Origin of the sequence: Streptomyces sp. NPDC046939, from assembly GCF_040644575.1 — a bacterium.
Classification (GTDB): domain Bacteria; phylum Actinomycetota; class Actinomycetes; order Streptomycetales; family Streptomycetaceae; genus Streptomyces.
The window spans coordinates 54,863-168,093 of sequence record NZ_JBEYWV010000013.1 but is presented as its reverse complement, the minus strand read 5'-3'; the positions used below and the strand labels follow the sequence as shown (position 1 = coordinate 168,093).

The 113,231-nt window shown below is 72.7% G+C and carries 104 protein-coding genes (2 of these 104 running past the window's edge); 73 read left to right on the top strand and 31 right to left on the bottom strand.

Going from position 1 to position 113,231, the window contains the following annotated elements; translation table 11 throughout:
- Window positions 1–269, top strand: the 3' end of a protein-coding gene (locus tag ABZ877_RS16790; RefSeq protein ID WP_361070952.1) for a SigB/SigF/SigG family RNA polymerase sigma factor. It extends 592 nt beyond the left edge of the window; only the last 269 of its 861 coding nucleotides appear in the window; its start codon lies off the left edge, out of view; its stop codon occupies window positions 267–269.
- Between the two features lie 24 nt (window positions 270–293).
- Here ABZ877_RS16790 and ABZ877_RS16785 read toward each other — a convergent pair whose 3' ends face one another.
- Window positions 294–743: an ATP-binding protein gene (locus tag ABZ877_RS16785; protein ID WP_361070949.1), complete on the bottom strand. Its 450-nt coding sequence runs from the start codon at window positions 741–743 to the stop codon at window positions 294–296.
- A gap of 548 nt (window positions 744–1,291) precedes the next feature.
- On the opposite strand from ABZ877_RS16785, the gene ABZ877_RS16780 reads away from it, so the two are divergent.
- Window positions 1,292–2,665, top strand: a complete 1,374-nt coding sequence (locus tag ABZ877_RS16780) for a deoxyribodipyrimidine photo-lyase (RefSeq protein WP_361070946.1) — start codon at window positions 1,292–1,294, stop codon at window positions 2,663–2,665.
- Here the strand turns inward: ABZ877_RS16780 and ABZ877_RS16775 are convergent.
- Window positions 2,640–3,647: a cobalamin B12-binding domain-containing protein gene (locus ABZ877_RS16775; RefSeq protein ID WP_361070944.1), complete on the bottom strand. Its 1,008-nt coding sequence runs from the start codon at window positions 3,645–3,647 to the stop codon at window positions 2,640–2,642. The genes ABZ877_RS16780 and ABZ877_RS16775 overlap by 26 nt on opposite strands.
- A gap of 266 nt (window positions 3,648–3,913) precedes the next feature.
- Between ABZ877_RS16775 and ABZ877_RS16770 the strand changes: the two genes are divergently transcribed.
- Complete coding sequence (locus tag ABZ877_RS16770; protein WP_361070941.1) at window positions 3,914–5,146, top strand: GNAT family N-acetyltransferase; 1,233 nt, start codon at window positions 3,914–3,916, stop codon at window positions 5,144–5,146.
- 19 nt (window positions 5,147–5,165) lie between these two features.
- Here ABZ877_RS16770 and ABZ877_RS16765 read toward each other — a convergent pair whose 3' ends face one another.
- Window positions 5,166–5,579: a hypothetical protein gene (locus ABZ877_RS16765; RefSeq protein ID WP_361071095.1), complete on the bottom strand. Its 414-nt coding sequence runs from the start codon at window positions 5,577–5,579 to the stop codon at window positions 5,166–5,168.
- 196 nt (window positions 5,580–5,775) lie between these two features.
- On the opposite strand from ABZ877_RS16765, the gene ABZ877_RS16760 reads away from it, so the two are divergent.
- Together ABZ877_RS16760 and ABZ877_RS16755 are read left to right on the top strand one after the other, a co-directional pair.
- Entirely contained in the window at window positions 5,776–6,276 is a 501-nt protein-coding gene (locus ABZ877_RS16760) for a DinB family protein (RefSeq protein WP_361070938.1), read from the top strand.
- Window positions 6,277–6,486: 210 nt separating this feature from the next.
- Window positions 6,487–8,199: a glycoside hydrolase family 18 protein gene (locus tag ABZ877_RS16755; protein ID WP_361070936.1), complete on the top strand. Its 1,713-nt coding sequence runs from the start codon at window positions 6,487–6,489 to the stop codon at window positions 8,197–8,199.
- 63 nt (window positions 8,200–8,262) lie between these two features.
- Here ABZ877_RS16755 and ABZ877_RS16750 read toward each other — a convergent pair whose 3' ends face one another.
- Window positions 8,263–8,715 (bottom strand): OsmC family protein, encoded by a 453-nt coding sequence (locus ABZ877_RS16750; RefSeq protein ID WP_361070933.1) that lies wholly within the window; start codon window positions 8,713–8,715, stop codon window positions 8,263–8,265.
- Between the two features lie 19 nt (window positions 8,716–8,734).
- Window positions 8,735–9,601: a GntR family transcriptional regulator gene (locus tag ABZ877_RS16745; protein WP_361070930.1), complete on the bottom strand. Its 867-nt coding sequence runs from the start codon at window positions 9,599–9,601 to the stop codon at window positions 8,735–8,737.
- A gap of 194 nt (window positions 9,602–9,795) precedes the next feature.
- On the opposite strand from ABZ877_RS16745, the gene ABZ877_RS16740 reads away from it, so the two are divergent.
- Genes ABZ877_RS16740 through ABZ877_RS16720 form a run of 5 tightly spaced genes read left to right on the top strand, consistent with a single transcriptional unit; the run spans window position 9,796 to window position 15,952 of the window.
- The gene (locus ABZ877_RS16740; RefSeq protein ID WP_361070927.1) at window positions 9,796–11,067 is read left to right on the top strand and encodes an extracellular solute-binding protein; all 1,272 of its coding nucleotides are present in this window, start codon (window positions 9,796–9,798) and stop codon (window positions 11,065–11,067) included.
- Between the two features lie 38 nt (window positions 11,068–11,105).
- Window positions 11,106–12,074, top strand: coding sequence for a sugar ABC transporter permease (locus ABZ877_RS16735; RefSeq protein WP_361070924.1), 969 nt, complete (start codon window positions 11,106–11,108; stop codon window positions 12,072–12,074).
- The gene (locus ABZ877_RS16730) at window positions 12,071–12,910 is read left to right on the top strand and encodes a carbohydrate ABC transporter permease (RefSeq protein ID WP_361070921.1); all 840 of its coding nucleotides are present in this window, start codon (window positions 12,071–12,073) and stop codon (window positions 12,908–12,910) included. The genes ABZ877_RS16735 and ABZ877_RS16730 overlap by 4 nt, the downstream gene beginning before the upstream one ends.
- A gap of 55 nt (window positions 12,911–12,965) precedes the next feature.
- Window positions 12,966–14,531, top strand: coding sequence for a beta-N-acetylhexosaminidase (locus ABZ877_RS16725; protein ID WP_361070918.1), 1,566 nt, complete (start codon window positions 12,966–12,968; stop codon window positions 14,529–14,531).
- Window positions 14,528–15,952: a cellulose binding domain-containing protein gene (locus ABZ877_RS16720; protein ID WP_361070916.1), complete on the top strand. Its 1,425-nt coding sequence runs from the start codon at window positions 14,528–14,530 to the stop codon at window positions 15,950–15,952. The genes ABZ877_RS16725 and ABZ877_RS16720 overlap by 4 nt, the downstream gene beginning before the upstream one ends.
- A gap of 277 nt (window positions 15,953–16,229) precedes the next feature.
- Here ABZ877_RS16720 and ABZ877_RS16715 read toward each other — a convergent pair whose 3' ends face one another.
- Entirely contained in the window at window positions 16,230–16,727 is a 498-nt protein-coding gene (locus ABZ877_RS16715; RefSeq protein ID WP_361070912.1) for a cupin domain-containing protein, read from the bottom strand.
- A 32-nt stretch (window positions 16,728–16,759) separates the two neighbouring features.
- Complete coding sequence (locus tag ABZ877_RS16710) at window positions 16,760–17,563, bottom strand: alpha/beta fold hydrolase (RefSeq protein ID WP_361070910.1); 804 nt, start codon at window positions 17,561–17,563, stop codon at window positions 16,760–16,762.
- A gap of 218 nt (window positions 17,564–17,781) precedes the next feature.
- Between ABZ877_RS16710 and ABZ877_RS16705 the strand changes: the two genes are divergently transcribed.
- From ABZ877_RS16705 to ABZ877_RS16680, 6 genes are all read left to right on the top strand, one after another.
- The gene (locus tag ABZ877_RS16705) at window positions 17,782–22,038 is read left to right on the top strand and encodes a discoidin domain-containing protein (protein WP_361070908.1); all 4,257 of its coding nucleotides are present in this window, start codon (window positions 17,782–17,784) and stop codon (window positions 22,036–22,038) included.
- 119 nt (window positions 22,039–22,157) lie between these two features.
- Entirely contained in the window at window positions 22,158–23,192 is a 1,035-nt protein-coding gene (locus ABZ877_RS16700) for an aldo/keto reductase (protein WP_361070905.1), read from the top strand.
- Between the two features lie 63 nt (window positions 23,193–23,255).
- Complete coding sequence (locus ABZ877_RS16695; RefSeq protein WP_361070902.1) at window positions 23,256–24,026, top strand: Clp protease N-terminal domain-containing protein; 771 nt, start codon at window positions 23,256–23,258, stop codon at window positions 24,024–24,026.
- 90 nt (window positions 24,027–24,116) lie between these two features.
- The gene (gene pgm / locus ABZ877_RS16690; protein WP_361070899.1) at window positions 24,117–25,739 is read left to right on the top strand and encodes a phosphoglucomutase (alpha-D-glucose-1,6-bisphosphate-dependent); all 1,623 of its coding nucleotides are present in this window, start codon (window positions 24,117–24,119) and stop codon (window positions 25,737–25,739) included.
- A 394-nt stretch (window positions 25,740–26,133) separates the two neighbouring features.
- The gene (asnB, locus tag ABZ877_RS16685) at window positions 26,134–27,975 is read left to right on the top strand and encodes an asparagine synthase (glutamine-hydrolyzing) (RefSeq protein WP_361070896.1); all 1,842 of its coding nucleotides are present in this window, start codon (window positions 26,134–26,136) and stop codon (window positions 27,973–27,975) included.
- Window positions 27,976–28,103: 128 nt separating this feature from the next.
- Window positions 28,104–28,493: a VOC family protein gene (locus ABZ877_RS16680; protein WP_361070893.1), complete on the top strand. Its 390-nt coding sequence runs from the start codon at window positions 28,104–28,106 to the stop codon at window positions 28,491–28,493.
- Window positions 28,494–28,555: 62 nt separating this feature from the next.
- Here ABZ877_RS16680 and ABZ877_RS16675 read toward each other — a convergent pair whose 3' ends face one another.
- Together ABZ877_RS16675 and ABZ877_RS16670 are read right to left on the bottom strand one after the other, a co-directional pair.
- Window positions 28,556–28,792, bottom strand: a complete 237-nt coding sequence (locus tag ABZ877_RS16675; RefSeq protein ID WP_361070890.1) for a hypothetical protein — start codon at window positions 28,790–28,792, stop codon at window positions 28,556–28,558.
- A 73-nt stretch (window positions 28,793–28,865) separates the two neighbouring features.
- The gene (locus tag ABZ877_RS16670) at window positions 28,866–32,018 is read right to left on the bottom strand and encodes a cytochrome P450 (protein WP_361070887.1); all 3,153 of its coding nucleotides are present in this window, start codon (window positions 32,016–32,018) and stop codon (window positions 28,866–28,868) included.
- Window positions 32,019–32,191: 173 nt separating this feature from the next.
- Here ABZ877_RS16670 and ABZ877_RS16665 point away from each other — a divergent pair, with 173 nt between their 5' ends.
- The 3 genes from ABZ877_RS16665 to ABZ877_RS16655 all read left to right on the top strand — a co-directional run bounded on the left by ABZ877_RS16665 (window position 32,192) and on the right by ABZ877_RS16655 (window position 35,069).
- Entirely contained in the window at window positions 32,192–32,830 is a 639-nt protein-coding gene (locus ABZ877_RS16665) for a PAS domain-containing protein (RefSeq protein WP_361070884.1), read from the top strand.
- An 81-nt stretch (window positions 32,831–32,911) separates the two neighbouring features.
- Window positions 32,912–33,883 (top strand): glutathione S-transferase C-terminal domain-containing protein, encoded by a 972-nt coding sequence (locus tag ABZ877_RS16660; RefSeq protein ID WP_361070881.1) that lies wholly within the window; start codon window positions 32,912–32,914, stop codon window positions 33,881–33,883.
- Between the two features lie 37 nt (window positions 33,884–33,920).
- Window positions 33,921–35,069: a dihydrofolate reductase family protein gene (locus ABZ877_RS16655; RefSeq protein WP_361070878.1), complete on the top strand. Its 1,149-nt coding sequence runs from the start codon at window positions 33,921–33,923 to the stop codon at window positions 35,067–35,069.
- Here the strand turns inward: ABZ877_RS16655 and ABZ877_RS16650 are convergent.
- Window positions 35,060–35,983 (bottom strand): DMT family transporter, encoded by a 924-nt coding sequence (locus ABZ877_RS16650; RefSeq protein ID WP_361070875.1) that lies wholly within the window; start codon window positions 35,981–35,983, stop codon window positions 35,060–35,062. The genes ABZ877_RS16655 and ABZ877_RS16650 overlap by 10 nt on opposite strands.
- Before the next feature lie 80 nt (window positions 35,984–36,063).
- Here ABZ877_RS16650 and ABZ877_RS16645 point away from each other — a divergent pair, with 80 nt between their 5' ends.
- The 4 genes from ABZ877_RS16645 to ABZ877_RS16630 all read left to right on the top strand — a co-directional run bounded on the left by ABZ877_RS16645 (window position 36,064) and on the right by ABZ877_RS16630 (window position 39,875).
- Entirely contained in the window at window positions 36,064–36,696 is a 633-nt protein-coding gene (locus tag ABZ877_RS16645; protein WP_361070872.1) for a TetR/AcrR family transcriptional regulator, read from the top strand.
- Window positions 36,693–37,127 (top strand): protein phosphatase, encoded by a 435-nt coding sequence (locus ABZ877_RS16640; protein ID WP_361070870.1) that lies wholly within the window; start codon window positions 36,693–36,695, stop codon window positions 37,125–37,127. Before ABZ877_RS16645 ends, ABZ877_RS16640 begins: the two co-directional genes overlap by 4 nt.
- Window positions 37,128–37,262: 135 nt before the next feature.
- Window positions 37,263–39,185 (top strand): tetracycline resistance ribosomal protection protein Otr(A), encoded by a 1,923-nt coding sequence (otr(A), locus tag ABZ877_RS16635; protein WP_361070867.1) that lies wholly within the window; start codon window positions 37,263–37,265, stop codon window positions 39,183–39,185.
- A 45-nt stretch (window positions 39,186–39,230) separates the two neighbouring features.
- Window positions 39,231–39,875, top strand: coding sequence for a DUF4230 domain-containing protein (locus ABZ877_RS16630; protein ID WP_361070865.1), 645 nt, complete (start codon window positions 39,231–39,233; stop codon window positions 39,873–39,875).
- Here the strand turns inward: ABZ877_RS16630 and ABZ877_RS16625 are convergent.
- Window positions 39,863–40,708 (bottom strand): putative protein N(5)-glutamine methyltransferase, encoded by an 846-nt coding sequence (locus ABZ877_RS16625; protein WP_361070862.1) that lies wholly within the window; start codon window positions 40,706–40,708, stop codon window positions 39,863–39,865. The two genes, ABZ877_RS16630 and ABZ877_RS16625, sit on opposite strands and share 13 nt — an antisense overlap.
- A 251-nt stretch (window positions 40,709–40,959) precedes the next feature.
- Here ABZ877_RS16625 and ABZ877_RS16620 point away from each other — a divergent pair, with 251 nt between their 5' ends.
- Complete coding sequence (locus tag ABZ877_RS16620) at window positions 40,960–41,694, top strand: 2OG-Fe(II) oxygenase (protein ID WP_361070859.1); 735 nt, start codon at window positions 40,960–40,962, stop codon at window positions 41,692–41,694.
- 28 nt (window positions 41,695–41,722) lie between these two features.
- Here ABZ877_RS16620 and ABZ877_RS16615 read toward each other — a convergent pair whose 3' ends face one another.
- Together ABZ877_RS16615 and ABZ877_RS16610 are read right to left on the bottom strand one after the other, a co-directional pair.
- The gene (locus tag ABZ877_RS16615) at window positions 41,723–42,178 is read right to left on the bottom strand and encodes a MarR family transcriptional regulator (RefSeq protein ID WP_361070856.1); all 456 of its coding nucleotides are present in this window, start codon (window positions 42,176–42,178) and stop codon (window positions 41,723–41,725) included.
- Between the two features lie 69 nt (window positions 42,179–42,247).
- A complete protein-coding gene (locus ABZ877_RS16610) occupies window positions 42,248–42,880 on the bottom strand; it encodes a TetR/AcrR family transcriptional regulator (RefSeq protein ID WP_361070853.1) in 633 nt (210 codons plus the stop codon).
- Between the two features lie 141 nt (window positions 42,881–43,021).
- Here ABZ877_RS16610 and ABZ877_RS16605 point away from each other — a divergent pair, with 141 nt between their 5' ends.
- Window positions 43,022–44,476 (top strand): cytochrome P450, encoded by a 1,455-nt coding sequence (locus ABZ877_RS16605; RefSeq protein ID WP_361070850.1) that lies wholly within the window; start codon window positions 43,022–43,024, stop codon window positions 44,474–44,476.
- Between the two features lie 28 nt (window positions 44,477–44,504).
- Here the strand turns inward: ABZ877_RS16605 and ABZ877_RS16600 are convergent, their stop codons facing one another.
- Entirely contained in the window at window positions 44,505–45,251 is a 747-nt protein-coding gene (locus ABZ877_RS16600) for an MgtC/SapB family protein (RefSeq protein ID WP_361070847.1), read from the bottom strand.
- 137 nt (window positions 45,252–45,388) lie between these two features.
- On the opposite strand from ABZ877_RS16600, the gene ABZ877_RS16595 reads away from it, so the two are divergent.
- The 8 genes from ABZ877_RS16595 (at window position 45,389) to ABZ877_RS16560 (ending at window position 54,036) form a co-directional block, all read left to right on the top strand.
- Complete coding sequence (locus ABZ877_RS16595) at window positions 45,389–45,649, top strand: hypothetical protein (RefSeq protein WP_361070844.1); 261 nt, start codon at window positions 45,389–45,391, stop codon at window positions 45,647–45,649.
- A 125-nt stretch (window positions 45,650–45,774) separates the two neighbouring features.
- The gene (locus ABZ877_RS16590; protein ID WP_361070841.1) at window positions 45,775–46,572 is read left to right on the top strand and encodes an arylamine N-acetyltransferase; all 798 of its coding nucleotides are present in this window, start codon (window positions 45,775–45,777) and stop codon (window positions 46,570–46,572) included.
- Between the two features lie 85 nt (window positions 46,573–46,657).
- On the top strand, window positions 46,658–47,803 hold the full coding sequence (locus tag ABZ877_RS16585; protein ID WP_361070838.1) for a substrate-binding domain-containing protein: 1,146 nt from the start codon (window positions 46,658–46,660) through the stop codon (window positions 47,801–47,803).
- Window positions 47,804–47,906: 103 nt separating this feature from the next.
- The gene (locus ABZ877_RS16580) at window positions 47,907–49,262 is read left to right on the top strand and encodes an extracellular solute-binding protein (protein WP_361070835.1); all 1,356 of its coding nucleotides are present in this window, start codon (window positions 47,907–47,909) and stop codon (window positions 49,260–49,262) included.
- A 31-nt stretch (window positions 49,263–49,293) separates the two neighbouring features.
- On the top strand, window positions 49,294–50,277 hold the full coding sequence (locus ABZ877_RS16575; protein ID WP_361070832.1) for a sugar ABC transporter permease: 984 nt from the start codon (window positions 49,294–49,296) through the stop codon (window positions 50,275–50,277).
- A complete protein-coding gene (locus ABZ877_RS16570) occupies window positions 50,274–51,146 on the top strand; it encodes a carbohydrate ABC transporter permease (protein ID WP_361070829.1) in 873 nt (290 codons plus the stop codon). The genes ABZ877_RS16575 and ABZ877_RS16570 overlap by 4 nt, the downstream gene beginning before the upstream one ends.
- A 23-nt stretch (window positions 51,147–51,169) precedes the next feature.
- Window positions 51,170–52,150 carry a hydroxyacid dehydrogenase gene (locus tag ABZ877_RS16565; protein ID WP_361071093.1) on the top strand — a complete coding sequence of 327 codons (981 nt, stop codon included), beginning with the start codon at window positions 51,170–51,172 and terminating at the stop codon, window positions 52,148–52,150.
- Complete coding sequence (locus tag ABZ877_RS16560; RefSeq protein ID WP_361070826.1) at window positions 52,147–54,036, top strand: DUF2264 domain-containing protein; 1,890 nt, start codon at window positions 52,147–52,149, stop codon at window positions 54,034–54,036. The genes ABZ877_RS16565 and ABZ877_RS16560 overlap by 4 nt, the downstream gene beginning before the upstream one ends.
- Before the next feature lie 31 nt (window positions 54,037–54,067).
- On the opposite strand, the gene ABZ877_RS16555 is transcribed toward ABZ877_RS16560, so the two are convergent.
- Window positions 54,068–54,658 (bottom strand): TetR family transcriptional regulator, encoded by a 591-nt coding sequence (locus ABZ877_RS16555; RefSeq protein WP_361070824.1) that lies wholly within the window; start codon window positions 54,656–54,658, stop codon window positions 54,068–54,070.
- A gap of 4 nt (window positions 54,659–54,662) precedes the next feature.
- A complete protein-coding gene (locus ABZ877_RS16550; RefSeq protein ID WP_361070821.1) occupies window positions 54,663–56,141 on the bottom strand; it encodes an MFS transporter in 1,479 nt (492 codons plus the stop codon).
- Window positions 56,142–56,440: 299 nt separating this feature from the next.
- Between ABZ877_RS16550 and ABZ877_RS16545 the strand changes: the two genes are divergently transcribed.
- The 7 genes from ABZ877_RS16545 (at window position 56,441) to ABZ877_RS16515 (ending at window position 63,761) form a co-directional block, all read left to right on the top strand.
- A complete protein-coding gene (locus ABZ877_RS16545) occupies window positions 56,441–57,340 on the top strand; it encodes a Gfo/Idh/MocA family oxidoreductase (protein ID WP_361070818.1) in 900 nt (299 codons plus the stop codon).
- Between the two features lie 37 nt (window positions 57,341–57,377).
- Window positions 57,378–58,568, top strand: coding sequence for a DUF4032 domain-containing protein (locus ABZ877_RS16540; RefSeq protein WP_361070815.1), 1,191 nt, complete (start codon window positions 57,378–57,380; stop codon window positions 58,566–58,568).
- 435 nt (window positions 58,569–59,003) lie between these two features.
- Window positions 59,004–59,825: a helix-turn-helix domain-containing protein gene (locus ABZ877_RS16535; protein WP_361070812.1), complete on the top strand. Its 822-nt coding sequence runs from the start codon at window positions 59,004–59,006 to the stop codon at window positions 59,823–59,825.
- 129 nt (window positions 59,826–59,954) lie between these two features.
- On the top strand, window positions 59,955–60,947 hold the full coding sequence (locus ABZ877_RS16530; RefSeq protein WP_361070809.1) for a PhlD: 993 nt from the start codon (window positions 59,955–59,957) through the stop codon (window positions 60,945–60,947).
- A 72-nt stretch (window positions 60,948–61,019) separates the two neighbouring features.
- Window positions 61,020–61,715 (top strand): helix-turn-helix domain-containing protein, encoded by a 696-nt coding sequence (locus ABZ877_RS16525; RefSeq protein WP_361070806.1) that lies wholly within the window; start codon window positions 61,020–61,022, stop codon window positions 61,713–61,715.
- Between the two features lie 8 nt (window positions 61,716–61,723).
- Window positions 61,724–62,512: an SDR family NAD(P)-dependent oxidoreductase gene (locus ABZ877_RS16520; RefSeq protein WP_361070803.1), complete on the top strand. Its 789-nt coding sequence runs from the start codon at window positions 61,724–61,726 to the stop codon at window positions 62,510–62,512.
- Window positions 62,513–62,660: 148 nt separating this feature from the next.
- Window positions 62,661–63,761: an acyltransferase family protein gene (locus tag ABZ877_RS16515; RefSeq protein ID WP_361070800.1), complete on the top strand. Its 1,101-nt coding sequence runs from the start codon at window positions 62,661–62,663 to the stop codon at window positions 63,759–63,761.
- On the opposite strand, the gene ABZ877_RS16510 is transcribed toward ABZ877_RS16515, so the two are convergent.
- A complete protein-coding gene (locus ABZ877_RS16510) occupies window positions 63,742–64,440 on the bottom strand; it encodes a DUF2470 domain-containing protein (RefSeq protein WP_361070797.1) in 699 nt (232 codons plus the stop codon). The genes ABZ877_RS16515 and ABZ877_RS16510 overlap by 20 nt on opposite strands.
- 177 nt (window positions 64,441–64,617) lie before the next feature.
- On the opposite strand from ABZ877_RS16510, the gene ABZ877_RS16505 reads away from it, so the two are divergent.
- Genes ABZ877_RS16505 through ABZ877_RS16495 form a run of 3 tightly spaced genes read left to right on the top strand, consistent with a single transcriptional unit; the run spans window position 64,618 to window position 65,930 of the window.
- Window positions 64,618–64,914 carry a hypothetical protein gene (locus ABZ877_RS16505; RefSeq protein WP_361070794.1) on the top strand — a complete coding sequence of 99 codons (297 nt, stop codon included), beginning with the start codon at window positions 64,618–64,620 and terminating at the stop codon, window positions 64,912–64,914.
- Window positions 64,915–64,962: 48 nt separating this feature from the next.
- On the top strand, window positions 64,963–65,523 hold the full coding sequence (locus ABZ877_RS16500; protein WP_361070791.1) for a VanZ family protein: 561 nt from the start codon (window positions 64,963–64,965) through the stop codon (window positions 65,521–65,523).
- 5 nt (window positions 65,524–65,528) lie between these two features.
- Window positions 65,529–65,930 (top strand): ATP-binding protein, encoded by a 402-nt coding sequence (locus tag ABZ877_RS16495; protein ID WP_361070788.1) that lies wholly within the window; start codon window positions 65,529–65,531, stop codon window positions 65,928–65,930.
- Window positions 65,931–65,949: 19 nt separating this feature from the next.
- On the opposite strand, the gene ABZ877_RS16490 is transcribed toward ABZ877_RS16495, so the two are convergent.
- Window positions 65,950–66,594, bottom strand: coding sequence for an MBL fold metallo-hydrolase (locus tag ABZ877_RS16490; RefSeq protein WP_361070785.1), 645 nt, complete (start codon window positions 66,592–66,594; stop codon window positions 65,950–65,952).
- Complete coding sequence (locus tag ABZ877_RS16485; RefSeq protein WP_361070782.1) at window positions 66,594–67,679, bottom strand: S-(hydroxymethyl)mycothiol dehydrogenase; 1,086 nt, start codon at window positions 67,677–67,679, stop codon at window positions 66,594–66,596. Before ABZ877_RS16485 ends, ABZ877_RS16490 begins: the two co-directional genes overlap by 1 nt.
- A 120-nt stretch (window positions 67,680–67,799) precedes the next feature.
- Between ABZ877_RS16485 and ABZ877_RS16480 the strand changes: the two genes are divergently transcribed.
- Window positions 67,800–68,585, top strand: a complete 786-nt coding sequence (locus tag ABZ877_RS16480) for an ABC transporter permease (protein WP_361070779.1) — start codon at window positions 67,800–67,802, stop codon at window positions 68,583–68,585.
- Between the two features lie 10 nt (window positions 68,586–68,595).
- Here the strand turns inward: ABZ877_RS16480 and ABZ877_RS16475 are convergent, their stop codons facing one another.
- The gene (locus ABZ877_RS16475; RefSeq protein ID WP_361070776.1) at window positions 68,596–69,012 is read right to left on the bottom strand and encodes a DUF4267 domain-containing protein; all 417 of its coding nucleotides are present in this window, start codon (window positions 69,010–69,012) and stop codon (window positions 68,596–68,598) included.
- Window positions 69,013–69,044: 32 nt separating this feature from the next.
- Window positions 69,045–69,488, bottom strand: coding sequence for a DUF1772 domain-containing protein (locus ABZ877_RS16470; protein ID WP_361070773.1), 444 nt, complete (start codon window positions 69,486–69,488; stop codon window positions 69,045–69,047).
- Between the two features lie 107 nt (window positions 69,489–69,595).
- On the opposite strand from ABZ877_RS16470, the gene ABZ877_RS16465 reads away from it, so the two are divergent.
- Genes ABZ877_RS16465 through ABZ877_RS16455 form a run of 3 tightly spaced genes read left to right on the top strand, consistent with a single transcriptional unit; the run spans window position 69,596 to window position 70,960 of the window.
- On the top strand, window positions 69,596–70,174 hold the full coding sequence (locus ABZ877_RS16465) for a TetR/AcrR family transcriptional regulator (RefSeq protein ID WP_361070770.1): 579 nt from the start codon (window positions 69,596–69,598) through the stop codon (window positions 70,172–70,174).
- Between the two features lie 46 nt (window positions 70,175–70,220).
- Window positions 70,221–70,712 carry a glutathione peroxidase gene (locus ABZ877_RS16460; protein WP_361070767.1) on the top strand — a complete coding sequence of 164 codons (492 nt, stop codon included), beginning with the start codon at window positions 70,221–70,223 and terminating at the stop codon, window positions 70,710–70,712.
- 53 nt (window positions 70,713–70,765) lie between these two features.
- A complete protein-coding gene (locus ABZ877_RS16455; protein WP_361070764.1) occupies window positions 70,766–70,960 on the top strand; it encodes a hypothetical protein in 195 nt (64 codons plus the stop codon).
- Between the two features lie 10 nt (window positions 70,961–70,970).
- On the opposite strand, the gene ABZ877_RS16450 is transcribed toward ABZ877_RS16455, so the two are convergent.
- Complete coding sequence (locus ABZ877_RS16450) at window positions 70,971–71,177, bottom strand: hypothetical protein (RefSeq protein ID WP_361070761.1); 207 nt, start codon at window positions 71,175–71,177, stop codon at window positions 70,971–70,973.
- On the bottom strand, window positions 71,174–71,377 hold the full coding sequence (locus ABZ877_RS16445; RefSeq protein WP_361070758.1) for a hypothetical protein: 204 nt from the start codon (window positions 71,375–71,377) through the stop codon (window positions 71,174–71,176). Before ABZ877_RS16445 ends, ABZ877_RS16450 begins: the two co-directional genes overlap by 4 nt.
- Window positions 71,378–71,479: 102 nt before the next feature.
- On the opposite strand from ABZ877_RS16445, the gene ABZ877_RS16440 reads away from it, so the two are divergent.
- The 11 genes from ABZ877_RS16440 (at window position 71,480) to ABZ877_RS16390 (ending at window position 85,383) form a co-directional block, all read left to right on the top strand.
- Entirely contained in the window at window positions 71,480–72,991 is a 1,512-nt protein-coding gene (locus ABZ877_RS16440; RefSeq protein ID WP_361070755.1) for an MFS transporter, read from the top strand.
- Window positions 72,992–73,034: 43 nt separating this feature from the next.
- On the top strand, window positions 73,035–74,588 hold the full coding sequence (locus tag ABZ877_RS16435; RefSeq protein ID WP_361070752.1) for an ATP-dependent DNA ligase: 1,554 nt from the start codon (window positions 73,035–73,037) through the stop codon (window positions 74,586–74,588).
- Window positions 74,589–74,752: 164 nt separating this feature from the next.
- Window positions 74,753–75,238 (top strand): TrkA C-terminal domain-containing protein, encoded by a 486-nt coding sequence (locus tag ABZ877_RS16430; RefSeq protein WP_361070749.1) that lies wholly within the window; start codon window positions 74,753–74,755, stop codon window positions 75,236–75,238.
- 4 nt (window positions 75,239–75,242) lie between these two features.
- Entirely contained in the window at window positions 75,243–76,484 is a 1,242-nt protein-coding gene (locus tag ABZ877_RS16425; protein ID WP_361070746.1) for a cation:proton antiporter, read from the top strand.
- A 121-nt stretch (window positions 76,485–76,605) separates the two neighbouring features.
- On the top strand, window positions 76,606–78,132 hold the full coding sequence (locus ABZ877_RS16420) for an MFS transporter (protein ID WP_361070743.1): 1,527 nt from the start codon (window positions 76,606–76,608) through the stop codon (window positions 78,130–78,132).
- Between the two features lie 150 nt (window positions 78,133–78,282).
- Entirely contained in the window at window positions 78,283–78,810 is a 528-nt protein-coding gene (locus tag ABZ877_RS16415) for a GAF domain-containing protein (protein WP_361070740.1), read from the top strand.
- A 44-nt stretch (window positions 78,811–78,854) separates the two neighbouring features.
- Window positions 78,855–80,141 carry a sensor domain-containing protein gene (locus ABZ877_RS16410; protein WP_361070737.1) on the top strand — a complete coding sequence of 429 codons (1,287 nt, stop codon included), beginning with the start codon at window positions 78,855–78,857 and terminating at the stop codon, window positions 80,139–80,141.
- Window positions 80,142–80,163: 22 nt separating this feature from the next.
- Window positions 80,164–80,811 (top strand): response regulator transcription factor, encoded by a 648-nt coding sequence (locus ABZ877_RS16405; protein WP_361071090.1) that lies wholly within the window; start codon window positions 80,164–80,166, stop codon window positions 80,809–80,811.
- 4 nt (window positions 80,812–80,815) lie between these two features.
- Window positions 80,816–81,295 carry an NUDIX domain-containing protein gene (locus ABZ877_RS16400; protein WP_361070734.1) on the top strand — a complete coding sequence of 160 codons (480 nt, stop codon included), beginning with the start codon at window positions 80,816–80,818 and terminating at the stop codon, window positions 81,293–81,295.
- A gap of 104 nt (window positions 81,296–81,399) precedes the next feature.
- A complete protein-coding gene (locus tag ABZ877_RS16395; RefSeq protein ID WP_361070731.1) occupies window positions 81,400–82,794 on the top strand; it encodes an NADP-dependent succinic semialdehyde dehydrogenase in 1,395 nt (464 codons plus the stop codon).
- 141 nt (window positions 82,795–82,935) lie between these two features.
- The gene (locus ABZ877_RS16390; RefSeq protein WP_361070728.1) at window positions 82,936–85,383 is read left to right on the top strand and encodes a polysaccharide lyase 8 family protein; all 2,448 of its coding nucleotides are present in this window, start codon (window positions 82,936–82,938) and stop codon (window positions 85,381–85,383) included.
- Between the two features lie 34 nt (window positions 85,384–85,417).
- On the opposite strand, the gene ABZ877_RS16385 is transcribed toward ABZ877_RS16390, so the two are convergent.
- Complete coding sequence (locus ABZ877_RS16385; protein ID WP_361070725.1) at window positions 85,418–86,395, bottom strand: alpha/beta hydrolase; 978 nt, start codon at window positions 86,393–86,395, stop codon at window positions 85,418–85,420.
- Between the two features lie 105 nt (window positions 86,396–86,500).
- Between ABZ877_RS16385 and ABZ877_RS16380 the strand changes: the two genes are divergently transcribed.
- Complete coding sequence (locus tag ABZ877_RS16380) at window positions 86,501–87,109, top strand: TetR/AcrR family transcriptional regulator (protein WP_361070722.1); 609 nt, start codon at window positions 86,501–86,503, stop codon at window positions 87,107–87,109.
- Here ABZ877_RS16380 and ABZ877_RS16375 read toward each other — a convergent pair.
- Together ABZ877_RS16375 and xylA are read right to left on the bottom strand one after the other, a co-directional pair.
- Window positions 87,095–87,523 (bottom strand): hypothetical protein, encoded by a 429-nt coding sequence (locus tag ABZ877_RS16375; RefSeq protein ID WP_361070719.1) that lies wholly within the window; start codon window positions 87,521–87,523, stop codon window positions 87,095–87,097. The two genes, ABZ877_RS16380 and ABZ877_RS16375, sit on opposite strands and share 15 nt — an antisense overlap.
- A gap of 201 nt (window positions 87,524–87,724) precedes the next feature.
- Entirely contained in the window at window positions 87,725–88,891 is a 1,167-nt protein-coding gene (gene xylA / locus ABZ877_RS16370) for a xylose isomerase (protein ID WP_361070716.1), read from the bottom strand.
- A gap of 141 nt (window positions 88,892–89,032) precedes the next feature.
- On the opposite strand from xylA, the gene xylB reads away from it, so the two are divergent.
- The 11 genes from xylB to ABZ877_RS16315 all read left to right on the top strand — a co-directional run bounded on the left by xylB (window position 89,033) and on the right by ABZ877_RS16315 (window position 105,375).
- Complete coding sequence (gene xylB / locus ABZ877_RS16365; protein ID WP_361070713.1) at window positions 89,033–90,472, top strand: xylulokinase; 1,440 nt, start codon at window positions 89,033–89,035, stop codon at window positions 90,470–90,472.
- Window positions 90,473–90,944: 472 nt separating this feature from the next.
- The gene (locus ABZ877_RS16360; protein ID WP_361070710.1) at window positions 90,945–92,138 is read left to right on the top strand and encodes an ROK family transcriptional regulator; all 1,194 of its coding nucleotides are present in this window, start codon (window positions 90,945–90,947) and stop codon (window positions 92,136–92,138) included.
- Window positions 92,139–92,609: 471 nt separating this feature from the next.
- On the top strand, window positions 92,610–93,236 hold the full coding sequence (locus tag ABZ877_RS16355; protein WP_361070707.1) for a peptidoglycan recognition family protein: 627 nt from the start codon (window positions 92,610–92,612) through the stop codon (window positions 93,234–93,236).
- A gap of 99 nt (window positions 93,237–93,335) precedes the next feature.
- The gene (locus ABZ877_RS16350) at window positions 93,336–94,607 is read left to right on the top strand and encodes a GAF domain-containing protein (RefSeq protein WP_361070704.1); all 1,272 of its coding nucleotides are present in this window, start codon (window positions 93,336–93,338) and stop codon (window positions 94,605–94,607) included.
- Between the two features lie 78 nt (window positions 94,608–94,685).
- On the top strand, window positions 94,686–96,209 hold the full coding sequence (locus tag ABZ877_RS16345; protein ID WP_361070701.1) for an aldehyde dehydrogenase family protein: 1,524 nt from the start codon (window positions 94,686–94,688) through the stop codon (window positions 96,207–96,209).
- Window positions 96,210–96,363: 154 nt separating this feature from the next.
- Window positions 96,364–97,713 (top strand): hydrolase, encoded by a 1,350-nt coding sequence (locus ABZ877_RS16340; protein ID WP_361070698.1) that lies wholly within the window; start codon window positions 96,364–96,366, stop codon window positions 97,711–97,713.
- Window positions 97,714–97,973: 260 nt separating this feature from the next.
- Window positions 97,974–100,235 carry a cache and HAMP domain-containing protein gene (locus ABZ877_RS16335; RefSeq protein ID WP_361070695.1) on the top strand — a complete coding sequence of 754 codons (2,262 nt, stop codon included), beginning with the start codon at window positions 97,974–97,976 and terminating at the stop codon, window positions 100,233–100,235.
- A 16-nt stretch (window positions 100,236–100,251) separates the two neighbouring features.
- Window positions 100,252–101,733: a poly-gamma-glutamate synthase PgsB gene (pgsB, locus tag ABZ877_RS16330; RefSeq protein WP_361070692.1), complete on the top strand. Its 1,482-nt coding sequence runs from the start codon at window positions 100,252–100,254 to the stop codon at window positions 101,731–101,733.
- A complete protein-coding gene (locus tag ABZ877_RS16325; protein ID WP_361070689.1) occupies window positions 101,730–102,212 on the top strand; it encodes a poly-gamma-glutamate biosynthesis protein PgsC/CapC in 483 nt (160 codons plus the stop codon). The genes pgsB and ABZ877_RS16325 overlap by 4 nt, the downstream gene beginning before the upstream one ends.
- Before the next feature lie 41 nt (window positions 102,213–102,253).
- Window positions 102,254–103,324 carry an NlpC/P60 family protein gene (locus tag ABZ877_RS16320; protein WP_361070687.1) on the top strand — a complete coding sequence of 357 codons (1,071 nt, stop codon included), beginning with the start codon at window positions 102,254–102,256 and terminating at the stop codon, window positions 103,322–103,324.
- Between the two features lie 116 nt (window positions 103,325–103,440).
- Window positions 103,441–105,375: a glycosyltransferase family 39 protein gene (locus ABZ877_RS16315; protein ID WP_361070684.1), complete on the top strand. Its 1,935-nt coding sequence runs from the start codon at window positions 103,441–103,443 to the stop codon at window positions 105,373–105,375.
- 60 nt (window positions 105,376–105,435) lie between these two features.
- Here the strand turns inward: ABZ877_RS16315 and ABZ877_RS16310 are convergent, their stop codons facing one another.
- The 3 genes from ABZ877_RS16310 to ABZ877_RS16300 all read right to left on the bottom strand — a co-directional run bounded on the left by ABZ877_RS16310 (window position 105,436) and on the right by ABZ877_RS16300 (window position 109,335).
- Window positions 105,436–106,329, bottom strand: coding sequence for a glycoside hydrolase family 19 protein (locus ABZ877_RS16310; protein WP_361070681.1), 894 nt, complete (start codon window positions 106,327–106,329; stop codon window positions 105,436–105,438).
- Window positions 106,330–106,471: 142 nt separating this feature from the next.
- A complete protein-coding gene (locus ABZ877_RS16305; RefSeq protein ID WP_361070678.1) occupies window positions 106,472–107,692 on the bottom strand; it encodes a SpoIIE family protein phosphatase in 1,221 nt (406 codons plus the stop codon).
- Window positions 107,689–109,335: a CHASE3 domain-containing protein gene (locus tag ABZ877_RS16300; RefSeq protein WP_361070676.1), complete on the bottom strand. Its 1,647-nt coding sequence runs from the start codon at window positions 109,333–109,335 to the stop codon at window positions 107,689–107,691. The genes ABZ877_RS16305 and ABZ877_RS16300 overlap by 4 nt, the downstream gene beginning before the upstream one ends.
- Before the next feature lie 120 nt (window positions 109,336–109,455).
- Between ABZ877_RS16300 and ABZ877_RS16295 the strand changes: the two genes are divergently transcribed.
- The 3 genes from ABZ877_RS16295 to ABZ877_RS16285 are packed head-to-tail and all read left to right on the top strand — an operon-like array spanning window position 109,456 to window position 110,667.
- Complete coding sequence (locus ABZ877_RS16295) at window positions 109,456–109,821, top strand: hypothetical protein (RefSeq protein WP_361070673.1); 366 nt, start codon at window positions 109,456–109,458, stop codon at window positions 109,819–109,821.
- Window position 109,822: 1 nt separating this feature from the next.
- Window positions 109,823–110,251, top strand: a complete 429-nt coding sequence (locus ABZ877_RS16290; RefSeq protein ID WP_361070670.1) for a response regulator — start codon at window positions 109,823–109,825, stop codon at window positions 110,249–110,251.
- A gap of 17 nt (window positions 110,252–110,268) precedes the next feature.
- Complete coding sequence (locus ABZ877_RS16285) at window positions 110,269–110,667, top strand: ATP-binding protein (protein ID WP_361070667.1); 399 nt, start codon at window positions 110,269–110,271, stop codon at window positions 110,665–110,667.
- Between the two features lie 40 nt (window positions 110,668–110,707).
- Here the strand turns inward: ABZ877_RS16285 and ABZ877_RS16280 are convergent, their stop codons facing one another.
- Window positions 110,708–112,306 carry an MFS transporter gene (locus ABZ877_RS16280; protein WP_361070665.1) on the bottom strand — a complete coding sequence of 533 codons (1,599 nt, stop codon included), beginning with the start codon at window positions 112,304–112,306 and terminating at the stop codon, window positions 110,708–110,710.
- A 255-nt stretch (window positions 112,307–112,561) separates the two neighbouring features.
- Window positions 112,562–113,231, bottom strand: the 3' portion of a protein-coding gene (locus ABZ877_RS16275; protein WP_361070662.1) for a glutamate--cysteine ligase. It continues 428 nt past the right edge of the window; only the last 670 of its 1,098 coding nucleotides appear in the window; its start codon lies off the right edge, out of view; the stop codon is at window positions 112,562–112,564.

The window sequence follows — 113,231 nt, the reverse complement described above, 5'->3', positions numbered from 1 at the left end:
GTGACGACGACGAGGACAAGGAGTCGGTGCTGGCCGACTTCATCGGCGCGCAGGACACGGCGCTGGAGCTGGTGGAGGACCTGCACACCCTCGCCCCGCTCGTCGCCGGGCTGCCGGAGCGCGACCGCACCCTGCTCCACCTGCGGTTCGTGGAGGAGCTGACCCAGGCGGAGATCGGCGAGCGGCTGGGCTGCTCGCAGATGCACGTCTCACGCCTCATCACGCGGCTCATCGCCCGGCTGAGGTCCGGGATGCTCGCGCAGTCGTGAGGAGCCGGGCGGACCCGGCCGCCCTCATTCCGGGAGCGTCAGGACGGCCTTCACGCGCTTGCCGACCGGCACCCGTTCCACGGTGACGTCGGCGAGCATGTCCACGATCTCCAGACCGTGGCCGCCGATGCGCGCCGGGTCCCTGGGATAGCGGCGCGGGACCGCGTCGCTGCTGTCGTACACGGAGACGGTGATCTGCCGCGCCGTGCCCTCCAGCTCCAGCGCGTACGGACCGCGGGCGTGCCGGTCCGCGTTGGTGACCAGCTCGCTGACGACGAGGAGGACGTCGCCCGCGATCCTGCGGTCGACATCGACACACCACTCGTGCGTGAGCTGCGCCAGAAACGTCTCCGCGAAGTCACGGGCTTGCGCTATGCAGCCCGGCTCCCCGGAGTAGTGGCTCATCCGCCGCAGCGGTTCGACAGGCGTGTCGAAGCCAATTGGGATCACTGCCCCGTCCAAATACTCGGTCATTCGCGTCTCTCTCGACCGGGCCTGAGGTGGTCAGGCCCCCGCAGCCATGCTGATACCCCGAGTCGGGCGGTGCAGTCCTGCGGGTTGCGATGTGACTGACAGCACTGGGCCCCGCCACTGCGGGCGGGGCCCAGCGGGGGCTCGCCGGCGCCTCGCGCTGCCCTGGCGCGGACCGGCGGCCGGGTCAACCGGGAACGTCACCTTCCCCGGTGACCACCAGGAACGCGTCCGACTCCAGGTCCATCACCACCGTCGCGGACCGCCCCTGAGCACGCAATTGCGCGGCGTACTCCTCAGCCGGCCAGGAACCGCGGGGCGCCCCCGCGGGAAATCGCCGCAACACCGTCGTCCGCATAGCGCCGACACCTCCACGCCCGTCTTCCTCTGTACGGACGGTTCTCACTCGGTGACCGTCCGTCCTCCCTGTACTCCGCTTGCCCGCTTCCGGCGCCTCCATGCAGTACCTGTTGGCAGTACCTGTGGGAGACGGCAACGTCCTCGTTCACCCTCGTTCACCTGTTCACCCTCGTTCACCCGGGAGCCGCCCCGTGCGCGTCCACGTCGTCCTGTTCACCGCCGACCTGCGGGTCCACGACCATCCGCCGCTCCGGGCCGCCCTCGGCGCCGCCGACGCGGTGGTGCCGCTGTTCGTGCGGGACACGGGGATCGCCGCCGCCGGTTTCGTCGCGCCGAACCGTGAGGCGTTCCTCGCCGACTGCCTGCGCGACCTCGACACGAACCTGCGCGGGCGCGGCGGGCGGCTCGTCGTCCGCTCCGGCGCGGTGGCGGAGGAGGTCGCGAAGGTCGTGGCGGAGAGCGGCGCGAGCGCCGTGCACCTGTCGGGCGACGTCAGCGGCTACGCCCACCGGCGCGAGGACCGGCTCCGCGCGGCACTGGAGGGCACCGGCTGCGAGGTGGTCGTGCACGACGGGGTGGTGACCCGGGTGGCGCCGGGCGCGGTCACCCCGGCGGGCAAGGACCACTTCGCCGTGTTCACCCCGTACCACCGCAAGTGGGCCGAGCAGCACACGCGGGAGGTCGCCGGGGCGCCGTGCAAGGTCACCGTGCCGGACGGCGTGGGCTCTGAGCCACTGCCCGAGCGCGCCGCCGTCCGGGGCGTGTCACCGGCGCTGGCCGAGGGCGGCGAACGGGCCGGCCGCGCACGTCTGGCCGCCTGGCTGCGTTCGGGCATCGGCCGGTACGGGGACCAGCACGACGACATGGCGGGCGACGCCACCTCACGGCTCTCCCCCGATCTGCACTTCGGCACGGTCAGCCCGGCGGAGGCGGTCCACCGGGCGCGGGCGGCGAGCGGCCCCGGCGCCGAGGCGTTCGTACGGCAGCTCGCGTGGCGGGACTTCCACCGCCAGGTCCTCGCGGCCCGCCCGGCCGCCGCGCACGACGACTACCGCACCAAGAACGACCGCTGGCGCTCGGAACGTTCGGCGGGCGAGGAGATCGAGGCGTGGCGGGAGGGGCGCACGGGCTATCCGGTGGTCGACGCGGGGATGCGGCAGTTGCGCCACGAGGGGTGGATGCACAACCGGGCCCGCCTGCTCACCGCGAGCTTCCTCGCCAAGACGCTGTACGTCGACTGGCGGATCGGCGCCCGCCACTTCCTCCACCTGCTCGTGGACGGGGACATCGCCAACAACCAGATGAACTGGCAGTGGATGGCGGGCACGGGCACGGACAGCAGGCCCAACCGGGTGCTCAACCCGGTGACGCAGGGCAAGCGGTACGACCCGTCCGGCGCGTACGTGCGCCGGTGGGTGCCGGAGCTGGCGGGGATCGCCGGGTCCGGCGTGCACGAGCCGTGGAGGCTGAGCGCGAAGGAGCGCGCCGCGTACGACTATCCGGAGCCGCTGCTCGAACTGTCCGAGGGGCTCGCCCGGTTCAGGCGCGCCCGGGACCTGCGGTGACCGGCGACGCGGCGAACTCGGGGTAGAGCCGTTCGAGGGCGGACAGCGCCTCGGGCAGCGTCGAGGGGCGCAGCGCGCCGCGCACCGTGCGCCCCGCCCAGCCGGGCCCGCCGAGCACGACGGCGGGCCCGCCGCGGGCGCCGCGCACGCCCCACCGGCTCTCGGCGAGCTGCCGGGCCAGCGGCAGGTTGGCGGTGGAGCGGGCCTGTGCCCACAGGACGACGGCGCGCGGGCCCGTCCGGCGCACGGCGGCGGTGACCGCCTCGACGGGCACGGCCGCCCCGAACATCCGCTGCGGAAGCCCGATCTCGTCGAGCGCCGCGCTGAGCGCCTCCAGGGGCAGCGAGTGCTGTTCGGCGGGGACGCAGGCGAGGACGACGGGCGGCGCGGCCAGGGTGGCGGGCGCGACGGGGCCGCGGTGCAGGACGCCCGAGACGTGCCAGGTCAGGAAGTGCTCGACCTCCACGTAACGGTCGCCCGCCTCCTCCCACTTGCGGCCGATCGCGTGCAGCGCCGGCACCATGACGTCCTGCCAGGCGCCGACCAGGCCGTGCCGGTCCACCGCCTCGGCGAGCAGGGACCGCACGCCGGGCGCGTCGAGCCGGGTCGCCGCGCGGGACAGGCCGCGGTGCCGGCGTTCGAGCGTGTCCTGCGCGGGGCGCCGCGGCGTACGGCGCTGGGTCGGGACGGCGACGGGGAGGAGGGTGCCGCGGCGGGAGACGGCCTGGTGCGCGGCCTCGGCGGGCGGCAGGCCCGTCGCGGTGAGGCGGCACATCTCCTCGACGACGGCGACGTCCTCGGCGGACCAGCGCCGGTGGTGGCCGTCGGCGCGCTGGGCGGGCCCGAGGCCGTAGCGCCGGTCCCAGGTGCGCAGGGTCGTCGGCGCGACACCCAGGCGCCGTGCCAGGGCCCCGGTCGTGACCCCCGGTACCGTCGTCGCCGCGCCGTTCCCGCCCCGTCCGGCGTCCCGCTCCACGTCCATCGGCCCACGATACGACGCACAAACGATGCGAGTTGCCCCGCGACCGCGGGTGTGCCGAAGATGACCGCTCCGCGGACGGGGGCGGGGCCGATCCGCCCACTTGCCCCCCGTTCGCCTCCGGTTCCGGTCGCTTCCGTCCGGTCCGGTGCGTCCTCGGCGGTGTCGGCGCCGCCGAGGACCGTCCCGTGGACGGTGCCTCGCCGGGCGCCGTGCACGGCGACACCCCCACGGGCGCGGTCCGCGCCGCGCGGTTAGGGTCTGTGATCATGAATGCCCGATCCGTCCAGATCCGTGAGCTGCCCGAGTCCGACATCGAGCGCGCCCTCGCACTCGCCTACCTGGTCTTCCACGAGTCCCCTCGGGACGACCGGCGCGAGCACCACCGCGAGACGCTGGCCGGCTTCCTGCGCATCGGCGCCTACGACGGCGCGGAGCTCGTCGGCTTCGCTGGGGCGCACCCGTTCTCCCTGTCCGTGCCCGGCGGCGGCGAACTCCCCTGCCCCGGCCTGACGTTCGTGTCCGTGGCACCCACCCACCGGCGCCGCGGCGTGCTCTCCGGGATGATGGGCGAGCTGTTCACCCGCTGTGCGCGCGAGGGCGCGCCGCTGGTCGCGCTGTGGGCGTCGGAGGCGTCCATCTACGGCCGGTTCGGCTTCGGCCCCGGCACGTACGGGGCGAGCGTCCAGATCGACTCGCGGCGCCCCCTCGCGCTGCGGATCGCGCCCGACCCCCGGCCGCTGCGCCTCATCGACCCGGCGGACGCGCCCGCCCTGCTCGGCCCGTACTACGAGCGGACGCGTACGCGGCGGGCGGGGCGCCTCGCCCGTACGGAGGCGTGGTGGCGCGAGGAGTGGCTGGTCGAGAAGGACGAGGACGACGACGCCCTCTCGCCGCCGCGCGTCGTCGCGCTCGGCGACCCGCTCGCCGGGTACGCGGTCTACCGCACCAAGTCCGGCGACGAGGAGGCCCGTACGCCGGGCCTGGTCCGGGTGGACGACCTGGAGGCCGACACCCCGGAGGCGGCCGCCGCGCTGTGGAGCTATCTGACCGCCATCGACCTGACGGGCACCGTGCGGTCCTGGGGCCTGCCGGTCGACGACCCGCTGCCGCTGTTCGCGGCCGACCGGGACCAGGTGCGGGTCACGGAGTGCTTCCCCGCGCTGTGGGTGCGCCTGGTCGACGTGCGCGCCGCCCTCGCGGCGCGGAGCTGGGCCGCGCCGGTGGACGTGGTGCTCGCGGTCCGTGACGAGCAGGTGCCGGCGAACGCGGGCAGGTTCCGGCTCATCGCGTCGCCGGACGGGTTCTCGTACGCGCCGACGGCGGACGACCCGGACCTCGTCATCGAGGCGCGGGACCTCGCGACGGTCTACATGGGCGCCACGTCCGTACAGGCCCTGGTGCGGGCGGGTCTGGTCGGTGAGCACAAGCAGGACGCGGCGGCGATGCTCGACACCGCGCTGCGCACGGAGGCGCTGCCGCACACGGTCGACGGGTTCTGACCTCCGTCCGGCGCGGCCGTCACACCGAGGCGTGGACGCGGGCCCGCACGGCCGTCCGGGCCATGCGCAGGGCGTCCACGGACTCGGCGAGGAGTTCGTACTCGGTGGTCTCGTCGCGGGTGGCCACGCGCACCAGCCGGCCGCCCGCCAGTTCCTCGGCGACCCGCTGCTGCTGGAGCGTGTCGGCGCACCATGCGCGGAGCAGGGCGGGCACGTCGGTGGTGTCGTCGGCGAGCGGCATCAGGGCGCCTTCGGGCATGTGCGGCAGGCCGGGGTGCGGGTCGAGGCGCTCGGCGATCCACGAGGCGCGGTCGCGCAGCCACCAGAGGGCGAGCGGCAGGGTCGGCGCGCGATAAGTGCCGAGGGGAACTCCGACACGTCGCCCGCCGCAGATTCCGTATGCGGTGACGTGGCACAGGAATTCGTCGTGCACGATCTCCCCCATGGCCCGGTGCCTGGCGGATGCACCGGTCGGAAATGGATCAGCCACCTTCGAAGAGAATTCAACCGTCCCTCCTGTGAAGTATCGGCACTGCGAACGCACTGTCACCACGCTTTTCACGCCAGTCTCGGGCCGTGTTCCGGCGCGCCGTTGGCCGAAATCGGCGGGCTCGGCGAAACTGCACGTCATGCGCTCACATGACGTACTCATCGAAGGCTACGGCCGTATCAAGGAAGTGGTTCACGCCGTGGTCGAGGGCCTTTCCCCCGACGAACTGCACACCCGTCCCGGTGACGGCGCGAATTCCATCGCCTGGCTCGTCTGGCATCTCACGCGCGTGCAGGACGACCACATCGCGGACGCCTCGGGCGGCGACCAGATCTGGCTGACCCAGGGCTGGGCCGACCGCTTCGCCCTGCCGCTGCCCGCGACCGACACGGGCTACGGGCACAAGCCCGAACAGGTCGGGCAGGTCCGAGTGGAGTCCGGCGAGATGCTGCTCGGCTACTACGACGCGGTGCACGAGCGGACGCTCGGCTTCCTGGGCGAGCTGAAGGACGACTCCCTCGACCGCATCGTCGACGAGAACTGGGACCCGCCGGTGTCGCTCGGCGCACGGCTCGTCAGCGTCCTGTCGGACGATCTCCAGCACGCGGGCCAGGCGGCGTACGTACGCGGACTGCTCTGAATCCCCCGCACCCTCTCGCATCACCTGAGTCAACGGCGCCGGACGATGAGTCCGGCGCCGTTCGCGCGTCCGGGACCCGGGCGGAGGGTCAGGCGTGTCAAAGGTCTTGACAACTCGATTGGTCTGGACCAACTTTGGCGCACAACGGTGGCCACCGTGCAAGACACCTCTGACTTCCCCATCCCCACCTCTTCCCCCCGGAGGCACCCCGTGCACCGTGCACGTCATGGCAGACCCGGCGTCCGCCGCTGGCTCGGCGGCGCGCTCGCCGTCACCTCGGCCGCGGCGCTCGGCGTCACCGCTCTCGCCGCTCCCGCGCAGGCCGCGGACGTCAACGTCGCCAAGAACGCCGGCTTCGAGGCGGACCTGGCCAACTGGACCTGCACCGCGGGCAGCGGCGCGGCCGTCTCCTCGCCCGTGCACGGCGGCGCCAAGGCGCTGAGGGGCACCCCGTCGGGCCAGGACAACGCCAAGTGTTCGCAGACCGTCGCGGTCAAGCCCAACTCCACGTACACGCTCAGCAGTTGGGTGCAGGGCGGCTACGCCTACCTCGGCGCCAGCGGCACCGGCACGACCGACGTGTCCACCTGGTCGCCGGGCAGTTCCTCCTGGCAGCAGCTCACCACCAGTTTCAAGACCGGCGCGAACACGACGTCGGTGACCGTCTACACGCACGGCTGGTACGGGCAGAGCGCGTACTACGTCGACGACGTGAGCGTCTACGGGCCCGACGGGGGCGGCGGCAGCGACCCGGTCGAGATACCCTCCGTGCCCACCGGGCTCGCCGTCGGCGCGACCACCTCCTCGTCCGTCGACCTGTCCTGGACCCCGGCGTCCACGGCCAGCGGCTACAACGTCTACCGGGACGGCACGAAGGTCGCCTCGGTCACCGGCGCCTCCACGACCGTGACGGGGCTCGCGGCCAGCACCTCGTACAGCTTCCAGGTCAGCGCCGTGAACTCGGCCGGTGAGTCGGCCAAGTCGGCCGCCGTGACCGCGAAGACGGCCGCGACCGGGGGCGGCAACCCGGGCGGCGGCACCGTGCCCAAGCACGCGCTGACCGGCTACTGGCAGAACTTCGACAACGGGGCGACCGTCCAGAAGCTGCGGGACGTGCAGTCGCAGTACGACATCATCGCGGTGTCCTTCGCCGACGCCACGACCACGCCGGGGCAGATCACCTTCAACCTCGACCCGGCCGTCGGCTACGCCTCCGTCGCCGACTTCAAGGCGGACATCGCGGCCAAGCACGCGGCCGGCAAGTCCGTGATCCTCTCGGTCGGCGGCGAGAAGGGCAGCATCTCCGTCAACAGCGACGCCTCCGCGACCGCCTTCGCGAACAGCGCGTACGCGCTGATGCAGGAGTACGGCTTCGACGGCGTCGACATCGACCTGGAGAACGGCCTCAACTCCACCTACATGACGAAGGCGCTGCGCCAGCTCTCCGCGAAGGCGGGCTCGAAGCTGGTGCTCACGATGGCGCCGCAGACCATCGACATGCAGTCCACGTCGGGCGAGTACTTCAAGACGGCGCTGAACGTGAAGGACATCCTCACCGTCGTCAACATGCAGTACTACAACAGCGGTTCGATGCTCGGCTGCGACGGCAAGGTCTACAGCCAAGGCTCGGTGGACTTCCTCACCGCGCTCGCCTGCATCCAGCTGGAGGGCGGCCTCGACCCGTCGCAGGTCGGCCTCGGCGTCCCGGCGTCGACGCGCGGCGCGGGCAGCGGCTACGTCTCCCCGACCGTCGTCAACAACGCGCTCGACTGCCTGACGCGCGGCACCGGCTGCGGCTCGTTCAAGCCCGCGAAGACCTACCCCGGCCTGCGCGGCGCGATGACCTGGTCCACGAACTGGGACGCGACCGCCGGAAACGCCTGGTCGAACGCGGTCGGGCCGAAGGTGCACAGCCTGCCGTAGTCCGTACTCCGCAGGAGGTGCCGCCGGTTCCGACCGGCGGCACCTTTGTGTCTCCCCGCGCGGTCAGCCGGCCGTTCCGCCCCCCATGAAGAGCACCGTCCCGTCCGGGCCCCACGCCTCCACCCGCGCCCCGTGCTCCACCGTGCGGCTGACGGTGCAGTACTTGTCGTGGGTGAGGCGGATGCCCTTCTCCAGGATCTCCGCGGTGCGGGTGTCGCCCTCGGGGATGTCGATCTCGTAGGAGACGCGGACCGTGCCGACGCGGCCGTCGTCCTCGGGGCGGGAGACCGACTCGACGACGATGCGCAGGTCGTCGTGGTCGGCGGTGCGGGCGGTGCGGTCGACGACGAGTCCGCCGCAGCCGCCGAGCGCGGCGAGGAGAAGTTCGACGGGGGTGAAGGAAGGTTGGGAGCCCTCGGCGTCGGCGGGGGCGATGCGGACCTCGGCGCCGCGTGCGTTGCGGGCGGTCCAGTCGCGCTCGCCGTTGCGGACGGTTTCGATGCGGTAGTCGGCCATGGCGGAACCGTAACGACCTTCAGGGCGCCTGCTGCACATCGCCGCGCGTCGAGGAGGCGACCGTGTCGCCGTGCGCGAAGTCGCCGGGCGGGATGCCCGGGTGGTGCCCGGCCACCGGCGCGGCGGCGGTCGCGGTGGCGGCGGGGCCGAGGGTGAGCCGGGAGACGATGCGGTAGCGGTCGCCCCGGTAGAGGGAGTGGACGTACTCGACCGGGCGGCCCGACGTGTCGGAGGTGAGCCGCTCGAAGAGCAGCGCCGGGGACAGCTCGGGCACGTCGAGGAGGTCGGCCTCGGCGCGGGTGACGACGGTCGGCTCGATGGCCTGGACGGCTTCGCGGACGTGTACGTCATGGTGTTCGCGCAAGTGGGCGTAGAGGTCGCCGCTCTCCAACTCCTGAGCGCTCAGGCCCGGCACCAGGTCCGCCCGGATGTGCAGGTGCTCGATGGCCATCGGCGCCCCGTCGACCAGGCGCAGCCGGGCCACGTACACGATCTTCGCCGCCGGTGAGAGCCGCAGCTTGCGGCCCACGCGGGCGCCCGCCTGGATCGTGGTGAACTCAAGGAGCCGGCTCGACCAGGCGCCGGCCGCCTGCGGCACCGAGAGCGCCTGTTCCCGCGCGACCAGCTCCTGCGTGATCTTCTCGGGGGCGACGAACATGCCCCGCCCGTGTTCGCGGACGAGAAGGCCGGAGGCGACCAGTTCGTCCACCGCCGCGCGCAGTGTGGGCCGGGAGACGCCGAGGCGGGCGCAGAGCGTCCGCTCGGAGGGGATCGCGTCGCCGGGGCGCTGCGACTCGATGAGCTCCAGGATGTGGTCCCGCACCCGCTCGCGCTTGAGCACCGCCCCCGACGCGTCGGGGTTCTCGACCGTCCCGTCGGCGTTCACTCCGCCCCCTCGTCCCGTACGACCAGTTGTCTGACCAGTTGACCACGGCGCGGCCTTGATCGACAACAACTCCCCAACTGGTCGCTGTTTCCCAGGGGGTTGACGCGCTCAGTGGTCTATGCCAGCTTTCTCCACCACCAGAGGTCACCTGACCAGTTGGTCAACTGGTCAGGTCCGGCTCCCAGAGGTGAACCGTGAAGCTCCGTATGCTCGCCGGTCTGTCCGCGCTGGTCGCGGCCGCCGGGCTCAGCGCCTGTAGTTCGTCCTCCTCCGACGACGGGAAAGCCGGAAGCGGCGGGCGGACCGGCATCGACGTGTGGCTGATGCGCGACAGCGTCTCGGCCGACTTCCAGAAGGAGTTCGAGAAGGGCTTCGAGGCCGCACACCCGGACATCGACGTGCGGATCCAGATCCAGGAGTGGGACGGCATCGGCGAGAAGGTCACCGCCGCCCTCGCCAGCAATGACGCCCCGGACGTGATCGAGACCGGCAACACGCAGGTCGCCCAGTTCGCCCAGAGCGGCGGCCTGCTCGACCTCTCCGACAAGGTCGGCGAACTCGGCGGCGAGGACTGGCTGAAGGGCCTCGCCGAGCCGGGCGCGTACGAGGGCAAGCAGTACGGCATCCCGTACTACGCGGCCAACCGGGTCGTCATCTACCGCACCGACCTGTTCGAGAAGGCCGGCGTCGACGCCACGAAGATCAAGACCCGTGAGCAGTGGATCGCCGCCACCAAGAAGCTGAACAAGGGCGGCCAACAGGGCATCTACCTGCCGGGACAGAACTGGTACACGTACTCCGGGTTCGTCTGGGACGAGGGCGGCGACCTCGCCACCGAGTCCGGCGGCACGTGGAAGGGCACCCTGTACACCCCCGAGGCGCTGCGCGGCATGGCCTTCTACCAGCGGCTCCAGGCGCTCGGCAAGGGCCCCAAGGACTCCGACGAGGCGCAGCCGCCGCAGGCCGAGGTCATGGCGAAGGGGCAGGTGGCGCAGGTCATCAGCTCGCCGGGCGGCGCCAATGTCGTCGTCCAGAGCAACGCCGCCCTGAAGGGGAAGCTCGGCTTCTTCCCGATCCCCGGCAAGACGGCCGACAAGCCCGGCGCCGTGTTCACCGGCGGCTCTGACCTCGTCATCCCGACGGTGTCGCGCCACCACGACGCCGCGTACACCTTCGTCAAGGAGCTGACCGGCGACGCCTGGCAGAAGAAGCTCGCCGTCGCGATGAGCTACGTACCGAACAAGACGACGCTCGCGGGCGCCGTCGCAAAGGACCCCGGCGCCTCCGCGATGGCGGTCGGCGCGGCCGAGGGGCACGCGACGCCGAACACGCCGAACTGGGCCGCCGTCGAGGCGAAGAACCCGATCAAGGACTACATGACAGCGGTCCTGGCGGGCGGTGATCCGGCGAAGGAGGCGAAGAAGGCGTCCGAGGCGATCACGTCGGCGATGAACTCCGGCTCCTGAACGCACCCCCGGCAAGGAAGACGAAAGGAGTGTGCGCCGTGTCGGTCGTCCGCGAGCGGACCGCGCCCCGCCCCCTCACCCGGCCGCCCCGGCGCCCCCGGCGCCCGGCCCGCCGCGCCACCATGTCCGGCGTCTGGCCGTACCTGCTGGTGGCGCCCGCCGTCCTCGGCATGCTGTACCTGCTGGTGTATCCGCTGGGCCGCGCGGTCCTGATCTCCTTCCAGGACTTCGGCCTGCGCCAGCTCATCCTCGGCGACGCGCACTTCACCGGGTTCGACAACTACACGACGCTGCTCTCCGACCCCCGGTTCTGGACCGTCGTCCGCCGCACGTTCCTCTTCATGGCGATCAACGTCGTCCTCATCATGGCGCTCTCGACGCTCGTGGCGCTGATGGTCGAGCGGCTCGGCCGGGTCTGGCGCACCGCCGTGCTCAGCGCGCTCGTGCTGACGTGGGCGATGCCGGTGGTCGCGGCGACGACCGTGTTCCAGTGGCTGTTCCACTCGGAGTTCGGCATCGTCAACCACGCCCTGACCGGCCTGGGTTTCTCGTCCTTCGCGGGGTATCCGTGGCTGGCGCACGGCCCGGCCGCCTTCGCCATCCTCGTCACGCTCGTGGTGTGGCAGTCCGTGCCGTTCGCCGCGATCACCCTGTACTCGGCGCTGACCACGGTCCCGGCCGAGCTGCACGAGGCCGCGCGCATCGACGGGGCGTCCGGCTTCCGCGTCTTCCGCTCGGTGACGCTGCCCATCGTCCGGCCGATCTTCATGCTCGTGCTCTCGCTGGAGGTGATCTGGACGTTCAAGGCGTTCGTGCAGATCTGGGTGATGACGCGCGGCGGACCTGGCGACGCGACGACCATCCTGCCGGTGTACGCCGTCCAGACCGCCCTGTCCGGGCAGCACTACGACCTCGGCTCCGCGGCCTCGATGGTGACGGTGCTGCTCATGTCGGGCGTCCTCGTCGCCTACTTCCGGCAGATGTTCCGGCAGGAGGGCGAGCTGTGACAACGCCCTCACGCACCCTGCGCCGCCTCCCGCTGCACCTCGCCGCGACGGTCACGATCGTCGTCTGCCTCTTCCCCGTCTACTGGATGGTCACGACGGCGTTCAAGCCGAACCGCGACATCCAGTCCGACCACCCCCGGCTCCTCCCGCGGAGCTGGACGCTCGACCACTTCCAGCGGGCCGTGCACGCCGACGGATTCGGGCTCTTCTGGCGCAACAGCGTGCTCGTGACCCTCAGCGCGGTCCTGCTCGCCCTGCTGGTCGCGCTCGGCGCGTCGTTCGCGGTGGCGCGGATGCGCTGGCGGGGGCGGCGGCAGTTCATGCTCATGGTGTTCGTCGCGCAGATGGCGCCCTGGGAGTCGCTGATCATCCCGGTCTACATCATCTCCCGCGACACCGGGATGCTCGACCGGCTGCCTACCCTCACCCTCGTCTACTTCATGATCACGCTGCCGTTCACCATCGTGGTCCTGCGCGGCTTCATCGCGACGATCCCCGCCGAGCTGGAGGAGTCGGCGCAGGTGGACGGCTGCACGCGGACCGGGGCCTTCCGCCACATCGCGTTCCCGCTGCTCGCACCGGGTCTGATGGCGACCTCGCTGTTCGGTTACATCACCGCCTGGAACGAGTTCGCGTACGCCAACTTCCTCATCATCAAGCAGCAGGACCACCGGACGCTGCCGGTGTGGCTGTCCTCGTTCCACAACACGTTCGGCACCGACTGGGGCGCCACGATGGCCGCCTCCACCCTGTTCGCGCTGCCCGCGCTGGTGATCTTCCTGCTCCTTCAGCGGCACGTCACGTCCGGCTTCGCGGCCGGCGCCGTCAAGGGCTGAGCGCCCGTCCTCGAACGCCCGCCCGTGCTCCCCCGTCGTCGTCCGGAGGTCCGCCGTGCCCGCTCACCGCCCGTCCCTCGTCCCTCTGCCCACACAGCTCTCCTACCGCCCCGGCCATTTCACGATCGAGCCCGGCACGACGGTCCGGGTCTCCCCCGGCGCCGAGCCCGCCGCCGCCCTGCTCCGCACGCTGCTCGCCCCTGCCACGGGGCTGCCGCTCGCCGCCTCCACCGACGGCTCCTTCGTGCTCGCCCTCGACCCCCAGCTCAACGGGCTCGGCGAGGAGGGGTACGGCCTGACGGTCGCACAGGACGCGGTGCTCTTACGGGCCGCGCACCTCACCGGCCTGCTGCGCGGAATCCAGACCGTGCGCCAGCTCCTGCCCGCCAAGGCCCTGTGGGGCACGGCCCAGCCGGGCGTCGCCTGGCGTGTGCCCTGCGTCGAGATCACCGACGTGCCCCGGCACCCCTGGCGCGGCTTCATGCTCGACGTGGCCCGGCACTTCCAGCCGGTGTCGCAAGTGCGCCGCTACGTCGATCTGTTGGCCCTGCACAAGCTGAACGTGCTGCATCTGCACCTCACCGACGACCAGGGCTGGCGGATGCCGGTCGCCGCGTACCCGCGCCTGACCGAGGTGGGCGGACGGCGCGCCGAGTCAATGGTCGGCCCCGCCGGGAGCACCGTCTTCGACGGCATCCCGCACGAAGGGGCGTACACGCGGCGGGAGTTGACGGACCTCGTGGCGTACGCCGTCGAGCGGGGCGTCACCGTCGTGCCGGAGACAGAGATGCCGGGGCACTCGCGGGCCGCGCTCGCCGCGTATCCGGAGCTGGGCACCGTTCCCGGGCGGCGCCTCGACGTGTGGACGCGGTGGGGCGTGTGCGAGAACGTCCTCGGTGTCCACGAGGAGGTCTTCGCCTTCTGCCGCGCCGTCCTCGACGAGGTCTGCGACGTCTTCCCCTCGTCGCACGTGCACATCGGCGGCGACGAGTGCCCCACCACCGAATGGGCGGCGAGCCCGGCCGCGCGGGCGCGGGCCGCCGCCGAGGGCCTCGCCGACACAGCGGCCCTACGCGGCTGGTTCCTCGGCCGCGTCGGGGAGTTCCTGACCGAGCGCGGCCGCGTGCCGACCGCCTGGGCGGAGAACGGCGAGGGGCTTCCCCCGGACTTCACCGTCATGACCTGGCGCGACCCCGAACACACCCGCATCGCGCTCAAACGCGGCCACACGGTGATCAGCGCCCAGCACCGCGCGAGCTACCTGGACTACGCGCAGTCCTGCTCCCCCGACGAACCGCAGGGACAGCCCGGCGCCGTCGTCGACCTGCGCGCGGTCCACGACCACGAACTGCCGGACGACAGCGACACGGCGGGCCGGCTCCTCGGGACGCAGGCGCACCTGTGGACCGAGTTCGCGCCGACCGCAGCCCACGTGGACCGGCTCGTCTTCCCCCGACTGTGCGCGCACGCCGACCGCGCCTGGCACGGCTCCCCCTCCTGGCCGGGGTTCCGCGAACGGCTCACCGCGCACGCGACCCGGCTCGCCGCTCTCGGCGTACGGCACGGGCCGCTCGAACCGCACCTCCCCGTCCCCCACCGTTCCGGAAAGGAACTGTCATGACGAAGAAGGCACCACGCAAGGCCGTGCTCGGCAGGGCCGTCACCGCCGCCGTCGCCACCGCGCTCGGCTGCGCCGGCCTGGTCGCGCTCCCGTCGGCGGCCTCCGCCGCCGCGGGCGATCTCACCGTGCAGTACCACACCGGCAGCACCGGCAGCGACCAGGCCGAACCGTGGCTGAAGGTGCGCAACTCCGGCAGCACGAGCGTCGCGCTGAGCGGTGTGAAGGTCCGCTACTACTTCAAGGCCGACACCGCGAGCGCCACGTACCGCTTCGCGTGCTCCTGGGCCGTCAAGGGCTGCGGGAACGTCACCGGCACGTTCGGCACCCTGGCCAAGCCGACGGCGACCGCCGACCGGTATCTGGAGATCGGCTTCACGTCCGGCGCGGGCTCCCTCGCGGCGGGCGCCGACACCGGCGATCTGCAACTGCGGTTCTACCGCTCCGACTGGCAGTCGCTGAACCAGAACGACGACTACTCGTTCGGCGCGGCGCAGACCTCGTACGCGAACTGGTCGAAGGTCACCGCGCAGCTCGACGGCGCCCTCGTCTGGGGCACGGCGCCCACGGGCAACGACCCGGGCGATCCCGGTGATCCGGGCGACCCGGGCACGCCCGGCGGCTCGCTGTTCGACGACTTCAATTACAGCGCGTACAACGACCCGAAGATAGCGGCGCACGGCTGGACCGTGCGCTCCAACTCCGGCGGCCCCGGTGTGCCGGGCGCGACCTGGGCCCCCGACAAGGTCACCTTCCCCATCTCGGGCGGCAACGCCGTGATGAACCTGGAGACCTCGACCTCCGGGACCGGCGAGAGCACGAAGCAGACCGAAGTGCTCACCAAGGCGCTGAAGTTCAGGAACGGGACGTACGCGGCACGCGTGAAGTTCAGCGACGCGCCGAAGAGCGGCCCGGACGGGGACCACCTGGTGCAGACGTTCTTCACGATCAACGATCTGAAGGCGCCGATGGCCGACGACTACGCCGAGTACGACTTCGAGTACCTGCCGAACGGGGGCTGGGGCGAGCCGTCGAACATCCTGTACACGACGTCCTGGGAGACCTACAACCCGGACCCGTGGCAGGCGGTGAACCAGCACACCGAGAGCCGGCAGTCCTACGCGGGCTGGCACGACCTGGTCGTCACCATCGACAACAGCTCCATCCGGTACTACGTGGACGGGCAGGTGTTCGGCACCCACGACGCCGCGTACCTGCCGGAGCGGCCGATGTCGATCAACTTCAACCAGTGGCTGATCGACCTGGCGGGCCAGAGCAGCACCAGCCCGCGCGCCTACGACCAGCAGGTCGACTACGTCCTGCACGTGAAGGACCAGGTGCTCACGCCCGCGCAGGTGGCGGCGAAGGTGGCCGCGTACCGCTCGGCCGGCACCACGTTCGAGGACACGGTCCCGGGGGCCTGACCTGCCCGGCCCGACGGGGCGGGGAGCCCGCGCGCCCCACACGCGCGGGCTCCCCCAGTGGTGCTTCCCCTCCCCAGGCCGGCCGCCGCGGGAGTCCGGCGACCGCCTGCGGCAGAGTCTGCCGTGGGCGCGGCGGGATCTCATCCCGGACCCCCGCCTTTCGGTAACCTTGTGTGTTGAATCAGTGGCGAGAAGTGACGGAACCGGAGCCTCGGGACCCTTGCGCCAGGGCGGGAGCGGGGGTGCGGAACCCGCCGTCTGGCTTGATCCCTTACTTTCAAGGACGGCCGGAAGTCTGTCCTGGCAAGCGCTCTCCACAGCGGCCGCAGAACCGCGCGTCGGCCTCCTCGGTGACCCGTCCGCACGCGCTGCACACGCGCGGAAGCAAACAAGGCGCTTCGCCGCCCTCGGCCGTGCCCCCCGCCGGGGCGCGGCCGATCGTCATGCCGGGGCGCCTGCGGTGCGCGGTGACGTAGACGAGCCCGTCGTCGCCCGCGCTGACGGCGCGCCGCTCGCCGCGCGGGACGAAGACGAGCGTGCCGGGCGCCAGCTCCTCCTCCGTGCCGGCCCGGTGCAGGGTGCCGTGCCCCTCGACGACGATGAGCAGGACGTCCAGGTCGTTCTCGACGTACGCCTCGCCGCGCGTCCCGGGCCGTACGCGGACCACGTTGGAGTCGAGCTGGCGGGCCGCGCCCTCCAGGCGCCAGAGCGCGCCGGTCGCCCCCGGGTCGGCGGTGGCGAGGAGTTCTTCGAGCAGGACGTGGGCGGCGGGCATCGCGCGGGCTCCTCCGTAGGGGGCTGGGCGGGTCAGGCCGACGGGCCGTCGGCGGTCTGTGCGTTCAGGAAGGCGAGGACCGGCGGCGTCGCCTCGTCCGCGTACTCCTCGAAGTAGGCGTGCCGCCCGCCGGGGATCAGCAGGAGCCGCGCGCCGGGGATCCGCCCGGCGATGAGCGGCGCGTTCGCCGTCGGGTTGAAGTCGTCGTCGGTGCCGTGCACGACGAGGGTCGGGGCGGCGATCCGGGGCAGCGCGTCCCAGGCGTCGTGGCGGGCGCTGGCGCGCAGATGGCGGCGGCGGGCGTGGGCGGGCATGGCCGGATCGCCGAGCGTGTGGAACGGCCCGCCGTGCTTGGCGACGTACGCGGGCGTGTACATCAGGTCCAGCAGCGCGGCGCGCGAGACGGCCGGGTTTGGGTCGGCCAGCGCCTTGCGGACGGCGGGGCCGCGCTCGACGCCGTGCGGCGCGCCCGGCGACGTACAGCCGAGGACGAGGCGGTCGACGCGGCCGGGGTGGTCGACGGCAAGCCATTGCGCGACGCGGCCGCCCATCGACGTCCCGTACACATGGGCGCGGCCGATCCCCGCGTGGTCGAGGACGGCGACGGCGTCGCGGGCGAAGTTCTCGGTGCTGTACGTGTCCGTGTCGGGCCGGTCGCTGTCACCGGTGCCGCGCCAGTCCATGACGACGGTGGTGAAGGCGGCGGCGAACCGGTCGAGGACCGGCTCCCACCAGCGGTGACTGTTCGACTGACCGGCCAGCAGGAGCAACGGGGCGCCGCTGCCGCGGACTTGGTAGTGGAGGGCGGCGCCGTCGGCCGCGTGCGCGAGGGACATGGTCCTCCATTGTCCCTCATCGCAACTATCTCTGTTCAAACGGTGGACTCGGCAACACCGCTCTGCAATTCTCCAACAACTGAACGCAAGAAACCGATGTTCATCTTGTTCGATCCATAGGTCACTCGCTTCACTGCACGGGACGGTGCAGGGACAGGGGCAGCATGATCGGCCAGTTTTCGCTCAGATCCAGGTGGCGGGGCAGGAGGCGCGGCCTGATGGTCGCGCTCCTCGCGCTCGCCCTGGCGTTCCTCGGCCTGCCGGCTGTGTCGGTGGCGGCCTCGGGCGGCCCGAACCTCGCGGCGGGCGCCCCGGCGAGGGCGAGCAGCGCGAAGTCCGGGTACGAGGCGGCGAGGGTCAGCGACGGCAACGCCGCGACGTACTGGGAGAGTTCGGGCTCGGACCTGCCGCAGTGGGTGCAGGTCGACCTCGGGAGGACGGCCCGCGTCGACGAGGTGGTCCTGCGGCTGCCGGGCGCCTGGGAGAGCCGCGAGCAGACCGTGGCGGTGCAGGGCAGCGCGGACGGCACCGCGTTCGACACGCTGAAGGCGGCGGCCTCGTACACCTTCGCGCCGGGCTCGGCGAACACGGTGACGGTGTCGTTCGCGGCGACGCAGACCCGCTATGTGCGCGTCGTGGTCAGCGCCAACACGGTGTGGCAGGCCGCCCAGTTGGCGGAGCTGGAGGTGCACGGCGCGGGTGAGTCCTCGACCAACCTGGCGCGCGGCAAGACGTTCACGGCCAGCTCGTACACGCAGACGTACGCGGCGCCCAATGCCGGGGACGGTGACGTCGCCAGCTACTGGGAGTCCAAGAACGACGCGCTGCCGCAGTGGGTCCAGGTGGACCTCGGCGCATCCGTGCGCGTGAACCGCGTCGTGCTGCGCCTGCCGACGGGCTGGGAGACGCGGACGCAGACGCTCTCGGTGCGGGGCAGCACCGACGGCACGAACTTCAGCGACCTGGTCGCGTCCAAGGCGTACGAGTTCAGTGCGGCGGGCGGGCAGGCGCAGACGCTGTCGTTCGACACGGTGACGACGCGCTATGTGCGGGTCCAGGTCACCGCGAACACCCGGCAGCCCGCCGGGCAACTCTCCGAGCTGGAGGCCTACGGGCCGACGACCGGGGACACCGAGGCACCGGGCGCGCCCAGCGGCCTCGCCTACATCGAGCCCGCGACCGGCCAGATCAAGCTGACCTGGAAGGCGGCGACGGACAACGTCGGCGTGACCGGCTACGACATCTACGCCAACGGCACCCTGCGCGCCTCGGTGGACGGCTCCGTGCTGACCTACACCGACACCCAGCCGGCGTCGGCGACGCTCACGTACACCGTCCGCGCGAAGGACGCGGCGGGCAACCAGTCACCCGACTCCAACTCGGTGACGCGCAAGGGCGACTCGGGTGACACGCAGGCGCCGACCGCGCCCGGCAACCTCGCCTTCACCGAGGCGACCAAGGGCCAGATCAAGCTCACCTGGCAGGCGTCGACCGACAATGTGAAGGTCACCGGGTACGACCTCTACGCCAACGGCACGCTGCTGAAGTCGGTCGCCGGGGACGTCCTCACCTACACCGACTCCCAGCCCGCGTCGGCGACGGTGACGTACACCGTGCGCGCCAGGGACGCGGCGGGCAACCAGTCGGCGAGCAGCAACGCCGTCACGCGCAACGGCTCCACGACCGACGCGGCGAACCTGGCCGTGCGCAAGCCGGTCACGGCGTCCTCCTCGACGCAGACGTACGTCGCCGAGAACGCGGTCGACGACAGCACCAGCACGTACTGGGAGGGCGGCAGCGGCTACCCGAACACGCTGACCGTGAAGCTCGGCGCCAACGCGGATGTCTCCTCGGTCGTCCTGAAGCTGAACCCGGACGCCGCCTGGGCCACCCGCACCCAGAAGATCGAGGTGCAGGGGCGGGAGCAGAAGGCGTCGGACTTCACGACGCTGAGCGCGGCGAAGGAGTACACGTTCAACCCGGCGAGCGGGAACACGGTGGCGATCCCGGTCACCGCGCGCGTCGCGGACGTACGGCTCGTCATCACCGCCAACTCCGGCGCTCCCGCCGGGCAGATAGCGGAGTTCCAGGTCCTCGGCACCCCGGCGCCCAACCCCGACCTCCAGGTCACGGGCGTCACCTCGGCCCCCTCCTCGCCGGTCGAGTCCGACAGGATCACCCTGTCGGCGACGGTCCGCAACACGGGCAGCGAGGCGAGCGGCGCCACGACCGTGGACTTCAAGCTCGGCTCCGACAAGGCCGGCTCCGCCACCGTGGGCGCGCTCGCGGCCGGGGCGACGGCGACCGTCAGCGCCGACATCGGGGCGCACGACGCGGGCACCTACCAGGTCGGCGCGGTCGTCGACCCGGACAACAAGGTCGTCGAGAGCAATGAGGGCAACAACGCCTACACCAGCCCGACGGCTCTCGTCGTCAAGCCGGTGACCAGCGCCGACCTCATCGCCTCGCCGGTCTCCTGGTCGCCGAGCGCACCCGCAGAGGGCTCCACGGTGACCTTCTCGGTCGCCGTCAAGAACCAGGGCAACCAGGCCAGCGCGTCCGGCGGCCACGCCCTCACGCTCACCGTCGCCGACTCCGGCGGCACGGTCGTGAAGACGCTGACCGGCTCCTACGACGGGACGATCGCGGCCGGTGACACGACCGCGCCGGTCAAGCTCGGCACGTGGACGGCGGGCAAGGGCAAGTTCACGGTGAGGACCGTCATCGCCGCCGACGCCAACGAGCTGCCGGTCAAGCGCGACAACAACACCACATCGCAGCCGCTGTTCGTCGGGCGCGGCGCCAACATGCCGTACGACACCTACGAGGCGGAGGACGGCTCGGTCGGCGGCGGCGCGAAGGTGCTCGGCCCCAACCGCACGGTCGGTGACCTGGCGGGCGAGGCGTCGGGCCGCAAGGCCGTCACCCTCGACTCCACCGGCGCCTACGTCGAGTTCACCACCAAGGCGCCCACCAACACCCTCGTCACCCGCTTCTCCATCCCGGACGCGGCGGGCGGCGGTGGCCGCACCTCCACGCTCAACGTCTACGTCGACGGCAAGTACCTCAAGGCCATCGACCTGACCTCGAAGTACGCCTGGCTGTACGGCAACGAGACCGGGCCCGGCAACTCCCCGAGCGCGGGCGCGGCCCGGCACATCTACGACGAGGCGAACCTGCTCCTCGGCCAGACCGTCCCGGCGGGCAGCAGGATCCGGCTCCAGAAGGACGCCGCGAACGACACCACGTACGCGATCGACTTCGTCAGCCTGGAGCAGGCGACGCAGTTGCCGAACCCGGACCCGGCGGCGTACGCGGTCCCGACCGGGTTCTCGCACCAGGCCGTGCAGGACGCCCTCGACAAGGTCCGCATGGACACGACGGGCAAGCTCGTCGGCGTGTACCTGCCGGCCGGTGACTACGAGACGTCGAACAAGTTCCAGGTCTACGGGAAGGCGGTGAAGGTCGTCGGCGCCGGGCCGTGGTTCACCCGGTTCCACACGCCGACGTCGCAGGAGAACACGGACGCCGGGTTCCGCGCGGAGGCCAGCGCCAACGGCTCGACGTTCGCGCACTTCTCCTTCTTCGGGAACTACACCTCCCGGATCGACGGTCCCGGCAAGGTCTTCGACTTCTCGAACGTCGCGGACATCACCATCGACGACGTGTGGAACGAGCACACGGTGTGCCTGTACTGGGGCGCCAACACCGACCGGATCACGGTCAAGAACTCCCGGATCCGGGACACGTTCGCCGACGGCGTCAACATGACGAACGGCTCGACCGACAACCACGTCGTGAACAACGAGTCCCGGGCGACCGGCGACGACAGCTTCGCGCTGTTCTCGGCGATCGACGCGGGCGGCGCCGACGAGAAGAACAACGTGTACGAGAACCTGACGTCGCTGCTCACGTGGCGCGCGGCGGGCATCGCGGTGTACGGCGGCTACGACAACACGTTCCGCAACATCCTCGTCGCGGACACCCTCGTCTACTCCGGTGTCACCATCAGCTCGCTCGACTTCGGCTATCCGATGAACGGGTTCGGCACCGGTCCGACGACGCTGGAGAACAGCTCGGTCATCCGCTCCGGCGGCCACTTCTGGGGCGGGCAGACCTTCCCGGGCATCTGGATGTTCTCGGCGTCGAAGGTGTTCCAGGGCATCCGCGTCACAGGCGTCGACATCGTCGACCCGACCTACAGCGGCATCATGTTCCAGACCAACTACGTGGGAGGCCAGCCCCAGTTCCCGATCAAGGACACGATCCTGACCGATGTGACGACCACGGGCGCGCGCAAGAGCGGTGACGCGTACGACGCGAAGTCCGGCTTCGGCGTGTGGGCGAACGAGATGCCGGAGGCGGGCCAGGGCCCGGCCGTCGGTGAAGTCACGTTCAAGAACCTGAAGTTGAGCGGCAACGCGGTGGACATCCGCAACACGACGTCCACGTTCAAGATCAACTTGCAGCCGTAGCGTACGCCGCTTCACCAGCCGCCCCCTAAAGGAACTGAGGTTCCTTTATGGGGCGGCTTCCTGCTACAGTCGCCGCACGCACTAACGGAACCACAGAACCGTTTACGAGGGAGACTGTCATGGAGTACCGCCGGCTCGGGACCTCTGGCCTGAAGGTCCCCGCGCTCAGCTTCGGCGCCGGGACGTTCGGCGGGCGAGGACCCCTGTTCTCCGCCTGGGGCACCAGCGGCGTCGCCGAGGCGCGGCGCATGGTCGACCTGAGCCTGGAGGCCGGGGTCACCATGTTCGACACCGCCGACGTCTACTCGGACGGGGCGTCGGAGGAAGTCCTTGGCGCGGCGCTCAAGGGCCGCCGCGACCGGGCCCTCATCTCCACGAAGGCGGCCCTGCCGACGGGCGACGGGCCGCAGGACGCCGGGGTCTCGCGCTCACGCCTGATCCGTTCGGTCGAGGCGGCGCTGCGCCGCCTGGACACCGACCACATCGACCTCTTCCAGTTGCACGCCTACGACGCGGGCACACCCGTCGAGGAACTCCTCGCCACCCTGGAGGACCTGGTCCGGGCGGGCAAGATCCGCTACACCGGCGTCTCCAACTACGCGGGATGGCAGCTGATGAAGGGGCTCGCCGAGGCCGAGAAGCACGGGCGGCCGAGGTTCGCCGCACACCAGGTGTACTACTCGCTCGTCGGCCGCGACTACGAGTGGGAGCTGATGCCGCTCGGCCTCGACCAGGGCGTGGGCGCCGTGGTGTGGAGCCCGCTCGGCTGGGGGCGGCTCACGGGGAGGATCCGGCGCGGGCGGCCCCTGCCCGCCGACAGCCGTCTGCACCGGACGGCACAGTTCGGCCCGCCGGTCGAGGACGAGCACCTGTACCGGGTCGTCGACGCGCTGGACGAGATCGCCGAGGAGACCGGGAAGGCGATCCCGCAGATCGCCATCAACTGGCTGCTGCGCCGCCCCACCGTCTCCTCGGTGCTCATCGGGGCGCGCGACGAGGAGCAGTTGAAGCAGAACCTCGGCGCCGTGGGCTGGGAGCTGACGCCTGATCAGGTGGCCCGGCTGGACGCCGCGAGCGAGGTCAAGGCGCCCTATCCCTACTACCCCTACCGGGTCCAGGACGGCTTCCGGCAGCTCAACCCGCCGGCCGTCTGAGCCGCGCCGAGGCCATGTCAACCCAAGGTTGACACCCCCTTACTGTCAACCTACGGTTGTCACATGACGCAACCAGTCGCCTCCACCCATCCCGTACGCCTCGACGATCTGATCGAGGCCATCAAGAAGGTGCACACCGACGCGCTCGACCAGCTCCAGGACGCGGTGCTCGCCGCCGACCACCTCGGGGACGTGGCCGACCACCTGATCGGGCACTTCGTCGACCAGGCCCGCCGCTCCGGCGCCTCCTGGACCGACATCGGCAAGAGCATGGGCGTCACCCGGCAGGCCGCGCAGAAGCGCTTCGTCCCCAAGGGCGCCGAGTCCGAGATCGACCCCAGCCAGGGCTTCAACCGCTACACGCCCCGCGCCCGCAACGTGGTGATGGGCGCACAGAACGAGGCCCGCGCCGCCCAGAACGCCACCATCACCACCGCCCACCTCGCCCTCGGCCTGCTGCACGAGCCGGACGGCCTGGCCGCCAAGGCGATCCGCGCGCAGGACGTGCTCCTGGACTCGGTGCGCCAGGCCGCGACGGCGGCCCTGCCCCCGGCCGTCGAGGACGGACCGGAGCTCGTTCCGTTCGACGCCGACGCCAAGAAGGCCCTGGAGCTGACGTTCCGTGAGGCGCTGCGCCTCGGGCACAACTACGTCGGCACGGAGCACATCCTGCTCGCGCTCCTCGAACAGGAGAACGGCGCCGGGGTCCTCAGCGGCCTGGGCATCGACAAGGCCGCCGTCGAGCGCCACGTCCTGGCCGCCCTCGCCGCGATCGTCGAGGCCCGCGAGAGCGCGGCCGGCGAGGCGGGCGAGGCGGCGGGCGGGAACGCCTGACCCGCAGGGCACCGCCCCGCGCCGGCCGGACCCGCCGACGCGGGGCGGTGCCTTCGGCCGTCCCATCGCCGCAGGTGGGACACTGTTCGTATGACTGACCGCTCAGGAACCCCCGCCCTGCCGGACGATCTCGTCGACGTGAGTGAGCTGGTCGACGCCTATTACACGAGGGAGCCCGACGTCTCCCGCCCCGAGCAGCGCGTCGTCTTCGGCACGAGTGGCCATCGCGGCTCCAGCCTCGACGGCGCCTTCAACGAGAAGCACATCGCGGCGATCACCCAGGCCATCGTCGAGCACCGCGAGGCCGAGTCGATCACCGGCCCGCTGTTCGTCGGCCCGGACACGCACGCCCTGTCCAAGCCCGCCCTGAAGACGGCGCTGAGTGTGCTCGCGGCGCACGGTGTACGCGTCATGGCCGACGCCCACGACGGTTTCGTGCCGACGCCCGCGCTCAGCCACGCGATCCTGCGCTGGAACCGCGACGAGCCCGCCGACCGCGCCGACGGCATCGTGATCACGCCGAGCCACAACCCGCCGCGCGACGGCGGCTTCAAGTACAACCCGCCGCACGGCGGCCCCGCCGACTCGACGACGACCTCGTGGATCGCCCAGCGCGCCAACGAGCTGCTCGAGGACCCGAGTTGGACGCCGCGCACGGCCGATGACCCGGCCCCCGAGCCGTACGACTTCCGTGAGCGCTACGTCGAGGACCTGCGGACCATCATCGACGTGGACGCCATCCGGGAGGCGGGCGTGCGCATCGGCGCCGACCCGCTGGGCGGCGCGAGCGTCGACTACTGGGCGCGGATCGCCGAGATGTACGAGCTCGACCTCACGGTGGTCAACCCCGAGGTGGACCCCACCTGGCGGTTCATGACGCTGGACTGGGACGGCAAGATCCGGATGGACCCGTCGTCGGCGCCCGCGATGGCCTCCGTCCTCGCCCGCCGCCACGACTACGACCTGCTCACCGGCAACGACGCGGACGCCGACCGGCACGGCATCGTCACCCCCGACGCGGGCCTGATGAACCCGAACCACTATCTGGCCGTCGCCATCCACTACCTGTTCTCGCACCGGCCCGAGTGGTCGCGGTCGGCGGCGGTCGGCAAGACGCTCGTGTCGAGCGCCGTCATCGACCGCGTCGCCGCCTCGCTCGGCCGCGAACTCGTCGAAGTGCCCGTCGGCTTCAAGTGGTTCGTGCCGGGCCTGGTCGACGGCTCGGTCGCGTTCGGCGGCGAGGAGAGCGCCGGGGCGAGCTTCGTACGCAAGGACGGCAGCGTCTGGACGACGGACAAGGACGGCATCCTCCTCGCCCTCCTCGCCGCCGAGATCCTCGCGGTGACGGGCAAGACGCCGTCCGTCTACTACGCCGAACTCGCCGAGCGGTTCGGGGCGTCCGGCGCCGCGTACGCCCGGATCGACGCCAAGGCGACGAAGGAGCAGAAGGCCCGCCTGGCGAAGCTGTCCGGCGACGCCGTCACCGCCGACACCCTCGCCGGGGAGCCGATCACGGCCCGGCTCAGCGAGGCGCCGGGCAACGGGGCGGCGATCGGCGGCCTCAAGGTGACCACGGAGAACGCCTGGTTCGCGGCGCGCCCCAGCGGCACGGAGGACGTGTACAAGATCTACGCCGAGTCGTTCCGCGGCGCGGACCACCTGGCGCAGGTGCAGTCGGAGGCGCAGGCCATCGTGGACGCGGCGCTCGGCTAGACCGCTGGAACGCTGGACCGCTCCGGATGCCGGGGCATCGAGCTGCTCACGGGCCGGCGGGCCCGTGAGCACGCCCGGCAAGGATTGATCAAAAATTTGCCGTTGGCCGGATCGCATTGGTCGCCTCAGGCAACCGGATGCCTCGACCGCGCAAGACAGGGGATTTGCGGAGGGGATCATTCCGATCACCCTTCGACGCGCGGCCGAAACCCTCCGGTCCGCCCCCTCCGCGATGTTGCGGCCACATTGACCGACCCCACCGCCATGTCACACGCTCGACACATAGATGCCGTCTACAACGGAATCGGTGCCGGGCTCCCCGTGTCTGCTCGACCGCAGGTCAACGGTGCCGCGACCGTTGTCCACGGCGGAACGGGAAGCAGGAGGAACACATATGTGTGGCATCACCGGCTGGCTCTCCTTCGACCGCGACCTGCGGGGCTCGGCCGACGCGTTGCATGCGATGACGCAGACGATGGAGTGCCGCGGCCCCGACGACCACGGCACCTGGATCGAGGGTCCCGCGGCGCTCGGTCACCGCAGGCTCGCCATCATCGACCTGCCGGGCGGACGGCAGCCCATGACGGCGTCGGTGCCGGGCGGCACGGTCGCTCTCGTCTACTCGGGCGAGACCTACAACTACACCGAGCTGCGCGCCGAACTCGCCGCGCGCGGCCACGAGTTCAGGACCGACTCGGACACCGAGGTGGTACTGCGCGGCTATCTGGAGTGGGGCGAGGAGCTGCCCGCCCGGCTCAACGGCATGTACGCGTTCGCCGTCTGGGACAGCCGCGTCGAGAAGCTGTTCATGATCCGCGACCGCATGGGCATCAAGCCGTTCTACTTCTACCGGACGCCGGACGGCGTGCTGTTCGGCTCCGAACCCAAGGCGATCCTCGCGAACCCGCTCGCCAAGGCGCGGGTCACCCTGGACGGCTTCCGCGAGTTGTTCACGTTCGTGAAGACTCCGGGCCACGCCGTGTGGGACGGCATGCACGAGGTGGAGCCGGGCACGGTCGTCACCGTCGACCGCTCCGGGCTGCGCAGCCGCCCGTACTGGACGCTGGAGACCCGCGCCCACACCGACGACCGGGACACGACCATCGCCACCGTGCGCGAGCTGCTCGACGACATCGTGCGCCGCCAGCTGGTCTCCGACGTGCCGCGCTGCACGCTGCTCTCCGGCGGTCTCGACTCCTCGGCGATGACCGCGATCGCGGCGCGCCAGCTCGGGCGGCAGGGCGAGACCGTACGCAGCTTCGCGGTCGACTTCGTCGGCCAGGCGGAGAACTTCGTCGCGGACGAGTTGCGGGGCACCCCCGACACCCCGTTCGTGCACGACGTGGCGCGGCTCGCGGGCACCGACCACCGTGACATCGTGCTCGACTCGCACGCGCTCGCCGACCCGGAGGTGCGGGCCAAGGTGATCCGCGCCCGTGACATCCCCGCCGGCTTCGGCGACATGGACGCCTCGCTCTACCTCCTCTTCCGGGCCATCCGCGAGCACTCCACCGTGGCCCTGTCCGGCGAGTCGGCGGACGAGGTGTTCGGCGGCTACCTGCAGTTCTTCGACGAGGAGGCCCGCACCGCCGACACCTTCCCCTGGCTGGTGCGGATGGGGCGGCACTTCGGCGACGACGCGGACGTGCTCCGCCCCGACCTGAGCAAGAGCCTCGACCTCGCCGGGTACGTCGCCGACAGCTACGCCGACGCGGTCCGCTCCATCCGGCGCCTGGACGGCGAGAGCGACTTCGAGTACCGGATGCGCCGCATCTGCCACCTCCACCTGACCCGCTTCGTCCGGGTCCTGCTCGACCGCAAGGACCGGGCGAGCATGGCGGTGGGCCTGGAGGTGCGCGTGCCGTTCTGCGACCACCGGCTCGTGGAGTACGTGTACAACACGCCCTGGGCGCTGAAGTCGTTCGACGGCCGCGAGAAGAGCCTCCTTCGCGAGGCGACGGCGGACGTGCTGCCGAAGTCGGTCTACGACCGGGTCAAGAGCCCGTACCCGTCGACGCAGGACCCGAAGTACGCGATCGCGCTCCAGGACCACGCGAAGGACCTGCTCGCGCGGCCCTCGCACCGTGTCTTCGACCTCGTCGACCGCGAGCGCGTGGCCCGTGCCGCGCACCGCGAGGGGCCGCAGATCAGCCAGGCGTCGCGGCGCGGTCTGGAGCGCACCCTGGACCTCGCGCTCTGGCTGGACATGTACGAGCCGGAGCTGGCCCTGGACTGAGCGCCCGGCCGGAAAGAGGGTGGCGGACCGTCACGCGATGTGCCTACGATCCACGGCAGCATCGCGTGCCGGTCACCGTCCGGGTGAGGCATGGAGGTGCCGGAGTTGCCTTCTGGAGGCAATCCATCATGGCTGTCCAGCTCAACCACACCATCGTGCACGCCCGCGACAAGCGGGAGTCCGCCGAGTTCCTGGCCCACATCCTGGGGCTGGAGGCCGGCGCGGAATGGGGCCCGTTCATCCCGCTCGACCTCAGCAACGGCGTGACCCTGGACTTCGCGACGGTCCCCGCCGAGTCCATCGTGACCCAGCACTACGCCTTCCTCGTCACCGAGGAGGAGTTCGACGCGATCTTCCAGCGCATCGAGGACGCCGGTATCACGTACTGGGCGGACCCGCACGGCAAGCAGCCCGGCGAGATCAACCACAACGACGGCGGTCGCGGCGTCTACTTCAGGGATCCGGTGGACCACGGCATGGAGGTCATCACCCGTCCCTACGGGAGCGGCGGCAGCTGACCGGGGCCGATCGGCGGGGCCGCGTCGCAGGCGCGGCCCCGTTCCGTGTGCGCGGCCGGGTCTCAGCGGAATCGTGTGACGTGCAGGACCAGGTAGACCGACCCCACGACGAACGCCGTCATCCCCAGACAGCCCAGGACCCAGGCGGTGCGCCGCGCCAGGCAGCAGACGCCTTCCGCGTCCTCCTCGCGGACGGTCTCCCGGCACGGGAGCGTCGCGAGGCCGTACGTCACCAGCCCGGCCGTGTCGAGCGTCAGGCCTAGGCCGAGCCACGTCACACTCGCGGACAAAAGGGACATAGAACTGATTCTGCGTCCGGTCGGGCGATCCCGCTAGCGCAGTGGGGTTCCGCCGAACGGGGTAACCGCCGGGTCAGCCGCCGTAGACGTCCTCCACGTACCGCCCGGCGGCGACCAGTCCGGCCAGCCACTCCCCGGCCGCGGTTGCGTCGGCGCCGGGAACGTGCCTCAGGTACAGCTCGCGGAAGGCGGCCCGTACCCCGGGCGCCATCCGGGCGCCGTCCCCGCACACGTACACCCGCGCCCCGGCGTCGAGCAGCTCCCACAGTTCGTCGCCCTCGGCCGCGATGCGGTGCTGCACGAAGGCGTGCCCGTCGACCGGGGCCTCGCTGAAGACGGGCCGCAGCGAGAGCGCGCCCGCGGCGTCGGCGGCCCGCAACTCGTCGGCGTGCAGGAAGTCGCGGTCCGGGTGGTCGCAGCCGAAGTACAGCAGGGCGGGTGCGGACGCGGCGGCCCGGTGAAGGCGTTCGGCGACGGCGCCGCGGAACGGCGCGAGACCCGTGCCCGCCGCGATCATGACGACCGGTTCCGGCGCGTCGTGCCGGATGCGGAAGGCGTCGCGGCAGGGCTGGATGCGGCCGAGGACGGTGTCGCCCGGCCGGAGCGCCGCCAGGTGGGTGGAGCCCGTGCCCCGGTAGCGGCCGGTGCCCGAGGCGGCCGGCGCGTCGAGCACGGACACCATCAGATCGACGTGGCGGGGGCTGACGGCGGGCGCCGAGGAGACGGAGTAGTGGCGCGGCCGCAACGGCGGCAGCAGCTCCAGGAGCGACGCCCACGACAGCGCGCCGCGCAGCGCCGGGTGCGCCTCGACGAGTTCGACGAACGTACGGGGGTCGTCGGCGGGCAGCGCGGCGAGGGCGGCGGCCTCCGGCGGGCACGGGTTCGCGGCGGCGAGCACGGCGACCTGCTCGGCGGTCGGCCGGTGCTGCAACTCGACGTGGTGGGTGAGGAGTTCGCGTACGGTCCGGGGCCGGTCGACGGCGAGGGCGTCGCGGCGCGGGCGGCTGCTGCGGATGTCGAGCACGGTGTCGCCGTCGACGCCGAGCGCGCGCAGGGCCCGGTCCACGAGGGCGCCTTCGTGCGCGGGCAGCACGGTGAGGTGGTCGCCGGTCCGGTAGGTGACGCCGTCCGGCAGGGCGAGCCGCACGAACCGCTTGGCGCGCGGGTGGCCCGGCGCCGTGAGGTCGTAGGACTCGGTGACGGTCAGCGGCGTGAGCCCGTGGCGCTCGGCGGCGAGGTCGAGCGGGCCGCCGCTGATCTCGCGGATCTCGTACGCGGTGGTGGGCGCGGGCCCCTCGTCGGTGGCGTCGGGGTCGCCGTACCGCTCCAGGAGCGCCGCGCGCAGATCCGTGGTGAAGGTGCGGACGGTGCCGTTCAGGTCGCCGGAGGCGTCGGCGGCGGCGCGCTCGCACAGCGGGGTCGAGCCGAGCGCGGTGAGCCGGTCGTCGACACGAGTGGGCACGTGCTGGTAGGTGGCGGCCCAGTTGCGGTCGCCGACGCCGAGGACGGCGTGCAGGGCGCCGTCGAGCGCACCGCCTGGGGCCTCGTCGAGCGCGGTGACGAACTTCGCCGCGTCGTCGGTCGGTTGGCCGTTGTAGGACGCGGCGACGACGATCACCGGGCGGTCGGTGGGCAGGGCGCCCGCGTAGTCGTCGAGCGGGGCGACCTCGGTCCCGCAGCCGAGGGCGGCGGCCTCGTCGGCGAGCTGGGCGGCGAGGCCCCGGCAGGTGCCGTAGTTGCTGCCGTGCAGGAACAGGGCGCGGGTTCCGGGCCGGACCCGTACCGGCAACTCCCGCGTGCTGGCCGCCTCTTCGGGTGCGGCGGCTTGGCCCGGCAGCGGGGCGTGCCTCCGGTCGGCGGGCGTGCGTCGCGCGAGGCCGAGGGTGAAGCCGTCCGGTTTCAGGGTGAGGGTCTCCTTCACCGTGAGCCGGTAGTCGGCGTGGTCGCTGAGCCGGTAGCGGTGGACCAGCATCGCGAGCAGCATGGTCGCCTCGTGCAGCGCGAACTGCCGTCCGATACAGGCGCGTTCGCCGGTGCCGAAGGGCTTGAAGGCGTGCGGGGAGCGGGCCGCCTCCGCCTCCGGCGTGAACCGGTTCGGGTCGAAGCGTTCCGGATTGTCGCCCCAGACGGGCTGGCGGTGCAGCATCGGGGTGAGCACGGTGACGCCCTGACCGGCGCGTACGGGGATGCGCCCGCCGAGCAGAGTGTCCTCGCGGGCCTCGCGGCTGAACGCGGCGGCGGTGGGCCACAGGCGCAGCGCCTCGTTGAGGACTTGACGGGTGTAGGTCAGCCGGCCGACCTCGTCGAAGTCGGGTTCGGGGTCGGCGGTGTCACCCCACAGGGCGTCGACCTCGCGGCGCACGAGGTCGAGGACGGCCGGGTTCTTCGCCAGGTAGTACAGGGCGAACGACATGGCGCCCGACGTCGTCTCGTGCCCGGCGATGAGGAAGGTGATGACCTGGTTGCGGATGTTGGCGGTGTCGAGGGGGCGGCCGTCCGCCGGGTGTCCGGCGCTCAGCATCAGGCCGAGCAGGTCGTCCGTGTGCTGCTCGCCGCCCTCGACGCGGGCGGCGATGACCTCGTCGACGACCTGCGCGAGGAAGTCGGCGTCGGTGCGGAACGCGGCGTCGGCCGCCGTGTGGTCGCCGCCCGGGGTGCGGGCGAGGCGCTTCATGCTCCACTCCAGGCAGCGCACCATCGACTCGACGAAGGGGTGCGGTTCGGCGCGGTCGAAGGAGCCGAAGTCGTAGCCGAACCCGGCGAGTCCGATCGTGTCGAGCGTCATGCGGGTCATGTCGCCGGGCACGTCGACCGGGCGGCCGTCGTGGGCCGCCGCGTCCCAGGCGTCGATGACGCGACGGGCCACGCGGTACATCACCGGATGGTAGGCGCGCATCGAGCCGAGGGCGAAGGCGGGCATGAGGATGTCGTGGGCGCGGGCCCAGTTCGGCTCGTCGTTGTAGGCGGTGAAGAGGCCGTCGGCGGCGAACGCGCGGACGTTCTCCAGGGCGGGCCCGACGTGCTTGGCGAAGCGGGTCTCGTCGGCGAGTTCGGTGACGAGGTCGAGGTCGGCGACGAACAGGGCGTCGCGGCCGTGCAACCGGCGCACCAGGGCCGGGCCGTGCTCCCGCATCAGGCCCATGACCTGTTGCAGCGGGGCGGGTCCCGGGCCGGTGGCGGAGATGTCGATGACCGGCGGGCCGACGAGGGAGGGTGCAGAGGGCATGGCGGGGCAACGGCCTTTCGCGGGTGGGGGGACCGGTGGTTCCACTCTGCTCCCGCTCCCCCACCGGCCGGTGCCACCGCACTACATGATTGTGTAGTGGCCGACGGCACGCCGGTCTTGTGCGCGGCGGGTGTGCGGGCTGTCGCGAGCGTGGGAGAGGGGGTGCGGCGGGCATGGACGCGGTGGTGTGGCGCAATCGCGCGATGGTCCTCTTCGACCGCATTCCACTGCCGGTCGCGGTGTGCGACGCGTACGGGGTGGTGCGCCTGGCGAACGCGGCGCTCGCCGCCGAGTGGGGCACGACGCCGGGGCGGCTCAAGGACCGGGCCCTGCTCGACCTGTTCAGCCCGCGGGACGGCACGCAGGTCGACCGGATCGTCGAGGCGCTGAGGCTGCGTCGCCGCTCGCGGTACACGGTGGCGGTGACCTGGTGCGGCGCCGACGGGACGCACCGCAGCGGGGAGCTGATGGTGGACCCGGTGAGCGAGCGGCCGCACGCGCTGCCGGACCTGCTGGTGATGGTACGGGTGACGGGCGAGGCCGCCCCGGACCGGGCACCCGGCCCCGCCGCCGCGCCCCTGCACCCGACCGAGGAGCGGATCCTGGCGCTGCTCGCGGCGGGGGCGACGACGGCGCGGGCGGCCCGCGAGACGGGCCTGACGGCCGACGGCGTCACGTACCACCTGCGGCGGCTGTCCCAGCGCTGGGGCGCCGCCAACCGCACCGAACTGGTGGCCCGCGCCTACGCGGCCGGGGTCCTGGAGCCCGGGGTGTGGCCGCCGCGCCCCCGCTCGGCGGGGCCGACGCCGTAGCGACGCGGTGGTGCGGGGCCCGATTCCCGGGCAGGCTCGACAGCGAAGCCCGCGCAGGGAACCGGCTCAGGAGGTTATTTCGTGAACGGCAACGACTCGCTCGGCAAGAAGGCCTTCAAACGGTCCCGCAGCCACTTCGCGGACCGGATCACGGCCGACGGGCGGGACGGCTGGCCCGTGGAGGCGGGCCGCTACCGCCTCGTCGTCAGCTACGCCTGCCCGTGGGCGAGCCGCGCCCTGGTGGTGCGGCGGCTGCTCGGCCTGGAGGACGCGCTCTCGCTCGCGGTCACCGACCCGATCCAGGACGACAGGAGCTGGCGCTTCACCCTGGACCCGGACGGCCGGGACCCGGTGCTCGGCATCCGCTACCTCAGCGAGGCGTACGACGCCCGGGAGAAGGACTACCCGGGCGGGGTCAGCGTGCCCGCGATCGTCGACGTACCGTCCGGGCAGCTCGTCACCAACGACTACCAGCAGCTCACCCTGGATCTCAGCACCGAGTGGACGGCGCTGCACCGCGACGGCGCGCCCGACCTCTATCCGGAGCCGCTGCGCGACGAGATCGACGCGGTGATGGAGGACGTGTACCGGGACCTGAACAACGGCGTGTACCGGGCCGGTTTCGCGACGAACCAGGAGGAGTACGAGCGCGCCTACCGGGACGTGTTCGGGCGCCTCGACGCGCTGTCCGAGCGGCTCGCCGGGCAGCGCTACCTCGTCGGCGACACGATCACGGAGGCGGACATCCGGCTGTTCACGACGCTGGTCCGCTTCGACGCGGTCTACCACGGCCACTTCAAGTGCAACCGCGACAAGCTGACCGAGGACCCGGTCCTGTGGGGCTACGCGCGGGACCTGTTCCAGACGCCCGGTTTCGGCGACACCGTCCACTTCGACCACATCAAGCGCCACTACTACCAGGTGCACACGGGCATCAACCCGACGGCGATCGTGCCGCTCGGCCCCGACCTGTCCGGCTGGCACACGCCGCACGGGCGTGAACAGCTCGGCGGACGCCCGTTCGGCGACGGGACGCCGCCCGCGCCTCGGTAGGGTCGAGGGGTACGTCCACCCTGGTCACGGAGTCGCCATGCCCCGCCCCTACGTGCTGCTTTCCGCCGCCGTCTCGCTCGACGGCTGCCTCGACGACATCGGGCCCGAACGGCTGCTGCTCTCGGGGCCCGAGGACTTCGACCAGGTCGACGCGGAGCGGGCGGCGAGCGACGCGATCCTCGTCGGCGCGGGCACCCTGCGCGCGGACCGGCCCCGACTGCTGGTGAACTCCGCGGGGCGGCGCGCCCGGCGGGAGGAGGAGGGGCGGCCCGCGTACCCGCTGAAGGTGGCGGTCAGCGGGTCCGGCGACCTGAACGCCGGTGACCCGTTCTGGACGACCGGCGGCGCGCGGCTCCTCTACACGACGGACCAGGGCGCGGAGGTCGCGCGGGCCAGGCTCGGCGGCCTCGCGGAGGTGGTGGCGCTCGGCCCCGCCGTCGACTGGGCGGCGCTCCTCGACGACCTCGGGGCGCGGGGAGTGCGCCGTCTCATGGTCGAGGGCGGGGCGCGCGTGCACACGCAGCTGCTCCAGCTCGGGTTCGCTGACGAACTGCGGCTCGCCGTGGCCCCGTTGGTGGTGGGCGAGCCGGACGCGCCCCGCCTCTTCGGGCCCGGCGCGTATCCGGGCGGGCCGCGCGGCCGGATGGCGGTGCTCGCCACCGAGCGGCTCGGCGACGTGATCGTGACCCGCTACGCGCCGACCGTGCCGGGCACGACGGACGCGGCCACGGCGGCGGACCGGCACTGGCTGCGGATCGCCTGCGAACTGGCCGCCGACTGCCCGCCGTCGCAGACCGCGTTCAGCGTCGGCGCGGTGATCGTCGGGGCCGACGGCACGGAGCTGGCCCGGGGCCATTCGCGGGAGGCGGGCGACCCGGTCGTGCACGCCGAGGAGGCCGCCCTCGCCAAGCTCGGCGACGGCGATCCGCGCCTGGCGGCCGCCACCGTCTACAGCAGCCTGGAGCCGTGCGCGCGTCGCGCGTCGCGGCCGAGGCCGTGCGCGCGGCTGATCGTCGACGCGGGGGTGCGGCGGGTGGTGACGGCGTGGCGGGAGCCGGACACGTTCGTGCCGGGCGCGGACGGGATCGGGCTGCTGGCCGGGGCGGGCGTGGTCGTGGCGGAGGTGCCCGAGCTGGCGGAGGCCGCGATGCGTCCGAACCGGCATCTGGTGTCCGGTCAGGAGTGAGCGTGCTCGCGCTCAGGGGCGCTGTCGTGCTCCACGCGCGCGTGGCGGTGCTTCTCGCCCCGCTGGACCACGACGACGGCGGTGAGCCCGAGCGCGAGTCCGGCGGCGGTGCGCACGCCGAACGGTTCGCCGAACATGAGCGCGCCCCACACGGCGGTGACCGGCGCCATCAGGAACATCAGCGTGTTGACCTGCGTCAGTCCGCGCCTGCGCAGCACGATCCAGTACAGGCCGTAGCCGCCGAACGTCGACAGGGCGACCAGCCAGGCGATCGCCAGCCAGAAGGACGGCGCGGCGGGCGGCGTGCCCTCGCCGACCGCCAGGGCGAGGCCGGTGAAGACGACGGCGCTGGTGGCGCAGTGCACGGTCAGGGCCGCCATCGGCTCCACGCGCGTGGGTGAGCGGCTCTCTACGAAGGTGGCCGCCACCAGGGACAGCATCCCGAGGAACGGGAAGAGGTAGGCCCAGCCCGCGACGCCCGTGACCGCCGCCGCGTCGGCCGTGGTGACGATCAGGACGCCCGCCACGCCCAGACACAGGCCGAGCCACTGGCGTGCGGTGACGTACTGGCGCAGCAGCGGCCCGGCGAGCGCGCCCGCTACGAGCGGCTGCACGCCGTCGATCAGGGCGGTGGTGCCGCTGGAGACGCCGAGCTGGATGGCGTAGTAGACGGTCAGCAGATAGCCGCTCTGCGAGAGCAGGCCGATGACGACCTGGCGTCCCGCGTCGCGCCGGGTCAGGCCGCGCCACCAGTGCCGCCCGGCCGTCGCGGCCACGGCGCCGAGGACGAGCGCGAGCGGCAGGAACCGCCACATCAGCGTGGTCACGGCGCTGGCCTCACCGGCGCCGAGCTTGGCGCCGATGAAGCCGGAGCTCCAGGTGAGGACGAAACCGAGGGACAGCAGGACGTTCATGGCGCGGACACCGCCTCGTGTACCGGGTATACAGATCTGTTTACTGGTTCCACTATACAGATCGGTCTAATCTGGGAACCATGCGTACGACGCCGCCCCTCGCCCCGGCTCCCCCGTCGGCCGTCGACCCCGACCGCCCCGACCTCACCCCGGCCGCGCGCCGGGTCCTGGACACCGCCTCGCGGCTGTTCTACGAGCGCGGCATCCACGCCGTGGGCGTCGATCTGATCGCGGCGGAGGCGGGCGTCACGAAGAAGACGCTCTACGACCGGTTCGGCTCCAAGGAGCAGATCGTCGTGGACTACCTGCTGACCCGGGACGCGCGCTGGCGGGCGTTCCTCGCCGCGCACCACGACCCGGCCGCCCTGACGCCGGTCGAGCGGGTTCTCGCCGTCTTCGACGCGTCGAAGGAGTGGTCGCGGGGGGAGAACGCCGGGAAGGGCTGCGGCATGGTGAAGGCGCACGCCGAGATCGGCGATCCGTCGCACCCCGCGTACGCCGTGATCACGGGCCAGAAGCAGTGGACGCTCGACCTCTTCACCCGTCTCGCGCACGACGTGGCGCCGGACGCGGCGCGGGAGCTGGGCCGCTCGCTCACGCTCCTGCACGAGGGCGCCCTCGTCACGGACGGCCTCGACGTCTTCCCCGACCCCTTCGGCCGGGCCCGCCGCCTCGCCGCCTTCCTGCTCTCCGCCGCGCGGGACCCGCGATGACCTGGGACCCGGACGCGCCCGGCGTCCTGCGCCTCCCGTCGGGGCGGCTCGTACGCGGCCGGGGCCTGCGCCACCCGTTGCCGCCCGGCCCTCCGCCGACGTACGGCGCCTACCTCCTGGGCCGTCGGCCCCCGGACGTGGACTGGGAGTCGGCCTGGCTGCGCTGGCCGGACTTCCGCCTCCCGGCCGACGCCGGAGCGGCGCGGGCCGTGCTGCTCGACGTCTGGCGCCGGTCCGCCGGGGAGCGGGTGGAGCTGGCGTGCGGCGGCGGTCGCGGCAGGACCGGCACCGCGCTCGCCTGCGTCGCCGTCCTCGACGGGGTCCCGCCCGCCGAGGCCGTCGCGTACGTGCGCCGCCACTACCACCCGCGCGCCGTCGAGACGCCGTGGCAGAAGCGGTACGTCCGCCGCTTCGAGCCGCCCGGAAAATGAGTTGCGCCGCGCGGTGACCCTCTGGGCATCCTGAGCGCGACACCGATCCGTTCGTCCAGGAGAACCGCATGCGCCGAGTCCTCGAAGCAGTTCAGCGCCCCCGCCGGACCACAGCTTTCGAGGACTCCACCTTCCATGCAGACCCCGCAGGTACGCACGACCCTGAACATCGGCATCCTCGCCCACGTCGACGCCGGTAAGACCAGCCTCACCGAGCGGCTCCTGTTCGACACGGGCGCCATCGACCGGCTCGGCAGCGTCGACGGCGGCGACACCCGCACCGACACCGGCGCGATCGAGCGGCGGCGCGGCATCACGATCCGCTCGGCCGTCGCCGCGTTCACCGTCGGCGACACCCAGATCAACCTCATCGACACGCCCGGCCACAGCGACTTCGTCGCCGAGGTCGAGCGGGCGCTCGACGTGCTCGACGGGGCCGTCCTGCTGCTCTCCGCCGTGGAGGGCGTGCAGGCGCAGACGCGCGTGCTGCTCAAGACGCTGCGGCGGCTCGGCCTGCCCACCCTCGTCTTCGTCAACAAGGTCGACCGGGCGGGCGCCCGGGTCGCCCCGCTCCTCGACGACATCCGCCGCCGCCTCACCCCGCACGTGGTGGCCCTCGCGGACGTGCGCGGCGCCGGTACGCCGGACGCCGTCGTCACCGCCCGCGACCTGGACGATCCGGCGGTGCGGGGCGAGACGGCCCGCGCGCTGGCGGAGGTCGACGACACGCTCCTCGCCGCGCTCGTCGACGGGGAGGAGCCGGACGCCGCCACGGTGCGCGCCGCGCTGGCGGCCCGCACCGGCGACGGCTCGTTCCACCCCGTCCTGTTCGGCTCGGCCCTGGGCGGCCAGGGAGTGCCGCAGCTGATCGACGCCGTACGGTCGCTCCTCCCCGCCACCGCGAAACCGGAGGCGGCCTCGGCGCTCCCGACCGGCACGGTGTTCGCGGTGCGCCGCGGGCCCGCCGGGGAGCGGATCGGCTATCTGCGTCTGTACGAGGGCGAGGTGAGGGCCCGTCAGAAGGTCACCTTTCTCCGCCGCGACGCGCAGGGCGACACCGTGCGGGTCGCCGCGCGGCTCACGGGGATCGAGGTCGTCGGCACCGGGAGTGACCTCGCGGGCCCCGGCCAGATCGCCGAGGTGCGGGGCGCGGCGGGGCTCCGCGTCGGCGACCGCCTCGGCCGGCCCGGCGACGTACGCGGACGGTTCGCGCCGCCCACCCTCCAGACCGTGGCCCGCGCCGTCCGCCCCGGCCAGGGCGCCGCACTCCGCTCCGCCCTGCTCGAACTCGCCGACCAGGACCCGCTCCTGCACGCCCGTCCCGAGCCGGACGGCAGCACCGCGCTGCTCCTCTACGGCGACGTGCAGAAGGAGGTGCTCGCGGCCACGCTCACCGAGGAGTTCGGCATCGAGGCGGAGTTCGCGCCGAGCCGCGTCCGCTGCGTCGAGCGGCCGGTGGGCACGGGCGAGGCGGTCGAGGAGATGGGCCGCCTCAGCACGACCGGCCTGCCCGCGACCGTGGGGCTCCGCCTGGAGCCCGGAGCGTACGGTTCCGGCCGCGTCTTCGCGTACGAGACCGAACTCGGGGCGCTGCCACGGGCGTTCCACCAGGCCATCGAGGACACGGTGCACGCCACCCTGGCCGAGGGCGGGCCGCACGGGTGGCCGGTGACGGACTGCCGGGTGACGCTGACCCGGTCGGGGTTCTCCTCCCCGGTGAGCACGGCGGGCGACTTCCGGACCGTCACCGCGCTGCTCGTCCGGCAGGCGCTGGAACAGGCCGGGACGCGTGTGTTCGAGCCGGTGCACTCCTTCGAGGCGGAGGTGCCGCTCGACACGCTCGCCCCGGTCACCGCCCGACTCGCCGCGCTCGGCGCCGAGTTCGGCGCGACGACGGGCGGCCGTGAGGCGTGGGTGGTGACCGGGGAGCTGACGGCGCGCAAGGTGCGGGAGATGGAGCGGGCGCTGCCGGGGCTGACGCGCGGTGAGGGGGTGTGGTGGTCCCGTGTGTCGGGCGACCGCCCCGTCCGGGAGGCCGCGGCTCCGCCGAAGGCGTGATACGCCGATACGGTGGAACAAGACCTCCTGGAGAGGAGGTGCCCCATGACGTCCAGGGCCGCACAACTGCCCCGCTGGGCCAAGCTGTTGGGTGTGCTCGCGGTGGTGCTGGTGCTCGTCTTCACGGGCCTGCGCCTCGTGCACCGGCTGACCGACGTGTTCGGCACCGAGACGCACGACCGGTCGGGCCCCGCGCTGCTCAAGTCGGTGCGGGACCTCAGCCGCTACGACGCGGCGTCCGGGAACTTCCAGGTCGTCGTCGACCTGGAGAAGGACACCAAGTTCCTCCCGGACGCGATCCGCGGGACCCGGACCCTGTACGTCGGGGCCGGCAGCGTGGACGCGTACGTGGACCTCGGGCAGGTCGGCTCCGGTGACGTGCGGGTCAACGACGCGCGGACGTCGGCGACGCTGAAGCTGCCGCACGCGAGGCTCGGGGACCCCTCGCTCGACACGGACCGCTCCTACGCCGTGTCGAAGCAGCGGGGCCTCCTCGACCGGCTCGGCGACCTGTTCTCGGACAACCCCAACGACGAGCGGGCCGTGCGCAAGCTCGCCGCCAAGCACATCGGGGAGGCGGCGCGGGACAGCGGTCTCACCGCCCGCGCCGAGCGCAACACGACCGACATGCTGCGCGGCCTGCTGCGCTCCCTCGGCTTCAAGGACGTGAAGGTCTCCTACGGGACCTGACGGCCCGCTCCCGGACCCCGCCCGGCGATGATCACCGTCGCGTGGAGGTCCTCGTCCCGGACCACCCGCGGCCGCAGACCGGCGGCGCGCACCGCCGCCCGCGCGGCCGCGGCCTGGCGTTCGCTGGTCTCCACGAACAGGTGGCCGCCGGGCGCCAGCCAGCGCGGCGCCCCGGCGGCCACCCGGCGCAGGACGTCGAGCCCGTCGGCGCCGCCGTCCAGGGCCATGCGCCGCTCGTGGTCACGGGCCTCGGGCGGCAGCAGCGGCACGTCGCCCGTGGGCACGTAGGGCCCGTTCGCGACGAGGACGTCGACCCGGCCGGCCAGGTCCGCGGGCAGCGGCGCGTACAGGTCGCCCTCGTGGACCACTCCCCCGAGCGGCGCGATGTTGCGCTCGGCGCAGCGCACGGCCGCCGGGTCGAGGTCCGCCGCGTGCAGGCGCGCGGGGCGCCGCCCGGCGAGGACGGCGGCGACCGCGCCGCTGCCGCAGCACAGGTCGACGACGACGGCGCCGGGCGGGGTGTGGGCGAGCGCCTGCCGGGCCAGGAACTCGGTGCGGCGGCGCGGCACGAAGACGCCGGGGTCGACGCCGACGCGCAGGCCGCAGAACTCGGCCCAGCCCACGACGTGTTCGAGCGGGAGCCCGGCGGCCCGGCGCTCGACCATCGCGGTCAGTTCGGCCACGTCCCGGGCGCTGTCGAGCAGGACACGCGCCTCGTCCTCGGCGAAGACGCACCCGGCGCGGCGCAGGGCGGCGACGACGGGGGCCGGGTCGGTGGCCGACAGCGGCGCGACAGGTGGGGGCGAAGAGGATGAAGAGTTGAGCGACGACATGGCTGATGTATGACCTCTCGGAAGCCGACAGGGCTCCCGGGCGCCGGACGGCCGCCGGTCCGCGGCGCGAGGCTCAGCGTGCGCGATCGGGGCGTACGGCAGGAGAAGGGAGCTCCTGACCTGACACAGCGGTGATCGGGCTCACCTCCTCGTTCCCTCGTGGCGACGGTCGGGCCCGGTCACACTACCTCACGGAACGCGCTGTCCGATTCCCGCCAGCACCCTTCCGCGCGCGCGGGCAGCCTGGACGCATGACCAGCACCAGCACCCCGCCCGACACGGCGCGGGACCGGATCGAGGCCGTCGACTGGAGCGGACTCGCCGCGGAACTCGACGCGTTCGGCCACGCGCTCACCGCGCGGCCCGTGCTCACGCCCGCCGAGTGCCGTTCCGTCGCCGCGCTCTACGACGACGTGGCCCGGTTCCGCTCGACGGTCGACATGGCGCGCTTCCGGTTCGGCCGGGGCCAGTACCGCTACTTCGACCACCCGCTGCCCGGCCTCGTACGGGAGCTGCGGGCGGCGTTCTACCCGCGCCTGCTGCCGATCGCGCGGTCCTGGGCGCGGCGCCTCGGGCGGCCCGCGCCCTGGCCCGACACGCTCGACGAGTGGCTGGAGCGCTGTCACGCGGCGGGCCAGACCCGGCCGACGCCGATCCTCCTGCGCTACGGACCCGGCGACTGGAACGCCCTGCACCGCGACCTCTACGGCGACCTGGTCTTCCCGCTCCAGGTCGTGATCGGCCTGGACGAGCCCGGCGCGGACTATCGCGGCGGCGAGTTCCTGATGACGGAGCAGCGCGCCCGCGCGCAGACGCGTGGCTTCGCGACGACGCTCACGCGGGGGCACGCGCTGGTCTTCACGACCAGGGACCGGCCGGTGCGCTCGGTGCGGGGCTGGTCCAACGGGCCGATGCGGCACGGGGTGAACACGGTGCGCTCGGGGCGCCGCCACACGCTGGGGCTGGTGTTCCACGACGCGGAATGAGCCGCCCCGGCGTCCGCCGCGTCGCCGGTCAGTTCCGCACGAGGCGTTCCAGGAGCAGCGCCGCTTCGGCGAGGGTGCGCCGCTCGTCCGCGTCCAGTTCGGCGGTGAGGGCCTGGCTGAGCCAGCCGTGTTTGGCGGTGCGTACGGAGGTCAGGGTGGCGCGGCCGCTCTCGGTGATCGACATGACGGACTGGCGGCCGTCGTTCGGGTCCGGGGAGCGTGCCACGAAGCCCCGCTCCTCCAGGGCGCCGACGGTCAGGCGCATGGACTGCGGCCGTACGTACTCGGCGCGGGCCAGGGCGGCGGTCGTGGCGGGGCCCTCGGTGTCGAGGCGGGCCAGGACCGTGCGCTGCGTGGGCGTGAGGAGGCTGTCCGGCGACGCGCTGCGCAGCCGGCGCGAGAGGCGGCCGACGGCGGTGGCGAGGTCGGCGGCGATCCGCTCGACGGGCGGCTCGGCGCCGGTGGGTCCCTGCGTTCCTGGCATGCGCCCACCGTAGGGAGTGGACAGAGTGCCTTGCAAGTTTCCCTTGCGATCTCGGTTCAGACCTCCGGCTCAGACCTCCAGCGCGCCGAGCAGCGCCCGCGCGCACAGGTCCCGTACCTGCCCCCGCGTGAGCTGCGGCTCGTCGAGCCAGTCCAGGCAGACGGCGACGAGGAAGGCGAGCCAGCCGCGTACGGCGAGGCGCAGCGCCGCCGGTTCGGGGAGGCGGCCCACGAGCTGTGGGTCGGCGGCGAGCGCGGCCATGATCTGCTCCTCGTGCGCGGCGAGCCCTTCCTGATACACGGCGCGCACGGCGATGTCGCCCGCCGCCTCCGCGCGGTGGAAGGCGCGGAAGCCCTGCGCGTGCGAGGCGACGTACTCCAGGAAGGTGTCCAGGCCGGTGCCGATCTGGTCGCGCACCGGGACGCCGGGGACGGCGGCCGTCAGACGGAGCATGCGGTCGCTCTCGCGGCGGACGACGGCGGCGAAGAAGTCCCGCTTGGTCGGGAAGTAGTGGTAGAGCAGGCCGCGGGAGACCCCGGCGATCTCGGCGACCTGCTCGATCCAGACGTCGTCGTACGGGTCCTGCGCGAAGAGCCTGGCCCCCACGGAGAGCAGTTGCTCGCGCCGCTCCTCGGTGCTCATCCTGCGCCGGGTCCGCTCCCCCGGCGCCGCCGCTCCCCCTCGCTGCCGCTCTGCGCTCATGCGGGCACCTTACTGGACCTCTCCCCGCTTACTTGACGTCGGTTCAACAACGGGACCAGACTGTGGCGCACTATTGAATCCACGTCCAACAGAGTGCGGGGGCGGGTTCAACCGGCCGTCCGCACAGGGGAGATGGGCACCATGGCGCAGGTGACGCAGGCGGCGGACGGCGTGCTGCCACGGGGTTTTCGCAGCGCCGAGCAGGGCTGGCCGCGCCTGGAGCGGATACCGCATCCGCCGCGCCGGGTGCCGCTGATCGGCGATGTGCTCGGCGCCAGTGTGCGCACGCCGCTCCAGGACTCGATGCGGGTCGCGGCCGAGCTGGGCCCGATCTTCCGGCGCAAGGCGTTCGGCAAGGAGATCGTGTTCGTGGCGGGGGCCGAGCTGGCCGCCGAGCTGGCGGACGAGTCGCGGTTCGCCAAGCACGTCGGGCTCGGCGTCGCGAACCTGCGCCCGGTGGCGGGCGACGGCCTGTTCACCGCCTACAACCACGAGCCGAACTGGCAGTTGGCGCACGACATCCTGGCCCCGGGCTTCAGCCGCGAGGCGATGGCGGGGTACCACCCGCTGATGCTGGACGTGGCGGGGCAGCTGACGGCGGCGTGGGACGCGAGCGAGGCGGCGGGGCGCACGGTGGACGTGCCCGGCGACATGACGAAGCTGACGCTGGAGACGATCGCGCGGACCGGGTTCGGGCACGACTTCGGCTCCTTCGAACGGGACTTCGACAAGGAAGGGCCGCATCCGTTCGTGACGGCGATGGTGGGCGCCCTGTCGTTCGCGCAGCGCCGCAATGTGGTGCCGCCGCTCCTGTCGTCCTTGCTGCGCGGCGCGGAGAGGCGCAATGCGGCGGACCGGGCGTACCTGAACCGCACGGTGGACGAGGTCGTCGCCGCGCGCCGCGCCGCCGGCAGCGGCCCCGGTGACCTCCTCGACCGGATGCTGGAGGTGGCGCACCCCGAGACGGGTGAGCGGCTCGCCCCGGAGAACATCCGCCGCCAGGTGATCACGTTCCTGGTCGCCGGGCACGAGACGACGTCGGGCGCGCTGTCGTTCGCGCTGCACTACCTGGCGCAGGACCGGGCCGTGCTCGCGAAGGCGCGGGAGGAGGTCGACCGGGTGTGGGGCGATGTGGCCGTGCCCGCCTACGAGCAGGTCGCCAAGCTCCGCTACCTGCGCCGCGTCCTCGACGAATCGCTCCGCCTGTGGCCGACGGCCCCCGCGTTCGCCCGGGAGGCGGTCACCGACACGACCCTGGGCGGCCGCCACCCCATGCGGCGCGGCGCGTGGGCGCTGGTCCTGACGACGATGCTGCACCGCGACCCGTCGGCCTGGGGCGAGGACCCCGAGACCTTCGACCCGGACCGCTTCACCCCGCAGGCGGTGCGGGCCCGCCCCGCCCACGTCTTCAAGCCCTTCGGCACGGGCGCGCGTGCGTGCATAGGCCGCCAGTTCGCCCTGCACGAGTCCATGCTGGTCCTCGGCCTGCTCCTGCGCCGCTACGACCTGCACCCGGAGCCGGGCTACCGGCTGGCGATAGACGAGCGGCTGACGCTGATGCCGAGGGGCTTGCGCCTCCGGCTGACGCGCCGCTGAGCGGGCGGCGCGCGGGGACGCGGCGGGGCTACTCGTCCGTCGTCGCCGACTCCATGGAGGTCACGTCAAGGACCCCGTCCAGCTCGGCCAGGGCTGCGACCAGTTCGGGGACGTTCGCCGTGCCCTCGATCTCCATGCGGACGGCCATCGTGCCGGGGCGTTCGGGGGTGTCGTCCCAGTCGGTGCGGTCGGTGCGCAGCTCCACGACGCGGAAGCCGCGGCTCGTGCACTGTTCGAGGACGCGGGTCAGGACGCTGCTGCCGACCCGGTAGGCGAGGTGCAGTCCGGAGCGGCGTTCGGTGGCCAGGGCGGGGACGCGCCGGGTCACGTAGGGGTAGCCCCGGACGACGAGGAAGTGGCAGGCGGTCGCGGCGAGGGCGAGCAGGGGCAGGCCGCCGCCGCAGGCCATCCCTATGGCGCAGGTCAGCCAGACCGTCGCGGCGGTGGTGAGGCCCCGTACGGCGTCGCGTCGTACGAAAATGAGCCCGCCGCCGATGAAGCCGATGCCGGAGACGATCTGCGCGGCGACACGGGAGGGGTCGAACGACACGCCCTCCAACGCGAGCACGGAGTTGAACCCGTGCTGCGACACCTCCATGAACAGGGCGCTGCCCACCCCGACGAGGGTGTGCGTGCGCAGCCCCGCGCTTTTCTGCTGAACGGCGCGCTCCGCACCGATCAGGGTGGACAGGACGAGCGCCAGACCCAATTCGGCGAGCTGCCGCACGCCTTGGCCCGCCGCGGGGTCGAACAGGGGTACCGCGAGCGACGACAAAAGCGGATCCCTCCTTTCCGGATGTTGGCCCGTAGAGCCTCCGCACACGCCCCGGCCAGGTGATCCGTGGGCGTACACGAGGCTAGCCCTGCCCGCTTGGAGACGGATTGTCAGACCCGTGCGCAAGAGTGGGAACCATGAATGGGACCAGGGACTTCGATCAGCAGGGCCGCAGGCCGACGAGGAACCACGAGCTGGCGGCGGCACAGGCCTGCCTGCGGCTGCTGCACACCGCACGCGCCGCGCTCTCCGGCACCGAGCCCCCTGCCACCGCGTCGGTGCTCGCCGTGCCCATCGCGGAGGCCGACGAGGCGCTGAGCAGAGCGGGGCTCGCGGGCAATGAGGCGTGGCTCCTTGAGCGGATCTACGACCTGGGCCTCGAATCGCATGCGCAATAGGCCCCGGACCGCGCGGCCCGGCCCAGGGTTGACGGGCCCTCGGGCCGGGGCGCTCGTCGGCAACCGTGTCCGCCGCCCGCCGGTCCGGCGGGCGGCGGTGACAGCATCCCGAGGAGACTGATCCCATGCCTCACCTGGACACTTCGCGCACCGACGCCTACTTGGCCCGCATCGGCGCGGAGCGCCCCGCCGCGCCGACCGGCGAGGCGTTGCGCGCCCTGCACCTGGCCCACCTGCGCACCGTGCCGTTCGAGAACCTCTCCGTGCACTTGGAGGAGGACATCGCGCTCGACGCGGACGCGCTCGTCGCCAAGCTGGTCGACCGGCGGCGCGGCGGCTTCTGCTACGAGCTCAACGGCGCGTTCGGCGCCCTGCTCGACGCCCTCGGCTTCGAGGTGACGCTGTTGCAGGCGCGCGCGGCGGGCGAGGGAGGCCGGTTCGGCATCCCGTACGACCACCTCGCGCTGCGCGTGCGCGACAGCGAGGGCGGCGACTGGCTGGCCGACATCGGTTTCGGCACGCACACGCACCACCCGCTGCGGTTCGACGAGCGCGGGGACCAGGCCGACCCCGGCGGCGTCTTCCGCCTGGAGGACGCCGCCGAAGGCGATCTGCTCGTGCTGCGGGACGGGCAGCCGCAGTACCTCCTCGACCGGCGCCCGCGCGCGCTGCGGGACTTCGAGGCGGGCGCCTGGTACCACTGCACCTCCCCCGCCTCCCACTTCACCCGCTCCCTGGTCTGTTCACGGCTGACCGAGGAAGGACGGATCACGCTCAGCGGTCATACGCTCACCACGACGGTCGGCGCGGAGCGCACCCGCACCGAGCTGCCCACGGACGCCGCGGTGCGCGACGCCTACGACCAGCACTTCGGCATCACCCTCGACCGCCTCCCGCCGGAACCGCACCCCGCCAAGGACTGACCCCGCCCCGCGCCCGCTGGCTATGCTGCGGCCGAAGCGCTCACGGAAGCGCTCAAACGAACAGCGGCCGTGAGGGAGCCCCAGCATGCGCGAACCAGTCGAACTCAGGCGGCAGCGGATCCTCGCCGTCGTGCAGTCGCGCGGCGCGACCCGGGTCAGCGACCTCGCCGCCGAACTGGAGGTGTCGGTCGTGACGCTGCGCCGCGACGTGGAGGAGCTGGCCCGCGAGGGCAGACTGCGGCGCGGCCACGGCGTGGCCCGCCCGGTGCTGCCCGAGACCGAGCGGCCCGCCGTGCCCGCGCCGGCCGGGCCGCCCCAGGCGGACGGCGGCCCGGTCGCGCTCGTCGTGCCCGAGCGCCACGCCTACCTGAACGAGGCGCTGCACGGCGCCCGCACCGCCTTCGAGGAGGCCGGTGTGCGGATCGCACTGCACATAGCGCCGAGCGCCCCCGGCGCCGAGCAGTCCCTCGTGGAGCGGGCGTTGGCGGAGGGCGCACGCGGGCTGCTGGTCGCGCCGCGCTGGCTCACCCGCGCCGCCGAGGAGGCGGACTACGCCTGGCTGGCCCGGGTCGAGGTGCCCGCCGTGGTGATGGAGCGCAGGCCGCGGCGGGGCAGCGCGCTGCACGCCGTGGACACGGTCTGCACGGACCACTGGTACGGCATCCATCTCGCCGTCGCGCACCTGACGGGCCTCGGTCACCGCCGTATCGTCCTCGCCGCGCGCGACGACAGCCCGACGGCCCGCGCCCTGCGCACGGCGTTCGCCGAGATCGCGGCCGGCCACTCGGGCGTCGACAAGTGGGCGATCGCGCTCAGCTCGGCGGGCGCGGCGGACGCCGGGGCGGAGCACCCGGAGGAGCCCGTACGACTTCCGGAGCTGCTGAGCGAGTTGGGCGCCACGGCCGCCGTGCTCCACGGTGACGTGGACGCGCTGATGCTGGTGCAGACGTTGCGCGACAACGGTGTACGGGTCCCGGAGGACTGCTCGGTGATCGCGTACGACGATGTGGTCGCGGCGCTCGGCAGCACGCCCCTGACGGCCGTGTCGCCGCCGAAGGCGGACGTGGGCCGGGCCGCCGCCGAGCTGTTGCTGCGCAGGCTCGGTGACCCGGCGCGGGGGCGCTCCGGCGGCCCGGTGCGGCGGGTGGAGCTGCTGCCCACCCTGGAGGTCCGCGGCTCGACCCGGGCCCCGGCCACGCCCGCCGCGCCCACAACTCGGGCCACCACATGAGCGTTTGACCGTTTCATTTTCCTCTGATCGCTCTATTGACCGTGACCGCTCAGCCGATCAGGATTCCCGTGACTCGAACACGCAGGAGCCGCGGGAGGCGCCCATGCCTGGTCGACAGAGCCGTCGATCCGTGCTCGCCGCGATCACCGCGCTGCCGCTGACGGGCGCCCTGAGCGCCTGCGGCGGGAACGACAGCGCGCCGTCCGGGAGCAACAGCAAGTCCGGTACCACGAGCACCAAGGGCACGACCACGATCACGTTCTGGTCCGCGCTGCGCGGCAGCCAGGAAGTGGTCGACGCGTTCAACAGGACCCACGACCACATCCGGGTCGACTTCCAGCAGGTCCCCGCCGGCGGGCAGGGCGGGTATCTGAAGCTCAGCAACGCGGCGCGGGCGGGCAACGCCCCCGATGTCGCCACCATCGAGTACCCCCAGCTCCCGGGCTTCGCCATCGACGGCGTCACCCGGGACATCACCGCGCTGATCAGCGACGGCCTGCGGGCCAAGCTGCTGCCCCAGTCGCTCGCGCAGACGACGTTCGAGAAGCGCACGTACAGCGTGCCGCTCGACATAGAGCCGATGGTGATGCACTACCGCGCGGACCTGTTCGACCACTACGGCTTCGAGGTGCCGGCCACCTGGGACGCGTACGCCGAGCTCGCGCGGAAGATCCGGCGCACGGGCGGGGGCCGCAGGATCGGCACGTTCCCCACGGACGGCATGACGCAGTTCGCCGCCTGGTCCTGGCAGGCGGGGGCGCGGTGGTTCGACACGTCGCAGGGCGCGTGGAACGTCTCGATGGCGGACGCGCCGACCCGCAAGGTGGCCGCGTACTGGCAGCGCCTCATCGACGAGGACCTGGTCCACGTCAACTCCTCCACGGCCCGCGTCTACGACGCGCAGATCGGCAACAGCCTGGTCCTGACCCGGCTCAGCGGCGCGTGGGACGCGGGCGCGCAGATGAACGCGCGCCCCGAGCAGAAGGGCAAGTGGCGCATCGCCCCGCTCCCCCAGTGGACCCCGGACAAGCCGTCGCTCGGTACCCACGGCGGCTCGACGTTCGCGGTGACCAAGGACAGCAGGCACCCCGAGGCCGCCATGGAGTTCATCGAGTGGCAGGTCTCCCACCCGGACGCCCTGCGGGCCCGGCTCTCCAGCGGTGCGAGCAGCCAGTACCCGGCCGCGACCCGGCTGATCGAGGTCGGCCGCGCCGCGTTCGACCGCTCGTACTACGGCGGCCAGGACATCTACACGCTGTTCGAGCAGGAGGCGCGGAAGATCGACGACGGCTGGGTGTGGGGCCCGCGCATGTCCGCGACCGCCTCGGTCATGCAGGACGCCTTCGCGCGCGCGGGCGCCGGTTCGGGCACCGTGCTGTCCTCCGTGCGCGCCGCCCAGGACGGCACGATGCCGGACCTGAAGGCGCTCGGCCTCGCCACGACCCAGCACTCCACGTGAGCGCCCGCACTCCGAAAGGCAGGTGGAACCCGTGACCGCGACCACCCACGTCCCCGCCGCGACGCCCGCGCCGCAGCGCAGCGCCGACGCCGCGGGGCGCAAGGCGCACCGGGCGGCCGGACGCCGCCGAGGGGGCGCCGCGGGCGTCCTCATGGCGCCGTTCTTCGCCCTCCTCGTCCTGGTCTTCCTGATCCCCGTCGGCACGGCGGTGTGGCTGAGCTTCTTCAGCGACGACCAGCCGGGCCTCGGCTTCGGCGCGGAGCGCACGGTCTTCGTCGGGCTCCGCTCGTACGCCGCCGTGCTCACCGACCCGACGTTCCTGTCCGGCCTCGGCACGGTCGCGCTGTACTGCGTGCTCTACATCCCGCTGATGGTGATCGGCTCGCTCGCGCTCGCGCTGCTGCTGGACTCGGGTGTCGTACGGCTGCGGGCCACGGCCCAGTTGGGCCTGTTCCTGCCGCACGCCGTGCCCGGCATCATCGCCTCGCTGATCTGGCTGTACCTCTACACGCCCGGCATCAGCCCGATCATCGACGTGCTCGGCAAGGCCGACATCACGGTCGACTTCCTCGGTCTGCACACCACCTTGCCGTCGATCGTCAACATCGCCCTGTGGAGCAATCTCGGCTACAACATGGTCGTCTTCTACGCGGCCTTGCAGGCGGTCCCGCGCGAGGTACTGGAGGCGTCCGTGGTGGACGGCGCCGGTCCGGTGCGCACCGCGCTCCAGGTGAAGGCGCCGCTGGTGCGCTCCTCCATCGTCATGGTCGCGATGTTCACGCTGATCTGGGCGCTGCAACTGTTCACCGAACCGATGCTGCTCCACCAGTCCTCACAGATGATCAACTCGCGGTTCTCGCCGAGCATGTACATCTACGACGCGGCGTTCAACCGCACCAACTACTCCCTCGCGGCTGCCGCCTCGGTGATCCTCCTGCTCCTGACGATGGCCCTCTCCTACGGCGTCACCCGCTGGACCAACCGCGTCGACTCGGCCGAGGAGAACGCCCGATGAGCACCGCCGCGCCCGCGAACCCCGCCCTGCTGCGCCCGCGCCTGCTCGGCCGGGCCACCGTCAACGTCGTCGTCACGCTCTCCGTCCTCTACACCCTGCTGCCGGTGCTCTGGCTGGTCCTCGCCTCGTCGAAGTCCCGCGACGCCCTGTTCAGCAGCAACATCCTGTCCTTCAGCGACTTCTCCCTCGTGCGGAACGTCAAGGACCTGTTCGCCATGGACGGCGGCCTCTACAGCCGCTGGTACGGCAACAGCCTCCTGTACGCCGTCCTCGGCGCCGCGCTCGGCGCGCTGATCAGCGTCGCCTGCGGGTACGCCTTCGACAAGTACGACTTCCGGCACAAGGAGAAGCTGTTCGGCCTCGTCCTGGCCGCCGTGATGGTGCCGCAGACGGTGCTCGCGCTGCCGCTGTACCTGATCGCGTCCGCGACCGGCGTCGTCAACACCTTCTGGTCGGTCTTCGTCCCGGTCCTGTTCAACCCGTTCGGCGTGTATCTCGGCCGGATCTTCGCGCAGGGGTACGTGCCGAACGAGGTCCTGGAGGCGGCGCGGGTCGACGGCGCCGGCGAGCTGACCACGTACGTCAAGGTCGCCCTGCGCATGCTCGGGCCCGGCCTGATCACGGTCTTCCTCTTCCAGCTGACCGCGATCTGGAACAACTTCTTCCTGCCGATGGTGATGCTGTCGGACCAGGACCTCTATCCGGTCAGTCTGGGCCTGTACCAGTGGAACAGTCAGGCGTCCGTCTCTCCCGAGTACTACCCGGTGGTGATCATGGGTTCGCTCCTCGCGGTCCTCCCCCTCATTCTCGCGTTCGTCCTCCTCCAGCGCTTCTGGCGCTCCGGCCTCACGGCGGGGGCGGTCAAGTGAGCGAGCCCCGCGTGGCGCTGGCCATGTCCCCCCAGGCCGCGGCGGCCGTCTTCACGCCGCGGTCCATGGCCGCGCTCCGCGCCGTCTGCGACCTGGCACCGCCGCCCGCCCTGGACGACCTGACGACCGTACGGGCGAGGGAGATCCTCGCCGACGTGGAGGTCCTGGTCACCGGCTGGGGCTGCCCACGCCTCGACGCGCACGTCCTGGCCGCCGCACCGAGGCTGAAGGCCGTGGTGCACTCGGCCGGTTCGGTGCGCGGGCACGTCACCGACGCCTGCTGGGAGCGGGGCATCCAGGTCACCTCGGCGGCGGCCGCCAACGCGCTGCCCGTCGCCGAGTACACCCTCGCCATGCTCCTCCTGCACGGCAAGCACGTCCTGGAGCGCGCCCGCGACTACCGTCGGGACCGCGCCCGCGACACCTGGCTGCTCACCCCGCACGAGGTCGGCAACTACCGCCGCACCGTCGGCCTGCTTTCGGCGTCGCTGATCGGCCGTCGCGTCATCGAACTCCTGCGCCCCTTCGACTACGAGGTCCTGCTCCACGACCCGTACGTCACCGAGGCGGAGGCCGCCGAACTGGGTGTGGAGTGGGTGCCACTGCCCGACCTGTTCACCCGCAGCGACCTGGTCAGTCTGCACACGCCGCTGCTCCCCGCCACGCGCGGCCTCGTCAGCCGCGACCTGCTCGCCTCCATGCGGCCCGGCGCCACCCTCATCAACACCTCGCGCGGCGCCGTCGTCGACCAGGACGCGCTCACCGACATGGTCCGCGCGGGCCGCATCCGGGCGGTCCTCGACGTCACCGACCCCGAGGTGCTGCCCGCCGACCACCCGCTGTGGGACTGCCCCAACGCGCTCATCACCCCGCACCTCGCCGGCTCGCAGGGCAGCGAGTGGGAGCGGCTCGCCGACACGGCGATCGGCGAGGTGGCGCGCTGGGCCGCGGGCGACGGTTTCGCCCACCCCGTACGACGCGAAAGGCTGGCGTTCCTCGCATGAGCGTTCCTGGTGGCAAGCCCCTCCCCTTCGCACTCCCCGAGGAGGACCGGGCGCTGAGCCCGTACACCGGTTACACCCGCGCCCACTGGGAGGCCGTCGCCGACGGGCTGCTCACCGCCGCCTGGCGCTGGGCCACCCCCGAGGGCGCCCTCCTCGACCTGCCGGGCCGCCCCTCCGCCTCCGGGGTCCGCTCGGACGGCCTCGAAGGCTACGCGCGTACGTTCCTGGCGGCCGGCTTCCGGATCGCGGGCGCCGACGGCAAGGACCCGCACCACCTCCTGGAGCGGTACGCGAGCGGCCTCGCCGCCGGGACGCGCACACCGGGCGCGGACGACGCCGAGTCGTGGCCGCTGATCCTGGACCATCATGTGCAGGGCCAGCCGATGGTCGAGTCCGCGTCCGTGGCGCTCGGCCTGATGCTGACCAGGCCGTGGCTGTGGGACCGGCTCGACGGCGACGTGCGGGACCGGGCGGAGAGCTGGCTGCGCGGCGCCGTCGACCACACGCCCGCCCCCAACAACTGGTACCTGTTCCCCTTCATGGTGGCGTCGTTCCTGGAGTCGGTGGGGCGCGGCGACGCGGCCACGGCCCGCGCCACGGAACGCGCGCTGTACCTGATGGAGACCTGGTACCGGGGCGACGGCTGGTACGCGGACGGCGACGGCCGCGCCTTCGACCACTACAACGGCTGGGCCCTGCACCTGTACCCGGTGCTCGCCGCCCATCTGTCGGGCGACACGGCGCTCGCCGACCGCTTCGGCCCCCGCCTGCGCGAGCACCTGGCGAGCTTCTCCCTCCTCTTCGGCGGGGACGGCGCGCCGCTCCACTTCGGGCGCTCGCTCACCTACCGCTTCGCCGCGTCGGCGGCGGTCGGCGCGGGCGCGGTCACCGGCCACACACCGCTGTCCCCGGGCGCCTCACGCCGTCTCATCAGCGGCAACCTGCGTTACTTCCTCGACCGGGGCGGCGTCACCGACGACGGCCTGCTGAGCCTCGGCTGGCACGGCCCGCACACCGCCACCCTCCAGCCGTACTCGGGGCCCGCCTCGCCGTACTGGGCGTCGAAGGGCTTCGTCGCCCTCCTCGCCCCGCAGGACGCTCCGCTGTGGACGGCGACCGAGGAGGCCGCCCCCGTCGAGGGCGCCGACCGGGTGCTCGCGCTGCCCGCGCCCGGACTGCTCGTCCAGTCCACGCGGGACGACGGGATCGTCCGGCTCCACAACCACGGCAGCGACCACGTACGGCCGCACGAGGGCGAGTTCGCGGAGCAGGACGATCCGCTGTACGGGCGCCACGCCTACTCCACGCACACCGGACCGACCTCCCGCGCCAACATCGCCGACAACCATCTGTCGGTGGAGGTCGACGGCGCCGCGAGCGTACGACGCCGGATCCACCCGCTCGGCGCGGGGCACGGGGACGGCTGGGGCTGGGCCGCGTCCTGGCACCGGCCCGTCTTCACGTCGGGGCCGCCGATGGTGCCGGGGCTCCGCGTGGAGAGCGTGACCGTGGCGCGGGGCCGGCATGAGGTGCGGGTGCACCGGGTCGTGGGGGCGCCGCACGGGGCCCGGGTCTCCCTCACCGGGTGGGCTACGGAGACGGTGCGCTCGGAATTGGTGGGGTTGTACGGGTGGGCCGAGCGGGACGTCGTGCGGGCGCCGGAGGGGACGGCGTTCGAGTCGTGGGTGCGGGTGCCACGGCTTTCGGCGGGCCTTGAGGGGAGCGGGGTCTTCGTGGCTCTGGCCTGTCTTGGTGGGGAGTCGGAGCCTGGGCTCGCCGAGGTGGTGGCCGATGTTGCAGTTGAGCGAGGCGAGTTGACCGTACGCTGGGCTGATGGGTTCGAGACCGTCGTTGGTTTCGAGCCGCTGCGCGTTCAGTGCCGGTGAGTGGGGGCTGGGCGCGCAGTTCCCCGCGCCCCTAGGGAGTCGGGCCTAGGGTGTCTTGTACTGCAGGGGCATAACGCTTGACTACCTCCTCCACGTCCGCGGCCCGCACATGCGGGCCGCGGGCTATGCCGTACATGGCGCCCAGGCCGAGCAGCATTGCCACTGCCAGCTCCGCGCGCAGGCCCGCGTCCTCGCCGGGGAGGCGGTCCGCCAGGCGGCCGCTCACCTGGGCGCGGAAGTTCTCGCGGAGGATCTCGCCCTGTGCGCCGTGGAGCGGGGCGAAGACGATGCGCAGGATGGGGTCGACGCCGCGTTCGGCCTGGGCGGTGAGGACGTGGCGGACCATATGGGCGCCGAGGTCCTCCAGCGGCGCGTCGAGGAAGGTCTCCACGTCCGCCTCGAAGTTCATGACGCTGGAGAACAAGGCGTCCTTGTTGCCGAAGTACTTCAGGACGAGGGGCGGGCTGACCCCGGCCCGTTCGGCGATCGCCTTGAGCGTGATGTCGCCGTGGGCGTGCCGGGCGAGCAGGTACCGGGCGGCCTTGACGATGGCCGCCTTGGTCTCCTCGGCGTCGCGGCGCCCCGCGCGGGACGCCCGTTCACCCGCGTACGCCGTGCTCATCGCCTCACGCTCCCTTCGTCGGCGCCGCCGGGACGGGGACGGCCGCGCCCGCGTCCTCGCGCGCGGTGTCGGACGGGACCGCGAGGGCGACGGCCGTGGCCACCAGCGCGACCGTACCCGCCATGGCGAACGCGAGCTGGTAGCCGGACAGGGTGGGGACCTCGGCGCCGCCCACGCGCGTGGTGTGGTGGACGAGGACGGCGGCGACGGCGGCGCTGGAGACGGCCTGGCCGATGGTGCGCATCAGGACGTTGACGCCGTTCGCGGAGGCGGTCGCGTGCGGCGGGACGGCACGCAGGATCAGCGTGGGCAGCGCCGAGTAGGCGAGGGTCGTGCCGGTCGAGACGACGGCGGCGCCGACCAGGATCACCCACAGGTCGGTGCTGTCGGCGATCCGCACGGCGTAGCCGAGGGCGAGGACGACGCCGCCGGCGGCGAGGGTGGTGCGGGGTCCGCGCGCGGCGGAGACGCGAGCGGAGACCGGGGAGAACAGCAGCATGATGACGCCGCTCGGCAGCATGACCAGGCCGGTCGCGACGATGGACAGGCCGAGGCCGTAGCCGGTGGCGACGGGGGCCTGCACGAGTTGGGCGGTGACGAGCGAGTTGGCGTAGAAGGCGAAGCCGGTGAAGAGCGCGGCGACGTGCGGCAGGCCGACGCGGCGGCCCACGGCGAGGCGCAGGTCCACCAGGGGGCGGGCGGTGCGCAGTTGGTGCCAGGCCCAGAGGGCGAGGACCACGGCGGCGCCCCCGAACAGGCCGACGACGCGGGCGCTGCCCCAGCCCCACTGGCCGCCCTGCGAGACGCCGAGCAGGAGGCAGATCAGGCCCATGGCCAGGCCGAGGGTGCCGAGCGCGTCGAAGCGGCCCGGCGCTCTGACGGGGGATTCGCGCACCGCCCACCAGGCGAGCACGAGGCCGAGGGCGCCGAGGGCGCTGGTCGCCCAGAACATGGCGTGCCAGTTCGCGTACTGCACGATCAGCGCGGCCAGCGGCAGGCCGAGGGCGGCGCCGATGCCGACGGTGGAGCTCATCAGGGCGACGGCGGAGCCGGTGCGGTGCGGCGGGAGTTCGTCGCGCAGGATGCTGATGGACAGCGGGACGACGGCCGCGGCGGCGCCTTGCAGGGCGCGGGCCGCGATGAGGACGCGGATGTCCGAGGTCAGCGCGCAGAGCACGGAGCCGACCGTCATCAGGCCGAGCGCGACCAGGAGGACGCGGCGCTTGCCGTACATGTCGCCCGCCCGGCCGAGCACCGGGGTGAGGACCGCGCCGGACAGGAGCGTCGCGGTGACCATCCAGGAGACGGCCGCCGGGGAGGCGCCGGTGAGCCGGGGCAGATCGGGCAGGAGCGGGACGACGACGGTCTGCATGACGGCCATGAGGGTGCCGCCGAAGGCGAGCACGGGCACGGTGAGGCGTCGGCGCGGGTGCGGTGGCGGCACGGGGGTCGGGGCCGGTATCGGGGCGGGTGCGGCGTCCATGGGGCTCCTGCCGGGGGCGGCGGGCGGGCGGCCCGGCGCGTCGGGACGGGACAGGCGGGTGAATCGGCATTCACCCGGCCGGTGAATGAGTATTCACCACCAGGTGGCCCGCTGTCTGTGCCCCGCACGCCCTCTCGACCGGCCCTCGACCGGGGCGCGGCACGGGCTCGTGGCGCCGCGCGGGGCGGCCCCGCGTCCGCGTGTTCCGTCCGGTCCGGGCAATACCGCGGGCCGGTCCGGGTCATACTGCGGGCCGGTCCGGGTCATACTGCAGCCCGGTCCGGGTAATACTGCAGGTCATGACCTCGACTGACGCGTTGCGCCTCGGACTTGTCGGCACCGGCCCCTGGGCCCGGCGGACCCACGCCCCGGCGCTCGCCGCCCATCCGCACACGGAGTTCGCCGGTGTCTGGGGGCGCCGCCCGGAGGCCGCCGCCGAACTCGCCGCCGAGCACGGCACGACCGCGTACGACGACGTGGACGCGCTGTTCGCGGCGTGCGACGCGGTGGCGTTCGCCGTGCCGCCGGACGTGCAGGCGCCGCTCGCGGCTCGGGCGGCGGCGGCCGGATGCCACCTGCTGCTCGACAAGCCCGTCGCCACCGAGCCGGAAGCGGCGCGCGCGGTCGTGAAGGCCGCGGACGCGGCGGGGGTCGCCACCGCGGTCTTCTGCACCTTGCGCTATGCCCCCGCCCCCGCCGCGTGGATCGCGGAACAGGCCGCCGTGGGCGGCTGGTTCACCGGCCGCGCCGACTGGTACGGCAGCCTCTACACGCCCGGTGACGACGCCGAGGTACGGGCCTCCACGCCGTGGCGCGCCGAGCGGGGCGCCCTGTGGGACGTGGGCCCGCACGCCCTGTCGGTGCTGCTTCCGATCCTCGGTGACGTGGAGGCGCTGACGGCGCGGGGCGGCGCGGGCGACACCGTGCACATGGTGATGGCGCACGCGTCGGGCGCGTCCAGCACGGCGACGCTGAGCCTGACGGCGCCCAAGGCGGCCGGCGGTACGGCGGTGGAACTGCGCGGCACCGCCGGGACGTTCACCATGCCGTCGGGCGGCGCGGCCACGGAGTCCTTCGCCGTGGCGATCGACGTGCTGCGCGAGTCGGCGCGCACCGGCACCCCGGCCCCGTGCGACGCCCGCTTCGGCCTGCGCATCACGGAGATCCTCGCCGGGGCGGAGCGCTCCCTGCAGTACTGAGAGCCTGGCGTGCGGCGGGCCGCTTACGCTGATGACCATGCCGCTCCAGATCAGCGCCACCAACCCCGAGCACCCGGTGCTCCTGCTCGCCCTGCCCTGGCACATCCCGCTGGAGGAGTGGCCGGAGGAGTACCTCGTGCCATTGCCGCGCGGCATCTCGCGGCACGTGGTGCGCTACGCGCGCGCGGGTGACGAGGTCGTCGCGGTGAAGGAGCTGGCGGAGCGGCCCGCGCTGCGCGAGTACGAACTGCTTCGCGACCTCGACCGCCTCGGCATACCCGCGGTCGACCCGCTGGCCGTCGTCACCGGCCGCGAGCAGCCGGACGGCACCCCGCTGGAGCCGGTCCTGATCACCCGGCACCTCGGCGGCTCCCAGCCCTACCGGTCCATGTTCGAGACGACGATGCGTCCGACGACCGTGCACCGCCTGATGGACGCCCTCGCCGTGCTCCTGGTCCGGCTGCACCTCGCCGGTTTCGCCTGGGGCGACTGCTCGCTCTCCAACACCCTGTTCCGGCGCGACGCGGGCGCGTACGCCGCGTACCTCGTGGACGCCGAGACCGGTGAGCTGCACCCGAAGCTGAGCGACGGGCAGCGCGAGTACGACATCGAGCTGGCCCGCGTCAACATCAGCGGCGAGATGCTCGACCTGGAGGCGTCCGGGGCGCTGCACCCCTCGATCGATCCGATCGAGTTCGGTACCGAGATAGGGCAGCGCTACGCGAACCTGTGGAGCGAGCTGACCCGGACGTCCGTCTACCCGGCGGGCAAGCACCACTACATGGAGCGCCGCATCCGCCGCCTGAACGACCTCGGGTTCGACGTCGCCGAGATGCAGATCTCCCGCTCCCCGCACGGCGACACGGTCACGTTCGTGCCGAAGGTCGTCGACGCGGGCCACCACCAGCGCCAGCTCCTGCGCCTCACCGGCATGGACGCGGAGGAGAACCAGGCACGGCGGCTCCTGAACGACCTGGAGAGCTGGATGGCGACCCAGGAAGACGCCCAGGACGCCCGCCCCGAGGTCCTCGCCCACCGGTGGGTGCGCGATGTGTTCCGGCCGACGGTGCGCGCGGTCCGCGACCGGATCCCGACCCCGGTCGACCCGGCCGAGCTCTACCACGAGCTCCTCGAACACCGCTGGTACCTGTCCGAGCGCGCCCAGCACGACATCGGCCTGGACGCGGCGGTGGAGGACTACGTACGCACCCTGCGCGCATCGGACTGACGGCGAGGGCGCTGAACCGGGCGCGGCCGGTGCCGTGGCCGCTACGTAATGGCGAGTGACGGCACCGACCGCAGCCAGTGACCCCCGGAGACCGCTCACGGACGAGGGCGGGACGTGCGTCGTCGCAACGCATTTTCCGGCCACATCGAACAAATTAGGTGGCCCGGTCCCGACTCTCTTCCTCGAACAGCCCGAAGGCTCGTGAGTTACCCGACGCCGGGAAATTTCGGCCATTTTCGAGCGGCCGGGCACAGGTGCCCCATCACTGTGTCCACGTGCTCACAGATGATGAAACCGGCAGGTGGGTAACCCCGCGCCACTCATCATGGCGGAGCATCTGATCGTTTTCTTCGGGCAATGTTTATTACCAAAGGCGATGGGAGTATTTAGACTGCTCACGCTCAACTCGGCGTGTACGAAGAGGGATTACCCACCATGAACAAGAAGGCGCTCCGCGCCCTGCTCCGTGAACGGCGCGCCCTCATAGCTCCCGAGTCCCACGGCTTCACCCGCCCCACGGGCCAGGGCCGGCGCGCGCCCGGCCTGTCGCAGCACCAGGTCGACCAGTTGCTGCACCGCACCCTCGGGACGTATCACCGGCTGGAGTCGGGGAGCTACCCGAGCCCGCCCTCGGACCTGCTCCGCGACGTGGCCCGCCTGTTCGGCCTCAACGAGCAGGAATGGGTGCTGCTGTGCCGCTACGCCCTGCTCCAGGACCCGCCCGGCCCGCTCTACCTCTCCTCGGGCAAGGAGGTGCCCGGCGTCTGGCAGGAGGCGGTCGACGGCATCAACCACATCGCCTACGTCTCCGACGCCTCCTGGGACCTGCTCGCCTGCAACGACGCCTTCACCGAGCTGTTCCCCGACCGGCGGCCCCCGCAGAACACGATGCGCTGGATGGTCCTGGACCAGCACGCCCGGCACATGCTGACCGACTGGGCGACCGCGTGGGCGCCGCTGCTGCTCCCCCAGTTGCGGGTGGCCCTAGCCGCGCGCCCGGACGACGACACGCTGCGCCAGATCGAGAAGGAGGTCCTGGCCGACCCGGAGGCGGCGCCGATCTACGAGGCGGGCGGCTCTGCCATCCACCCCGACGGTGACGAACGCCCGCTCCTCCACGCCCGCCTGGGCCCCGGCTGGGCGACGATGTGCGCGGCGCAGCCGCTCACCACGCCGGGGGCGCGGCTGATGATCCTGGTGTTCCATCCGGGTGTCCGGCGCGCGCATCCCCGGATGCCCGCACTTCAGGCAGGGTGACGTCCGCTCTTCAACCATCGCCCACGGTGACGTACGTTGACCTGGCCCCCCACACCCTCCAGCCACCGTGGGAGCCACCACATGCCTGTCTACGTGTCACGACCCCGCACAGCCCTGGGTGCCCACAAGGTGACCACGGACGAGATAGCGGACGACATACGCACGCACCACCCGGACCACCCCCGGCTCGCGGCGGCCGTCCGGGCGGTGGCCGGATGCGGCGTGCGGACCCGGTTCTTCACGCGTCCGCTGACCTCGCCGACGGTGGCGGGCGGGGGCGAGGTCGGGGAGCGCGCCCGTACCGCGTTCGCGGACGCGCTGGATCTCGCGGCGGAGGCGGCCGAGGCGGCGCTCGCGGGCGCCGGCCTCGCGGCGGCGGACCTCGGGGGGATCGTCACGACGCACTCCACCGGCTGGTCGGTGCCCAACCTCGACGTGCACCTCATGACGCGGCTCGGCATGCGCCCCACCGCCCGCGCCCTCGCGCACACCACGCTCGCCTGCACCGGGGGCACCAAGTGCCTGATCCGCGCGGCGGACATGGCGGCGGCCAGGCCCGCCGAACCCGTCCTGGTCGTCGCCGCGGAAGTGATCTCCGCCGTCTACCACCACAGCGACACCGGCATCGACGCGATGATCTACAAGGCGCTGTTCGGCGACTCGGCCGGTGCCGCCGTCGTCAGCGCCGAGCCCCTCGGCCCCGGCTTCGTGATCGAGGACAGCCACGAGCACGTCCTGCCGGACAGCATGGACCACCTGGGCGGCCGCATCACCTCCGCTGGGCTGCACTTCGACGCCACGAAGGAGGGCCGCGCCGCCTCCCGCGACGCGCTGCCCCCCTTCCTGGACTGGCTCGGCGACCGGCGCTCCGACTTCGCGGTGATCCACCCCGGCAGCCCCCGCATCATCACCGACACGGCGGAGGCCCTGGGCCTCGACGCGCACGCCGCCCGGCACTCCACCGACACCCTCACCGACGAGGGCAACCTGGGCGGCGTCAGCGTCCTGCGCGTCCTGGAGCGCACGCACGAGGAGCCGCCCGCTCCGGGGGCCCGCGGCACGGTGGTCGCGTACGGCCCCGGCTTCGCCACCGCCGCGCTGCATGGCCACTGGCACGCCTAGAGCCGACGACGTCCACGAAATGTCCCGCCGGGACTCATGTCCCACCGGGACATGTGGGTGTACCGTGAAGGCATGAAGGCGAACGAGCCCCTTCCCGACCGCCCCCAGCCCCCGGAGGACCGCCGACAGGTCAAGGCCCGCCGGACGCGCGAAGCGCTGGCGGAGGCCGCCGTCGAGCTGGTCCTCGAGCGGGGGCTCGGGGCCGTGACGGTCGAGGCGATCGCCGAGCGGGCGGACGTCACGCGCCGCACGTTCAGCCGCCACTTCTCCGGCAAGGAGGACGCGGCGCTCGACTTCACCCGCGCGGACGGCGCCCGCATCAACGCGGCGCTGCGCGCCCGCCCCGGGGACGAGCCCCCGCTGCTCGCGTACCGCAACGCCGTCACGGACTGGCTCGCCGACCGGGAGAGCCCCGGCTGGCACCACCGGCCCCGGCTGCGCGAGCTGTACGCCGTCGTGGACGAGGAGCCCGCCCTGTTCGCCGCGTACGAACGCATCCGGGTCGACGCCCAGGAGGAGTCCGTCCGCATCGTCGCCGACCGGCTCGGCGTCGACCCGGCCCGGGACCCGCGCCCCGGGGTCGTCGTCGGCGCCGCCGCCGGGGTACTGACCGCCGCGCTGCGCGCCTGGGCGCGCGGCACGGACCAGGACGCCACGGATCTCGCCGCCCTGGTGGCGGCGGCCTACGACGCCCTCGTCGGGGAGGCCGCCCGAGCGACGGCGACCGCCACCGGCACCACCAGCGAGAACAGCGCAAGCAGAGAGTGACACGCACCATGAGCACCACAAGCACCAGCAGCAGCACCAGCACCACCGGCACCGAGTTCGCCGGGAAGACCGCCCTCGTCACCGGTGCCGCCTCCGGCATCGGTCTGGCCACCGCGCGCCGCCTCGGCCGCGACGGCGCCGCCGTCGTCATCGCCGACCACAACGAGCAGGGCGCGAAGGAAGCCGCCGAGACGCTGAAGGGCGAGGGCATCCGGGCCGCCGCCGTCGCGGTGGACGTGACCGACCCCGCCTCCGTGGAGGCCGCCGTCCAGTTCACCGTCGACACCTTCGGCGGGCTCGACCTGGCCGTGAACAATGCGGGGATCGGCGGCGCCTCCGCCCCGACCGGCGCGTACGACGTCGCCACGTACGACCGCGTCATCCGCACCAACCTCGACGGCGTCTTCTACTCGATGCGCTACGAACTGCCCGTCATGGAGGCCGCTGGCGGCGGCGCGATCGTGAACGTCGCCTCGATCCTCGGCTCGGTCGGCTTCGCGGGCTCCCCCGCGTACGTCGCGGCCAAGCACGGCGTCGTCGGTCTGACGAAGACGGCGGGCGCCGAGTACGCGGCGAAGGGCGTCCGCGTCAACGCGGTGGGTCCGGGCTTCATCGAGACCCCGCTCCTGAAGGAGATGGACAAGGCTGCCCACGACGCTCTCGTCGGCCTGCACCCGGCGGGCCGGCTCGGACAGTCCGAGGAGGTCGCCGAGTTGATCGCCTTCCTGCTCTCGGACCGCGCCTCGTTCATCGCGGGCAGCTACCACCTCGTGGACGGCGGCTACACCGCCGTCTGACCCGCGAACCGGGGGACGCGTCGCGTACGCCCCTCCTCTTGTGTCACGACCGTCACCTGGCGGCGCTTGTGTCACGGCTCAACTCATGGAACGGTCTGCGGGGCAGACGGGGGCCCGTGATGAGTTCGAGGAGGGGCGCAGAAGCGCGATGGCAGGGCAAGCAGCGCAAGCGATATCCGGTGGTGGCAAGGCACGCGAGTCGTACTTCGACAACGTGAAGTTCCTGACCATCGTCCTCGTGGTCTGTGGCCACGCATGGGAACCGTTGACGTACGGCAGCCGCGCGGTGACGGCTTTGTATCTCACCGTCTACGCCTTCCACATGCCGGCGTTCGCGCTGGTGTCGGGGTACATGTCCCGAAGTTTCGACATGGCGCCCCGGCGGCTGAAGCGGCTGGTGACCGGGGTCGTCGTCCCCTATGTCGTGTTCGAAACGGCTTACACGCTTTTCTACAAGTGGTGGCAGGACGACTGGAAGTACCCCTTCAGCCTGCTCGACCCCTGGTACCTGATGTGGTTCCTGCTCGCGCTGTTCGTGTGGCGGATCACGACGCCGCTGTGGCTGGCGATCCGTCAGCCGGTGCTGGTCTCCCTGGTGATCGCGACGGCGGTGTCGATGTCCCCCGACACCGGCGGCGACATGGCGCTCCAGCGGGTGCTGCAGTTCCTGCCGTTCTTCGTGGTCGGCCTGGTGCTGCGGCCCGAGCACTTCGAGCGGGTGCGGACGTGGCGGATGCGGATCGTGGCCCTGCCGGTGGGCCTGGCCGCGGTCGTGGCGGCGTACTGGGTGGCGCCGCGGTTCGACGCCGGCTGGTTCTACCACCGGGGCAGCGTCGTCGGGCGCGACGGCATGACCGCCTGGGACGGGCTGTGGCTGACGCCCGCCCTGTTCCTGCTCGCGCTCGCGCTGACGGCCTGCTTCCTGGCCTGGGTGCCGGGGCGCAAGCTGTGGTTCACCGCGCTCGGCGCCGGGACCATCTACGCGTACCTGCTGCACGGTTTCGTCATCAAGGCCGCCCGCTGGGACGGCTGGTACAAGCACGAGTGGCTGCACACCCCGCTCGGTGAGGTGGCGGTGACCGTGGTCGCCGTCGCGCTCATCACCGTGCTGTGCACGAACCCGGTGCGGCGCGTCTTCCGGTTCGTCGTCGAACCGCGCATGGAATGGGCGTTCCGGCGCACGGAGCCGAAGCGGCCCGTACCCGCCGTCGAGCGCGAGCGGGAGCGCGTCAGCGTCGCCGGCGGCTGACCGCCTGCGCGAGCAGGCAGTGCATGCGCTCGGTGAGCGCGGCCAGGTCGTCGGCGGGGCTGTGGAACGGGATCCGTACGTCGGCCTGACCGCGGGCGCGCTCCAGACGCAGCGTCAGACCGTGCCGGTCGACGGCGAGCGGCTGGACCCGCACGACGCCGTGCAGGCTGTCGGGTGCGATGAGCCGGGTGAGCTGTTCCACGGCCTCGGGGTGCGCGTCCGCGAGGTGGGTCAGGAGGCGCGGCTCGGCGAGGGCCAGCGGGTCGGGCGCCGCCGCGGCGAGCTCCGCGAGGTCGACGACGTGGCGCTCGGTGCGTGTCTGCAGCATGGCGCGCTCGGGGCGCAGCACCATCTCCGCCCCGTCGGGGCCCTCGGGGACGAGTTCGCCGGAGAGCCATAGACGGGCGCGGACCCGGTCCCGTACGGGGACGGGTGCCGCGTCGGCGAACTCCAGGAGCGCGCTGGGGCGGCCGTGCGGTGAGCAGAGCACGGCGGCGGCGAGGACGCTGTCGGGCGGAGGCGCGATGCGCACGGTGCCGTCCTCGGTGACGCAGTGGGCGCCGACGAGGTCGTCCTGTCCCACGTCGGTGGTGACGCCGCAGGTCCACGCGGCGGCGAGCACGGAGCGTGCGCGGGTCGCCGTGGTGGGCACGGCGGTGGCGATCTGTCGGACACCCATCCCGACCTCCAGTCAGGTCCATGGCTCACCGGCTCTTTAGGTAAGCCTTGCCTAACTTAACGGAGATCGGCGACGGGGGTCCACCCCGCCGCCACCGGTACGCGCCGAGTCCACGCGAACGGGTGCGAATATGCCGTCCGCCCCCGCCCCGCTATCCGGAGCGGCATCATGCCGCGCATGGACGGAACTGCGCTGTTGCGCGAGCTCTTCACGCCCGACGAGTACGAGGCCGTGCGCGGCCACGCGGATCACCTGGGCGTGACGGTCGTCGAGTACGTTCGCCGCACCGCCACCGAACGGGCCCTCGGCCGACGCCATCTGACCGAGGCCATCGAGGACCGGGTGCCGCACCTCGGGAACCCGGGCAAGACGTCGATACCGCAGGTCGACCGGGGGCGCTGCGCGGGCGGCGCCTCCTCCCCCGCCCTCGACCGCTTCCTGGACGCGCTCGCCCAGCGCACCGACGGGAGTTGACGGACCGTCACCCGGCGTGTTCCGGCGCCGCCGGGGCAACCGGAGTCCATGACATCGGCGACGGCACAGATGAGCAAGACGGACCGGACGCGGTCGGGTCGGTGGTGGCGGGTGCTTCTGCGGGTCGTGGTGGCGCTCGTCGCCTTCCTCGCCCTCGTCGCGTTCTCCGCCGTCCTCGCCCGGCTCACCCTCACCCCGTCCCCGGCCTCCGACGGGGTGGCCGGGTCCAACCTGCGGCCCGGCGCGTCGCTGCGGCAGTACGCGGACCAGTACACGTTCGCGGCCGCGTGCAAGCAGATCGGCGGCAACCTCCTGCTCGGGGCGCCGTTCGGGCTGCTCCTGCCGGTACTCGTGGCGCGGCGGATGCGGTGGCTGCGGGTGTTGGCGCTGACCGCGCTCGTCATGGTGCTCGTGGAGCTGGCGCAGGGCGCGCTCGTGCGGGGCCGGGCGTTCGACGTGGACGACGTCATCCTCAACACGGCGGGCGCCCTGATCGCGTACGTCCTCGTCGGCCGGCGCATCGGGCACGGCTACCACGCGCTGGCGGAGCGGACGGCGAAGGACCGCGAGCCCGAGGCAATCCCGGCCGGGGAGACGGAGAGGAAGTGATCGTCATGCGTGCGTTCCGGAGCGCCGAGCGGCGTGCCGCACGCGTGGAGTACCTGATGCCGCACGGCTCGTGCGCCGCCCGCTGGGCGCGCCGCATGACCCGCGCGTTCCTGGCGGACTACGCCGACGGGACGGCCGCCGACGCCGAGCTCGTCGTGTCGGAGCTCGTCACCAACGCGACCCGGGCCTCCGAGCGGCGCTGCCGGATGAGCCTGCGCATGGACGCGGGGGAGATCGTCGTGGAGGTGCGCGACGAGGCGCCGGGCCTGCCCCGCCTCAACCCGGCGTCGGAGACGGCCGAGTCGGGCCGCGGCATCGCCCTGGTCCACGCGCTCGCCGCACGCTGGAGCGTCACGGCGGACCGGCGCGGCGGCAAGACGGTACGGGCGGTGCTCGCCCCGTCCTGACGCCGCGCGCGTGTGCGGTTCAGTGGCCGCGCTTGATCCATTCGTCGAGCTGCGGTGCCTCCGCGCCGATCGTGGTGGTGTCCCCGTGGCCGGTGCGCACGACGGTCCCGGGGGGCAGGGTGAGCAGCCGGTCCCGGATCGAGTCGATGATCGTCGGGAAGTCGCTGAACGTCCGCCCGGTCGCGCCCGGCCCGCCCTGGAACAGGGTGTCGCCGGTGAAGACGGTGTTCAGCGCGGGCGCGTACAGGCTGACCGCGCCGTGGCAGTGGCCCGGCGTGTGCAGCACCGTCAGCTCGACGCCCGCGACGGAGAGCCGCTGCCCGTCGGTGAGTTCGCCGTCGGGCGCCCGGTCCGGGTGCGTGCGCTTCCACAGCTCCGTGTCGGCCGGGTGCAGCAGGATGGGCGCGCCCGTGCGCGCGGCGAGGGCCGGGGCCGCGTCGATGTGGTCGTCGTGGGCGTGCGTGCACACGATCGCGACGAGCCGCCGGTCGCCGACGGCCTCGGCGATGGCGTCGGCGTCGTGCGCCGCGTCGATGACGAGCACCTCGGCGTCGTCGCCCACGAGCCACACGTTGTTGTCGACGTCCCAGGTGCCGCCGTCGAGGGAGAAGGTGCCGGAGGTGACGAGGTGCTCGATGCGCGCGCTGTTGCCGGTGGCGGCCATCAGAACATCACCACCGAACGCAGCACGTCACCGTGGTGCATCCGCTCGAACGCCTTCTCGACGTCCTCCAGGGCGATGGTCTCGGTGACGAACGCGTCGAGGTCGAGCCGCCCCTGGAGGTACAGTTCGATCAGCATCGGGAAGTCGCGGGAGGGCAGGCAGTCGCCGTACCAGGACGACTTGAGCGCGCCGCCGCGGCCGAACACGTCGAGCAGCGGCAGCTCGATCTTCATCTCGGGGGTCGGTACGCCGACGAGGACGACCGTGCCCGCCAGGTCGCGGGCGTAGAAGGCCTGCTCGTAGGTGTCCGGGCGGCCGACCGCCTCGATGACGACGTCCGCGCCGAAGCCGCCGGTCAGCTGGCGCACCGCCTCGATCGCGTCGGTGGAGCGGGAGTTCACGGTGTGGGTGGCGCCGAGCGAGCGGGCCGTCTCCAGCTTCCTGTCGTCGATGTCGACGGCGATGATCGTGCCCGCGCCGGCGAGGCGGGCGCCGACGATGGAGGCGTTGCCGACGCCGCCGCAGCCGATGACGGCGACCGAGTCGCCCCGGGTGACCTTGCCGGTGTTGATCGCGGCGCCGATGCCGGCCATCACGCCGCAGCCGAGCAGTCCGGCGGCGGCGGGCGACGCCGCCGGGTCGACCTTGGTGCACTGGCCCGCGGCGACGAGGGTCTTCTCGGCGAACGCGCCGATGCCGAGCGCCGGGGACAGCTCGGTGCCGTCGGAGAGCGTCATCTTCTGCTTCGCGTTGTGCGTGTTGAAGCAGTACTCCGGGCGGCCCCGCCGACAGGCACGGCACTGGCCGCAGACCGCGCGCCAGTTGAGGATGACGAAGTCACCGGGCGCGACCTCGCTCACCCCCTCCCCCACGGACTCCACGACGCCGGCCGCCTCGTGGCCGAGCAGGAACGGGAAGTCGTCGTTGATCCCGCCGTCCCGGTAGTGCAGGTCGGTGTGGCAGACCCCGCACGCCTGGATCTTCACGACGGCCTCGCCCGGACCCGGGTCCGGCACCGTGATCGTCTCGATCGCCACGGGTGCGCCCTTGGATCGCGCGATCACGCCCTGCACCTGCTGTGCCATGACGGTCAGCCCTCCTTCTCTCGGCGTCGTCTCTACGTTTGATGTGCGCACCCATCGTCGCTCATGCGCGGAGTGCGGAACAGCACCGGTTCCCAGGTCGGAGGGTTCTACGCTGCACAGATGCCCGATCGAACGGCGGCGCAGGCCGCCCTCCTGCCGGTCAACGGCGTCCTCGCGGCCATGCTTCTCGCCCTGCTGCTGCTCGCCGCGGCGACGGCGGCGGTGTTCCGGCTCGCCCCGGACGCCTCCCGGCGGCGCGCCCGCGACATCGTGGTGGCGGGCGTACGGGCGACGGTGCAGCTCGGCGCGGTCTCCCTGGTGATCGGCTGGGTGGTGCGCCACGGCGCCGCGCTGCTCGCGTTCCTGCTGCTGATGTTCTGCGTCGCCGCGCGGACGGCGGGCCGGCGCGTCACCGCCGACCGGAGCTGGCGGTGGGCGGCGCTGCCCCTCGCGGCGCCGGTCGCCCCCGTCGTCGGCGCGCTCGTCGCCTCGGGGCTGCTGCCCACGGACGGCATCGCGCTGATCCCCGTCACCGGCATCCTCATCGGCGGCGCGCTCACCGCGACGGTCCTCGCGGGCCGGCGCGCCCTGGACGAGCTCACCGCGCGCCACGGGGAGGTGGAGGCGTGCCTCTCCCTGGGGTTCCTGCCGCACGACGCCCGCCTGGAGATCGCCCGCCCGGCCGCGTCCGACGCCCTGCTGCCCGGCCTGGACCAGACCCGTACGGTCGGCCTGGTCACGCTGCCCGGCGCGTTCGTCGGCATGCTGCTCGGCGGCGCGTCCCCGGTGATGGCGGGCGCGGTGCAACTGTTCGTCCTCGTGGCGCTGATGGCCGTCCAGGCCGTGGCGGTGGCGACGACGGTGGAGCTGGTGGCGCGCGGGCGCCTGCGTCGGCCGCCGCCCTGACCTGCGGGCATCAGGCGGGCCGCGGGGCGGCGGGCGCCGCGGCCGTGCGGGTCTCGCGCCGCAGCAGCAGGCCGACGACGACCATCGCGGTCGCGGTCAGGCCGTGGACGCCGAGCGCGGTGGCGACGGATCCGTGGTGGGAGAGCACGGTGGCCATGTCGCCGTAGGCGGCGAGGGACGCCACGAGGAGCGCCCAGCCGAGCGCCGTGCGCTGGCCCGTCACCAGCAGGACGCCGAGGACCAGGGCGAGGACGACGTCGCGTATCCCCTTGACGACGAGGAAGCCGCCGCCGTCGCCGGAGGGCGGGTCCGGCAGTCCGAAGCCGGGCGCCATCGACTCCGGGCTCAGGATGTACTCCGTCCCGAACCAGAGGGCGAAGAGGACGAGCGCGACGGTCAGGACAGTGTTGATCTTCTTCAGCGACATGCTTCTTCTCCTCGATGTTGTCTGCGGTGTGCTCAGAGAGCGGTGACGAGCAGGACGAAGGCGGCGATGATGACGGCGACGCGGACGTAGTGCAGGCGCTCCCAGCGGTTCAGCTGCTCGCGCCAGTCCGCGGGCCGGTTCTCGGGGGTCCATGTCCGGTTGCGGTTGTTGATCGGGACGAGCAGCAGGACCGACATGACCACGCTGACGATCAGCAGCGCGCCGGCGGTGACGACGAGCCCGGCGCCGTCGTGGTGCCACCCGGCGACGGCCCAGACGGCGACGAGGACCAGCGAGCCGATGTACCAGACGGGCATCGCTGCGCCGAGCATCCGGCCGCCGTGGGCGTGGCCGAGCTGGGAGCTGTCCTCGGGCAGGGCGTTGAGGATCGGGCCGAGGACGAAGGCGACGGCGAACTCCACCCCCACCATCAGGCCGACGACCACGGTGGTGACGACCTCGAGTGCGTTGAGCATGACGATCTCTCCAGTTCTCCGGACCCGGCCGGATCTAGCGCTGCTAGCTGTTGAGGCAACGCTAGACCTACTGCCGCTCGATTGTCTAGCAGTGCTAGGATCGACGCATGTCGGTACAGGAACGCAAGGAACGCGAACGGGCGGAGCGGGAGCGCCTCATCGTGGCCACCGCCCGTGAACTCGCCGAGAAGCAGGGCTGGGACGCGGTGACCACCCGCCGGCTCGCCGAGCGGATCGAGTACAGCCAGCCCGTCCTCTACAGCCACTTCCGCGGCAAACGCGAGATCATCGGCGCCGTCGCCCTCCAGGGCGCCACCGAGATGGCCGTGGCGGTACGGGCCGCGACCGCCGCGGCGGACACCCCGCGGGCCCGCGTCCACGCCCTCGCCCGCGCCTACCTCGACTTCGCCGAGCGGAACCCGGCGGTCTACGACGCCATCTTCCAGCTCGATGGCGGCCTCGCCTACGCGCGGGAGGAGACCCCGGAACCCCTCAAGGACGCCTTCGCCGCGCTGAACGAGTGCCTGGGCGAGGTCGCCGGGGACGGCATCGAGCCGGGGGTGTTCACCGAGGTGTTCTGGGCGTCCCTGCACGGGATCGCGACGCTGACCCGCTCGGACCGGCTCCCGCCGGAGTACATGGAGCAGCGGCTGGAGGTGCTGGTGGACCGGCTCCCCGTGATCTGACCGGTGCGCGACCGGCCCGCGATCGCGCAGGCGTACGCTCCGGACCATGTCTGTTTACGACGCAGTAGAGATCGACCGCCTCCAGGGCGGCCCCGCCGACCTTTCCCAGTACGAGGGCAAGGCGGTCCTGATCGTCAACGTCGCCTCCAAGTGCGGCCTCACCCCGCAGTACGCGGGGCTGGAGAAGCTGCACGAGCGGTACGCGGAGCGTGGCTTCACCGTGCTCGGGGTGCCCTGCAACCAGTTCATGGGCCAGGAGCCGGGCAGCGCGGAGGAGATCGCCGAGTTCTGCTCGGCGACGTACGGGGTGACGTTCCCGATGACGGAGAAGGTCGACGTCAACGGGGCGGGGCGGCACCCGTTGTACGCGCGGCTGACGGAGCTGGCGGACGGCGAGGGGCACACCGGGGACATCCGCTGGAACTTCGAGAAGTTCCTGGTCGACCCGGACGGCAACGCCGTGGCCCGCTTCTCCCCGCAGACCGAGCCCGACGCCCCCGAGCTGATCGCGGCCGTCGAGGCGCACCTGCCGCGCTGAACCCGGTCGAGCGCGGGCGCGTGCCCGGCCGACGGGGAGGTCGTTAGCCGGGCATGCGCAAGCCGAACCTTCCGACCTTCGCCCTGGCGGTCGCCGCCGCGCTCGCCGCGGTGGCGCCGCCGGCGCTCGCCGCCTCCCCGGTCACGCTCGCCCCGGCCGCGGGGGACCCGTTCGTCCACCCGCAGCCAAAGGGGATGCCCGGCGGACCGGTCTCCGGTCCCGCGCGGGCCTTCGGTCGCGCCGTGTGACGGCGCGCTGTCATATCGCCCCGTACTCGTGGGCGGGCGCTCCGCGCCACTCGATGTCGGGCGAGTCGCCGAGCACGAGGTCCTCGGCGTTCTCCAGGCCCGCCCGGCGCAGGAACTCGATGACGTCCGCGTCCGAGTGCGCGAGACCGAGGGGCACGTCCGCGACCGTGACACTGCGTCCGCCGCCCGGCGCCGGGCGATGCACCGCCACCTTCACGACGCACCCCCGCCCTGCCGCGCCCGCAGGCGCAGCTCCGCTCTCTCGGCCGGGGTCAGCCGCTCCTCCGCCAGCACGCGGGACAGGTGCAGCAGGCGGCGGCGCAGGACGGTGCGGCCGGGCTGTTCGGCGAGGCGCCGATAGGTCTCGGTCCATTCCTGGCGTGTCTGTACGAGGTCGTCGGTGATCGTGTGCCGCATGGCTTGGATTAGATCGCATGTTCGAATTTAGGTGCAACCGGCGGGCCCGGCGTCGCACGGCAGGGCCTCGCGTCCGTGCCCGGTGTCCACGACAATGAGCCGGTGACCGCGACGACACACCCCGCCGCCGACCCGGCCCCGGACGTCCGTCTCGCCTCGGCGCGCGGGCGGTGGATCCTTGCGTGCGTCGTCCTCGCGTCCGGCATGGCGATGCTGGACGGGACGGTCGTGAACATCGCCCTGCCGACCATGGGGCGGGATCTCGGGGCGTCGCTGTCCGTACTGCAATGGGTCGTCAACGCGTACATGCTGACGCTGTCCGCGCTGTTGCTGTGGGGCGGCGCGCTGGGTGACCGGCTGGGACGGCGGCGCACGCTGATGCTGGGCGTGGCGTGGTTCGCGGGCGCGTCGGCGTTGTGCGGGTTCGCGCCGGACGAGGGCACGCTGATCGCGGCGCGGGCGTTGCAAGGGGTCGGGGCGGCGCTGCTGACACCCGGCTCGCTGGCGCTGGTGCGGTCGGTGTTCCACCCGGACGACCAGGCGCGGGCCGTGGGCGCGTGGTCCGCGCTGACCGGGGTGGCGGGGGCGCTCGGGCCGTTCCTCGGCGGGTGGCTGATCGACGGGCCCGGATGGCGGTGGATCTTCTACATCAATGTGCCGATCGCCGCCGTCGTGCTCGCGATCGCGCTGCGGCACGTGCCCGAGAGCCGCGACGCCGGCACCGCCGACACCCCCTTCGACCAGCTCGGCGCCGTGCTCGCCGCGCTGAGCCTGGCCGGGGTCAGCTACGCCCTGATCGCCTCGTCCGGCGGCGCCTCCGTGGTCTCCACCGGGCTGCCCGCGCTCGTCGGTGTCGCCGCCGGTGCCGTGTTCGTGCACGTGGAGCGGCGCCGGACGGCGCCGATGCTGCCGCCTTCGCTGTTCGCCTCGCGGCTGTTCAGCGCGGCGAACGGGATGACGCTGTGCCTGTACGCGGCGATCGGCGGCATCCTGTTCATGCTGCCGGTCCAGTTGCAGGTGGCTGTCGGGTACGACGCGCTGCACGCCGGTACGGCGACGCTTCCGGTGACCGTCCTGATGCTGCTGCTCTCGGCGCGCGCCGCCGATCTGGCCCACCGGATCGGGCCGACGCTGCCGCTGGTCGTCGGGCCCCTCGTCGCCGCGAGCGGGGTGTTGCTGATGCTGCGGATCGGGCCCGGTTCCTCCTACGCCGCCGACGTGCTGCCCGCTGTCGCCGTGCTCGGGCTCGGGATGAGCGTGTTCGTGGCGCCGCTGACGGCGACCGTCCTGGCGTCGGTGGAGCCGGCCCGCGCCGGGCTCGCGAGCGGAGTGAACAACACGGCCGCGCGGGTGGCACAGCTCCTGGTGGTGGCCGGACTTCCGCTGGTCGTGGGGCTGTCGGGCGAGGCGTACACGCGGCCCGCCGCCGTGAACTCCTCGTTCCACCGGGCGGCCTACGGGTGTGCGCTGTTGTTCCTGCTCGCGTCCGTGCTGGCGGTTCTCTTCGTGCGCCCGCGCCATGTGCGGGCCCGGGCCGCGAAGGCGCCGCGGCCGCAGTGCCGGGCGCACTGCGGGGTCGGCGCACCGGCCCTCGAACCCGGCGACGGGCGCTGAGGCCACTGGTGCGTTCCGTGCCCACCCGTTGCACCATGGCTGCATGCTCTTTGCCCGGCTAGCACAGGTGTCCCAGGAGGTCGCGGCCACCTCGGCGCGCTCGAAGAAGATCGAGCTGCTCGCCGAGCTGTTCCGGGACGCGGACCCGGACGACGTGCCCCTCGTCATCCCGTACCTGGCGGGACGCCTCCCGCAGGGGCGGCTCGGGGTCGGGTGGCGGGTGCTCGGCGAACGGGTGGCGCCCGCGGCCGAGCCGCGCCTGAGCGTGCAGGACGTCGACGCGGCCCTGACCACGCTCGGCGATGTGAGCGGCGCCGGGTCGCAGGCCGAACGCAAGCGGATCGTCGGGGCCTTGATGGGCGCCGCCACGGAGGCGGAGCAGCGGTTCCTGTTCGGGCTCGTCACCGGTGAGGTGCGGCAGGGGGCCCTCGACGCCGTCGCGCTCGAAGGGCTGGCCCGGGCGACCGGCGCGCCGCCCGGGGACGTCCGGCGCGCGGTGATGCTGGCGGGCGGGCTCCAGCCGGTGGCGAAGGCGCTGCTCGCCGGGGGCCCGGAGGCGCTCGCGGAGTTCCGGCTCACGGTGGGCGGGCCCGTGCAGCCGATGCTGGCGCACTCGGCGGGCTCGGTCGGCGAGGGGCTCGACAAGCTGGGCGCGTGCGCCGTGGAGGAGAAGCTCGACGGCATCCGCATCCAGGTGCACCGGGACGGCGACGACGTCCGGATCTTCACCCGGACGCTCGACGAGATCACCGACCGGCTGCCCGAAGTCGTGTCCGCCGCACGGGAGTTGAAAGGTGAGCGACTCATCCTGGACGGTGAGGTCATCGCCGTGGACGACGCGGGGCGGCCGCGCGCCTTCCAGGACGTGGCCGGGCGGGTCGGGTCGCGGGTGGACGTGGAGCGGGCCGCGCGGTCGCTGCCCGTCTCGCCGGTCTTCTTCGACGCGCTCTACGTCGACGGGCAGGACCTGCTGGACCTGCCGTTCGCCCGGCGCCACGACCACCTCGCGCGCGTCGTCCCCGAGCCGATGCGGGTGCGGCGGACCGTCGTCGAGGACGCGGCGGACGACGCGCAGCGGGCGGCGGCGGAGGAGTTCTTCGAGGAGACGCTGAACCGGGGGCACGAGGGCGTCGTCCTGAAGGGGCTCGAAGCCTCCTACAGCGCGGGGCGCCGTGGCGCGTCCTGGCTGAAGGTGAAGCCGGTGCACACGCTCGACCTCGTGGTGCTCGGCGCCGAGTGGGGCCATGGGCGGCGTACGGGGAAGCTGTCCAACCTGCATCTGGGCGCGCGGCGCGAGGACGGCTCGTTCGCGATGCTCGGCAAGACGTTCAAGGGGCTCACGGACGCGCTGCTCACCTGGCAGACCGAGCGCCTCGGCGAGCTGGCGGTCGAGGACGACGGGATCACCGTGACGGTCCGGCCCGAGCTGGTCGTGGAGATCGCCTACGACGGGCTGCAGCGCTCGACGCGGTACCCGGCGGGCGTGACGCTGCGGTTCGCGCGGGTGATCCGGTACCGGGAGGACAAGACGCCCGAGCAGGCCGACACCGTGGAGGCGGTGCTCGCGGCGCATCCGGCGGTCTCCGAGTCCGCGTAGCCCGCCCGTCTCCTCCCCGGGGCCCGCCCCGGCCCTCCCCCCTCTCCCTGACTATTTCTTTGCCAAATCATGAACCGTATAGGGTGACAGGCGCCGCAAAAGATGCAGCAGCCACCTAACGCCCGCCGGGACCGCCCCGGACACGCACGGACAAGGGGAGAGACGTGCCCGCTTCACGCCTGAGCAGGACACCATTGCCGGGGATCGGATTCCGCTACGACCTGACCACCCGAGAACAGCGCCAGATCTCGGTCGTCGCGCACCGGGACGGAGGCCGCACGCTCAGCGCGTACCGGGCGGACGACCCCGACGCCTGCGCCCTGTCGCTGAAGCTGACCTCGGGCGAGGCCGCGTACCTCATCGACGCGCTGATGCCCTCCCACCACAGCCCCAATCTGCTGCACACCACCGACCTCGGCCTGGTCGCCGAGCGCATCGAGATCCCGGCGACCTCGCACTGGAACGGGCGGCTGCTCGGCGAGACGCACATGCGGACCGAGACGGGCACCTCGATCGTCGCCGTGCTGCGCCGGACCGAGGCCATCCCGTCGCCGACGCCGGACTTCCGGCTCGCGGGCGGGGACACGGTCATCGTGATCGGTACGCGCGAGGGCGTCGAGGCGGCCGCCGCGATCCTGGGCAGGGAGTGATCGGATGCATTCCGCTGTCTTCCTCATCGAGTTCGGTGCGATCATCCTGGCGCTCGGCCTGCTCGGCCGCCTCGCCGGGCGGCTGCGGTTCTCGCCGATCCCCCTCTACCTCCTCGCGGGGCTGGCGTTCGGCGAGGGCGGGCTGCTCCCGCTCGGCGCGAGCGAGGAGTTCGTCGCGATCGGCGCCGAGATCGGCGTGATCCTGCTGCTCCTGATGCTCGGCCTGGAGTACACGGCGAGCGATCTCGTCAGCAACCTCAAGACGCAGTACCCGGCCGGACTCGTCGACATGACGTTCAACGCGCTGCCCGGCGCCGCCGCCGCCCTCCTGATGGGCTGGGGCCCGGTGGCGGCCGTCGTGCTCGCCGGTGTCACCTGGATCTCGTCGTCCGGCGTGATCGCGAAGGTGCTCGGCGACCTGGGACGCCTCGGCAACCGGGAGACACCGGTCATCCTGAGCATCCTGGTCCTCGAGGACCTGGCCATGGCCGTCTACCTGCCCATCATCACGGCGCTCCTCGCCGGGGTCGGCTGGGCGGCGGGCGGGCTCACGCTCGCCATCGCCCTCGGCGCGGCCGGGCTCGTCCTGTTCGTCGCCGTGCGCTACGGGCGGCACATATCCCGGTTCGTCTCCAGCGACGACCCGGAGAAGCTGCTCCTCGTCGTCCTCGGTCTGACGATCCTGGTCGCGGGGCTCGCCCAGCAGCTCCAAGTCTCCGCCGCCGTCGGCGCGTTCCTCGTCGGCATCGCGCTCTCCGGTGAGGTCGCCGAGGGCACGCACACGCTGCTCTCGCCGCTGCGGGACCTGTTCGCCGCCGTGTTCTTCGTCTTCTTCGGCCTGCACACCGACCCGGCCAGCATCCCGCCGGTGCTGCTCCCGGCGCTGCTCCTCGCGGTCGTCACGGCCTGCACGAAGATCTTCACCGGGTACTGGGCCTCGCGCCGGGCCGGGATCTCCGTCAAGGGCCGCTGGCGGGCCGGTGGCGCGCTCGTCGCGCGCGGCGAGTTCTCCATCGTCATCGCGGGGCTCGCGGTGACCTCCGGCATCGAACCGCGGCTCGGCCCGCTCGCCACCGCGTACGTGCTGATCCTGGTGATCGTGGGCCCGCTCACCGCCCGCTACACCGAGCCGCTGGCCCAGAAGCTGTTCGCCGGACGCACGGCGAAGGCCGCCCCGGCGGCCGCGGTCCCCGCCCCGCGCGCGGCCGAGGAGGAGGCCGCGTCGGTGGACGAGCGGCTCGGCTGAGCCACTGCCCTACGGCGACCTGGGGGAACGGCCGCGTTCTCCCCCGGTCGCCGTACCCGGGCCGGGCGCTTAGCGTGGTGGACGGGGTTGATCAGAGGTGCACCCGGATCTGGAGGCCACCATGGATCGCTCGCCCGAGTCCACCGGGACGTCGTCCGAGGGCATACGCGACACACCCGGTGACGGTGCGACGCCGTACGCGGGCGGTGGCAAACACGAACACCGCTGGCTGATCCTCGCCGTCATCGGCATCGCACAGCTCATGGTCGTCCTCGACGCGACGATCGTGAACATCGCCCTGCCCTCAGCGCAGAAGGACCTCGGCTTCAGCGACGGCAACCGGCAGTGGATCGTCACCGCGTACGCGCTCGCGTTCGGCTCCCTGCTGCTGCTCGGCGGGCGCGTCGCCGACCTGATGGGCCGCAAGGCCGTCTTCATCGCGGGCCTCATCGGCTTCGCGGTGGCCTCGGCGCTCGGCGGTGCGGCGCCCAACTTCGGGGTCCTCGTCTTCGCCCGCGCCCTGCAAGGCTTGTTCGGCGCGCTTCTCGCCCCGGCCGCCCTGTCCCTGCTGACCACGACGTTCACGGATCCGCGCGAGCGCGCGAAGGCGTTCGGCATCTACGGCGCCATCGCGGGCGCGGGCGGCGCCGTCGGCCTGCTGCTCGGCGGCATCCTCACCGAGTACCTGGACTGGCGCTGGTGCCTGTACGTGAACCTGCTGTTCGCGGCGGTCGCCATCGCCGGAGGCATGCGCCTGCTGCACGGCGGCCGTCCCAAGGACCGGCCCGAACTGGACGTGCCCGGCACGGCGCTCGTCACCGTCGGCCTGTTCTGCATCGTCTACGGGTTCTCCAACGCCGAGTCGCACCACTGGGGCTCCTTCCTCACCTGGGGCTTCCTCGTCATCGGCGTCCTGCTGCTCGCCGCGTTCACCTGGTGGGAGATGCGGGCGCCGCATCCGCTGCTTCCGCTGCGCGTGGTCCTGGACCGCGACCGCGGGGCGTCGTACCTGGCGATGTTCCTCTCGGGTGCGGGCATGTTCGGCGTGTTCCTGTTCCTCACGTACTACCTCCAGCAGATCCTCGCGTACTCGCCGGTCATCACCGGTGTGGCGTTCCTGCCGATGGTGGCGTGCATGGTGTTCTCGTCCGTCGTCACGACGAACTACCTGGTGCCCACGCTGGGCCCGAAGCCGGTCGTGCCGCTCGGCATGGCCCTGACCGCCGGCGGCATGGCGTGGCTGACCGCGCTCGATCTGCACAGCACCTACGCGGCGCATGTGCTGCCGCCGCTGCTCATCGCCGGTATCGGCCTCGGTCTGATCTTCGCCACGGCGATGAACCTCGCGACGGCCGGCGTCGAGACGCACGACGCGGGTGTCGCCTCCGCGATGGTCAACACCAGCCAGCAGGTCGGCGGCTCCATCGGCACGGCGCTGCTCAACTCGCTGGCGACGAGCGCCGCGACCCATTACCTCAAGGGCAAGAAGCCGTCGCCGCTCGTCCAGGCGGAGGCGTCGATGCAGAGCTACTCGACCGCGTTCTGGTGGTCGGCGCTCTTCTTCGCCATCGGCTTCGTGGTCACGCTCGTGCTGTACCGCCCCGGCGTCCCGAAGTCGGCGGCGACGGACGGCGCCGCGCACATGTGACACCGCCGCGCCGGGGCGCACCGGTTCGGCTCCGTCATTCAGGGGGCATACCCCCTTTGCAAGTTCCGCCCGTCCGGCCGCGCGCCGGGCGGGCGGCGCTTCCGCTGGCGGGGCGGACGGGCCAAGGGCCGGACCAAGGGGGAAAGAGCCATGCGCGGCGTGCCGTACGAGGCGTACCAGGTGGACAGCGAACAGCTCGCGACGGCGTTCGTCGAAGTGGCGGACGCCGCCGTACGAGGCGGTTCGCACGCCCTGATCGCCCTGGTGGGGAGCTGTATCTCGCTGCTCGACGTGCCTTCCGCGACGGCCGTGCTCAAACCGCCGACGGGCCGCGTGGAGCTGGCCGCGTCCGACAACCGCGGCCTGCGCCTCGAGCGTGCCTCGCTCTCCTGGGGCGAGGGCCCGGGACCGGACTGCCGGGCCTCGGCGCAGCCCATCCGTGGCGTGCCACTGGCACATCCCTACGCGCGGGCCAACTGGCCCTCGTACACGGCGATGGCGCGCTCGCTGGGCTTCGCCTGCGTGGTGGCGGTGCCGCTGCGCGCCCCGGACCGGACGGTCGGCTCGCTCAGCCTCCTCTCGGAGCGGCCGGGCCCGCCCGGCGCGCTGCAACTGCGCCTCGGCCAGCACCTGGCGGACGCGACCGCCCTCGGGGTGCTGCCCCGCGTCCGAACCTGACCAAGGGGTGGTGATGACCGGATACGGCGAACACGGTCGCCGCGGTGCGTGAGCGGCCGACCGTCGCCACGGTCCTGCGGGCCCCGCTGACCCGGCGGGCGTGGACGGAGGCGGCGTACACCCTGCTGTCCTACGTCCCCGCGGTCGCCGGTTTCCTGCTCGTCCTGGTCGCTCTCGCCCTGGGCGCGGCGTTCACACTGACCCTGGTCGGCGCGGTGCTCGGCGCCCTGTTCCTGCTCGCCGGCCTCGCCCTGACCCGCTCCCTCGGCGCCCTGCAACGGCGCCTGGCGCACGCCTTGCTGGGCGTGGACGTCGCGGCGCCGGGCGGGCCCCGGCCGGGCGGCGGCGTCCTCGCGCGCGCCGAGGCCCGGCTGCGTGACGCGGCGGCGTGGCGGGCGGTGGCGTACCTGGCGGTGAAGCTGCCGCTGGCGATGGTGAGCCTGTACGCGGTGTCGTGGTGGGCGATCGGCGCGATCAACCTCGTCGCCCCCGTGCGGTGGGCGGTCGCACCGGACGGCCTGAGCCTCGTGACGCCGCTGCCGTGGGGCGGCGGGCCCGGGCTGCACTCGCCGGGCGCCGCGTTCGGCACGGCGGTCGTGGGGTGCGCGATCCTCGTCGCCGCCCCCTGGCCGACCCGCGCGGCCGTCGCCGTGGACCGCCGCCTCGTACGGGCGCTGCTCGGCCCGGACCGGCTCGCCGAGCGCGTACGGGACCTGGAGGAGACCCGGGCGCTCGCCGTGGACGAGGCCAACGCGCGGCTGCGGCGCCTGGAGCGCGACCTGCACGACGGGGCGCAGGTCCGCCTCGTCGCCCTCGCGATGAGCCTGGACATGATCCGCGAACAGCTCGACGACCGGGACCGGCCTGGGCTGCGCCGCCTGGTCGAGACGGCCAGGGACAACGCGGCGGGCGCGCTGACCGAACTCCGCGACCTCTCGCGCGGCCTGCACCCCGCCGCCCTCGACGGCGGTCTCACCGACGCCCTGACGACGCTGGCGGCCCGCGCCCCGCTCCCCGTCGACGTCGCCGTGGACCTGCCCGCACGGCCGACCCCGGCGATCGAGTCCCTCGCGTACTACTGCACGGCCGAGCTGCTCGCCAACGCCGCCAAGCACAGCGGGGCGGAGCGCTGCCGCGTGGAACTGACGTCCGGCGGCGGGACGTTGCGGCTGCGGGTGACGGACGACGGGCGGGGCGGCGCGCGGATCGTCCCCGACGGCGGACTCGCGGGGCTCGTGCGCCGGGTGCGGACGGTGGACGGGACGCTGGAGGTGACCAGTCCGCCGGGCGGCCCCACCTCGGTGTCGGTACAGTTGCCGCCCCATGCCTGAGCCTTCGGAGGGGAGGCGGGCCGTGCGCGTGGTCATCGCCGAGGACGCCGCGATCCTGCGCGAGCTGCTCACCCAGATGCTCACCCTGCGCGGGCACGAGGTCTGCGCGGGCGTCGCCGACGCGGACACGCTGCGCGCCGCCGTGGCCCAGCACCGGCCGGACGTGGCGGTCGTCGACATCCGGATGCCGCCGACCCACACCGACGACGGGCTGCGCGCCGCGATCGACGTCCGCCGAGAGCACCCCGGCACGGGCGTGCTCCTCTTCTCGCAGTACGTCGAGACGAAGTACGCCGCACGGCTCCTCGCGGAGGGCTCGGCGGGCGTCGGGTACCTGCTGAAGGAGCGGGTGGCGAACGTCGCGGAGTTCACCGACGCGCTCACCCGCGTCGCGGCGGGCGGCACCGCGCTCGATCCGGAGGTGGTGACGCAGCTCGCCGGGGCGGGCCGGCGCACGGCGGAGCTGGGCTCGCTGACCGGCCGGGAGCGGGAGGTGCTGACCCTGATGGCCGAGGGCCGCTCGAACGCGGCGATCGCCCAGTGCCTCCATGTCTCCCCGGGCACCGTCGAGAAGCACGTCGCGGCGATCTTCGGCAAGCTCGGGCTGCCCGTCTCCGAGGACCACAACCGTCGCGTACTCGCGGTCATCCGCTGTCTGCGCGGAGAATGACCCCATGGCCGACGGGACGACGAAGCGCACGAGACGCAGCGCGGGCCTGCTCCTCTTCCGCCGCACACCCGGCGGCCCCGAGGTGCTGCTCGGGCACATGGGCGGCCCGTTCTGGGCGCGCAAGGACGCGGGCGCCTGGAGCGTCCCCAAGGGTGAGTACGAGCCGGACGAGGCGCCCTGGGACGCGGCGCGGCGCGAGTTCCAGGAGGAGCTGGGGCTGCCCGCGCCGGAGGGGACGCCGCTGCCGCTCGGTGAGACGGTGCAGTCGGGCGGGAAGCGCGTCACCGTGTGGGCGGTGGAGGGCGACCTCGACCCGGCGGACATGGTGCCGGGCACGTTCACGATGGAGTGGCCGCGCGGCTCGGGCCGGACCGCCGAGTTCCCGGAGCTGGACCGCGTGGCGTGGTTCGGCCTCGACGCGGGGCGGGCGGTGATCGTCAAGGCGCAGGCGGTGTTCCTGGACCGGCTCGCCGAGCACCTCTGACGATCACGTCTGACGGCGAGGGGGCCGGGTACGCGGGGGACTCCGCGTTGCGCGTCCGCGCGCCGCGCGGGAAGGTCGGAGAAACCCGCTCAGGAGGTCGCCCCATGCCCATCGCGACGGTCAATCCCGCGAACGGCGAGACGCTGAAGACGTACGACGCCCTCTCCTCGGAGGACATCGAGCAGAAGCTGGCCCTGGCGGCCCGGACGTTCGACTCGTACCGCACGACGTCGTTCTTCGACCGGGCGCGGATGCTCCAGCAGGCCGCCGACCTGCTGGACGCGGACACCCCGGACATCGCCCGCGTCATGACGACGGAGATGGGCAAGCCGATCGCGGCGGCCCGCGCCGAGGCGGCGAAGTGCGCGAAGGCGATGCGCTGGTACGCGGAGAACGCCCAGCACCTGCTGGCCGAGGAGCACCCGGCCGAGTCGGACGTACGGGACTCGGGCGCGTCCCGCGCGGTCGTGCGCTACCGGCCGCTCGGCGTCGTGCTCGCGGTGATGCCGTGGAACTTCCCGCTGTGGCAGGTCGTCCGGTTCGCCGCGCCTGCCCTGATGGCCGGGAACGTCGGCCTGCTCAAGCACGCGTCGAACGTCCCGCAGACCGCCCTCTACCTGGAGGACCTGTTCCGCAGGGCCGGGTTCCCCGAGGGCTGTTTCCAGACGCTCCTGGTCGGCTCCGGGGAGATCGAGAACATCCTGCGCGACGAGCGCGTGGCGGCGGCGACGCTGACGGGCAGCGAGCCCGCGGGCCGCTCCGTCGCCTCGATCGCCGGTGACGAGGTCAAGAAGACGGTGCTCGAACTGGGCGGCAGCGACCCGTACGTGGTCATGCCGTCGGCGGACATCGCCAAGGCCGCGAAGACGGCGGTGACGGCGCGAGTGCAGAACAACGGCCAGTCGTGCATCGCGGCGAAGCGGTTCATCGTGCACGAGGACGTCTTCGAGGAGTTCCGGGACGCGTTCGTGGCGGGCATGCGGGAGCTGACGGTGGGCGATCCGCTGGACGAGTCCACGGACGTCGGCCCGCTCTCCAGCGAGCAGGGCCGCAAGGACCTGGAGGAGCTGGTCGACGAGGCCGTCGAGTCCGGGGCGACCGTGCTGTGCGGCGGTCAGCGGCCGAAGGAGCTGGCGGACCGCGGCTGGTTCTACGAGCCGACCGTCCTCACGGACATCACGCCGGAGATGCGGATCCACCGCGAGGAGACGTTCGGCCCGGTCGCCACCCTGTACCGGGTCGCGGACCTGGACGAGGCGATCGCCGTCGCCAACGACACCCCGTTCGGCCTCAGCTCCAACCTGTGGACCGGCGACGAGGACGAGATCGAGCGGTTCGCCCGCGACAGCCAGGCGGGCGGCGTCTTCGTCAACGGCATGACGGCCTCGCACCCGGCGCTGCCGTTCGGCGGCGCGAAGCGATCCGGGTACGGGCGGGAGCTGGCGGGCCACGGGATCAAGGAGTTCTGCAACATCACGACGGTGTGGGTCGCGGCCTGAACGGCCCGAACGACCTGAACGACAAGGCGGCCCCGTCGAACGATCGAAACGCTCAACTTGGTCGTTTCTCTTGAGCGTTCGAAACTCCGGATGCTAGAAACCGCTTACCACCAGCGGCCACTCCAGCATCCGGAGCCTCTCATGACGTCGCACACGCCCTCCTCGTCCTGGTCGCGCCGCGGCTTCCTCGCCTCGGCAGCGGCGACCGGAGCCGCGCTCACCGCCGGGCTCCCCCGCCCCGCGGTGGCCGCCGCCGGGGAGGGCGACGCGTTCGCCGCCCTGCGGGCGAAGTGGCGGGCGCTGTACCTCGGCGAGGGGTTCAGCCCGACCGCGGAGCCGTTCAGGTCGAAGCTCGCCACGCTCGGGGCGCAGGCCGGGGCGTGGCGCGACGCGATGGCCCCGGCGGACGGCTCCCTGTGGCCGGACGCGGTCTTCGGCGACCCGGACCCCGACACGGACACCGAGTCGTACGGCTACTCGGAGCGGGTCCAGACCAGCTACGAGCGCGTACGGGTGATGGCGGAGGCGTTCTGCCAGCCGGGCACGGGTCTGACCGGCGACGAGAGCCTGAGGGCCGCCGTCCTGACCGCCGTGGACCACCTGGGCGCACAGGTCTACAACACGTCGCGGGCCCCGTACGGCAACTGGTACAACTTCCAGATCGGCGCCCCGCAGCGGCTCCTCGACATCGCGATCCTGATGTACGAACACCTCGGCGCCGAGCGCCTGACGGCGGCGGTCGAGGCGATCGACCACTTCGTACCGGACTCGCTCGTCGCGAAGTACACCGGCACCAGCACCGGCGCCAACCGCATCGACCTCTGCCGCGTCCTCGCGCTGCGCGGCATCCTCGACGGCACGGCGGCCAAGGTCGCGCTCGCGCGGGACGCCGTCTCGCCGGTCTTCCCGTACGTGACCTCGGGCGACGGCCTGTACGCGGACGGCTCGCTGATCCAGCACACGTACGTGCCGTACACCGGCTCCTACGGCGCCGTCCTCATCGACGGCCTCAGCAAGCTGTTCGCCCTGCTCGGCGGTTCCGCCTGGGCCATCACCGACAGCAAGCGGCAGATCTTCCTGGACGCGGTGGAGGACGCGTACGCGCCGTTCCTGCACGACGGGCTGATGATGGACAACGTGTCCGGGCGGGCTGTCAGCCGTGGCCTGGCCGCCAACGACCCGCTGCGCATCCAGCAGGACGACCACGCGCGCGGCCACGGGGTCATCGCCTCGATCCTGCTGCTCGGGCAGGGCGCGAGCGCCGAGGAGAACGCGCGCTGGCGGGCGCTGGCCAAGGGCTGGTACACACGCGACCGCGTCGGCGACGTGACGGCGGGCCGCACCCTGGGGGTCGCCGCCCTGTCCCGGGTGGCGTCGCTCCTGGCCGACGCCGCGGTGAAGCCGGCCGCCGAACCGACCGGCCACCGGGTGTTCCCCTCGATGGCGCGGGCGACCCATCGCACCAAGCGGTTCACGGCGTCCGTCTCGATGTCCTCGAAGGCGATCACGTTCTACGAGCACGGCAACGGCGAGAACGTGCGCGGCTGGCACACCGGTTCCGGAATGCTCTACTGGTGGGCCGAGGGCACCGGCGGCGGGCAGTACAGCGACGGCTACTGGCCGACCGTGGATCCGTACCGGCTGCCCGGCACCACGGTCTCGCGCAAGCCGCTCGCGGACGCCGAGGGCGGCGCGTGGGGCGCGTCGCGGCCCGACACGACGTGGGTGGGCGGCGCGACGGACGGCACGTACGGGGCGCTCGCCCAGGACGTGCGCGGCCTGTCCTCGACGCTACGGGCCAAGAAGTCGTGGTTCTTCCTCGACGACGCGGTGGTGTGCCTGGGCGCGGGGATCAGCGGCGCCGACGGTGCGGGCGTCGAGAGCGTCCTGGACACCCGCAACCTGGGCGCGTCGGGCACGGCGCGCCTCACGGTCGACGGCCGCGCCCAGCCGGTCCTCCACCCCTGGAACGCGACATTTCCCCGCGCGAGTTGGGCGCACGTGGCGGGCCACGGCGGTTACGTCTTCCCCGGCGGTACGTCCCTGACGGCGCTCCGCGAGGAACGCACCGGCACCTGGAAGTCCATCAACGGCGGTGGCTCGGCCGACCCCGTGACGCGCCGCTACGTCTCCCTGCTGGCGGACCACGGCACCGACCCCACCGACGCGTCCTACGCCTGCGTGCTGATGCCGGGCGCGGACGAACCGCGTACGGCGGCACGGGCCGCCGACCGGGGCTGGCTGCACATCGACGCCAACTCAGGCGCCCAGCAGGGCGTCCGCGTCCCCTCCCTCGGAATCACCGGGGTGACGTTCTGGGAGCCCGGGACGGTCGGTCGCGTCACCGTGGACGCGCCGCTGATCGTGCAGATCCACGAGAAGCGGGACGGCACGGCGACGGTCACGGTGGCCGACCCGAACCGCTCGGTGCGGGGCGCCACGCTGGTCTGGCGGCGCCCGGTGCGGGAGGTGACGTCGAAGCCGGGATCGGTGACAGCGGCGACGACCGGCTCCGAACTGGGTCTCGTCTTCGGTGACTTGAGCGCGACGGGCGGTCTCTCGCAGAAGGTGACCGTGCGGGTGCGGTGAGGGCCGGCCGCGCCGGGCCCGGTACCGCAGGTGGTCACTCGGTCGCCGCCGGGGCGAGCGTGTCGCGCAGGAAGTCCAGGATCTCCGTGCGGGCGTCCCCGGCCTGGGGGACCAGGCCCGGCAGGCTGAGGAACGCGTGCACCGCTCCCGGGTACTCGGTGAGACGCGTGGGCGTTCCGGCCGCCCGGAGCGCTTCGGCGTAGCGGCGGCCGTGGTCGGCCACCGCGTCGTGCGTCGGCACGATCAGGAGCGCCGGGGCGAGCCCGCCGAGGTCGTCGGCGTAGAGGGGCGAGAGCGGCCGCGGGTCGGTTCCGTCCGGCAGGCCGAGCCGCCGGGTCAGACGCAGTTGCGCCGTGGCGAGGGACGGGCCGTCGCCGTGCTCGGCCACCGACGGGTAGTCGAGCATCGTGTCGGTGACGTCGACGGCGGGGTTCACGAGCACCTGCGCCCGCAGGCGCGGGCCGGTCTCCCGGGCGCGGAGCGCCGTGAGGGCGGTGATCAGCGCGCCGCAGCTCTCCCCGAACACCGCCACGCGCGCCGGGTCGACGCCCCACTCCCCCGCCTGCCGCGCCACGTGCTGGAGCACGTCCCAGCCGTCGTCGACGGCGTTCACCAACGGGCTGTCCGGGGCGAGGAGCCGGTGCTCGACCGAGACGACGACCGCGGGCAGTCGGGCGGCGACGTGACTGGTCACCCAGTCGCTCTGCACGGCCGTCCCCACGAAACCGCCGCCGTGCACATGGACGACGAGGGGCAGGCCGGACCCCTCGGGCGCCGCCAGCGGCCGGTGCACCCGGACCGGGAGGTCGCGGCCGGGCAGCGCCACGGTCTCCCAGGTGATCGAGGCGCCGACGTCCGGCTGCCCGGTGACCGCCCGCGCCGCCTCGGAGGCGCGGAAGCGGTTCTCCGCCTCGCGGTAGGCGAACAGCTCCGCGTCCGTGACGGTCAGCCAGTCCGGCGCCACGGGCCTCTCCGCCTGCTCTTCCGTAGCGATGGTTGCGCGCTCGCTCATGTCCTGTTCTCCCCACCGGAGCCATGGCCCGACCATTCCGAGACCTGAGGTATCGAAACCTAAGGTATCGAAACTAAGAGGAGCGTAAGGAGCTATCGTCCGGACATGCCACCGACCACCCCCGCCTCCCCCTCAGGCCGGCCTCCCGGGCGCCCGCGCAGCGGGGTCAACGCCGAGGTCTTCGCCGCGACCCTGCGCACCGTCCAGGAGCTGGGCTACGCGCGCGCCACCGTCGAACGCATCGCCGCGGCCGCCGGTGTCGCCAAGTCGACGGTCTACCGGCGCTGGCCGACGAAGGGCGCGCTGATCGTCGACTGCCTCCTGGACGCGTTCGGCCCGGCGCCGCTCACGGGGGCGAGCCGGGCCGAGATCATGACGTCGACCATCCGCTGGATCGCGGCGACGATCGGTGAGCCTGGGGTGGGCGACGCGTTCGCCGGTGCCTTCAGCGACGCCGTCAGCGATCCGGCGCTGCGCGAGATCCTGTCGGCCCGGCTCCAGGACCCGTACCGCGTCGCGCTCCAGGACGCGCTCGGCGAACCGGAGCGGCGGGTCTTGTTCTTCATCGACGTGGTCGTCGGGGTGCTGCTGCACCGCATGGGCATGACGGGCGCGCCGATGGCCGAGGCGGACGTCGACGCGCTGGTCGACATGGTCCTGACGCACTTCGGCGCGGACCGGGAGGCGGAGGCGGCGGGCTCAGGGCAACAGTGACCGGATGTCGCTGGGCAGTTCGCTGGGCAACTCGGACGGAAGCCCGGAGGGAAGGGCGGAGGGAAGCGTCGACGGCAGCTCGCTGGGGAGCCCGCTGGGCAGTGCGCTCGGCAGCTCGCTCGGGATGCTGAGCGAGGGCGAGGGCCTGCCCGTCCGCCCCTTGTCACCCGGGGACTTGTCGTCGCCGCCGTCCGAGGAGCGCGTCACCAGGAAGACGACGACGGCGACCACCACGGCGAGGCCGACGAGCACGCCGATCACCAGGTACGGACGCCGCCCCGGCCCGCGCGGCTCCTCGGGCGGCGGCCCACCGAACCCCCCTCCCTCCGGCGGCCCGAACCCGCCACCGCCCGGGGGCGGTTGCTCACTGGGAGGCCAGGGCGGCTGCTGCGGGGGCGGCGGGGGCATGGACATGTGCCCAGAATCCCGTCAGGACCGTCGCGGCGCGACCCCTTCGACGCAATGCCCGCGCGGACAGGAGGAGTTGCACCGCTGTCGTGGGCGCGGGCACGCCCTGCGCCGGGAGGGCCGCGCCGCTTGCGCGCACCCCGCGCCCCCGCAACGAGACGACTCCCCGGGGCAGCACACCCGGGGAGTCGTCGGCCGATGGCGGGGTCAGTCGCGCGCGGCCAGGAGGTGGTCCATCGCCAGCTGGTCCAGGCGCTCGAACGCCATGCCGCGCTCGGCCGCCGCGTCCACGTCGAACTCCTCGAACGCCGACTTGTCCGCGCGAAGCCCGGCGAGGCCGTCCGCCGCGGTGGGCTGCGCCAGCTCGTCCAGGCGCGACGCGCGCAGCGCCTCCTGGACCTCCGGGTCGGCGCGGAAGGCGGCGGCGCGCTCCTTCAGGATCAGGTAGTTGCGCATGCAGCCCGCGGCCGACGCCCAGACGCCCTCGAAGTCCTCGGTCCGCGGCGGCTTGAAATCGAAGTGGCGCGGGCCCTCGTACCCGGCGGTCTCCAACAGGTCGACGAGCCAGAACGCGGCGCGCAAATCGCCCGCGCCGAACCGCAGGTCCTGGTCGTACTTGATGCCGTTCTGGCCGTTGAGGTCGATGTGGAAGAGCTTGCCGGCCCACAGCGCCTGGGCGATGCCGTGCGGGAAGTTCAGGCCCGCCATCTGCTCGTGGCCGACCTCGGGGTTGACGCCGTACATCTCCGGGCGCTCCAGGCGCTCGATGAAGGCGAGGGCGTGGCCGACGGTGGGCAGGAGGATGTCGCCGCGGGGCTCGTTCGGCTTGGGCTCGATGGCGAACTTGAGGTCGTAGCCCTGCTCGATGACGTACTCGCCGAGCAGGTCGAACGCCTCCTTCATGCGGTCGAGCGCGGCGCGCACGTCCTTGGCGCCGCCGGACTCGGCGCCCTCACGGCCACCCCAGGCGACGTACGTCTTGGCGCCCAGCTCGGCGGCGAGGTCCATGTTGCGCATGGTCTTGCGGATCGCGTAGCGGCGTACGTCGCGGTCGTTGGCGGTGAAGCCGCCGTCCTTGAAGACGGGGTGCGTGAAGAGGTTGGTCGTGGCCATCGGGACGACCATGCCGGCGGCGTCGAGCGCCTGCCGGAAGCGCTTGATGTGGCCCTCGCGCTCGCTGTCGGAGGAGCCGAAGGGGATCAGGTCGTCGTCGTGGAACGTGACGCCGTGCGCGCCGAGCTCCGACAGCCGCTTGACCGACTCGACCGGGTCGAGCGCGGGCCGGGTGGCGTCGCCGAACGGGTCGCGGCCCTGCCAGCCGACCGTCCAGAGGCCGAAGGTGAACTTGTCGTCGGGGGTGGGCTGGTACGTCATCTTGCGGCTCCCTCGCCGTTCGCGGACATGGCAATGTCGTGTGCCGCCCGCCTATTTCGTCATGGCGCTTTACAAATTAGTATGCGGGCACGCCGCTGGGAAGAGCCATTCCCGGTACCGCCGGAATTTCAGGAGAGCCGCATGTCAGCAGCCGAGGGCCCCGCCGGGCCGTACGTCGTCGGGGTGGACAGCTCGACGCAGTCCACGAAGGCGCTGGTCGTGGACGTCGCCACGGGAGAGGTCGTGGCGAGCGGGCAGGCCCCGCACACGGTCACCTCGGGCGCGGGGCGCGAGAGCGACCCCGAGGAGTGGTACACCGCGCTGCGCACCGCACTCGCCCAGTGCGGTGACGCGGCGCGCCAGGCGTCCGCCGTCTCGGTCGGCGGGCAGCAGCACGGCCTGGTGACGCTCGACGCCCAGGGCCGCCCGGTGCGCCCCGCGCTGCTCTGGAACGACGTGCGCTCCGCGCCGCAGGCCCGCCGCCTCGTGGAGGAGCTGGGCGGCCCGAAGGTGTGGGCGGACCGGTTCGGCTCCGTGCCGGGCGCGTCCTTCACCGTCTCCAAGTGGGCATGGCTGGCCGAGCACGAGCCGGAGGCGGTCCGCGCGACGGCGGCCGTCCGCCTCCCCCACGACTACCTGACGGGCCGCCTCACCGGCGAGGGCACGACGGACCGCGGCGACGCGTCCGGTACGGGATGGTGGGCGTCGGCGACCGAGACGTACGACGAGGAGATCCTCGGCCGGGTCGGACTCGACCCCGCGCTGCTGCCCAGGGTCGTCGGCCCCGGCGAGGTGGCGGGGACGGTCCAGGACGCCGAGCTGCCCTTCTCCAAGGGCACGCTGGTCGCGGCCGGCACCGGCGACAACGCCGCCGCCGCGCTCGGCCTCGGCCTGCACCCCGGCACACCCGTCCTGAGCCTCGGCACGTCCGGCACGGTCTACGCGGTCTCGACCCGCAGGCCGACGGACCCGAGCGGCATCGTCGCCGGGTTCGCCGCGGCCCACGGGGACTGGCTGCCGCTCGCCTGCACCCTGAACTGCACGCTCGCCGTGGACCGGATCGCGGCGCTGCTCGGCCTGGACCGGGAGGCGGTGGAAGGGGGCGGCGAGGCGACGATCCTCCCCTACCTGGACGGCGAACGGACGCCCGATCTCCCCCACGCCTCGGGCCTGCTGACGGGACTGCGCCACGACACGACGGCCGGGCAACTGCTCCAGGCGGCGTACGACGGCGCCGTGCACGCCCTGCTCGGCGCCCTCGACCGCGTCCTGGACGACGACGCCGACCGCTCCACGCCGCTCCTCCTGATCGGCGGCGGCGCGCGCGGCACGGCCTGGCAGCAGACGGTACGCCGCCTCTCCGGCCGCCCCGTCCAGGTCCCCGAGGCCCGCGAACTCGTCGCCCTCGGCGCGGCCGCACAAGCCGCGGCCATCCTGACCGGCGAGAACCCGGCAGCGGTCGCCCGCCGCTGGAACACGGCGCGGGGCCCGGTACTCGACGCGGTCCCCCGGGACGAGGGGGCGCTGGAGCGGATCTCGGGGGTTCTGCGGGGGGCTGCGGGGTTGTTGGAGGGGGAGTGAGGCTGGGAGGGGGCGGGGGTTGCCGGGGCGGTTGGCTTACCGCCCCGGGTGGCAGCCAATCCGACCGGGGGGCGCCGGGCGCGGCGAGGGGGCTGGTTGTCGGGGCGCGGCGCGCGTCCTCTGGTCCGGCTGTGCGTCGTCGCGAGCCGTTCGGCCCTCGTGTGAGTGGCCGGCGTGGCGACCGGTCCGATGCGGTGGCGGGACGCGCGGCGAGGCGTTCGCCCCCGGAGCGGCGCGTGCGTCAGCCGGTCCGGTGTCGTGGCGAATGGGTGCGCGCGCCCAGGCGTCCGCCTCCGCTTCGAATCGGCGCGTGCGTCAGCCGGTTCGCCCGTCCGTCGGCGCACTCATGCAAGGACCGGAGTCGTGCGCGAGCGGCACGGACGCTGTCCGGGCCGCCTGTCGGTCACGGCGCACGCCGTCCGGGCGCCGACCTGCGCGTGGCTCATTTCGTTCACCCTGGGAGCATGACCGCATGACCGCACCATTGCACCGTCCCCGGGCGGGGACACCCGACAACCAGCAGGGCATGCGCCGCCGCAATCTCTCCCGCGTGCTGCACGCCGTCGCCGCCGAGGGCCCGTTGTCGCGGGCCGCGGTGGCGGGGCGGATCGGGCTGACCCGGGCCGCCGTCTCCACCCTGGTCGACGAGCTGATCCGGGCCGGTCTCCTCGAAGAGCTGGGCCCGCAGCGGCCCGGCGGTGTCGGACGGCCCGGATCCGCGCTCGCGGTCAGCGGCCAGGGCCCCGCCGGGCTCGGTGCCGAGGTGGGCGTCGACCACCTCGCGGTGTGCGCGGTGGATCTGCGCGGCGAGGTACGGGCCCGTGCCGAGCTCCGGGTCGGCAACCGGGGGCGCGCGCCCGGCCCCGTACTCGACGACCTCGCCGTGCTGGTGCGGCAGGTGACCGAGGAGGCCGTGGCCGAAGGCTTGCGGCCCGCAGGGCTCTCCGTCGCGGTGCCGGGTCTGGTGGCACGGGGCACGCACACCGTCGTCCGCGCCCCGAACCTGGACTGGCACGACACGGACGTGGCCGCGCTGCTGCCGTGCGAGGTGCCGCTGCGCGTCGACAACGAGGCGAACTTCGGCGCGCTCGCCGAACTCTGGCTCGCCGACGAGTCCCCGGCGGACTTCCTGCACGTGTCGGCGGAGATCGGCATCGGCGCGGCGCTCGTCGTGGACGGCCGGCTCCTGCGCGGCACGCGGGGGTTCGCGGGCGAGCTGGGCCACGTTCCCGTGCGCCCCGACGGTCCGGCCTGCCCGTGCGGCGGGCGCGGCTGCCTCGAACAGTACGCGGGTGAGGAGGCGGTGCTGCGTGCGGCGGGCGTCGAACCGGGCCCGGAACGGGTCTCCCTGCTCGCGGAGCGGGCCGAGGCCGGTGACGAGGCCACCCGGCGCGCCCTGCGGGACGCGGGCACCGCGCTGGGCATCGCGCTGACCGGCGCGGTCAATCTCCTCGACCCGCGCGCCGTGGTCCTCGGCGGCGCGCTCTCCCGTCTCGCCCCCTGGCTGCTCCCCTCCCTGGAGCACGAGCTGACGAACCGCACGGCGACCCCCTCCGACGGCGTCGCCGTCTCCCACCTCGGCCCCGACGGTCCGCTGCTCGGGGCGGCGCATTCGGTGGTACGGGCGGTGCTCGACGATCCGATGGGCGTGGTGCGGGCGGCGTAGTCCCACGACGCGTCGATCGTCAGGGTCGTCAGCGAACCGACCGCCGTCGTCAGCGGGCCGACCGCCGTCCTTGGCGGGCCGACCGCCAAGGCCGCCGACCCCCGGCGGCTGAACCGTCCGGCCCGCCGACGGATCAGCCGCCGGTCCCTGCCCTCGGGCCACCCTTCGAGATCACCGACGGGCCGGACGTCAGCGCGGAAGGCGCGTCGCTCCGCACATTCACCAGAGACGCAACCGTCAGTGGTTCGGACCTCTGACGTGCGGTTGTTCACAACGCGCGGGTTATTCACAGGCGCCCCGCACCCTCTTCCGCCCCAACCGACGGGCCCCGTACCGTACTTCACGCGCGGCGTTCCGGGCGCCCGCGCACGCCGATGCTCAGTCGGCGAAAGGGCGCCGCGCGCGTGGGCGGCGTCCTTGCCGCGCCCCGAGCGCTGATCATCGGTTCCCCCCACGAGAGGCAGGAACGACATGACCGGAGCAAGACACCTCCCCGCTCTCCCCCACCTCCCCCACCTCCCCAGCCGCCGCCGTCTCCTCCAGGCCGGGGCCGCCGTCGCGATCCCCGGCGCGCTCCTGCCCGCCGGCCGGGCGGACGCGCGGGCGCAGGCCGTCGACTACCCGCTCGCGGAGTCCGTCCCCGCCAGCACCTCCAACTACACGGTCTCCAGCCGCCCGTCCTCGTACCGGATCGACCACGTCGTCATCCACGTCACGCAGGAGACGTACGCCGACGCCGTCAAGATTTTCCAGAACCCGGCCAAGCAGGTCTCGACGCACTATCTGGTCCGTTCGGCCGACGGCCACATCGCCCAGTGCGTGCGCGAGAAGAACATCGCCTGGCACGCGGGGAACTGGGACTACAACACGCGCAGCATCGGCATCGAGCACGAGGGCTGGGTCGACAAGCCCGCGTACTTCACCGACGCGATGTACGAGGCGTCGGCGGCGCTGACCGCGTCCGTCTGCGCGCGGTACGGCGTGCCGATGGACCGGGCGCACATCATCGGGCACGTCGAGGTGCCGGGCACCGACCACACGGATCCGGGCCCGTACTGGGACTGGACACGGTACATACGGATGGTCAACTTCGCCTAGGTCCTGTCCTGGGAACGGTCCGACCAGGCCCGGCTTCTTGTCGGCCCGCGTTCGCGGGGCGACGATGTTCCCACCGCATCGCCGTACCGGGAGGCCGACGTGTCCGATCCCTGGGTCGCCCTTGAGCCTGGCGCCGATCCGACCGAGCGGGTCCGGGCGCTGCGCACCGCCCATGACCGGTTCACCGCGGCGGGCACCGTCGTCCGCCCGGTCCGCCCGGTGGTCGCCGACTCGTGGCGCCGTTCGGCGGGCGCGCACGTCAGCCCGGACGCCTCTGCGGCGGTGGAGCTGACCGACGGCGACCTGGGCGCGTACCGCGCGGAGCATCCGCTCGCCCGGGTGATGCCGTTGTTCCGCGAGCTGATGGGCACGTTCGCGACGGACGGGGAGCATCTCCTCGCGGTGTGCGACGCGCAGGGCCGGCTGTTGTGGGTCGAGGGCCATCCGTCGACCCGGCGCCGGGCGGGCGGCATGAACTTCGTGCCGGGCGCCCGCTGGTCGGAGTCGGCGGTGGGGACCAACGCGCCGGGGACGGCCGTCGCCGTGGACCGGCCCGTGCAGGTCTTCGCGGCCGAGCACTTCGTCCGCCGGGTGCAGCCGTGGACGTGCGCGGCGGCCCCGGTCCACGATCCGCACACCGGGCGGCTGCTCGGCGCGGTCGACATCACCGGCGGGGACGGGCTCGCGCACCCGCACAGCCTGGCGTTCGTGCAGGCGGTGGCGCGGGCCGCCGAGTCGCAGCTCGCGCTGCTCACCCCCGCGCCCGTGCACCGCCCCGGCCTGCGTCTGTTCGCCCTCGGCCGCGACGAGGCGCTGCTGCTCACGGCGTCCGGCCGCAAGATCCGCCTCAGCCGCCGCCACAGCGAGCTGCTCGTCCTCCTCTCCCGCCACCCCGAGGGCCTGACCGGCGACGAACTCCTGTGCCGTCTGTACGAGCACGAGTCGGTGACCCCGGTGACGTTGCGGGCCGAACTCGCGCGCCTGCGCCGGGTGCTCGGCCCCGACGTGCTGACGTCACGCCCGTACCGTCTGACGGTCCCGGTCGAGTCGGACCTGACGACGGTCGAGCGCCGCCTGGAGACCGGCGCGGTGACGGCGGCGGTGTCCGCGTACCCGGGCCCGTTGCTGCCCGCGTCGCAGGCGCCGGCGGTGGCCCGGCTGCGCCGCGACCTCGCGGACGGGCTGCGCGCGGCCCTGATCGCGCGCGGCGACCCGGACCTCCTCTCGGACTGGGCGCACGCCCCGTGGGGCGAGGACGACCTCGATGTGTGGCAGGCGCTCGCCGCGGTCCGCCCCACCCCGCCGGTCCTGGCCCGGCTCGCGGCGCTCGACGCGGAGCACCGCGCGCCCTGGCGCCCGTACGCAACGTAGCTGCAACGTCCGGATCCCTAGCCTCCACCTCGACGGCCGCCCAACGGCGGGCGGCCCGCACAGGAGAGGCCAGCCAAGATGACCCGTTACTCCGCGCCCGGCACCGAGGGCTCCGTCGTCTCCTACCAGGCCCGCTACGACCATTTCATCGGCGGCGAGTACGTGGAGCCCGCCCGCGGCCGGTACTTCGAGAACCCGAGCCCGGTCAACGGGCAGCCGTTCACGGAGATCGCGCGCGGCACCGAGGAGGACGTCGAGCGCGCCCTCGACGCCGCGCACGCCGCCGCGCCCGCCTGGGGCCGTACCTCCGCCGGGGCGCGCGCCGACCTCCTCAACAAGATCGCCGACCGGATGGAGGCCAACCTCGAACAGCTCGCCGTCGCCGAGAGCTGGGAGAACGGCAAGCCGGTCCGTGAGACGCTCGCCGCCGACATCCCGCTCGCCATCGACCACTTCCGCTACTTCGCGGGCGCGGTCCGGGCGCAGGAGGGCACGCTCTCCGAGCTGGACGACGACACGGTGGCGTACCACTTCCACGAGCCGCTGGGCGTGGTCGCGCAGATCATCCCGTGGAACTTCCCGATCCTGATGGCGACGTGGAAGCTGGCACCGGCGCTCGCGGCGGGCAACGCGGTCGTCATCAAGCCCGCCGAGCAGACCCCGGCCTCGATCCACTTCTGGCTGAGCCTGGTCGCTGACCTGATCCCGCCGGGCGTGGTGAACATCGTCAACGGCTTCGGTGTGGAGGCGGGCAAGCCGCTCGCCTCCAGCCCGCGCGTGGCGAAGGTGGCGTTCACGGGCGAGACGACGACGGGGCGGCTGATCATGCAGTACGCCTCGGAGAACATCAAGCCGGTCACCCTGGAGCTGGGCGGCAAGTCGCCGAACATCTTCTTCGACGACGTCTGGGCGAAGGACGACGACTTCCGCGACAAGGCGCTGGAAGGCTTCACGATGTTCGCCCTGAACCAGGGCGAGGTCTGCACCTGCCCGTCCCGCGCCCTCATCCAGCAGGGCCACTACAGCGAGTTCCTGGAGGCGGCGGTCGCCCGCACCGAGGCCATCAAGCCCGGCCATCCGCTCGACACGGAGACGATGATCGGCGCGCAGGCCTCCAACGACCAGCTCCAGAAGATCCTCTCCTACCTGGACATCGGCCAGCAGGAGGGCGCGAAGGTCCTCACCGGCGGGCAGCGCATCGAGTACGACGGCGAGCTGGCGGGCGGTTACTACGTGCAGCCCACCATCTTCGAGGGCTCCAACCGCATGCGGATCTTCCAGGAGGAGATCTTCGGCCCGGTCGTCTCGGTCGCCTCCTTCGCCGACTACGACGACGCCATCAAGATCGCCAACGACACCCTGTACGGGCTCGGCGCCGGCGTCTGGACCCGTGACATCAACACGGCCTACCGCGCGGGCCGCGCCATCCAGGCGGGCCGCGTCTGGACGAACTGCTACCACGCGTACCCGGCGCACGCGGCGTTCGGCGGCTACAAGCAGTCGGGGATCGGCCGCGAGAACCACAGGATGATGCTGGACCACTACCAGCAGACGAAGAACCTCCTTGTTTCATACAGCCCGAAGAAGCTCGGCTTCTTCTAGAGCCTTCGGGTCGGGCGGCGGTGCGGGTGCCGGGACGGTGCCCGGCAGGTGACGGGGACATCGTGATGGCGGTCGAATCCGTCCGCCATCGCGGCGGTACGGTATGCGGCAGTCGATTGCGTGTTCCGTGATCGCTGACCTACAAGGGGGTTTCATGAAGCACCGCCGCCCGCGCCACCGTCACAGAGCGATCGCCAGAGCGGTCGGTCCGGCGGGTGCGCTGGCCATTGCGCTGGCCGTGGGGACGACGCCGGCGATGGCCGCCGGGAAGACGTCCGACAAGCCCGCGCCGACCGGTCCCCCGGCCGGCCAGCCCGACCCGGCGACGCCCTGGGCGCCCGAGAACGACGAGGCGCCGCAGCACCACAAGCCCGTACAGCCTCAGACGTTCGGGGCCGCCCGCGCGGCCGCGTCCCCGAAGCAGCTCACCATTCCCGCTCCGAGCGGACAGCACAGTGTGGGCATGGTCGGCTTGCACCTCGTCGACAAATCCCGTACGGACCCGTACGTACCGGGCAGTAAGACTCGCGAGCTGATGGTCACGCTCTGGTATCCGGCCGCCTCCACGTCCGGGCACTACAAGGCTCCGTGGCAGTCGTCGCTGGCCGCCGCCCACTTCCTCGGCACGCGCGGGCTGTCGACGCGGCAGGTGACCGTGCCGACGACCGCGGGTCACGTCCTCGCCCCGGTGAAGACCAGCCTCGGCAAGCTGCCCGTCCTGCTGTACTCGACCGGGCTGCACTCGGACCGCGCGATGGGCACCACACTCGCCCAGGATCTCGCCAGCCGTGGCTACCTCGTCGTCACCGTCGACCACACCCACGACGCCAACGAGGTGCAGTTCCCCGGTCAGCGCCTTGAGCTGAACAGGATGCCGTCGGGCGCCCGCTCCGCCGACACGCTCAAGGTGCGCGCGGCGGACATCAAGTTCGTCATCAACGCCCTGTCCACGATCAGTAGCGGGGGCAATCCGGACGCCGGTCGCGCGAAGCTTCCCTCGGGACTGTCGAAGTCGGTGGACACCTCCCGGATCGGGATGTTCGGCTGGTCGCTGGGTGGCGCCGCGGTCACCAACGCCATGCAGCTCGACAAGCGGATCGACGCCGGCGCCAACCTGGACGGCCAGTACTTCGGAACCGCGCCGAGCAAGGACCTGGACCGCCCCTACATGCTGTTCAGCTCCGCCAACCACAACCGCAACAACGACAGCTCGTGGCGCACGATGTGGTCGCACCTGAAGGGCTACCGGGTCGACATCAAGCTCGCCGGCTCGGCACACCTGTCGTTCAGCGACAACGAGTACCTGGTGCCGCAGTGGGCGCCCCTGCTCGGGCTCTCCAAGGCGCAGATCCAGAAGCAGTACGGCACGATCGCCCCGAACCGGGCGGCGAAGGTCCAGCGTGACTACCTCGCCGCCTTCTTCGATCAGCAGCTGCGCAAGAAGCACAGCACTCTGCTCGACAAGCCCAACGCCGCGTATCCGGAGATCTCCTTCGTCCGGTAACGGTTGTCCGAAGGGCCGGGCCGCAGGCGGGTCCGGCCCTTCGGCACGTGCGGCGGCGGTTCCGGCGAGCCGCCGCCGCGCAGCGGTTTGTGTCACGTACGCCACTCGGGGCGCAAATGTGATGATCACGTGATCGCGGGGCGCTAAGGTGATGGCTTTGTCGAACAACTGAGCGCTCGGCGCCTACTCAAGGAAGGACCGCTGCTCTGTCCTCCGCACCCCGGGCGCCGCGCCGGCACCGCACCCGCCGCCGCGCCGACATGCCGATGCTCGGCGGGATACGCCCGCCGGTGGCGGCGGTCGTCGTACTCCTGCTGATGGTCGCCGCCCTGACCGTGATCGGCCTGGAAGGCATTCACACCGCGGGCGTCCCACAGGCCGTTCTGAACGGGGAGCAGCGGATCGCCGCGGACACCGCGCTGTCCCTGCGCACCGCCATCGACGCCGAGGCGGGTGCGGTGCGCCGCAAGGCCGAGGCGTACCCGGCCACGAGCACCTCGACGCCCACGACCGCGCTCAAGGCCCTGACCTCTGCCACCGAGGGCCCCTACGGCCGTGCGCTGCTCGACGCGCGCACCGGGAGACTGCTAGCGACCGGCGGCAAGACCGTGCCGCTGGCCGGGGTGGACGTCGTGAAGACGGCGTCCGGGCACGGGAAGATCCCGCCCCGCCTCGTGACATCGGCCGGCGCACGGCAACTGCTGTACTTCGCCGAGATCACCCTGCCCGCGCGGCAGGACGAACCCGACCAGGACCCGGACGGGCCCGACCGGCAGTGGCTGCTCGTGGTCTGCGAGCCGCTCCCCGCCCTCACGGCGTACGGCGACGGGCGCACCGCCGAGGTGCTCGACGCGAGCGGCACGTCGCTCGCCACCGCGGTCCGTGGCACGGCCTCTCCGGCCGCCGCACGCGGCGATCTGCCCGCTCAGGCGGCGCGCGCGGCGCACAGGTCGGGGCGCGCCACCGACGCCTCGGGAAGCCTGCTGGGCGCCGCCACCGGCGACCGGCGCACCGTGGCCGGCTGGGCCCAGGTCGCCTCGGCGACCGGCCCGGGCGAGACCGACGGCCTGGGTCTTGTGGTGCTCACCTCCCGTGCGGCGCCCACCACGACCACCGCAGCCGCCGACTACTCGGACTTCGCGCTGCGGGCGGCCGGGGCGCTGGCCCTGGTCGCGCTGTTGCTCGGTCTGGCGTTGCACTTCTCCTTCCAGCGGCCTCTGCTGCGGGTGTATCTGTCCGCCGGCCGGCTGGCCCGGGGCGCGACCGGTGCCGGGCCGGCCGCTCGGGAGGAGCTGTCCCGGCCGGTGCCGGTGCACGGTTTCGGGGAACTGGCCCGGATCGGGCGGGTACTGGAGTCGCTGCGCGGGCAACTGCTCGGCGAGAGCGGCCCGCGGGAGTTCCCGGCCCGGCGCGGACCGGGCTACCGGGCGCTGGCCATGGCCGGCGTGGTGGTGGTGGCCTGCTGGTCCGTGCCGATGATCTTCATGCTGAACCGGGCGGACACCGCGACCGCGGTTCCCGCCCAGGTCCTCGCCGACCAGCAGGCGCGCACCGAGATCGCGGCGAACCGCGTCCGGCAGTCCCTCGACCGGTCGTACACGGACCTGAGGGAGGCCGCCGCGAATCTGCCGGGACGCAGCCGGGACGCCCAGGCCGAGATCCTGCGCGCGTCCCTCGCCGACCACAAGCAGTACCGCTCGCTGTACCTCCTGGACCGCTCGGGGGGCATCACCCTGAGGGTCGGCGGCACGCCGCTGCGCACCCTCGTCCATGTGCCCCAGGGCGGTGGGATCACCACGGTCAACACCTCCGGCCGGATCCCGGCGATCGCCGCCTACGCGCAGGTCCGGGCCGCCAAGGGCCAGGCTCCGGCGGCCGGGGTGGTGCTGTTCGGCGAGATCGACGTGAAGGCGCTCAACTCCCTGCTGCCCAGGCCCAAGCTGGGCAGCGTCTGGGTGACGGACCGCGACGACAGGGTCCTCGCGGCGAGCGTGGGGTACCGCGCCTTCCAGTCCCTGCCCGAGTCCGGCCTGACCCGTCTCGCGCGCGCCACCAAGGGCGCCCCGGGGACCACGGGCACCGCCACCTCCGCGGTGCACAGCACGTCCTCCGGCCCCTCGGTCGACGCCGCCGCGCCGCTGGCGCAGAAGGGCCCGACGGCCGGCCTCGGCTGGCACGTGGTGACCGCGGAGCCCGCGGCGGCACTGCAGATCCCCGCGGTCGAGGCCGAACAGCGGACCATGCTCGCGGGCATACTCGGCCTCGCCGTGAGCGTGGCGGGCCTGGGCTGGCTGCACGTCGTGGTGGTCCGGCCGCTGCGCGCGGTCGCCGTGCTCGCCGAGCGGCTCGCCGGCGGGGACCGCCGCACGGTGCTCCACCCGGTCAACCACGACGAGATCGGCTCGGTCACCCGCAATCTGGAACTGGTGCGCCAGGTCCTGGCGGAACAGGACCGGGCGGCCCGAGCGGGCCGGGCCGCCGGGCCCGCCCGGCCCCTGCGCGAGAACACTTTCCAGCGGTAGAAGGACGGAAATCGACGTGCTCTTCCTCTATGTCATCGTCCTGCTCTGTTGCGCCGCTCTGTGGACAGCCGGGATCCTGGAGCAGCGGCGGCACTTCGCCTCGCTGGAGCAGATACCCACGCGGGTGCTGGTCAACGGCATCCGCGGCAAGAGTTCGATCACCCGGCTGTGCGCGGGCGCGCTGCGCGGCGGCGGCCTGGTCACGGTGGCCAAGACCACCGGCACCGCGGCGCGGTTCATCCACCCGGACGCCACCGAGGAGCCGGTGTACCGCAAGTTCGGCATCGCCAACGTCGTCGAGCAGATCGGCATCGTACGGCGGGCGGCGACCTACCGGCCGGACGCGCTGGTGATCGAGTGCATGGCGGTGATGCCCGCCTTGCAGGAGATCAACCAGGAGAAACTGATCCGCTCCACGATCGGCGTGCTGTGCAACGTCCGCGAGGACCATCTGGAGGAGATGGGGCCGACGCTGGACGACGTCGCCCGTTCGCTCTCCCGCTCGATGCCGGTGGGCGGGGTGTGTGTGACGGCGGAGAAGGACCGGCTGCACATCCTCCAGGAGGAGGCCGACAAGCGGAACTGCCGGCTGATCGCGGTCGATCCGGAGTCGGTGACCGACGCCGAACTGCGCGGCTTCAGTTGGTACACCTTCAAGGAGAACGTGGCGATCGCGCTCGCCATCGCCGAACTCCTCGGCGTGGACCGGCAGACGGCGATGCAGGGCATGTGGGACGCGCCGCCCGACCCGGGCGTGCTGTCCGTGGAGCGCTACGTCACCCACGAGGGCAAGCGGCTGCGGTTCGCCAACGTCTTCGCGGCCAACGACCCCGAGTCGACGCTCATGAACGTCAAGCAGCTGGAGGACCTGGGCGCGATCAGGCAGCCGATCGGCGTCGTCATCAACTGCCGCCCGGACCGGGTGGAGCGCAACGGCCAGATGGGCGCGATCGTCTCCGACCTCGGCGCCCAAACGGTGTTCCTGATCGGTCACCCGACCAAGAGCGCCCGCGACGCGATCCCGGCCGGCTTCACCGGGCGGGTGGTGGATCTCGGTGGCGACCGCCGGGACCCCGGGGAGGTGACCGCGTCGATCCTCGCTGAACTCGGCCCGGACTCCTCCCTGGTGGCGATCGGCAACATCCACGGTCAGGGCGAGCTGTTCCTGGAGCGCCTCGCCGAACTGCCCGTGGACGAATCCGAGGACGTGTTCGACGTCGTTCCCGACGGCGACGGTCTGGACCAGGAGACCATGCAGATCGCCCTGCCCCGGCAGCGACTCTCGACGGCCCGGCCGCCCGAGCCGGAGCCGTACAGCTGGGTGGCGCCGCTGGAGACACCGACGTTCACCTTCCGCATCCCGGAGCAGCGCGACCTCGCCCACCGGGCCGCTGGTCGCCAGGACCGGCCCGACGACCGAAGCACCGCGGACACCGCGGACACCGCGGACACCGCGCATCAGACCTACGACACTTCCCAGTTCACGAGGAACCCGTGATCCCCGCCAATCTCGACGCACAGACCGCCGCACTGGGGATCGCCCTCGGGCTGGTCTTCTCGCTCGTCTGCTACCTGACCACCAACCTCAGCCCAGGAGGAATGATCACTCCGGGCTGGATCGCCCTCACCCTCGTCACCGATGTGCGGATGGCGGGGCTGATGGTCCTCGTGGCGGTCGGAACGTACTTCCTGATGAAGCTGGTGCAGCGCACGGTGATCCTCTACGGCAAGCGGCTGTTCGCCGCCGTCGTGCTGTGCGCGGTGCTGATGCAGACCACCGTGATGCTCGCCCTCAACCACGAGTTCCCGCTGCTGTACACGTCACAGACCCTTGGCTTCATCGTCCCGGGCCTGGTCTCCTACCAGATGGCCCGCCAGCCCCTGGCGGCCACGGTCATCTCGACCACCGCGGTGACCCTGGCCACCTACGTGGTGCTCGTCGCCGGTCTGCTGATCGGCGCCCTGCCCACCGGCTGACCTGTTCACCCCTCTCACCTCACAGTCCAGGAGGATCGGCCATGCATTCCGCACCAGGCGGCAGGCCAACCGGCCCCACTCGCCGTACCGTCATCCGGACGATCGCGGGCGTGGCGGCCGCCGGAGCGGCGGGCGGTTATGCCTGGAACCGCCTCGGGTCCGACAGCGACGGTCCGGCGGGCGCGAACTCCGGCCCGAGCGCCGGGGCCGCCGGGACCCACACCTTCGAGCGGCTGTCCGCCCCCGGCCGCACCGTGGTCCGCGCAGGCGACGGCGGCACGCTCGCCACGTTCACCGACGGCGCCCGTACGGCCGTGCTCACCGGCCCCAGCCGCACCTTCAGCGAGCCGCGCACCACCGAGGCCACGGTGACCACCGACGCCTGGGTCCGGCTGCTGCCGCGCCCGTGGCAGCGGGGCACGGAGAAGTCCGCCTGGTTCAAGAGCTGGTTCCGCAAGGCACTCGGCGACAGCAGCCCGGACGTCTTCGCCGTGGCGTTCCAGTACAGCAGCGCCGGAGCGCCCGCCAAGCACAACGCCGACGGCCTGCGTATCGCCGGCACCGCGCACTTCGGCCCGCGCAACGCCGAGGTCGACAACCCGCTGGACTTCGCCTACCACGACGAGAAATCCGACTTCTACGACTACCTGGGGACGGCGTGGACCTTCCCGGACGGCACACGTGTGCAGCCGGAGAAGGCACGCTACGGCTGCGTCGACTGCTCCGGCTTCCAGCGTCTGGTGTGGGGCTACCGCATGGGCATCCCCCTGCACAGCACCAACACCCGGGGCGTCGGCCTGCCGCGCCGCGCCTACGCCATCGCCGCCTACGGTCCCGGCCGTCTGGTGATCCCCCACACGGGACGGGAACAGGCCACCGACTACGGTGTCCTGCAACCCGGCGACCTGGTCTTCTTCGCCATCATCAAGGACCGTCCCGACTTCATCGACCACTGCGGCATCTACATGGGCCTGGACGACCAGGGCCGGCACCGCTTCTACTCCAGCCGCTCCGCCGCCAACGGTCCGACCCTGGGTGACCTGTCGGGCCGCTCACTGCTCGACGGCACCGACTTCTACGCCCGCGGGTTCCGGGCGGCGCGCCGCCTGTGACCCCGGCGCGTTCGCCCGACGCCGCCGCCGCGGTGCCCTGGCCGCGCGTGTGACCCGACCACGCGTGTGATGCCGCCGCCTCAACCGACCCGACCCGCTGACCGAGGACCACTGCCATGACCGCCACACCCGCCGTCCAGCCCACCGGAGCCCGGCGCGGCCGTCGGGCGGCGGCCCACCGCTCCGGACGCCCGGCGGACGCCCCGCGCTGGGAGCGCCCGGCGCTCGCCGCGGTACTGGCCGTCGCCACGGCGCTGTACTCCTGGGGCATCGGGCATGCCGCGCTCCACCCCTTCTACGGCGCGGCGATACGGTCGATGGCCGGCAGCCCGCGAGCGTTCTTCTTCGGTGGGCTCGACTCCTCCGGTTCGATCAGCCTCGACAAGCTGCCCGGCGCCTTCTGGCCCGACGCCGTCTCCGTCTGGCTGTTCGGCCCGCACACCTGGGCGGCCGCGCTTCCGCAGGTCGTCGAAGGCGTGCTCACCGTATGGCTGCTGCACCGGATCGTCCGGGCCTGGGCCGGTCCGTTCGCGGCCCTGACCGCCGCGCTGGCGCTCACCCTCACCCCGGTCACCGTGGCCCTCAACCGCGCCACCATTCCGGACACCGCGCTCACCCTGCTCCTGGTGGCGGCCGCCGGAGCGCTGCAGAAGGCGGTGCGCACCGAGCGGCTGCTGCCGCTGATCACCTGCGGGGTCTGGGTGGGTCTCGCCTTCCAGGCGAAGATGCTGCAGGCGTGGGTGGTGCTGCCGGTCTTCGCCGTCGTGTACCTGTTCGTCGCGCCCGGCACGGCGTCGAAGCGGGCGGTGCGCGTCCTGCTGGCCGGCGCGGTCACGGCCGCGGTCTCCTGCTCCTGGATGCTGATCGCCTGGCTGACCCCGGCGGACGACCACCCGTACTTCGACGGAACGTCCGGCAACGATCCGTTCGCCCTGGTCTTCGGCTACAACGGCCTGAGCCGGTTCGGCAGCGATCCCACCGCGTTCGGCGCCGTCCCGGGCACCGCCGCGAGCCGCACCAGCGGCAACACCGGCTGGGACATGATCATCAACCATACGATCGGACCGCAGATCGCCTGGTTGCTGCCGCTCGCCGTGACCGCCGCGGTCCTGGGCATCGCGCGGCGCGCCCGGCAGCCGCGCACCGATCTGTCGCGCGCGGGGTTCCTGCTGTGGGGTGGCTGGCTGGCCGTGCACATCGTGGTGTTCAGCGTCTCCAACGGCAACCACGCCTACTACACGGCCGTCATCGCCCCGGCGATCGCCGCGCTGACCGGTGGCGGGCTCGCGCTCTTCCGGTCGGAGTACGAGGCGAGGTACGCCACGGAGCAGCAGGCGCAGCAGCCCGCGGCCGACCGGCGCCACCTGGTGCTGCCGGCGGTGATCGCGCTGACGGCGGCCTGGGCGCTGGTCCTGGACTGGCCGACCCGGTTCCTCCCCTGGTTGCTGCCGGTCGCCGTGATGCTCGCGGTCTGCGGCGTGGTGGGCCTGTGCAGCCGCGGACCGCGCACCTCCCCACAGAGGATCCATGCCGCCCTCGCCGCCGGGGTCGCGGCCGTCCTGGTCGTACCGGCGGGCTGGGCCGTCTCCAGCCTGGACCCGCTCTACGCGGGCGCCGCCACCTCGCCGATGGCCGGTCCGGTCGGCAAGTCGTACGAGCAGCATCCCCGGCACGCTCCGCGCAGGAGAGGGCTCGACCGGCCCAGCCCCCGCGACACCGCCCTGCTCGACTACCTCACCGCGCACCGTCACGGCGAGAAGTACCTGCTCGCCACCCAGGCCGCCTACACCGCCGAGCCCCTGCTGCGGGCCCAGTCCGAACCCGTCCTCGTCATGGGCGGCTTCACCGGCCTCACCCCTTTCCCGACCGCGCAGCAGCTCGGCGAACTCGTCTCCACCCGCCAACTGCGTTACGCGATGCTCACCTCCCGGCGCGCCACCACGCCCGCCACCACCTGGGTGAAGTCCCACTGCTCCCGTGTCCGGCCCACCGCCTACGGGGTCCGCACCGACGGCAGCTTCACCCTCTACGACTGCGCGTCCCCGAGGTGAGGCGACGCCCGCCCGGTCGGCGCCCCGGGACGACATCGTCCCGGGGCGCCGCGCACCTGTTCAGCAGCTCAGGTTCGAGCCCGTGGGCACGCCCAGGATCGACGTGAAGCGCTGGTAGGAGGCGATGCGGCTCTGCACCTGCGACGGGTTGCCGCCGTTGCACTCGATGGAGCCGTTGATGCTGCGGATGGTCTCACCGAAGCCGGAGCCGTTGACCATGGCGTTGTGCGGGGTCATCGTGCCGGGGCCGGTCTGGGTGTTCCAGTACCACAGGCCGGTCTTCCAGGCGATCGCCGAGTCGGTCTGGACGAGGTTGGGGTTGTTGAGGAGGTTGATGCCGAGGGCGTCGCCCGCCGCCTTGTAGTTGTAGTTCCAGCTCAGCTGGATCGGACCGCGGCCGTAGTAGGCGGCCTGGCCGGCCGGACAGCCGTAGGACTTGCTCGTGTCGCAGTAGTGCGGGTAGTTGGCGGTGTTCTGCTCGACGATGTGGACGAGCCCGCCGGTCTCGTGGCCGACGTTGGCGAGGAAGGCGGCGGCCTCCTGCTTCCGCACCGTGTCGCTGCCGGTCTTGGCGAAGCCGGGGTAGGCGCTGAGCGCCGCGGTCAGGCCGCTGTAGGTGTAGAAGGAGTTCCGGCTCGGGAACATCTGGTTGAACTGCGCCTCGCTGACGACGAAGGAGCCGTTGCCGGGCGGCGTGGTGCCGCCACCGCCGCAGGCGCCCTGGTCGGCCCAGACATCGGCGGAGCCCGGGGTCTCCCCCTGGGTCCACCACTTGGCCTGCCAGTTGTGGCTGTTGTACGAGGCGGTCATGCCGCCGGTGTAGACGGAGGACGAGTTCCAGGCGCCGACGCAGGCCGCGGCGGCGGAGGCGGTGGAGGTCAGCGGGGCGAGTACGGCGAGCCCGATCGCCGCCGCGAGCGCGGCGAGCAGGGCGACGAACCGTTGTCCGGACACGAGACCACTCCTTCGAGGGGGGGTTGAGTGGGGCCGGGACAGACTCAAGCCAATTGGTCTGGACCTGTCAAGGTCTGGACCAGGAATCCCTTCGGGGGCCTCGGGGCCTACGAGGCGGAGTTGATCGCCCGTGGGACGGGAGTCAGCGGCGGCGTTCGAGTTGGGGGGACTGGAGCAGGCCCCTCAGGGGGTCGGTGCCGTCCCACTCCAGGCGGAGGATCGCCAGGTCGTCGGTGTGGCGGTTGGCGTTGAGCTCGCGGACCCGGGTGATCAGCTCGTCGAGGTGCGCGTCGGTGTCGTCCGCCGGGATGCGGTCCATCAGGCGGATGAGCCCCTCGACGCCGAGGCGCTGGTGCTCCGCCCCCTCGTGACCCTCGACCAGGCCGTCGGTGTAAATCATCAGTGCCCCGCGCTCGGGCAGGACGAGTTCGCTGGCGTGCCAGTTGGCGTAGCCGGGCGCGATGCCGAGGGCGATGCCATGCCGGGCCGGCACCTCGCGCGTCCGGCCGTTCGTGGTGAGCAGTGGGGCGTGGTGGCCCGCGAGGTAGAGCGTGGCGCGGCCCTCGGCGGGGTCGATGCAGGCCAGGGTGACGGTCGCGAACAGGTCGCTCTGCGTGCGCTCGGCGACGAGCATCCGCTCCAGGAGCAGCAGCAGGTCCTCGGCGCGGTGGCCGCCGAGGGTGAGGGAGCGCCAGGCTATGCGCAGGCACACGCCGAGCGCGGCGGCGTCGGGGCCGTGCCCGCTGACGTCGCCGACGATGGCGTGCAGTTGTCCGTCCGGCGTCTCGACGACGTCGAGGAAGTCGCCGCCCAGCAAGGCCCGCTCACGGCCCGGCAGATAGCGGCTCGTGGTACGGATGCTGGAGGCGGAGATCATCGGCTGGGGCAGCAGGCCCCGCTCCAGGCGGGCGTTCTCCTCGGCCCGCAGCTGTCCGGCCCGGATGTCGGCGCTGGTGCGCTCGGCCTGCTTGCGGTGGACGGCGTAGCGCACGGCGCGGTGCAGCAGGTCCGGCTCCACCTGGCCCTTGACGAGGTAGTCCTGGGCACCGGCGGCGACGGCCTCGCCGCCCGCCTTGGACTCGGCGAGCCCGGTCAGGACGATGATCGCCGCGTCGGGCGCGATCTCCTGGACGGCGGCGACCGCGCCGATGCCGCTGGCGTCGGGCAGGTGCAGGTCGAGCAGGATGCAGTCGGCGGAGTGCACGGTCGGCTCGGTGCGGACGGCGCCGAGCGAGGTGCACCGGACCAGGGAGTGGCGCAGTCCCGTGTCGATGAGCAGCTCCTCCACGAGGAGGGCGTCGCCGTCGTCGTCCTCGACGAGGAGGATGCGGACGTGCTGCTGCTCGGCTGCGGGGGCGTTCATCGCGCGGCCGCGCCCTCGACGGCGTCGGCCTCGTCCCGCGGGGCCGGGTCGGTCGCGGCGAGCGTGAAGACGATGCGGGTGCCGGGCGTGTGGTCCGGGTCGATGCCGATGGTGCCGCCGTGGAACTCGGTGATCTTCTTGCACATGGCGAGGCCGATGCCGCTTCCCGGATAGGCGTCCTTGGTGTGCAGACGCTGGAAGATCACGAACACCTTCTCCGCGAACTCGGGGGCGATCCCGATGCCGTTGTCGCTGACCGCGAAGCGCCACAGAGCGCCGTCGCGGGCCGCCTCGATCCTGATCTCGGGCGCGCGGTCGGCGTGCCGGAACTTCACGGCGTTGGCTATGAGGTTCTGCCACAGGATGCCGAGCTGGGTGGCGTCGCCGGTGACGGTGGGCAGCGGGTCGTGGACGATCCGGGCCCCGGACTCCTCGATGGAGACGCTGAGCGCGTCGAGCGTCTGGCCGACGACGTCCTCCAGGTCGACCTCGCGGTGGTCGTTGTGGACGCGGCCGACGCGCGAGAACTCCAGGAGGTCGTTGATGAGCTTCTGCATGCGGTTCGCGCCGTCCACCGCGAAGGCGATGTACTGGTCGGCCCGCTCGTCGAGCTGACCGGCGTAGCGGCGCTGGAGGAGCTGGCTGAAGCTGGAGACCTTGCGCAGGGGTTCTTGCAGGTCGTGCGAGGCGACGTAGGCGAACTGCTCCAGCTCGGAGTTGGAGCGGCGCAGGTCCGCCGCCTGTTCGTCGAGGCGGTGGCGGGCCTCCTCGGTGAACGCCAGTTCGTCCAGGAGGCGGCGGCGCATGGCGTCCATGTCCGCGCCGAGGCGGCGCAGGTCCGCGGGCCCGGTGGCGACGACGGGGTGCTCGAAGTTGCCGCTGGAGACCGCGCGCGCGTCGGCGCCGAGCCGTGCGAGGGGGTCGGTGACGCCCCGCCGGAGCCCTTCGAAGATGAGGACCGTGAGGAGCAGGATCACGGCGGCGATGCTGACGAGGATGGCGTCGCGCAACCGGGTCGCGGCGCGCAGGTCGTCCAGGGCCGCCTCGCGGGCGACACGCTGGTGCTCCTGCTGGGCGACCATCGCCTTGCGCAGCGCGTCGAAGGAGGTCTTGCCCTCGTTGGTGCGCCGGGTGGCGGACTCCACCGGCTCGCCCGCGGGGGCGTCGGCGATGGGTTCGGCGAAGGAGCGCTGCCAGGCGCCCGCCTTGGCGAGCACGTGGTCGAGGTCGGCCCGGCCCTGACTGTCGTCCGCGACCAGCTCGCGCAGCTCGGTCACGGCGGCCCGCTCGTCGCTCCGGCCCTCCTTGTAGGGGGCCAGGAACGAGCGCTCGCCGGTGAGTCCGTAGCCGCGTACGCCGGTCTCCTGGTTGACCAGGGCCGCCTCCAGCCGCACCGACCAGGACAGGGCGGGGCTGCGCTTGTCGACGAGTTCGTCGGTGAGGGCGGACGTCCGGTTCAGGGCCCACAGGCCGAGGCCGCCGAGGACGGCGAGCACGACGAGGGCCAGGGTGGCGCTCACCCGCAGCCAGCGGCTGGTGGTCCACGACGCACGGGACGGCACGGGGTGTGCCTCGCGGGAGGCCGCCGGGGACGCGCCCGCGTGAGCGGTCTCGGAACGTCGGCTCTTGACGTCGGTCGCCATTCCGGGGCGCTCCTCGGGGTCAGTCAGGTCCGCCTTACTGTGCAGGCGGCGTGCATACTGTAACCGCAATCCGACAAGTCATGTTGTCGGACCGGCAGCAGTTTCCCTAAGGTGGGCGGCATGCCTGGCAAGCATTTCTCGCTGCGCGCGACGGAGGAGGAGATCGCCGAGCTGACCAGCGGCGCACTCGACGACGTCGTCCGACGGCTCGCCACTCACACCCTCGACCCCCGTCCCACCGACGATGGCCAGGTCACCGCGCAGTCGCAGGCATTGATGCGGCTGTACATGATCCTCCAGTTGCGCGGCGCGCTGGATCGCCTGGAGTACCAGGCGGCCCAGGAAGCGGTCGCGGCAGGGGCCGGTTACCCCCAGCTCGGCCGGGTACTCAACATCACCCGGCAGGGAGCCAGGAACCGCTGGCCGGACCTGATCACCCACCCGTCCCACACCGCAACCCCTTCCAACCCGCCCCGGAGCCCATGAGATGACCACGCCGCCCCGTGCCTACGACGTCCTCCTCGTCGAGGACGACCTCGCCGACGCCATGCTGGTACAGGACGCGCTGACCGCGCGCGGCGCCCGTAACCTGACCCAGGTCGAGGACGGGATCGCGGCTCTGGAGTACCTGCGGGCCCCGCAGTCCACGCGCCCCGACCTGATCGTCCTCGACCTGAACATGCCGCGGATGAACGGACGGGAGCTGCTCGCCGTCCTGAAGAGTGACGAGGAACTGCGCACGATCCCGGTCGTGGTCCTCACCACGTCGGCCGCGCCGGACGACGTGACGGGGGCGTACCGCCAGTACGCCAACGCCTACGTCACCAAGCCGGTCAACCTGGACGACTTCGAGCAGGCGGTCCAGAGCATCGACGCGTTCTACCTGGACACGACGACGCAGCTCCCCCGCTCCTGAACGCTTGGAGGAATCCCGTGGGTGCTCCGGACGCATCCGACACGGAGCGCTTCACGTGCGCGCAGGCGCGGACCGACACGAGTGAGGCCGTGCTCCCCCTCTGCGCCGGCCTGGCCGAGCCGCTGGGCCGCCGGCTGCACGAGGACGCGCTCCTGATCGCCAGCGAGCTCGCCTCGAACGCGCTGCGGCACGGCGGCGGCCTCGTCCGCTTCGCCGCCCGCGCGCACGACGGCGCGCTGGTGATCGAGGTCGAGGACGCGAGTCCCGAGGAGCCGCTGCTGCGGCCGCACGACCCGACCGTCCCCGGCGGCTTCGGCTGGCTGATGGTGAACAACCTGGCGCGCTCCGTCACCGTGGAGCCGCACGGCCAGGGCAAGACGGTCCGCGCCGTCCTCGACCCGGCCTCCTACCGCTGACCGGTCGCGCGGCGAGCAGTTGCCGCGCGACCGCTCGCTCTCAGGCCGACGTCTTCTCGCGCGCGTCCCGGCGCGCGTCCCGGTCCTCCGTGTCGTCCGCCGTCGAGCCCGACTGACCGACGCCGGGCGCGTCCGCCGGGAGCTGCGACAGCGGGCCACGCGTGTACTGGGCGGCGACCAGAGCGGCCGCCTCCTCCTTGGTGCCGACCGAGGGCGGGGAGCCCTCCAGGGGCTGGCGGGCGGTCTCCTTGATGAAGAGGACAGCCACCGCGCCGATCACCGCGGCGAGCATGATGTAGAACGCCGGCATCAGGTTGTTGCCGGTGGCGCTGGTCAGGCCCTCCATGACCAGGGGCGTGGTGCCGCCGAAGAGGGAGCCGGCGACGTTGAAGGAGATCGCCAGCGCCGAGTAGCGCACCTCCGTCGGGAACAGCGCCGGCAGGACCGCGGACATCGTCGCGAGGAATGACAGCAGGCACAGGCCGAGCAGCAGCAGACCGGCGTAGACCGCGACGTGGCCGCCCGCGCGGAGCAGCAGGAACGCCGGGACGGTCAGGACCACGAAGCCGGTCATGCCCGCCAGCAGGATCGGCTTGCGGCCGACGCGGTCGGAGAGCGTGCCGAGCGGGTGCACCAGGCACATCAGCACGATCATGACGATGACCAGGGCGACGAGACCCGCGGTGGAGCCGTAGTCCAGCTCGTCGGTCAGGTACGTCGGCATGTACGAGAGCAGGCCGTAGTCGGCGATGTCGTAGGCGGCGACCAGGATCATGCACAGCAGCAGGGCGCGCCAGTGGTCGCGGAAGAAGGGGCCGAAGCGGAACTTCGGGCGGTCGGCGCCCTGTTCCTGCTCGCGCTCCAGCTCCTGGTAGGCGGGGGTGTCCTCCAGCTTGAGCCGCATGTACAGGCCGATCAGGCCGAGCGGCCCCGCGACGAGGAACGGCACGCGCCAGCCCCAGGAGGTCATGGTGGCGTCGTCCAGGAAGGTCGTCAGGATGGTGACGAGCCCGGCCGCGCCCACGTAGCCGGCGAGGGTGCCGAACTCCAGGTAGCTGCCGAAGAAGCCGCGCTTCTTGTCGGGCGCGTACTCGGCGATGAAGGTGGCGGCGCCGCCGTACTCACCGCCGGTCGAGAAGCCCTGGATGACGCGGAACAGCAGGAGCAGGGCCGGGGCCCAGATGCCGATGGCGGCGTAACTGGGCACCAGGCCGATGCCGAAGGTGCCCAGCGCCATCATGATCATGGTGAGGGACAGCACCTTCTTGCGGCCGATGCGGTCGCCGAGCGGACCGAAGACGAACCCGCCGATGGGCCGCAGCAGGAAGGCCGCGGCGAAGGCGCCGAAGGAGGCGAGGGTCTGCGCCGTCGGGTTGCCGGACGGGAAGAAGACCTTGCCGAGGGTGACGGCCATGTAGGAGTAGATGCCGAAGTCGAACCACTCCATGGCGTTGCCGAGCATCGCGGCCTTCACCGCGCGCCGTACCGTCGGCTCCTCGGTCACCGTGATGTCGCTCTGGCGCAGCTTGGGGTTGCGCCGCCGCTCGATCACCCGGAAGAGGCCGCGGTGGCGGCGTACCGCCTCCGGGTCCCACTCCGGCTCGCTCTCGCTCGCCGCCTGCGTCGTCTCTGCGCTCACGGACGGTAGTCCTTCCTCCGGCCACCCGCCGGACCGTCGACTCTCCTCGAACGACGACGCGCCTCCCGACGGGGAGACGCATCATCGTCCGAGCAGGAAGGCGATCGCCCTCAGGCGACCCGCTTGCCCACTGATCGCCTTTCCATGCAGGTCAGACGCGATGCCGCGGTGTTGTCCCGGTCATGCGGACATCGTCGCCCCGGTCGGCGGCGCGGGCAACCGAAGGGGCGGTGCGCGGGAGGGGCCGAGGAGGTGTCAGGCCGGGAGGCCGGTGCGGCGCACGCACTCGTCGACCACGTCGCGCAGGCTGCCCGTGCGGGCGAACACCTCGCGCTGGACGCGGCTGCCGTTGCCGTCGCGCAGGACGCGGTCGAGGCGCATGCGCGCGTCGTCGTAGTCACCGGCGTCCTCGAGGGCCGGCCGCACGTGCTCGAACAGCGCCTCCACCGCGGTGACCGCAGGGACGGGGCGCATGTCGACGGGGTGCACGAGCTCGTCGTCGAGGCCGGAGCGGCTCGCGCGCCAGTTGGCGAGGCGGAGCAGGGCCACCGGGTGCGCGGCCGGGGGCTTGCCGGCCCGCCACTCGCGGGCCGCCGTCTCGACCAGGCCGCGTACGAGCATGGCGTGCAGCACCGTCATGGACGGTTCGAGGCAGACGTCGGCCACCCGGACCTCGACGGTCGGGTGGTTGGCGGAGATCCGGGCGTCGAAGTAGATCATGCCGTTGTCGAGGAGGGCGCCGGTGGAGACCATGGCGTCGACCTGGCGGTGGTAGTCGTCGGCGTCCTTGAACAGCTCCACCGGTCCGGCGGACGGCCAGCGGCCCCAGACCCGGCTGCGGTAGCTGCTGTAGCGGGAGTCCTTGCCCTGCCAGAACGGGGAGTTGGCGCTCAGGGCGACGAGGACGGAGAGCCAGGGCCTGATG

Bases quoted from the DNA above. Each gene is read 5' to 3' on its own strand.
- ABZ877_RS16380 (WP_361070722.1), top strand. From the start codon at position 86,501: ATGCCACCGACCACCCCCGCCTCCCCCTCAGGCCGGCCTCCCGGGCGC.
- ABZ877_RS16465 (WP_361070770.1), top strand. From the start codon at position 69,596: ATGTCGGTACAGGAACGCAAGGAACGCGAACGGGCGGAGCGGGAGCGC.
- ABZ877_RS16540 (WP_361070815.1), top strand. From the start codon at position 57,378: ATGCCGCTCCAGATCAGCGCCACCAACCCCGAGCACCCGGTGCTCCTG.
- ABZ877_RS16680 (WP_361070893.1), top strand. From the start codon at position 28,104: ATGGCTGTCCAGCTCAACCACACCATCGTGCACGCCCGCGACAAGCGG.
- ABZ877_RS16650 (WP_361070875.1), bottom strand. From the start codon at position 35,983: ATGAACGTCCTGCTGTCCCTCGGTTTCGTCCTCACCTGGAGCTCCGGC.
- ABZ877_RS16435 (WP_361070752.1), top strand. From the start codon at position 73,035: ATGCTCTTTGCCCGGCTAGCACAGGTGTCCCAGGAGGTCGCGGCCACC.
- ABZ877_RS16345 (WP_361070701.1), top strand. From the start codon at position 94,686: ATGACCCGTTACTCCGCGCCCGGCACCGAGGGCTCCGTCGTCTCCTAC.
- ABZ877_RS16290 (WP_361070670.1), top strand. From the start codon at position 109,823: ATGACCACGCCGCCCCGTGCCTACGACGTCCTCCTCGTCGAGGACGAC.
- ABZ877_RS16630 (WP_361070865.1), top strand. From the start codon at position 39,231: ATGACGTCCAGGGCCGCACAACTGCCCCGCTGGGCCAAGCTGTTGGGT.
- ABZ877_RS16400 (WP_361070734.1), top strand. From the start codon at position 80,816: ATGGCCGACGGGACGACGAAGCGCACGAGACGCAGCGCGGGCCTGCTC.
- ABZ877_RS16640 (WP_361070870.1), top strand. From the start codon at position 36,693: ATGACCTGGGACCCGGACGCGCCCGGCGTCCTGCGCCTCCCGTCGGGG.
- ABZ877_RS16605 (WP_361070850.1), top strand. From the start codon at position 43,022: ATGGCGCAGGTGACGCAGGCGGCGGACGGCGTGCTGCCACGGGGTTTT.
- ABZ877_RS16545 (WP_361070818.1), top strand. From the start codon at position 56,441: ATGACCTCGACTGACGCGTTGCGCCTCGGACTTGTCGGCACCGGCCCC.
- ABZ877_RS16555 (WP_361070824.1), bottom strand. From the start codon at position 54,658: ATGAGCACGGCGTACGCGGGTGAACGGGCGTCCCGCGCGGGGCGCCGC.
- asnB (WP_361070896.1), top strand. From the start codon at position 26,134: ATGTGTGGCATCACCGGCTGGCTCTCCTTCGACCGCGACCTGCGGGGC.
- ABZ877_RS16615 (WP_361070856.1), bottom strand. From the start codon at position 42,178: ATGCCAGGAACGCAGGGACCCACCGGCGCCGAGCCGCCCGTCGAGCGG.
- ABZ877_RS16665 (WP_361070884.1), top strand. From the start codon at position 32,192: ATGGACGCGGTGGTGTGGCGCAATCGCGCGATGGTCCTCTTCGACCGC.
- ABZ877_RS16505 (WP_361070794.1), top strand. From the start codon at position 64,618: ATGGACGGAACTGCGCTGTTGCGCGAGCTCTTCACGCCCGACGAGTAC.
- ABZ877_RS16645 (WP_361070872.1), top strand. From the start codon at position 36,064: ATGCGTACGACGCCGCCCCTCGCCCCGGCTCCCCCGTCGGCCGTCGAC.
- xylA (WP_361070716.1), bottom strand. From the start codon at position 88,891: ATGACGTACCAGCCCACCCCCGACGACAAGTTCACCTTCGGCCTCTGG.
- xylB (WP_361070713.1), top strand. From the start codon at position 89,033: ATGTCAGCAGCCGAGGGCCCCGCCGGGCCGTACGTCGTCGGGGTGGAC.
- ABZ877_RS16415 (WP_361070740.1), top strand. From the start codon at position 78,283: ATGCGCGGCGTGCCGTACGAGGCGTACCAGGTGGACAGCGAACAGCTC.
- ABZ877_RS16535 (WP_361070812.1), top strand. From the start codon at position 59,004: ATGAACAAGAAGGCGCTCCGCGCCCTGCTCCGTGAACGGCGCGCCCTC.
- ABZ877_RS16495 (WP_361070788.1), top strand. From the start codon at position 65,529: ATGCGTGCGTTCCGGAGCGCCGAGCGGCGTGCCGCACGCGTGGAGTAC.
- ABZ877_RS16585 (WP_361070838.1), top strand. From the start codon at position 46,658: ATGCGCGAACCAGTCGAACTCAGGCGGCAGCGGATCCTCGCCGTCGTG.
- ABZ877_RS16300 (WP_361070676.1), bottom strand. From the start codon at position 109,335: ATGGCGACCGACGTCAAGAGCCGACGTTCCGAGACCGCTCACGCGGGC.
- ABZ877_RS16320 (WP_361070687.1), top strand. From the start codon at position 102,254: ATGCATTCCGCACCAGGCGGCAGGCCAACCGGCCCCACTCGCCGTACC.
- ABZ877_RS16655 (WP_361070878.1), top strand. From the start codon at position 33,921: ATGCCCCGCCCCTACGTGCTGCTTTCCGCCGCCGTCTCGCTCGACGGC.
- ABZ877_RS16395 (WP_361070731.1), top strand. From the start codon at position 81,400: ATGCCCATCGCGACGGTCAATCCCGCGAACGGCGAGACGCTGAAGACG.
- ABZ877_RS16720 (WP_361070916.1), top strand. From the start codon at position 14,528: ATGACGAAGAAGGCACCACGCAAGGCCGTGCTCGGCAGGGCCGTCACC.
- ABZ877_RS16550 (WP_361070821.1), bottom strand. From the start codon at position 56,141: ATGGACGCCGCACCCGCCCCGATACCGGCCCCGACCCCCGTGCCGCCA.
- ABZ877_RS16315 (WP_361070684.1), top strand. From the start codon at position 103,441: ATGACCGCCACACCCGCCGTCCAGCCCACCGGAGCCCGGCGCGGCCGT.
- ABZ877_RS16460 (WP_361070767.1), top strand. From the start codon at position 70,221: ATGTCTGTTTACGACGCAGTAGAGATCGACCGCCTCCAGGGCGGCCCC.
- ABZ877_RS16355 (WP_361070707.1), top strand. From the start codon at position 92,610: ATGACCGGAGCAAGACACCTCCCCGCTCTCCCCCACCTCCCCCACCTC.
- ABZ877_RS16470 (WP_361070773.1), bottom strand. From the start codon at position 69,488: ATGCTCAACGCACTCGAGGTCGTCACCACCGTGGTCGTCGGCCTGATG.
- ABZ877_RS16305 (WP_361070678.1), bottom strand. From the start codon at position 107,692: ATGAACGCCCCCGCAGCCGAGCAGCAGCACGTCCGCATCCTCCTCGTC.
- ABZ877_RS16490 (WP_361070785.1), bottom strand. From the start codon at position 66,594: ATGGCCGCCACCGGCAACAGCGCGCGCATCGAGCACCTCGTCACCTCC.
- ABZ877_RS16590 (WP_361070841.1), top strand. From the start codon at position 45,775: ATGCCTCACCTGGACACTTCGCGCACCGACGCCTACTTGGCCCGCATC.
- ABZ877_RS16750 (WP_361070933.1), bottom strand. From the start codon at position 8,715: ATGGCCGACTACCGCATCGAAACCGTCCGCAACGGCGAGCGCGACTGG.
- ABZ877_RS16385 (WP_361070725.1), bottom strand. From the start codon at position 86,395: ATGAGCGAGCGCGCAACCATCGCTACGGAAGAGCAGGCGGAGAGGCCC.
- ABZ877_RS16560 (WP_361070826.1), top strand. From the start codon at position 52,147: ATGAGCGTTCCTGGTGGCAAGCCCCTCCCCTTCGCACTCCCCGAGGAG.
- ABZ877_RS16700 (WP_361070905.1), top strand. From the start codon at position 22,158: ATGGAGTACCGCCGGCTCGGGACCTCTGGCCTGAAGGTCCCCGCGCTC.
- ABZ877_RS16620 (WP_361070859.1), top strand. From the start codon at position 40,960: ATGACCAGCACCAGCACCCCGCCCGACACGGCGCGGGACCGGATCGAG.
- ABZ877_RS16510 (WP_361070797.1), bottom strand. From the start codon at position 64,440: ATGGGTGTCCGACAGATCGCCACCGCCGTGCCCACCACGGCGACCCGC.
- ABZ877_RS16610 (WP_361070853.1), bottom strand. From the start codon at position 42,880: ATGAGCGCAGAGCGGCAGCGAGGGGGAGCGGCGGCGCCGGGGGAGCGG.
- ABZ877_RS16445 (WP_361070758.1), bottom strand. From the start codon at position 71,377: ATGCGGCACACGATCACCGACGACCTCGTACAGACACGCCAGGAATGG.
- ABZ877_RS16770 (WP_361070941.1), top strand. From the start codon at position 3,914: ATGAATGCCCGATCCGTCCAGATCCGTGAGCTGCCCGAGTCCGACATC.
- ABZ877_RS16565 (WP_361071093.1), top strand. From the start codon at position 51,170: ATGTCCCCCCAGGCCGCGGCGGCCGTCTTCACGCCGCGGTCCATGGCC.
- ABZ877_RS16425 (WP_361070746.1), top strand. From the start codon at position 75,243: ATGCATTCCGCTGTCTTCCTCATCGAGTTCGGTGCGATCATCCTGGCG.
- ABZ877_RS16785 (WP_361070949.1), bottom strand. From the start codon at position 743: ATGACCGAGTATTTGGACGGGGCAGTGATCCCAATTGGCTTCGACACG.
- ABZ877_RS16705 (WP_361070908.1), top strand. From the start codon at position 17,782: ATGGTCGCGCTCCTCGCGCTCGCCCTGGCGTTCCTCGGCCTGCCGGCT.
- ABZ877_RS16335 (WP_361070695.1), top strand. From the start codon at position 97,974: ATGCCGATGCTCGGCGGGATACGCCCGCCGGTGGCGGCGGTCGTCGTA.
- ABZ877_RS16710 (WP_361070910.1), bottom strand. From the start codon at position 17,563: ATGTCCCTCGCGCACGCGGCCGACGGCGCCGCCCTCCACTACCAAGTC.
- ABZ877_RS16580 (WP_361070835.1), top strand. From the start codon at position 47,907: ATGCCTGGTCGACAGAGCCGTCGATCCGTGCTCGCCGCGATCACCGCG.
- ABZ877_RS16715 (WP_361070912.1), bottom strand. From the start codon at position 16,727: ATGCCCGCCGCCCACGTCCTGCTCGAAGAACTCCTCGCCACCGCCGAC.
- ABZ877_RS16390 (WP_361070728.1), top strand. From the start codon at position 82,936: ATGACGTCGCACACGCCCTCCTCGTCCTGGTCGCGCCGCGGCTTCCTC.
- ABZ877_RS16675 (WP_361070890.1), bottom strand. From the start codon at position 28,792: ATGTCCCTTTTGTCCGCGAGTGTGACGTGGCTCGGCCTAGGCCTGACG.
- ABZ877_RS16625 (WP_361070862.1), bottom strand. From the start codon at position 40,708: ATGTCGTCGCTCAACTCTTCATCCTCTTCGCCCCCACCTGTCGCGCCG.
- ABZ877_RS16520 (WP_361070803.1), top strand. From the start codon at position 61,724: ATGAGCACCACAAGCACCAGCAGCAGCACCAGCACCACCGGCACCGAG.
- ABZ877_RS16375 (WP_361070719.1), bottom strand. From the start codon at position 87,523: ATGTCCATGCCCCCGCCGCCCCCGCAGCAGCCGCCCTGGCCTCCCAGT.
- ABZ877_RS16455 (WP_361070764.1), top strand. From the start codon at position 70,766: ATGCGCAAGCCGAACCTTCCGACCTTCGCCCTGGCGGTCGCCGCCGCG.
- ABZ877_RS16670 (WP_361070887.1), bottom strand. From the start codon at position 32,018: ATGCCCTCTGCACCCTCCCTCGTCGGCCCGCCGGTCATCGACATCTCC.
- ABZ877_RS16340 (WP_361070698.1), top strand. From the start codon at position 96,364: ATGAAGCACCGCCGCCCGCGCCACCGTCACAGAGCGATCGCCAGAGCG.
- ABZ877_RS16595 (WP_361070844.1), top strand. From the start codon at position 45,389: ATGAATGGGACCAGGGACTTCGATCAGCAGGGCCGCAGGCCGACGAGG.
- ABZ877_RS16420 (WP_361070743.1), top strand. From the start codon at position 76,606: ATGGATCGCTCGCCCGAGTCCACCGGGACGTCGTCCGAGGGCATACGC.
- pgm (WP_361070899.1), top strand. From the start codon at position 24,117: ATGACTGACCGCTCAGGAACCCCCGCCCTGCCGGACGATCTCGTCGAC.
- ABZ877_RS16760 (WP_361070938.1), top strand. From the start codon at position 5,776: ATGCGCTCACATGACGTACTCATCGAAGGCTACGGCCGTATCAAGGAA.
- ABZ877_RS16295 (WP_361070673.1), top strand. From the start codon at position 109,456: ATGCCTGGCAAGCATTTCTCGCTGCGCGCGACGGAGGAGGAGATCGCC.
- ABZ877_RS16475 (WP_361070776.1), bottom strand. From the start codon at position 69,012: ATGTCGCTGAAGAAGATCAACACTGTCCTGACCGTCGCGCTCGTCCTC.
- ABZ877_RS16515 (WP_361070800.1), top strand. From the start codon at position 62,661: ATGGCAGGGCAAGCAGCGCAAGCGATATCCGGTGGTGGCAAGGCACGC.
- ABZ877_RS16570 (WP_361070829.1), top strand. From the start codon at position 50,274: ATGAGCACCGCCGCGCCCGCGAACCCCGCCCTGCTGCGCCCGCGCCTG.
- ABZ877_RS16480 (WP_361070779.1), top strand. From the start codon at position 67,800: ATGCCCGATCGAACGGCGGCGCAGGCCGCCCTCCTGCCGGTCAACGGC.
- ABZ877_RS16500 (WP_361070791.1), top strand. From the start codon at position 64,963: ATGACATCGGCGACGGCACAGATGAGCAAGACGGACCGGACGCGGTCG.
- ABZ877_RS16695 (WP_361070902.1), top strand. From the start codon at position 23,256: ATGACGCAACCAGTCGCCTCCACCCATCCCGTACGCCTCGACGATCTG.
- ABZ877_RS16485 (WP_361070782.1), bottom strand. From the start codon at position 67,679: ATGGCACAGCAGGTGCAGGGCGTGATCGCGCGATCCAAGGGCGCACCC.
- ABZ877_RS16360 (WP_361070710.1), top strand. From the start codon at position 90,945: ATGACCGCACCATTGCACCGTCCCCGGGCGGGGACACCCGACAACCAG.
- ABZ877_RS16775 (WP_361070944.1), bottom strand. From the start codon at position 3,647: ATGGACGTGGAGCGGGACGCCGGACGGGGCGGGAACGGCGCGGCGACG.
- ABZ877_RS16525 (WP_361070806.1), top strand. From the start codon at position 61,020: ATGAAGGCGAACGAGCCCCTTCCCGACCGCCCCCAGCCCCCGGAGGAC.